At 65.7% G+C, this 113,860-nt stretch carries 98 protein-coding genes, 3 tRNA genes and 4 pseudogenes (1 of these 105 only partly in view); 53 read left to right on the top strand and 52 right to left on the bottom strand.

Annotated elements, in window-relative coordinates:
- The 4 genes from AC3FKG_RS23505 to AC3FKG_RS23490 form a co-directional block, all read left to right on the top strand.
- Window positions 1-2,220, top strand: the 3' portion of a protein-coding gene (locus AC3FKG_RS23505; RefSeq protein WP_488744278.1) for an indolepyruvate ferredoxin oxidoreductase family protein. The gene continues 1,338 nt to the left of window position 1, outside the view; only the last 2,220 of its 3,558 coding nucleotides appear in the window; its start codon lies beyond the left edge, outside the window; its stop codon occupies window positions 2,218-2,220.
- 173 nt (window positions 2,221-2,393) lie between these two features.
- Window positions 2,394-4,529, top strand: a complete 2,136-nt coding sequence (ppk1, locus tag AC3FKG_RS23500) for a polyphosphate kinase 1 (protein ID WP_483712379.1) — start codon at window positions 2,394-2,396, stop codon at window positions 4,527-4,529.
- A gap of 638 nt (window positions 4,530-5,167) precedes the next feature.
- Window positions 5,168-8,221 (top strand): ATP-binding protein, encoded by a 3,054-nt coding sequence (locus AC3FKG_RS23495; protein WP_488744277.1) that lies wholly within the window; start codon window positions 5,168-5,170, stop codon window positions 8,219-8,221.
- Window positions 8,222-8,235: 14 nt separating this feature from the next.
- Window positions 8,236-8,880 (top strand): response regulator, encoded by a 645-nt coding sequence (locus tag AC3FKG_RS23490; RefSeq protein ID WP_483712376.1) that lies wholly within the window; start codon window positions 8,236-8,238, stop codon window positions 8,878-8,880.
- 98 nt (window positions 8,881-8,978) lie between these two features.
- Here AC3FKG_RS23490 and AC3FKG_RS23485 read toward each other — a convergent pair whose 3' ends face one another.
- The 14 genes from AC3FKG_RS23485 to AC3FKG_RS23420 all read right to left on the bottom strand — a co-directional run bounded on the left by AC3FKG_RS23485 (window position 8,979) and on the right by AC3FKG_RS23420 (window position 29,021).
- The gene (locus tag AC3FKG_RS23485; protein ID WP_488744276.1) at window positions 8,979-13,256 is read right to left on the bottom strand and encodes a YadA-like family protein; all 4,278 of its coding nucleotides are present in this window, start codon (window positions 13,254-13,256) and stop codon (window positions 8,979-8,981) included.
- 175 nt (window positions 13,257-13,431) lie between these two features.
- Complete coding sequence (locus tag AC3FKG_RS23480; protein ID WP_488744275.1) at window positions 13,432-14,265, bottom strand: outer membrane protein assembly factor BamE; 834 nt, start codon at window positions 14,263-14,265, stop codon at window positions 13,432-13,434.
- Between the two features lie 299 nt (window positions 14,266-14,564).
- Window positions 14,565-15,608 carry a LacI family DNA-binding transcriptional regulator gene (locus AC3FKG_RS23475; protein ID WP_483712373.1) on the bottom strand — a complete coding sequence of 348 codons (1,044 nt, stop codon included), beginning with the start codon at window positions 15,606-15,608 and terminating at the stop codon, window positions 14,565-14,567.
- A 98-nt stretch (window positions 15,609-15,706) separates the two neighbouring features.
- Complete coding sequence (locus tag AC3FKG_RS23470; RefSeq protein ID WP_488744274.1) at window positions 15,707-16,699, bottom strand: tripartite tricarboxylate transporter substrate binding protein; 993 nt, start codon at window positions 16,697-16,699, stop codon at window positions 15,707-15,709.
- 25 nt (window positions 16,700-16,724) lie between these two features.
- The gene (locus AC3FKG_RS23465; protein ID WP_488744273.1) at window positions 16,725-17,825 is read right to left on the bottom strand and encodes a porin; all 1,101 of its coding nucleotides are present in this window, start codon (window positions 17,823-17,825) and stop codon (window positions 16,725-16,727) included.
- A gap of 128 nt (window positions 17,826-17,953) precedes the next feature.
- A complete protein-coding gene (locus tag AC3FKG_RS23460; RefSeq protein ID WP_483712370.1) occupies window positions 17,954-18,295 on the bottom strand; it encodes a cupin domain-containing protein in 342 nt (113 codons plus the stop codon).
- On the bottom strand, window positions 18,292-19,269 hold the full coding sequence (locus AC3FKG_RS23455) for a quinone oxidoreductase family protein (RefSeq protein ID WP_488744272.1): 978 nt from the start codon (window positions 19,267-19,269) through the stop codon (window positions 18,292-18,294). Before AC3FKG_RS23455 ends, AC3FKG_RS23460 begins: the two co-directional genes overlap by 4 nt.
- Before the next feature lie 41 nt (window positions 19,270-19,310).
- Window positions 19,311-20,195 (bottom strand): beta-keto acid cleavage family enzyme, encoded by an 885-nt coding sequence (locus AC3FKG_RS23450; protein WP_488744271.1) that lies wholly within the window; start codon window positions 20,193-20,195, stop codon window positions 19,311-19,313.
- Window positions 20,196-20,232: 37 nt separating this feature from the next.
- The gene (locus AC3FKG_RS23445) at window positions 20,233-20,982 is read right to left on the bottom strand and encodes an SDR family NAD(P)-dependent oxidoreductase (RefSeq protein WP_488744270.1); all 750 of its coding nucleotides are present in this window, start codon (window positions 20,980-20,982) and stop codon (window positions 20,233-20,235) included.
- A gap of 37 nt (window positions 20,983-21,019) precedes the next feature.
- On the bottom strand, window positions 21,020-21,940 hold the full coding sequence (locus AC3FKG_RS23440) for a dioxygenase family protein (protein ID WP_488744269.1): 921 nt from the start codon (window positions 21,938-21,940) through the stop codon (window positions 21,020-21,022).
- Between the two features lie 223 nt (window positions 21,941-22,163).
- Entirely contained in the window at window positions 22,164-22,418 is a 255-nt protein-coding gene (locus tag AC3FKG_RS23435; protein ID WP_483712362.1) for a hypothetical protein, read from the bottom strand.
- 818 nt (window positions 22,419-23,236) lie between these two features.
- Window positions 23,237-26,128 carry an FAD-binding and (Fe-S)-binding domain-containing protein gene (locus tag AC3FKG_RS23430; RefSeq protein WP_488744268.1) on the bottom strand — a complete coding sequence of 964 codons (2,892 nt, stop codon included), beginning with the start codon at window positions 26,126-26,128 and terminating at the stop codon, window positions 23,237-23,239.
- Entirely contained in the window at window positions 26,110-27,210 is a 1,101-nt protein-coding gene (locus tag AC3FKG_RS23425) for an enolase C-terminal domain-like protein (RefSeq protein WP_488744267.1), read from the bottom strand. Before AC3FKG_RS23425 ends, AC3FKG_RS23430 begins: the two co-directional genes overlap by 19 nt.
- Window positions 27,207-29,021, bottom strand: coding sequence for a thiamine pyrophosphate-requiring protein (locus AC3FKG_RS23420; protein ID WP_483712359.1), 1,815 nt, complete (start codon window positions 29,019-29,021; stop codon window positions 27,207-27,209). Before AC3FKG_RS23420 ends, AC3FKG_RS23425 begins: the two co-directional genes overlap by 4 nt.
- Before the next feature lie 275 nt (window positions 29,022-29,296).
- Here AC3FKG_RS23420 and AC3FKG_RS23415 point away from each other — a divergent pair, with 275 nt between their 5' ends.
- Complete coding sequence (locus tag AC3FKG_RS23415) at window positions 29,297-30,331, top strand: SDR family oxidoreductase (RefSeq protein ID WP_483712357.1); 1,035 nt, start codon at window positions 29,297-29,299, stop codon at window positions 30,329-30,331.
- Window positions 30,332-30,361: 30 nt separating this feature from the next.
- Window positions 30,362-30,592 (top strand): hypothetical protein, encoded by a 231-nt coding sequence (locus AC3FKG_RS23410; RefSeq protein ID WP_483712355.1) that lies wholly within the window; start codon window positions 30,362-30,364, stop codon window positions 30,590-30,592.
- Here the strand turns inward: AC3FKG_RS23410 and AC3FKG_RS23405 are convergent.
- The 12 genes from AC3FKG_RS23405 to AC3FKG_RS23350 are packed head-to-tail and all read right to left on the bottom strand — an operon-like array spanning window position 30,589 to window position 42,159.
- Window positions 30,589-30,930, bottom strand: a complete 342-nt coding sequence (locus AC3FKG_RS23405) for a cytochrome C oxidase subunit IV family protein (RefSeq protein WP_488744266.1) — start codon at window positions 30,928-30,930, stop codon at window positions 30,589-30,591. The two genes, AC3FKG_RS23410 and AC3FKG_RS23405, sit on opposite strands and share 4 nt — an antisense overlap.
- The gene (locus AC3FKG_RS23400; RefSeq protein ID WP_488744265.1) at window positions 30,927-31,556 is read right to left on the bottom strand and encodes a cytochrome c oxidase subunit 3 family protein; all 630 of its coding nucleotides are present in this window, start codon (window positions 31,554-31,556) and stop codon (window positions 30,927-30,929) included. Before AC3FKG_RS23400 ends, AC3FKG_RS23405 begins: the two co-directional genes overlap by 4 nt.
- The gene (gene ctaD / locus AC3FKG_RS23395) at window positions 31,553-33,190 is read right to left on the bottom strand and encodes a cytochrome c oxidase subunit I (RefSeq protein ID WP_488744264.1); all 1,638 of its coding nucleotides are present in this window, start codon (window positions 33,188-33,190) and stop codon (window positions 31,553-31,555) included. Before ctaD ends, AC3FKG_RS23400 begins: the two co-directional genes overlap by 4 nt.
- Window positions 33,171-34,121, bottom strand: coding sequence for a cytochrome c oxidase subunit II (gene coxB, locus AC3FKG_RS23390; protein WP_488744263.1), 951 nt, complete (start codon window positions 34,119-34,121; stop codon window positions 33,171-33,173). The genes ctaD and coxB overlap by 20 nt, the downstream gene beginning before the upstream one ends.
- Window positions 34,118-34,906 carry an SCO family protein gene (locus AC3FKG_RS23385; RefSeq protein ID WP_488744262.1) on the bottom strand — a complete coding sequence of 263 codons (789 nt, stop codon included), beginning with the start codon at window positions 34,904-34,906 and terminating at the stop codon, window positions 34,118-34,120. Before AC3FKG_RS23385 ends, coxB begins: the two co-directional genes overlap by 4 nt.
- Complete coding sequence (locus AC3FKG_RS23380; RefSeq protein ID WP_488744261.1) at window positions 34,903-35,244, bottom strand: hypothetical protein; 342 nt, start codon at window positions 35,242-35,244, stop codon at window positions 34,903-34,905. The genes AC3FKG_RS23385 and AC3FKG_RS23380 overlap by 4 nt, the downstream gene beginning before the upstream one ends.
- On the bottom strand, window positions 35,241-36,155 hold the full coding sequence (locus AC3FKG_RS23375; RefSeq protein ID WP_488744260.1) for a hypothetical protein: 915 nt from the start codon (window positions 36,153-36,155) through the stop codon (window positions 35,241-35,243). The genes AC3FKG_RS23380 and AC3FKG_RS23375 overlap by 4 nt, the downstream gene beginning before the upstream one ends.
- Entirely contained in the window at window positions 36,152-36,745 is a 594-nt protein-coding gene (locus tag AC3FKG_RS23370; RefSeq protein WP_483712345.1) for a c-type cytochrome, read from the bottom strand. Before AC3FKG_RS23370 ends, AC3FKG_RS23375 begins: the two co-directional genes overlap by 4 nt.
- A complete protein-coding gene (locus AC3FKG_RS23365; RefSeq protein ID WP_483712344.1) occupies window positions 36,742-37,263 on the bottom strand; it encodes a DUF3341 domain-containing protein in 522 nt (173 codons plus the stop codon). Before AC3FKG_RS23365 ends, AC3FKG_RS23370 begins: the two co-directional genes overlap by 4 nt.
- Complete coding sequence (gene nrfD / locus AC3FKG_RS23360) at window positions 37,260-38,660, bottom strand: NrfD/PsrC family molybdoenzyme membrane anchor subunit (protein ID WP_488744259.1); 1,401 nt, start codon at window positions 38,658-38,660, stop codon at window positions 37,260-37,262. Before nrfD ends, AC3FKG_RS23365 begins: the two co-directional genes overlap by 4 nt.
- A gap of 2 nt (window positions 38,661-38,662) precedes the next feature.
- Window positions 38,663-41,512 (bottom strand): 4Fe-4S dicluster domain-containing protein, encoded by a 2,850-nt coding sequence (locus AC3FKG_RS23355; protein ID WP_488744258.1) that lies wholly within the window; start codon window positions 41,510-41,512, stop codon window positions 38,663-38,665.
- Window positions 41,509-42,159, bottom strand: coding sequence for a cytochrome c3 family protein (locus AC3FKG_RS23350; protein ID WP_488744257.1), 651 nt, complete (start codon window positions 42,157-42,159; stop codon window positions 41,509-41,511). The genes AC3FKG_RS23355 and AC3FKG_RS23350 overlap by 4 nt, the downstream gene beginning before the upstream one ends.
- Window positions 42,160-43,069: 910 nt before the next feature.
- On the opposite strand from AC3FKG_RS23350, the gene AC3FKG_RS23345 reads away from it, so the two are divergent.
- Genes AC3FKG_RS23345 through AC3FKG_RS23330 form a run of 4 tightly spaced genes read left to right on the top strand, consistent with a single transcriptional unit; the run spans window position 43,070 to window position 47,320 of the window.
- A complete protein-coding gene (locus AC3FKG_RS23345) occupies window positions 43,070-44,275 on the top strand; it encodes an efflux RND transporter periplasmic adaptor subunit (protein ID WP_488744256.1) in 1,206 nt (401 codons plus the stop codon).
- A gap of 1 nt (window position 44,276) precedes the next feature.
- Complete coding sequence (locus tag AC3FKG_RS23340) at window positions 44,277-44,969, top strand: ABC transporter ATP-binding protein (protein WP_488744255.1); 693 nt, start codon at window positions 44,277-44,279, stop codon at window positions 44,967-44,969.
- A gap of 21 nt (window positions 44,970-44,990) precedes the next feature.
- Entirely contained in the window at window positions 44,991-46,145 is a 1,155-nt protein-coding gene (locus tag AC3FKG_RS23335) for an ABC transporter permease (RefSeq protein ID WP_488744254.1), read from the top strand.
- Between the two features lie 8 nt (window positions 46,146-46,153).
- Entirely contained in the window at window positions 46,154-47,320 is a 1,167-nt protein-coding gene (locus tag AC3FKG_RS23330; RefSeq protein WP_488744253.1) for an ABC transporter permease, read from the top strand.
- A 12-nt stretch (window positions 47,321-47,332) separates the two neighbouring features.
- Here the strand turns inward: AC3FKG_RS23330 and AC3FKG_RS23325 are convergent, their stop codons facing one another.
- The 5 genes from AC3FKG_RS23325 to gtdA form a co-directional block, all read right to left on the bottom strand.
- A complete protein-coding gene (locus AC3FKG_RS23325; RefSeq protein WP_483712333.1) occupies window positions 47,333-48,676 on the bottom strand; it encodes an MFS transporter in 1,344 nt (447 codons plus the stop codon).
- 174 nt (window positions 48,677-48,850) lie between these two features.
- Window positions 48,851-50,065, bottom strand: a complete 1,215-nt coding sequence (locus tag AC3FKG_RS23320; RefSeq protein ID WP_488744252.1) for a 3-hydroxybenzoate 6-monooxygenase — start codon at window positions 50,063-50,065, stop codon at window positions 48,851-48,853.
- Between the two features lie 27 nt (window positions 50,066-50,092).
- Window positions 50,093-50,734, bottom strand: a complete 642-nt coding sequence (gene maiA / locus AC3FKG_RS23315; RefSeq protein WP_483712330.1) for a maleylacetoacetate isomerase — start codon at window positions 50,732-50,734, stop codon at window positions 50,093-50,095.
- A 35-nt stretch (window positions 50,735-50,769) separates the two neighbouring features.
- Window positions 50,770-51,468: a fumarylacetoacetate hydrolase family protein gene (locus AC3FKG_RS23310; RefSeq protein WP_483712328.1), complete on the bottom strand. Its 699-nt coding sequence runs from the start codon at window positions 51,466-51,468 to the stop codon at window positions 50,770-50,772.
- A gap of 101 nt (window positions 51,469-51,569) precedes the next feature.
- Window positions 51,570-52,616, bottom strand: a complete 1,047-nt coding sequence (gene gtdA, locus AC3FKG_RS23305) for a gentisate 1,2-dioxygenase (RefSeq protein WP_483712327.1) — start codon at window positions 52,614-52,616, stop codon at window positions 51,570-51,572.
- Window positions 52,617-52,757: 141 nt separating this feature from the next.
- Between gtdA and AC3FKG_RS23300 the strand changes: the two genes are divergently transcribed.
- From AC3FKG_RS23300 to AC3FKG_RS23290, 3 genes are all read left to right on the top strand, one after another.
- A complete protein-coding gene (locus AC3FKG_RS23300; RefSeq protein WP_488744251.1) occupies window positions 52,758-53,699 on the top strand; it encodes a LysR family transcriptional regulator in 942 nt (313 codons plus the stop codon).
- A 78-nt stretch (window positions 53,700-53,777) separates the two neighbouring features.
- On the top strand, window positions 53,778-54,161 hold the full coding sequence (locus AC3FKG_RS23295) for a RidA family protein (RefSeq protein WP_488744250.1): 384 nt from the start codon (window positions 53,778-53,780) through the stop codon (window positions 54,159-54,161).
- Between the two features lie 499 nt (window positions 54,162-54,660).
- Complete coding sequence (locus AC3FKG_RS23290) at window positions 54,661-56,286, top strand: methyl-accepting chemotaxis protein (RefSeq protein WP_488744249.1); 1,626 nt, start codon at window positions 54,661-54,663, stop codon at window positions 56,284-56,286.
- Window positions 56,287-56,480: 194 nt separating this feature from the next.
- Here AC3FKG_RS23290 and AC3FKG_RS23285 read toward each other — a convergent pair whose 3' ends face one another.
- Entirely contained in the window at window positions 56,481-56,933 is a 453-nt protein-coding gene (locus tag AC3FKG_RS23285; RefSeq protein ID WP_488744248.1) for an Lrp/AsnC family transcriptional regulator, read from the bottom strand.
- A 111-nt stretch (window positions 56,934-57,044) separates the two neighbouring features.
- Here AC3FKG_RS23285 and AC3FKG_RS23280 point away from each other — a divergent pair, with 111 nt between their 5' ends.
- Both AC3FKG_RS23280 and AC3FKG_RS23275 read left to right on the top strand, forming a co-directional pair.
- Window positions 57,045-57,677, top strand: coding sequence for a LysE family translocator (locus tag AC3FKG_RS23280; RefSeq protein WP_488744247.1), 633 nt, complete (start codon window positions 57,045-57,047; stop codon window positions 57,675-57,677).
- A 61-nt stretch (window positions 57,678-57,738) separates the two neighbouring features.
- A pseudogene (locus tag AC3FKG_RS23275) lies at window positions 57,739-57,900 on the top strand (thiolase); the annotation flags it as partial.
- Between the two features lie 19 nt (window positions 57,901-57,919).
- Here AC3FKG_RS23275 and AC3FKG_RS23270 read toward each other — a convergent pair.
- From AC3FKG_RS23270 to fliL, 8 genes and pseudogenes are all read right to left on the bottom strand, one after another.
- Window positions 57,920-58,063, bottom strand: a pseudogene (locus AC3FKG_RS23270) (thiolase C-terminal domain-containing protein); the annotation flags it as partial.
- 8 nt (window positions 58,064-58,071) lie between these two features.
- Window positions 58,072-58,857, bottom strand: a complete 786-nt coding sequence (gene fliR / locus AC3FKG_RS23265) for a flagellar biosynthetic protein FliR (protein WP_488744246.1) — start codon at window positions 58,855-58,857, stop codon at window positions 58,072-58,074.
- Window positions 58,858-58,911: 54 nt separating this feature from the next.
- A complete protein-coding gene (gene fliQ / locus AC3FKG_RS23260) occupies window positions 58,912-59,181 on the bottom strand; it encodes a flagellar biosynthesis protein FliQ (RefSeq protein WP_211947569.1) in 270 nt (89 codons plus the stop codon).
- 24 nt (window positions 59,182-59,205) lie between these two features.
- Window positions 59,206-60,021, bottom strand: coding sequence for a flagellar type III secretion system pore protein FliP (gene fliP / locus AC3FKG_RS23255; RefSeq protein WP_488744245.1), 816 nt, complete (start codon window positions 60,019-60,021; stop codon window positions 59,206-59,208).
- Entirely contained in the window at window positions 60,018-60,467 is a 450-nt protein-coding gene (gene fliO, locus AC3FKG_RS23250; protein WP_483712316.1) for a flagellar biosynthetic protein FliO, read from the bottom strand. Before fliO ends, fliP begins: the two co-directional genes overlap by 4 nt.
- Window positions 60,464-60,904 (bottom strand): flagellar motor switch protein FliN, encoded by a 441-nt coding sequence (fliN, locus tag AC3FKG_RS23245; protein WP_483712314.1) that lies wholly within the window; start codon window positions 60,902-60,904, stop codon window positions 60,464-60,466. Before fliN ends, fliO begins: the two co-directional genes overlap by 4 nt.
- Window positions 60,897-61,910, bottom strand: coding sequence for a flagellar motor switch protein FliM (gene fliM / locus AC3FKG_RS23240; RefSeq protein WP_483712312.1), 1,014 nt, complete (start codon window positions 61,908-61,910; stop codon window positions 60,897-60,899). The genes fliN and fliM overlap by 8 nt, the downstream gene beginning before the upstream one ends.
- A gap of 151 nt (window positions 61,911-62,061) precedes the next feature.
- Window positions 62,062-62,556, bottom strand: coding sequence for a flagellar basal body-associated protein FliL (gene fliL, locus AC3FKG_RS23235; protein ID WP_483732930.1), 495 nt, complete (start codon window positions 62,554-62,556; stop codon window positions 62,062-62,064).
- Window positions 62,557-63,006: 450 nt separating this feature from the next.
- Between fliL and acnB the strand changes: the two genes are divergently transcribed.
- Window positions 63,007-65,598, top strand: coding sequence for a bifunctional aconitate hydratase 2/2-methylisocitrate dehydratase (gene acnB, locus AC3FKG_RS23230; RefSeq protein ID WP_483712308.1), 2,592 nt, complete (start codon window positions 63,007-63,009; stop codon window positions 65,596-65,598).
- Window positions 65,599-66,004: 406 nt separating this feature from the next.
- Here acnB and AC3FKG_RS23225 read toward each other — a convergent pair whose 3' ends face one another.
- Window positions 66,005-66,319 carry a hypothetical protein gene (locus tag AC3FKG_RS23225; RefSeq protein ID WP_488744244.1) on the bottom strand — a complete coding sequence of 105 codons (315 nt, stop codon included), beginning with the start codon at window positions 66,317-66,319 and terminating at the stop codon, window positions 66,005-66,007.
- A 61-nt stretch (window positions 66,320-66,380) separates the two neighbouring features.
- Here AC3FKG_RS23225 and AC3FKG_RS23220 point away from each other — a divergent pair.
- The 10 genes and pseudogenes from AC3FKG_RS23220 to AC3FKG_RS23175 all read left to right on the top strand — a co-directional run.
- Window positions 66,381-66,639, top strand: a pseudogene (locus AC3FKG_RS23220) (alpha/beta hydrolase); the annotation flags it as partial.
- A gap of 539 nt (window positions 66,640-67,178) precedes the next feature.
- The gene (metC, locus tag AC3FKG_RS23215) at window positions 67,179-68,387 is read left to right on the top strand and encodes a cystathionine beta-lyase (protein WP_488744284.1); all 1,209 of its coding nucleotides are present in this window, start codon (window positions 67,179-67,181) and stop codon (window positions 68,385-68,387) included.
- A 99-nt stretch (window positions 68,388-68,486) separates the two neighbouring features.
- Window positions 68,487-69,338 (top strand): ABC transporter substrate-binding protein, encoded by an 852-nt coding sequence (locus AC3FKG_RS23210; protein WP_488744243.1) that lies wholly within the window; start codon window positions 68,487-68,489, stop codon window positions 69,336-69,338.
- Window positions 69,339-69,393: 55 nt separating this feature from the next.
- Window positions 69,394-70,089 carry an amino acid ABC transporter permease gene (locus AC3FKG_RS23205; protein ID WP_488744242.1) on the top strand — a complete coding sequence of 232 codons (696 nt, stop codon included), beginning with the start codon at window positions 69,394-69,396 and terminating at the stop codon, window positions 70,087-70,089.
- 2 nt (window positions 70,090-70,091) lie between these two features.
- Entirely contained in the window at window positions 70,092-70,784 is a 693-nt protein-coding gene (locus AC3FKG_RS23200; protein ID WP_488744241.1) for an amino acid ABC transporter permease, read from the top strand.
- 3 nt (window positions 70,785-70,787) lie between these two features.
- On the top strand, window positions 70,788-71,537 hold the full coding sequence (locus AC3FKG_RS23195; RefSeq protein WP_488744240.1) for an amino acid ABC transporter ATP-binding protein: 750 nt from the start codon (window positions 70,788-70,790) through the stop codon (window positions 71,535-71,537).
- 424 nt (window positions 71,538-71,961) lie between these two features.
- Complete coding sequence (locus AC3FKG_RS23190) at window positions 71,962-72,426, top strand: Lrp/AsnC family transcriptional regulator (protein WP_483712301.1); 465 nt, start codon at window positions 71,962-71,964, stop codon at window positions 72,424-72,426.
- 161 nt (window positions 72,427-72,587) lie between these two features.
- A complete protein-coding gene (locus AC3FKG_RS23185; protein WP_488744239.1) occupies window positions 72,588-73,664 on the top strand; it encodes a saccharopine dehydrogenase family protein in 1,077 nt (358 codons plus the stop codon).
- A 30-nt stretch (window positions 73,665-73,694) separates the two neighbouring features.
- Complete coding sequence (gene amaB, locus AC3FKG_RS23180) at window positions 73,695-75,197, top strand: L-piperidine-6-carboxylate dehydrogenase (RefSeq protein WP_488744238.1); 1,503 nt, start codon at window positions 73,695-73,697, stop codon at window positions 75,195-75,197.
- A gap of 257 nt (window positions 75,198-75,454) precedes the next feature.
- Complete coding sequence (locus tag AC3FKG_RS23175; protein ID WP_488744237.1) at window positions 75,455-76,960, top strand: aminotransferase class V-fold PLP-dependent enzyme; 1,506 nt, start codon at window positions 75,455-75,457, stop codon at window positions 76,958-76,960.
- 628 nt (window positions 76,961-77,588) lie between these two features.
- On the opposite strand, the gene AC3FKG_RS23170 is transcribed toward AC3FKG_RS23175, so the two are convergent.
- Window positions 77,589-77,720 carry a hypothetical protein gene (locus tag AC3FKG_RS23170; protein ID WP_483712294.1) on the bottom strand — a complete coding sequence of 44 codons (132 nt, stop codon included), beginning with the start codon at window positions 77,718-77,720 and terminating at the stop codon, window positions 77,589-77,591.
- Between the two features lie 170 nt (window positions 77,721-77,890).
- On the opposite strand from AC3FKG_RS23170, the pseudogene AC3FKG_RS23165 reads away from it, so the two are divergent.
- A pseudogene (locus tag AC3FKG_RS23165) lies at window positions 77,891-78,002 on the top strand (IS30 family transposase); the annotation flags it as partial.
- A gap of 159 nt (window positions 78,003-78,161) precedes the next feature.
- On the opposite strand, the gene AC3FKG_RS23160 reads toward AC3FKG_RS23165, so the two are convergent.
- Window positions 78,162-78,635: a hypothetical protein gene (locus AC3FKG_RS23160; RefSeq protein ID WP_488744236.1), complete on the bottom strand. Its 474-nt coding sequence runs from the start codon at window positions 78,633-78,635 to the stop codon at window positions 78,162-78,164.
- An 84-nt stretch (window positions 78,636-78,719) separates the two neighbouring features.
- Window positions 78,720-79,271, bottom strand: a complete 552-nt coding sequence (locus tag AC3FKG_RS23155; RefSeq protein WP_488744235.1) for a hypothetical protein — start codon at window positions 79,269-79,271, stop codon at window positions 78,720-78,722.
- A 277-nt stretch (window positions 79,272-79,548) separates the two neighbouring features.
- Between AC3FKG_RS23155 and AC3FKG_RS23150 the strand changes: the two genes are divergently transcribed.
- Entirely contained in the window at window positions 79,549-80,307 is a 759-nt protein-coding gene (locus AC3FKG_RS23150) for a helix-turn-helix transcriptional regulator (RefSeq protein ID WP_483712290.1), read from the top strand.
- Between the two features lie 621 nt (window positions 80,308-80,928).
- Here AC3FKG_RS23150 and AC3FKG_RS23145 read toward each other — a convergent pair.
- Entirely contained in the window at window positions 80,929-81,120 is a 192-nt protein-coding gene (locus AC3FKG_RS23145) for a YjfB family protein (RefSeq protein WP_483712288.1), read from the bottom strand.
- Between the two features lie 331 nt (window positions 81,121-81,451).
- On the opposite strand from AC3FKG_RS23145, the gene AC3FKG_RS23140 reads away from it, so the two are divergent.
- The gene (locus tag AC3FKG_RS23140; RefSeq protein ID WP_483712287.1) at window positions 81,452-81,829 is read left to right on the top strand and encodes a c-type cytochrome; all 378 of its coding nucleotides are present in this window, start codon (window positions 81,452-81,454) and stop codon (window positions 81,827-81,829) included.
- Window positions 81,830-81,843: 14 nt separating this feature from the next.
- Here AC3FKG_RS23140 and AC3FKG_RS23135 read toward each other — a convergent pair whose 3' ends face one another.
- Entirely contained in the window at window positions 81,844-84,282 is a 2,439-nt protein-coding gene (locus AC3FKG_RS23135; RefSeq protein WP_488744234.1) for a DUF3772 domain-containing protein, read from the bottom strand.
- Window positions 84,283-84,767: 485 nt separating this feature from the next.
- On the opposite strand from AC3FKG_RS23135, the gene AC3FKG_RS23130 reads away from it, so the two are divergent.
- Window positions 84,768-85,142: a mechanosensitive ion channel protein MscS gene (locus tag AC3FKG_RS23130; RefSeq protein WP_488744233.1), complete on the top strand. Its 375-nt coding sequence runs from the start codon at window positions 84,768-84,770 to the stop codon at window positions 85,140-85,142.
- Between the two features lie 2 nt (window positions 85,143-85,144).
- Here AC3FKG_RS23130 and AC3FKG_RS23125 read toward each other — a convergent pair whose 3' ends face one another.
- Together AC3FKG_RS23125 and AC3FKG_RS23120 are read right to left on the bottom strand one after the other, a co-directional pair.
- Window positions 85,145-86,116 carry an ABC transporter substrate-binding protein gene (locus AC3FKG_RS23125; RefSeq protein WP_488744232.1) on the bottom strand — a complete coding sequence of 324 codons (972 nt, stop codon included), beginning with the start codon at window positions 86,114-86,116 and terminating at the stop codon, window positions 85,145-85,147.
- 158 nt (window positions 86,117-86,274) lie between these two features.
- The gene (locus tag AC3FKG_RS23120) at window positions 86,275-87,018 is read right to left on the bottom strand and encodes an SDR family oxidoreductase (protein ID WP_488744231.1); all 744 of its coding nucleotides are present in this window, start codon (window positions 87,016-87,018) and stop codon (window positions 86,275-86,277) included.
- A gap of 118 nt (window positions 87,019-87,136) precedes the next feature.
- Here AC3FKG_RS23120 and AC3FKG_RS23115 point away from each other — a divergent pair, with 118 nt between their 5' ends.
- From AC3FKG_RS23115 to AC3FKG_RS23105, 3 genes are all read left to right on the top strand, one after another.
- Window positions 87,137-88,060, top strand: a complete 924-nt coding sequence (locus AC3FKG_RS23115; protein ID WP_483714397.1) for a LysR family transcriptional regulator — start codon at window positions 87,137-87,139, stop codon at window positions 88,058-88,060.
- A 69-nt stretch (window positions 88,061-88,129) separates the two neighbouring features.
- Window positions 88,130-88,621, top strand: a complete 492-nt coding sequence (locus AC3FKG_RS23110) for a flavodoxin family protein (RefSeq protein WP_488744230.1) — start codon at window positions 88,130-88,132, stop codon at window positions 88,619-88,621.
- Window positions 88,622-88,693: 72 nt separating this feature from the next.
- The gene (locus tag AC3FKG_RS23105; RefSeq protein WP_488744229.1) at window positions 88,694-89,347 is read left to right on the top strand and encodes a glutathione S-transferase family protein; all 654 of its coding nucleotides are present in this window, start codon (window positions 88,694-88,696) and stop codon (window positions 89,345-89,347) included.
- Between the two features lie 48 nt (window positions 89,348-89,395).
- On the opposite strand, the gene pip is transcribed toward AC3FKG_RS23105, so the two are convergent.
- The gene (gene pip / locus AC3FKG_RS23100; protein ID WP_488744228.1) at window positions 89,396-90,349 is read right to left on the bottom strand and encodes a prolyl aminopeptidase; all 954 of its coding nucleotides are present in this window, start codon (window positions 90,347-90,349) and stop codon (window positions 89,396-89,398) included.
- Window positions 90,350-90,587: 238 nt separating this feature from the next.
- Here pip and AC3FKG_RS23095 point away from each other — a divergent pair.
- The 8 genes from AC3FKG_RS23095 to AC3FKG_RS23060 all read left to right on the top strand — a co-directional run bounded on the left by AC3FKG_RS23095 (window position 90,588) and on the right by AC3FKG_RS23060 (window position 95,943).
- Window positions 90,588-90,663 (top strand) — tRNA-Asn (locus tag AC3FKG_RS23095).
- 6 nt (window positions 90,664-90,669) lie between these two features.
- Window positions 90,670-90,745 (top strand) — tRNA-Gly (locus tag AC3FKG_RS23090).
- Window positions 90,746-90,764: 19 nt separating this feature from the next.
- A tRNA-Thr gene (locus AC3FKG_RS23085) sits at window positions 90,765-90,839 on the top strand.
- A gap of 340 nt (window positions 90,840-91,179) precedes the next feature.
- On the top strand, window positions 91,180-91,884 hold the full coding sequence (locus AC3FKG_RS23080; RefSeq protein ID WP_483712278.1) for a glutathione S-transferase N-terminal domain-containing protein: 705 nt from the start codon (window positions 91,180-91,182) through the stop codon (window positions 91,882-91,884).
- Between the two features lie 137 nt (window positions 91,885-92,021).
- The gene (locus tag AC3FKG_RS23075; protein WP_488744227.1) at window positions 92,022-93,362 is read left to right on the top strand and encodes a PQQ-dependent sugar dehydrogenase; all 1,341 of its coding nucleotides are present in this window, start codon (window positions 92,022-92,024) and stop codon (window positions 93,360-93,362) included.
- Window positions 93,363-93,554: 192 nt separating this feature from the next.
- Window positions 93,555-94,394, top strand: coding sequence for a class I SAM-dependent methyltransferase (locus tag AC3FKG_RS23070; RefSeq protein ID WP_488744226.1), 840 nt, complete (start codon window positions 93,555-93,557; stop codon window positions 94,392-94,394).
- A 215-nt stretch (window positions 94,395-94,609) separates the two neighbouring features.
- Window positions 94,610-94,984 (top strand): hypothetical protein, encoded by a 375-nt coding sequence (locus AC3FKG_RS23065; RefSeq protein ID WP_483712275.1) that lies wholly within the window; start codon window positions 94,610-94,612, stop codon window positions 94,982-94,984.
- Window positions 94,985-95,076: 92 nt separating this feature from the next.
- Window positions 95,077-95,943 carry a LysR family transcriptional regulator gene (locus AC3FKG_RS23060; protein WP_488744225.1) on the top strand — a complete coding sequence of 289 codons (867 nt, stop codon included), beginning with the start codon at window positions 95,077-95,079 and terminating at the stop codon, window positions 95,941-95,943.
- 15 nt (window positions 95,944-95,958) lie between these two features.
- Here AC3FKG_RS23060 and AC3FKG_RS23055 read toward each other — a convergent pair whose 3' ends face one another.
- Window positions 95,959-96,207 (bottom strand): hypothetical protein, encoded by a 249-nt coding sequence (locus AC3FKG_RS23055; RefSeq protein ID WP_488744224.1) that lies wholly within the window; start codon window positions 96,205-96,207, stop codon window positions 95,959-95,961.
- A 157-nt stretch (window positions 96,208-96,364) separates the two neighbouring features.
- On the opposite strand from AC3FKG_RS23055, the gene AC3FKG_RS23050 reads away from it, so the two are divergent.
- The 8 genes from AC3FKG_RS23050 (at window position 96,365) to AC3FKG_RS23015 (ending at window position 106,731) form a co-directional block, all read left to right on the top strand.
- Window positions 96,365-96,703 (top strand): DUF2442 domain-containing protein, encoded by a 339-nt coding sequence (locus AC3FKG_RS23050; RefSeq protein WP_483712272.1) that lies wholly within the window; start codon window positions 96,365-96,367, stop codon window positions 96,701-96,703.
- Window positions 96,704-96,835: 132 nt separating this feature from the next.
- On the top strand, window positions 96,836-97,993 hold the full coding sequence (locus AC3FKG_RS23045) for an acyl-CoA dehydrogenase family protein (protein WP_483712271.1): 1,158 nt from the start codon (window positions 96,836-96,838) through the stop codon (window positions 97,991-97,993).
- Between the two features lie 404 nt (window positions 97,994-98,397).
- Complete coding sequence (locus tag AC3FKG_RS23040; protein WP_488744283.1) at window positions 98,398-99,666, top strand: TolC family protein; 1,269 nt, start codon at window positions 98,398-98,400, stop codon at window positions 99,664-99,666.
- Window positions 99,650-100,858 (top strand): efflux RND transporter periplasmic adaptor subunit, encoded by a 1,209-nt coding sequence (locus tag AC3FKG_RS23035; protein WP_488744223.1) that lies wholly within the window; start codon window positions 99,650-99,652, stop codon window positions 100,856-100,858. Before AC3FKG_RS23040 ends, AC3FKG_RS23035 begins: the two co-directional genes overlap by 17 nt.
- A gap of 13 nt (window positions 100,859-100,871) precedes the next feature.
- On the top strand, window positions 100,872-103,991 hold the full coding sequence (locus AC3FKG_RS23030; protein ID WP_488744222.1) for an efflux RND transporter permease subunit: 3,120 nt from the start codon (window positions 100,872-100,874) through the stop codon (window positions 103,989-103,991).
- Between the two features lie 271 nt (window positions 103,992-104,262).
- The gene (locus AC3FKG_RS23025) at window positions 104,263-104,844 is read left to right on the top strand and encodes a hypothetical protein (protein WP_483712267.1); all 582 of its coding nucleotides are present in this window, start codon (window positions 104,263-104,265) and stop codon (window positions 104,842-104,844) included.
- 68 nt (window positions 104,845-104,912) lie between these two features.
- The gene (locus tag AC3FKG_RS23020) at window positions 104,913-105,116 is read left to right on the top strand and encodes a CsbD family protein (RefSeq protein WP_483712265.1); all 204 of its coding nucleotides are present in this window, start codon (window positions 104,913-104,915) and stop codon (window positions 105,114-105,116) included.
- 196 nt (window positions 105,117-105,312) lie between these two features.
- Window positions 105,313-106,731, top strand: a complete 1,419-nt coding sequence (locus tag AC3FKG_RS23015) for a sensor histidine kinase (RefSeq protein WP_488744221.1) — start codon at window positions 105,313-105,315, stop codon at window positions 106,729-106,731.
- A 77-nt stretch (window positions 106,732-106,808) separates the two neighbouring features.
- Here AC3FKG_RS23015 and AC3FKG_RS23010 read toward each other — a convergent pair whose 3' ends face one another.
- Window positions 106,809-107,306 carry an acyl-CoA thioesterase gene (locus tag AC3FKG_RS23010; protein ID WP_211947521.1) on the bottom strand — a complete coding sequence of 166 codons (498 nt, stop codon included), beginning with the start codon at window positions 107,304-107,306 and terminating at the stop codon, window positions 106,809-106,811.
- Between the two features lie 291 nt (window positions 107,307-107,597).
- Window positions 107,598-109,160 carry a glycosyltransferase family 39 protein gene (locus tag AC3FKG_RS23005; protein WP_488744220.1) on the bottom strand — a complete coding sequence of 521 codons (1,563 nt, stop codon included), beginning with the start codon at window positions 109,158-109,160 and terminating at the stop codon, window positions 107,598-107,600.
- Window positions 109,161-109,546: 386 nt separating this feature from the next.
- Between AC3FKG_RS23005 and AC3FKG_RS23000 the strand changes: the two genes are divergently transcribed.
- The 4 genes from AC3FKG_RS23000 to AC3FKG_RS22985 all read left to right on the top strand — a co-directional run bounded on the left by AC3FKG_RS23000 (window position 109,547) and on the right by AC3FKG_RS22985 (window position 113,623).
- Window positions 109,547-110,326 carry a GntR family transcriptional regulator gene (locus tag AC3FKG_RS23000; protein ID WP_488744219.1) on the top strand — a complete coding sequence of 260 codons (780 nt, stop codon included), beginning with the start codon at window positions 109,547-109,549 and terminating at the stop codon, window positions 110,324-110,326.
- A 35-nt stretch (window positions 110,327-110,361) separates the two neighbouring features.
- The gene (locus tag AC3FKG_RS22995) at window positions 110,362-111,906 is read left to right on the top strand and encodes an acetolactate synthase large subunit (RefSeq protein WP_488744282.1); all 1,545 of its coding nucleotides are present in this window, start codon (window positions 110,362-110,364) and stop codon (window positions 111,904-111,906) included.
- A 143-nt stretch (window positions 111,907-112,049) separates the two neighbouring features.
- Entirely contained in the window at window positions 112,050-112,445 is a 396-nt protein-coding gene (locus AC3FKG_RS22990; RefSeq protein ID WP_488744218.1) for a Zn-ribbon domain-containing OB-fold protein, read from the top strand.
- A 5-nt stretch (window positions 112,446-112,450) separates the two neighbouring features.
- Window positions 112,451-113,623 carry a thiolase gene (locus AC3FKG_RS22985; protein WP_488677476.1) on the top strand — a complete coding sequence of 391 codons (1,173 nt, stop codon included), beginning with the start codon at window positions 112,451-112,453 and terminating at the stop codon, window positions 113,621-113,623.
- The last annotated feature ends 237 nt before the right edge of the window (window positions 113,624-113,860 follow it).

The raw sequence follows: 113,860 nt of genomic DNA, 5'->3' as shown, positions 1-113,860 counted from the left end.
CGGCTCGCCGTCGAACGCAAGCCATGGTTTTGCTCGGGCTGCCCGCACAACACCTCCACGCGCGTGCCCGAAGGCTCGCGCGCGCTGGCTGGCATCGGTTGCCACTACATGACGCTGTGGATGGACCGCAATACCGACACCTTCAGCCAGATGGGCGGCGAAGGCGTGGCGTGGACGGGCCAGATGCACTTCACGAACGACAAGCACGTGTTCGCCAACCTCGGCGACGGCACGTACTTCCACTCGGGCCTGCTCGCCATTCGCGCGTCGATTGCCGCCAGCGCCAATATCACCTACAAGATCCTGTTCAACGACGCGGTGGCGATGACGGGCGGGCAACCGATCGACGGCGTGCTGACCGTGCCGCAGATCGCCCACCAGGTCCTGGCCGAAGGCGCGAAGAAGCTCGTGGTCGTCACCGACGAGCCCGACAAGTACGGCAATGGCGGCATGCTGCCGGCCGGCGTGACGGTGTTCCACCGCGACCAGCTCGACCAGGTCCAGCTGGACCTGCGTGCGACCGAGGGCGTCACCATCCTGATCTACGACCAGACCTGCGCCACGGAAAAGCGCCGGCGCCGCAAGCGCGGCACCTATCCGGACCCGGCTCGCCGCGCCTTCATCAACGACGCGGTCTGCGAAGGATGCGGCGATTGCTCGGCCAAGTCGAACTGCCTGTCGGTGGAGCCACTGGAAACCGAGCTGGGCACCAAGCGCAAGATCAACCAGTCGTCGTGCAACAAGGACTTCTCGTGCGTCAACGGCTTCTGCCCGAGCTTTGTCACCGCCGAGGGCGCGCAGGTGCGCAAGCCGGCCGCCGCGGGCGGCAAGGGCACGGGCGCTGATTTCGACGCGCTGCCGCTGCCCGTGCTGCCGGCGCTGGAGCGTCCGTATGGCGTGCTGGTGACCGGCGTGGGCGGCACTGGCGTGGTCACCATCGGGGGGCTGCTGGGTATGGCTGCGCATCTCGAACGCAAGGGCGTAACCGTACTCGACATGGCCGGCCTGGCGCAGAAGGGCGGCGCGGTGATCAGCCACGTGCAGATCGCCCCGAGTCCGGCCGCGCTGCATGCGACGCGCATTGCCACCGGCGACGCGCGGCTCGTGATCGGCGGCGATGCCATCGTCTCCGCATCGGCGGACGTACTGTCCAAGGTCCGCCACGGCGTGACCGCGGCCGTCGTCAACAGCGCCAACACGCCGACCGCCGAATTCATCAAGAACCCGAAGTGGAAGTTCCCGGGCGCCAACGCGGAACAGGACCTGCGTGCCAGCGCCGGCGAGGCATGCGCGTTCGTCGATGCCAGCGCCTGGGCGGTCACGCTGCTGGCGGATGCCATCTATTCCAACCCGCTGCTGCTGGGCTTTGCGTGGCAGAAGGGCTGGGTTCCGCTGCTGCGCGACAGCCTGCTGCGAGCGATCGAACTCAACGGCGTGTCGGTGGAGAAGAACCGTCTCGCGTTCGAATGGGGCCGCTATCTCGCGCATCACGGCGAGGCGGCGGTGCGTGCCATGCTGCCGACCGCGCCGCGCGAGCAGGTGGTTGCCATGCCGCAGACGCTCGACAACCTGATCCGCAAGCGTGAAGCGATGCTGACCGACTACCAGAACGCCGCCTATGCGGGCCGTTACCGCGATGCGGTAGAGCGCATCCGCGCGGCCGAGCAGAAGCTTGGCGCCGGCCGCAAGCTGGCGCTGACCGAGGCCGTGGCGCGCAATCTTGCCAAGCTGATGGCCTACAAGGACGAGTACGAAGTCGCGCGTCTCTACACCGATCCCGCCTTCCTCGACAAGCTGCGCGCGCAGTTCGAAGGCGAGCCCGGCCGCGACTACCAGCTCAACTTCTGGCTCGCGCCGCCGCTGACGGCGAAGACCGACGAAAAGGGCCGCCTGCTCAAGCGTCGCTTTGGCCCGCGCACCATGTCGGCGTTCCGCCTGCTGGCACGCCTGAAGGGTTTGCGCGGCACCGCGCTCGATGTGTTCGGCAAGACCGCCGAGCGCCGCGCCGAACGGCAACTGGTTGCCGACTACATGGCGATGGTCGGCGAGTTCGCGCAATCGCTGAGCCATGACCGGCTCGACACCGCGATTGCGCTGGCAACGTTGCCCGACGACATCCGTGGCTTCGGCCACGTGAAGGAAGGCAACATGCATGCCGCGGCCGCAAAGCGCGAGGCACTGCTTGCGCAGTATCGCGCGGGCACACGCCTGGCGGCGTGACGGGTAAAGACCGCCGCCTTGTGCGGCGGTCTTTTTTTCCGTCGAGACGGAAAGTGACTTGCCGGCTACGCCGGCGGAGCAGCCCCCCAGCCAACCAAATCAAATCCCAAATCCCCCATCGCCGTGAACTAGAATCCATTGAAGCCCCTCCGGCACCACGTCCCCGGTCCCAAATGGAAGACGACGCGATTCCTTCACGGAGCACGCTGCCGCCGGCAGCCAATATCGACGGCCCTCCTGCCCCGGACGCATCGTCCACCTGGCAAAACGGCAACGCCCTGTTCGTCAATCGGGAACTGAGCCAGCTGGAATTCAACCGGCGCGTGCTGATGCAGGCCGCCGACCCCGACACGCCGTTGCTCGAACGCCTGCGCTTCCTGTGCATCTTCAGCAGCAACCTGGACGAGTTCTACGAGATCCGCGTGGCGGGCCTGAAGGAACAATGCCTGGTCCAGTCGCCGGTCAGCGGCCCCGATGGCCTGTCCCCGCAGACGCTCTACGACCTGGTGAACGCCCGGGTACGCGAACTGGTCGCGCTGCAGTACCAGATGCTCAACGACGTCCTGATTCCCGCGCTCGCCGCCGAGCAGGTCTGCTTCCTGCGGCGGCCGACCTGGAACGCGGCGCAGGCGGAATGGATCCGCGAGTATTTCTTCAATGAACTGATGCCCGTGCTGACGCCGATCGGGCTGGACCCCGCGCATCCGTTTCCGCGCGTGCTGAACAAGAGCCTGAATTTCGCGGTGGAACTCGACGGCAAGGACGCGTTCGGCCGCCGCTCAGGCAACGCCATCGTGCAGGCGCCGCGTGCATTGCCGCGCGTTATCGCGCTGCCGCCCGAAGTGGCCGGGTGCCGGCATGGCTTTGTGTTCCTGTCCTCGATCCTGCACGCGCATGTCGGCGAATTGTTCAGCGGCATGACGGTGCGCGGCTGCTACCAGTTCCGCGTGACGCGCAACAGCGAGCTGTTCGTGGACGAAGAGGAGATCAAGAACCTGCGCGAAGCGCTGCAGGGCGAGCTGCCGCAGCGCCATTTCGGCGACGCCCTGCGGCTTGAAGTCGCGGACAACTGCTCGCCGCCGGTGACCTTGTTCCTGCAGCAGCAGTTCGGCCTGTCGGCCAAGGAGGTGTTCTCGGTCAATGGGCCGGTCAACCTGGTGCGGATGCTGCAGGTGCCCGAAGCGGTCGACCGCCCCGATCTCAAGTACCCGCCTTTCCGCCCGGGCTTGCCAAAGGGACTGCAGCCGCAAGCCGACATGTTCCGCGCCATCCGAGAAGCCGACATCCTGCTGCATCACCCGTTCCAGTCGTTTGCGCCGGTGGTGGATTTTGTCCGGCAGGCCGCGCAGGACCCGGATGTCGTGGCGATCCGCCAGACCGTCTATCGCGCGGGCCATGATTCGGTGCTGTTGTCCGCGCTGACCGATGCGGCGCGCAAGGGCAAGGAAGTCACCGCGGTCGTGGAGCTGCTGGCGCGCTTTGACGAAGAGGCCAATATCGGCTGGGCCGCGCAGCTCGAAGAGGCGGGCGCGCATGTGGTCTACGGCGTGGTCGGCTACAAGGCGCATGCCAAGATGGTGCTGGTGGTCAGGCGCGAAGGCGGACGCCTGCGGCACTATGCGCATCTCGGGACGGGCAACTACCACAGCCAGACCACGCGCTTCTACACCGATTTCGGCTTGATGACCTGCCATCCGGAGATCACGCAGGATGTCGCCAATGTCTTTGGCCAGCTGACCGGGCTGGGGCAGATCAGCAAGACCGCCCATGTCTGGCAGTCGCCGTTCACCCTGCACAAGTCCCTGCTGCAGGCCATCCGGCGCGAGGCCGAGCATGCACGCGCGGGGCGCAAGGGCTGGATCATCGCGAAGATGAATGCGCTGCTCGAGCCGGGGCTGATCCAGGCGCTCTACGATGCCTCGCGCGATGGCGTGCGCGTCGACCTGATCGTGCGCGGCGCCTGCGCGTTGCGGCCGGGCGTGCCGGGTCTCTCGGAGAGCATCAGCGTGCGCTCCGTGATCGGCCGCTTCCTCGAGCACTCCCGGATCTTCTACTTCCACAACGACAAGGCCGAAGACGTCATGCTTTCCAGTGCCGACTGGATGGACCGCAACCTGTTCCGGCGCATCGAAGTCTGCTTTCCGGTGCTGGACGCGCGCCTCCGGAAGCGGGTGATCGCCGAAGGCCTGAAGCCCTATCTGCGCGACAAGCGCGAGGCCTGGGAAATGGAAGCGGACGGGACCTACCGGCGCCGCCGTTCGCGGGAGGGCGAATCCGCGCAGGGATTCCTGCTGGCGAGCCTCACCTGAACGGGTGAGTCGGCGGCTTCCCTTCCGCAATACCTTTCAATCCCCTCCCAACCCCGCACCGATTACTGACGCACCGCAAGGCATCCCCAAGCCGCAGTCCTAGAATGGCTGCCGGCTTTTCCCCACTTTACGTCGATGATCCATCACCGGACTGATTCGACGCTCGCTTCCCATTTCTTCGCCGGCATGGTTCGACTGCAACGACAACCCATCGCAAGGCGATCCTGTTTCCATGTCATCGCATCGATGTCGTCGGGCCGCGCAGGTTTTTTCCCTTTCGCACGACCTGTGGTCCATGGCGCAGGCCGCACCGATACGCGTCCGGACTGCATCAGAAATGTCTGAAGAATCGAATTCCTTCTATATCCGGTGGCGATGTGCCAGGCCTAGACTTTTCCACGCAATTGCCAGGATCCGCGACAACAGCGGCGTCCCATCTCGCACCGGGTAGAAGACGCGCGCGGCGCGCGCGGAATTCGCATCAGCACAAGCCAGCGCGCAAGCCAGCCACGTCCTGATGCCACGCCGCCGGCCAGGAGGGGATTGCCCGGCCAAATCGTGACGCTGCCATGCGCGCGGTACGCGCGTACCGCGCCGGCTTGCGTCACCCGCGAATTCTTGCCACCCGTAAGGAAGTCATGGAAACAGAGGGAAACCGCCTGGGGCTGAATCTCGGTCAAGCGTTGTCGGCCGGCGCGTTGTGCATGTTCCTGCTGGCCGAAGCGGCACAGGCCGTCGACGTGGGAGGCGGCATGGCAGGCCGCGAGATCGCCGCGCAGCGCGCCACATGGCGCCTGCTCCGTGACGCATGGCCGCTGCTGTTGCCCGCGCTTGGGCTCTGCCTGGTCCTGGCGGTCGGCTATGTGCGCACGCGCCGGCTGGTCGCGCAGCGCGCGAAGGCGGAAGGCAAGCTCGGCTATGAACTCGCGCTCAAGGAAGCCCTGCTGGCGAGCCTGCCCGAGCCCGTGGCGGCCAAAGGCCCGGACCTGCGCTACATGGAACTCAATCCGGCATTCGAGCGCTTCTTCGGCGTGGTGAAAGCCGATGCCGTGGGCAGGCATGCGCTGGAGGTCGGGCATCTGCGCGACCGGATGAGCGGCGAGCTCCTGGCCCTGCAGGATGAAGCCATGCGGACCATGGCGCCACGCCAGATGCATCTGCACATGCAGAACGCGGCCGGCCAGTTGCGGCGCGTGAACTTCTGGGCCTTGCCGTTCCGCAACCCGGATGGCACGCCGGGCGGCATCGTGACCGTGCATTTCGACGTGACGGACATCGATGAATCGCGCGAGCGCGCGCAAGCGTTCGAGCGCCGCCTGCAGGACGTGGTCGACAGCCTGCCCGTGACCGTGTTCCAGAGCCGCTTGCGAACCGGCGACCTGGACAGCGACTGGGACGTGACGTATGCCGCCGGCGATGGCGCGGGGCTGGACATCGATACCGCCCGCGCGCTCGGCGCTGGCTCGCCGGCCCAATCGGGGGTCTGCCCGGAGGACCATCCGCGCCTGCGTGCCGCGATCCTGGAAAGTGCCCGCACCGGCCAGCCCCTGGATATTGCGGGACGCCTGAAGCGGGGGGCGGAACTGCGGTGGATTCAGGCCCGCGCCACGCCCAGGCGCGAGGGAATCTTCACGGTGTGGAATGGCGTGATCCTCGACGTCACCGAACAGCATCGCCAGGCCGACGCGCTGCATGAGGCCAAGGACGCGGCCGAGTCCGCCCTGCGCGCCAAGGAAGGATTCCTCGCCATGATGAGCCACGAGATCCGCACGCCGATGAACGGCATCCTGGGACTGGTGGAATTGCTGCAGAACTCGGGGTTGGCGCCCGAACAGCAACGCCTGCTCGCGCTGGCACAGGAATCCGGCCAGGCTCTCGCGCAGATCCTCGACGATATCCTGGACTACGCCAAGATCGAAGCCGGGCGTCTGGCGATCGTGCCGGCGCCGCTGGACCTGCGTGACCTGGTGGACAGCGTCGCATCGCCGCTGATGCCGCAGGCGCAGAAGAAGGGCCTGCAGATGCGCCTCTGCGTCAGTCCGGAGGTCCCGGCCACGGTACGCGCCGACGGCATCCGGATGCGCCAGATCTTGTTCAATTTGCTGGGCAACGCCATCAAGTTCACCGATCGCGGCAGTGTTGCGCTGCGCGTCACGGTCGAGACCTGCGTGGATGACATCGCGGGGGTGTTGGTGGAGGTGCGCGACACCGGCATCGGCATGGCAAAGGCCGACATGCAGCGGCTTTTCACGCCGTTCGTGCAGGTCGAGCGCAGTTCCACACGCCGCTTTGGCGGCACTGGACTCGGGCTGGCCATCTCGCGCAACCTGGCGGCCATGATGGGCGGCAGCCTGGCGCTGGAGAGCGAGGAGGGCACCGGCACCACGGCGGTACTGCGCGTGCCGTGCACGATCCTGTGCCAGCGCTACGACCTGCCATGTCTGCGGGAGCGCAAGGTGGCCGTCCGTGTGCGCGACCCCGACATCGCCCAGGCGCTGTTGGCCCATGTCCGGACCGCGGGCATGGTCCCGCTGGCGGGGCACGTCGACGCCGGGCAGGCCGCGATCGTGCTGGCCGATGCCGACCGCGGCCCGGTGCTGGCGGACAGCGCCGATCCGCGCCTGGTCCTGGTGACGACGAAGTGGAAGCCGCTCGGCTTCCGCGCCGATGAGCAGGACAGTGTGCGGCTGAGCGTGAATCCGCTGCGTTGGGCTGCGTTCCTCGGCGCGGTGGAGCGCGCGCTGGAACGCCAGGCGGCCGCGCCGGCTGTCGCTGGCGATGCCGGCCCTGTGCATGGGACAGCCGCATCGGGCACGCGAAAGCGCTGGCGCATCCTCGTGGCCGAGGACCATTGCATCAACCAGGAAGTCATTCGGCAGCAACTCGTGCTGCTCGGCCACTTGCCGACGGTGGTGGATAACGGCGAGGCCGCGCTGCAGGCATTGGAGGCCGGCGCGTTCGACCTGGTGCTGACGGACCTGCATCTGCCGGTCATGGACGGCTTTGCGCTGACGCGGGCCATCCGCAGCAGCCAGGACGCCACGCTGCGTGGGCTGCCCGTGGTGGGCATTACCGCGACCACGGTGCCGGAGGAACACCGGCGCGGCTTCGACGCGGGCATGAATGCGTGCGTGCTGAAGCCGGTCACGCTGGCCTCGCTGCAGGCAGGCCTGTCGGATGCGATGAACGCGCGCGGCGGTGCGCGCGCGCCGATCGGCACCGCTCGGCAGGAGGCCGACCACACGGGCTGCATCCGCTTCGATGCCACGCTGGTGCGGCGCGAAGACCTGCTGGACGTGCTGCATCCGGGGGCCGGCGATGCCGGGTTGCAGGCCTGCGTCGCGGCGCTCGCGGGCGATCGGGAGACGCTGGCCGATTGCGTGGCCCGGGGAGCGATCAAGGCATTAAGGCCGTGGTGCCACCGCATGCGCGGCGCGCTGTCCGTGTTCGGTCAACCGCACCTCGACGAGATCATGGACCGCTTTCGGCGTGCCGTGCAGGCCGGTGACGTCGGCCAGGTGCGCACCGCCAGCGTGCCGGTGCTGGCGGCGATCGCCTACCTGATCGAAGCCCTGGGCGTGGACGACGGCGCCACGGGGCCCGCGCGCGGGCCGTTGCATTGCCGCGACTGCGAGCGACTGCGCGATGCCTGTCCCGGCGGCGGCAATCGCGGGGGCGACGTTGTATCTTGAGATAGGGAATAGCGATGGCAATCAGGGTAATACTGGCGGACGATCATCCGCTGATCATCTTCGGCGTACGGCAGACGCTGGCCGCGGCCACGGGTATCCGGGTCGTGGCGGATGCCTCGAACCCGAGGGCGCTATTCGATCTGTTGCGCACCGTACCGTGCGATGTGCTGGTGACCGACTTCTCCATGCCTTGCGGCGACTCGCCTGATGGCCTGGCGATGCTGACTACGCTGCGTACGCGCTTTCCGCACGTCCGGGTCGTGGTCCTGACCATGCTGGAGAACCCGGGGCTGATGGTCAGCATGCAGGACGTCGGCGTGCTGGGCATCGTCAACAAGCGAGATGACTTGTCGGAACTACCGGCCGTAATCGTGGCGGCATACAGGCGCCGCAGGCTGCTGAGCACGTCCGCGCGTGTGGATTTGGCGCGCTGGGAGAACGAGATGCTGCAGAGACAGTCGAGCCGCTGCCTCAGCCCGCGTGAAATGGAAGTGGTGCGCATGTACGTCAAAGGGATGACGACGACCCAGGTGGCGCGGTACCTTCATCGCAGCGTCAATACGGTGAGTACGCAGAAAACCAATGCCATGCGCAAGTTGGGGCTGTCTAATGATGCGGAGTTGTTTGATTATGCGCAGGAGCATGGGTTGAAGGCATAGGGTTTGGGCGATGACTGGGTCATCGCCGCAGAACCCTGCCGGTTCTGCTCTCTCCCATCCTTCAGGAGAAGGCAGCACTCCGAAAAAAAACGATCCCGTTACCAGTGGAATCCCGCTCCAACCGTCGCCCCCACATTTCTCCGCGAGTTGGTAGTCACCCCGCCCTTGAACACCCACTTCCCGGAATCCGACAGCTTCGACACCCCGAGCGCGAGCGCTGACTGGCCGCTGTAGGTGCTGCCCGCCAGGGCAACCATGCCCTTGCCCGGCAACACCGCCTGCGGCAGTCCCGCCAGCGCCATGGCCGACGCGGTGCCGGCGTTGGCATCACGCTGCACGCCGTCAACCCGGTTGTTCAGGTTAGTGATGGACTGCGTATTCCCACCAACCTGCTGGTTCAGGTTGGCAATGTCCTGCGTGTTCTCATCCACCTTCTGGTTCGTTGCGTACAACTGCGAACCGTTGACCGCGTCGGTACTCTCCGCGCCGAGGCGCCCGGCCGCGACATTGCTCACGGTGCGCTCGTTGCCGGCCGAACCCACGCTGACCGTGCTGGTCGGGCTGCCTCCGGCGAACCGGTAAGTGGTGCCGCCCACCACGCCGCTGGCCGTAGCCACTGCCGCCGATGTGACCGATCCCGCGCCAAGTGCCACGCTGTTGGCATCCGATGCCACGGCATTGCGGCCGAGCGCGAGCGCGCTGTCGCCGGTTGCCCTGGCGTCATAGCCCACCGCCGTCGATCCCTGTCCCTGGGCATAGGCATCCGCCTGCGCCAGCCCGGTGTCGTTGGTGCGGACGTAGCGGATGCCGCGCCCGTTCTGCTCGGTGTACTCGGTCGACTGGTCGCCGGCGAAGTTGTTGATGACCGCGTTGGTCTCGTTGAGCTGCGACATGTTCACGACGTCGCTGTCGTTGACGCCGCGCGCCACGTTGGTGATCCTTGTGCCGCCAGTCTTTGTCACCGAGTTGTACGTGTCGCCGCCCATCGTCACGCTGTTGTAGTTGACGGTGCCATCCGCATTGATGTCGTACTTGACCGCGCCCTGGTCGAGGTTCGAGATGTTCGAGGAAATCTGGTCGATGGCCGCGTTGGTCGCGGCCAGTTGGGAGCCGTTGACGGCATCGGTACTGTCGGCGCTGATGCGCCCGGCAGCCACGTTGGTGATGGTGCGCTCGGCGCCGACGTCGCCGACGCTGACCGTGCTGGTCGGCGCGGTGCCCGCGAAGGTGTAGTCCTTGCCGGCGATCGTCAAGCCCGTGGTGGCTACCGCGGCAGCGGTGACGGAGCCCGCTCCGAGTGCCACATCGCCCGCATTGGCGGCGACGCTGTTGTGGCCGATTGCCACCGCATCCGCCGCGGCCGCATTGCTGTCGCGGCCCATGGCCACGGCGCTGTCACCGTTCGCCTGCGCGTTGTAGCCAACGGCGGTGGAGGCCTGTCCCCGGGCGTGGGCGTCGGCTTGCGGCAAGCCCGTGTCATTGGTGCGGACGTAGCGAATGCCGCGGCCATTCTCTTCCGTGTACGTCGTCGACTGGTCGCCTGCGAAGTTTTCGACCGTGTTGGTGATGCTGGTCACGTCAGCCTTGACTTCATTCAGCTGTGACACGTTCACCGCATCGCTGTCCGCCACGCCGCGCGCCACGTTGGTGACCTTCGTGCCGCCGGTCTTGGTTACCTGGTTGTACGTGCTGCCGGCCATCGTCACGCTGTTGTAGTTCACGGTGCCATCCGCAAGCCGGTCGTACTTCACTGCGCCCTGGTCCAGGTCCTCGATGGCCTGGTTGGTGGCGTAGAGCTGCGAGCCGTTGATGGCATCGGTGCTGGTGGCGCTGATGCGGCCGGCGGCCACATTGGTGACGGTGCGCTCGGCGCCGATGTCGCCAACGCTGACGGTGCTGGTCGGGGCGATGCCCGCGAAGGTGTAGTCCTTGCCGGCAATGGTCGTCCCCGTCGTCGCAACCGCCGCCTGCGTGACGGCGCCCGCGCCGAGCGCGACGTCGTTGTCGCTGGCCGCCACGGCATTGCGGCCAAGCGCCAGCCCGTTGGCGCCGAGCGCCACGGCGTTGTAGCCAAGCGCCGACGAGCCGATGCCCCGAGCATGCGCATCGTCCAGCGGCAGGCCGCTGTCGTTGGTGCGCACATAGCGGATGCCGCGTCCGTTATGGTCGATATACGTATCGGACTGGTCGCCGGCGAAGTTGTTGATGATGGCGTTGGTCTCGTTGAGCTGCGACATGTTGACGGCGTCGCTGTCATCCACGCCGCGCGCGACGTTGACGATCTTCGTGCCGCCGGTCTTGGTCACCGCGTTGTAGGTGTCGCCGGCCAGCGTGATGCTGTTGTAGTTGACGGTGCCATCGGGATTGACGTCGTACTTGACCGAGCCTGCATCGCTCGCGGTGATCTTGCCGTCGAGTGATTTGAGCTGGCTCACGTTCACCGCATCGGTGTCGGCCGCGCCGGCTGCGAGATGGGTGATACGGCGCTCGGCGCCGGCGGAGCCGACGGAAACTTCTCCCGCGGGCGCCAGGCCAGCGAGCACGTAAGCGCTGTCCGGGTTGTACGCGGCAGCCGACAGGTCGGCCGTGGTAGTGCTGCTCGCGCCGATCGCCACGCTGTTGGCTGCCGTGGCGGCCGCGTTGCGACCAAGCGCCAGCGCGTCCGCCCCGGTTGCCGTCGCCCGGTAGCCGACCGCGGTCGAGCCCTGGCCCTGGGCGTAGGCGTCGGCGATCGGCAGGCCTGCGTCGTTGGTACGCACATAGCGGATGCCACGGCCATTGATGGTCGTGTTGGTGGTCGACTGATCGCCCGCGAAGTTGTTCACGGTGTCGCCGAGGTTCGTCACCGCCTGGTTGGTCTCGTTGAGCTGCGACATGTTGACGGCGTCGCTGTCGTTCACGCCGCGCGCGACGTTGACGATCTTCGTGCCGCCGGTCCTGGTCGTCGCGTTGTAGGGATCTCCGCCCAGCGTCACGCTGTTGTGGGTGCTGTCGTCATACATGACGGCATCGGCCGTGGCAGCCTGGAGCTGGCTGACATTGACGGCATCCGTGGCCGCCGTGCCGGCGGTGACGCCGGTGATCTTGCCGCTGCCCTCATCGTTGATGGTGATATTGCCGAACTTCGGCGCGTCGGCCATCTGCAGGCTGAGCGAGCCCGTCGGGTCGGTGACGGTCTTCAGATTGGCGCCCGAGTAGCTGCCTGTGGTCGTGGCGACGCCGGTGATGGCGAGCGTATCGCCAAGGTGCCGGTCGACGCTGTTGCCGCTGTTGCCGCTGAAGCGGATGGGCTTGTCCAGTTCCTGCGCCACGGCATACAGTTGCGAGCCGTTGATCGCGTCGGCGCTGGCGGCACCGATCTGGCCGGCCGCGACGTTCTGGATCTGCCGCGGAGCCGCCGTGGAACCGACGCTCAGCACATCGCCCGCCGCCGGTGCCGCGCCGGCAAAGGTGTGCGCAACCCCATTCACGGTCATGCCGGCCATGGGGGTGGCGGCGGACACCGTCGAGTTGTTGCCCAGCACGACGGCGCCATTCAGGCCGGCCGGTACCGACACGTTGTTGCCGACGACGAAGGCGTTGTCGGCATCGATGGTGTTGTCATTGCCCAGCGCATAGCTGCCGGTGCCGGTGACATTGTTCGGGTCGCCGATCGCGCCGGACTTGTCGCCGGTCACGATGTTCCGCGAGCCAATACTGATGGACCGGACGCCCAGTGCCTGTGCGGCCTTGCCAATGGCAATGGCTTCGGTGTTCCTGGACATTGCGCCATCGCCGACCGCGACGGAAGACGTGCCGCTGGCGAACGCATAGTCGCCCAATGCGAGCGACACATCGCCGGCCGCAGCAGACAGCACGCCCAGGGCGACGGACGAGTTGTGCGAGGCAACCGCTCCGCGGCCCATGGCGACGCTGTAGCTGCCGGTGGCGAATGCCGCGGTGCCTACCGCAGTGCCATCGTAGCCCGCTGACGAATCCACGCCGATGGCAACCGCACCGTCACCAGAAGCGCTGGTGTTGCTGCCGAGCAAGGTCACGCCGGCATTCTGGTTGGCGTTGGCGTTGTTGCCGACGATGACCGAGCCCCCGCCTGGCAGTGGATTGCCCCAGGGGTCCGTTGTCATGGTGGGGTAAAAGTAGGTGGGATACGAGATGCCTGCTGCGTTGTCGCCGATGACCAGGTCGCTGGAGCTGCCGGTGGCATTGTTGCCAATGGGGTCGAACGCGAATGCGCACGGCGTGGCAACGCTGGCTAAGATGGCGAGCGCGGAGGCTGCGATGCTTCGCGATGACTTTGCGCGCCCCTTGGCGGTCTCGGGCGCCGCCACCCATGTACCGGTCGATGCGTTGAAAACGCTGCGATATGTCTTGTTCATGATGAGATTCCTGATTCCTTGAGAAGGCGCGGCATGCATTCGATGCCAGCCGCCTTGTCGGGGAGGACTCACGGAAAACGGGCGTGAGCGCGCCCCTGCCGCCTGCGCGGCATGTTCAAAAATGGCTTGGTGAAAGGAAGGGTCAGCCGCGCGAGGTCACGCTGGCCTTGCCGTGCTACTTCACGCCGGCGGAGCGGATCTCTACGCGCCGGTCCGGCGCCAGGCATGCAATCAGCTTGCCGCGTGGCATGGCGCCGCAGTGGCTGACCGGATTTGCCTTGCCACGGCCCTGCGCCGTGACCACGCGCCTGTCCACGCCCTGCGCGACCAGCAGGGTCTTCACGGTCTCTGCGCGCCGTTGCGACAGGCGCTGGTTATAGGCGGCCGTGCCGAGGCGATCGGTGTAGGCAAACACATCGACGTGGCGGAGCGATTTCATGGCGGCCAGCTCTCTCCCCAGTGCATCGACCTGGCGGCGGCCTTCCGGCAGCAGGTCGGCCGGCCCCGAGCCGTTGAAGGCGAACAAGGCATCGGCGCCGAGCGTAGTGGTCCGTTCGGTGACGGCGGGCATCACGACGGGGGCAGCCGGCGCCGGCGCGTCCGCATACTTCAGGAACGCCGCGCACGATTCAGGCGCCCAATAGTACGAGCGGGACAGCATGTCCTTGTCGAACAGCACCTTCATCTGGCATTGCGCGACATCGTTCGGTGCCGGCTTGCCGGTGCGGAAATTGAAGAGGTAGTCCCACTCCCGCACATCGAGCATGCCCTCGTTGAAGTGCGGGCGCCCGATCAGCGCGTAGTGCTGGTCCTTGGTCATGCCGGGCCGCAGCTGGCGCAGGTTGTCGAGGTTCGCGAAGGTACCCTGCGCGGGCCAGGCGCTGGCCTTGTCGGGGAATACGACCTGATTCGATGTGCCCTGGTCGCTCGGGTGGCTGGAGGTCGTGGAACATCCGGCGAGGATGGCGGCCAAGGCAGCCGCAGCCAGTGAAGCGGTAGTCAATCTCATAGTGTTGCCTCGGTTTGATCGAAGAACTCCGATCCGCGGCAAGCACCTGTCCCCGGCCAGCAAGCTGTCCGGGGCATTGGCTTCAGTCGGGAAGTTGGCGGGCGGCGATGCCGCCACGCCGGGTCAGCCGCCGCCACATCAATCATTCGCTGATTGGCGTGGCGTCGAGGAGACCGGTGGCTGAATGCTGCGGATCTTCGGGTCGTAGACTAGGTTCCCGAAGCAACGGAAACTATAGAAGGACTTCGAATCCGCGCGGTTTTCTTGCAGCGGGCTGGTGGGATTGGCGCATCCGCCCGCTATCGCGCTACGGCGCTATGCCCCGGCGCCCCCGTCGACCCGCGCACGATGAGCTCCGGCGTCAGCTCGACCGTCACCGCCTTGGCATCGGGCTGGCTGAGCTTGCTGAGCAGCAGCCTTGCCGCTTGCTCGCCCATTTCATGGACGGCAATGCGCACCGTGGTCAGCGGCGGCGTGAGCGCGTCGACGAACGGCATGTCGTTGTGGCCGATCACCGAGAGGTCGTCGGGGCAGCGCAGGCCGCGAGCGCGCAGGCAGTCGTAGCAGCCCATGGCGATCAGGTCATTGCCGGCGGCAATGGCCGTCATGCCCGGGAATTCGGCCAGCAGCCGTTCGCAGGCTTCGCGGCCCGCTTCGCGCGAGTAGCTCGCGGCTTCGATGACCTGCCATTGGCCGGCTCCCAGGCGGTGGCGCCGCACGGCGCGGACAAAGCCCTCGCGGCGCAGGAAGCCGGTGGAGAGCGTCGACGGTCCCGCGATGTGGCCGATGCGGCGGTGCCCGAGCCCGACCAGGTGATCCACCGTCAGGCGCATGGCCAGCAGGTTGTCGCTGACCACGCATGACGCACGGCCGGTGTCCTCGCCGCGGTTCACCATGACTACGGGAATGCGCTGGGCCACGCAGTATTCCAGCACGGGATCGTCGCGCTCGGCCGTTGCCAGCACCAGCCCTTCTACCTGGCGCCCGAGCAGCTGGTCGATGACGAAGCGCTGGCGCGCCTTGTCGGTGCCGGCGTTGACGACGATCGGCACATAGCCTTGCTGGCACAACACCGCTTCAATGCCCGCCAGGATCGGCGGAAACACCGGGTTGGCGATATCGGGCAGCACCACGCCGACCAGCCCCGAACGTTGCGTGCGCAACCCGGCCGCGATGCGGTTCGGACGGAAGCCGCGCTCGTCGGCCAGCGCGAGCACGCGTGCCGCCACGTCTTCCGCCACGAGATGCCGTGTGGCCGGGTTCATCACGCGCGACACCGTCGAGTAATGCACGTTGATCTCGGCGGCGAGGTCTTTGAGGGTCAGGCGTTTGCGCTCGGACATGTCGGCGGAAAGCGGTGCGGCGGCTGGGGGCGCTGGGCAGGTCGGGAAACCGCCATTCTAAGGCACCCGCGACGGCCGGCCGCCGCGCGCGAGCCCGACTACTGGCCGCCCTTGACGCCCGATTGCCTGACAACCGGCGCCAGCTTGGCGATTTCCGCCTGGATATAGGCGGAGAACGCCTGCGGCGTGGAGGTCCTGGGCTCGGCTCCCTGCACCGCGAGCTTTTCCCTGACATCGGGCGCGGCCAGCGCCTTGCCGATCTCGGCATTGAGCGCATTGACGATCTCCTTCGGCGTGCCGGCGGGAGCGAGTATCCCGAACCAGGAATCGAAGGCATACCCCGGCAGGCCGGCTTCCGCCACGGTCGGAATGTCGGGCAGGGAGGCGGCCCGCTTCGCCGTGGTCACGGCCAGAGCCTTGAGCTTGCCCTGGCGCACGAATGGCATGGCCGATACCGACGGCGCGAACATCATGTCGCCGCGGCCCGCCATCACGTCGGTGAGCGCTTCGCCCGTGCCCTTGTACGGGATGTGGACCACGTCGATGCCGGTCTGCATCTTGAACAGTTCGCCGCTCAGGTGCGTGGAGCTGCCCGAGCCGGCCGAATCGAAGTTCATGACACCGGGGTTGGCCCTGGCCGCGGCAACGATGTCGCGCACGGAGTTGTACGGGCTGGCGGCGTTCACCACCAGCACATTGGGCACGCTCGCCACCAGCGACACCGGCGCGAAGTCCTTGACGGTGTCATAGGCGAGCTTCGGGTACAGCGTGGCGTTGATGGCGTGCCCGACCGAGACCAGGATCAGCGTGTAGCCGTCCGGCGCGGCCTTGGCGACGCCGGTGGCGCCAAGCGTGCCACCGGCGCCGGGGCGGTTGTCGACGATGATCTGGTAGCCGGAATGCTGTCCCATCCTGGCGCCGATGATGCGGGCCAGGATGTCGGTGGCGCTGCCGGCCGAGAACGGCACCACGAGGCGGATCGGCTTGGACGGGTATTGCGGTTGCGCCATGGCGGGCAGGGCGGGCAGGGCGGCCAGGGCAACCGCGGAGGTCAGGGTGAGCAGGGCTTTGCGACGAAGGGGGCGGTACATCGTAGGTCTCCTTGCAACCGGGGATTCAGAAGAAGTGGCGCATGCCGAGCGCAAAGGTCTGCGGGCTCGCGCCGGCGCTCACGCCGAGTTCGTTGATGGCGAAGTCGTAGATCGCGTTCTTCTTGTTCTGGATGCGGCTGTAGTAGGCATACAGCGCGGTACGTTTGGACAGCGGATAGTCGTAGCCGACGGTGATCTGCATGGCGCCCGTCTCCGCGCCGCTGCGGAAGAAGCCGACGGTCTCGGTGGCGCTGCCGGCGCCGTTGCTGGCCAGCGCGAAGCCTGCCCTCACGCTGCCCGGACCCAGCTTCTGCGCGAGCGACGCGTAGTAGCCGTTGCGCGTCAGGTCGCCGGTGGCGGTGCGGTAGTGCAGGCGCTCGTACAGCAGCGCGACCGTGGTGGTCGGGAACCGGTACGACACGCCGGCCTTCATGGCGTCGTCATTGCGCCCCTGGACCTGGTAGTTCTGGTGGATCTCATAGGCCAGCACCACGTTGAGCGGGCCGTTGTCGTACGCGGCGGAAAACGAGTACAGGCCGGGATTGCGCGGCACGGTCAGCTTTTCCTCGTTGACGCCCCACGCCGCGGCGCCACTGAAGCCTGCCAGCGATGGCGTCTTGTAGACGATGACGTTCTTCTGCCGGCGATCGAACGAGCTGGTGTCCTGCACGTTGTCGGAGCTCGACGTGGACCCGTTGCCGATCAGCGCCATGTAGCCGGCGGTGGTCGGGTAGTAGGGGTCGTAGCCGGACGTCGCCTCGGTGTACGGCGTCTGCCAGTGGCCCATGAAGAAGGTTCCGGCCTTGCCCTGCAGCCCGACGCGGTCATTGCGCCCGGCAATCTGGCCCTGGCCCGTATCGAGCGAGAAGTTGCTCTCGATCTGCCAGATCGCCTTGAGCGTGCCGCCAAGGTCTTCTTCGCCACGCAGCCCGAATACCGAGCGGTTGTTGGTCAGCCGTCCGGTGCCGCCCAGGTGCGTGCCGTCCGTGGCGGTGGTGGCGTTGGAATACTCCAGCGCCGTGTTGATGCGGCCATAGATCGTGACCGAAGACTGCGCCTGGGCCGTGCCGGCCAGGCCGCATGCAGCCACGGCCAGGGCCGCGCTTCGCATGGGAACGCGTTTCATGGGTTTGTCTCCCCTACCTTTGATGTTTGTTATGGAAGAGAGTCCCCGCAATGCGCGGGGACGGCGCCATGCCGTGGCGCCGGGTGTTGCGTGCTACGTACTGCTTGCTGCGCGTTGTAGCTGCCGGCTCACGCTTTCGGGTAAGGCATCGCCAGCAGCAGCATCGCCGGGCGGTTGCCCGGGTTGGACACCTGCCGCGCTTCGCCCGGCGCAAGCCGCACCGAGTCGAACTGCTGCAGCGTGACGGTTTCGTCAGGCGTGCGCAGGCAGACTTCGCCTTCGAGCACGACGTAGTGCTTCTCGACGGCGGACGCGTCCATGCTGGTATGCCCGCCCGGCAGCAGCACCGACACGCCGAGCCACAGCGACTCGGATGGCCCGGCCTCATGCCCCTGCAGGCGCAGGCAATGCATGCCGTTGTGGTTGGGCGGGAAGTACGCCGGCGCCTGGGCGAAGCGGGTCGTGTTCATGGCTTGAGCACCACGCGTTCGGCCGCCCCTTGCAGCACGGCGCGGTAGGCGTCGGCGGCGTCCGCCAGCGCGTAGGTGTACTCGGGCAGCACCGGGAACGGCTTCAACGCGCCGGACGCGAACATCGGCGCAAGCTGGTCAAGGATGCCCGCGCATGCGCTGCTGTCCAGCGCCAGCGTGTCGACGCCCACATAGGTGTGCTGGCCACGGTAGAACGTGAAGATATCGAACGGCACGGGGCGCTCGATGGTGGAGATGAAGATCTGCGCGGCGCCGATCGCCATGGCCTGGTTGGCCTGCTCGAAGTACGGGCTGCCGACCGTGTTGTAGACAATGTCGGCGCCATGCCCGCCGGTTTCATCGCGCACCACCGCGGCGATGGCTTCGCTGCTTGCGTCGATCATGCGCACCGGGCCGCTGGCGCGGCCGCGATAGCGCTCCGCGGTGCGCTCCACGGCGAACACGCGCGCGCCAAGCGCGGTGGCGATCTGGATGGTCGCCTGGCCGACCTTGCCGTTGCCGCCGCACACCAGCACGGTGCTGCCGGGCTTCGGCATGCCGGCGCGGCGCAGGCCTTCATAGGCGGTGATGAACGGCACGCCGACCGCACCGGCTTCGAGCAGCGACAGCGTGGCCGGCTTTTCGCGTACCGACTGCGCGGCCACGCTCAGGTACCTGCCATGCGTGCCGTCGCGGCGGATGCCCAGTTCGCCGCCACTGCCCCATACCTGCAGGCCGACCATGCCGTCCGGGCCGGCAACCACCGTGCCTGCATAGTCGCGCCCCGGCGTACGCGGCCAGATCGCGTGCGGCATCAGGCCGAGCGTGGCCTTGACGTCGCTGGGGTTGACGCCCGCGCTGGCCACTTCAATCACGCACTGGCCGTCCACGGCTTCAGGGCGCGGCGCGCCCACCAGTTCCAGTTGCAGGCTGTCGATGCCGGCGGCTTTCTCGCTGACGCGAATGGTGTTCATGGTCTCTTCCTTTTCAGTGTCTTGTCTTATGCGGTGTCGGTTCAGGCTTCGCGCAGGCCGAGCACGCGGCGCGCTTCCTGCGGCGAGGCGATCTCGCCGCCGAGCGAGCGGACGATGTCGCTCGCCTTGGCCACCAGTGCGGCGTTGTTCGGGGCCAGCACGCCTTTTTCCAGGTAGATGTTGTCTTCCAGCCCGACCCGGACATGCCCGCCCGCGAGCCACGCCTGCGCCACGATCGGGAACTCGGCGCGGCCGATGCCGAAGGCCGACCAGTGCGCCCCGGGCGGCAGCATGTTGCGCGCGTAGAAGAGGGTTTCCGGCGTCGGCGCGAAGCCGTACTTCACGCCGAGCACGAAGGTCCACAGGCCGGGGCCGTCAAGCACGCCTTCGCGGATGAAGTCCAGCGCCATGTTCAGATCGCCCGAATCGAAGATTTCCAGCTCGGGCATGACGCCGGCCGAGCGGATCACGGCGGCCATCTTGCGGACATTGGACGGCGTGTTGATGACCACGTCGCCGCCCGAGTTCATGGTGTTCAGGTCCAGCGAACACACGTCGGGGCGCAGCGCCGCGATGTGCTCGACACGCTTCGCCGGGTGCAGCAGCGTGGTGCCCGGTGCCGCCTCGCGCGGCTCGTCCTCGCTGGGCACGAAACGTCCGCCTGGACCGGTGGTCAGGTTGATGATCAGCGTGCGATGGCGCTTGCGGATGCGGTCGATGACATCGGCGTAGTAGTCGAGCGACATCGACGGACGCCCGGTCTCCGGATCGCGCACGTGGATATGTGCGGCCGCGGCGCCGGCTTCGGCGGCTTCCAGCGCGGCGTTGGCGATCTGCTCCGGCGTCACGGGCAGGTTGGGGTACTGCTCGGGTGTGACGATATTGCCGGTGACCGCGCAGGTGATAAGGGTCTTGCGTGCGTGCATGGTTGCGTTGGCGATAGTGTGGAAAGCGAAGAGGCAATCAGCCGAGCTGGCGGCCGCCGTCGACGACGAGGGTCGTGCCCGTGGCAAAGCGCAGCGACGTGGCGCAGGCGACGATGGCATCGGCTACGTCCTGGGCCTGGCCGATACGGCGCAGCGGCGTGGTTTTGGCCGCGCGCTCGTTGAAGGTGTCGTCGCGGCCGGGCACGAAGCCCGTGTCGACCACGCCCGGCGAGACATTGAGCACGCGGATGGCCGGCGCCAGCGCGCGCCCCAGCGATACCGCCATGACGTCCAGCCCGGCCTTGGCGGCGCAGTAGGCCACGTTGCTGCCCTGGCCCGTGCGGCCCGCGATGGAGCCGACGTTGACCACCAGCCCGTCGCCATGGGCGCGCAGGTGCGGCGCGAACGCGCGGATGGCCGCGAACTGGCCGCGCCAGTTGATCGCGAACAGTTCGTCGATCAGGGCATCGTCGAGCGCATCGAGGTCCGCGTGCGGAATGGCCCGCGTGAAGCCGGCGGTGTTGACCAGGATGTCGATCCGGCCGTAGTGGCGGCTGACTTCGCCGGCCAGCGCGTTCAGCGACGCGGTATCGCCGATCTCGGCCGCGGCGCCCAGGTGATTGCCGGCAGGCAGCGACGCGGCCGCGCTGTTCGCGCTGTCGCGCTGGCGCCCGGTCAGGACCACGCTGGCGCCAAGCTGGGCCATCGCATGGCCGGTGGCCAGGCCGATGCCGCCGGTGCCGCCGAGGATCACCGCAACCTTGCCGGAGAGGGATGAAAGGCTCATGGTATTCAGTCGGGTTGCCTTGAAAGGGGGCGGTGGGTCAGTCGATCGGCGGCTTCGGGAACGTCTGTTCGCCGGGTTCGAGCGTGAAATCGAAATCGAGCGTGTAGAACGGCGCGGGCAGGCCGCCCCACGGGCTGTGACCGTGGTCGACCCGTTCGAGATGGCCGACGAGTTGCCGGTGCACGCCGAAGGTCACATCCGATTCCAGCGCGTGCGCCTCGTCCACGAACACTTGCGTCACCAGCGTGCGATAGCCCGGCGCCGCCACGATGAAGTGGATATGCGCGGGACGGTACGGATGGCGCAGCTGGGCGTCCAGCAGCGTGCCGATCGGGCCATTGGTCGGCACCGGATAGCCGGCGGGCCGCACGGTGCGGAAGTGGTAGGCGCCCTGATCATCGGTGTGGAAGCAGCCACGCAGGTTGCGGTCGGGCTGGCGCGGGTCCTGGTTGTCGTACAGACCGACCGGTGATGCCTGCCAGATCTCCACCAGCGCGCCGGACAGCGGCGCGCCATCGGTGCCGCGCACGATGCCGCGCACGAACAGCGGCAGGCCCGGCGCATCGTCCTGCACCACGCAGTCGCCGCAGCCATAGCACGGGGCGTTGGCGCGATAGAACGGGCCCAGCAGCGCGCCCGGCGTGCGGCCGTCCCGGGTGCTGTTGTTCATCACCGTCACCAGCGTCGACAGGCCCAGCACGTCGGCGGCCAGCACGACTTCATTGTTGGTCGCGTGGGTGGCGTGCCCTAGTGCGGCAATGAATTCCAGCGCCTGCTCGAATTCCTCGTCAGTGGGGCGGACCTCGCGCAGGAAATCGTGCAGGTGCTGCACCAGCAGGCCCATCACCAGGTGCAAGCGCGGACTCCTGGTCTGCGCCATGGCGGCCTGGACGATCTGGGTGACGGAATGCTCGTCTTCGATCAGGCGAAGCGGCGCGGTGCCTGGTTGAGTCTCCATTTTTTTCTCCTTGCAAACGTTTGCAGCAAACGTTTGCAATTATGACCAAAGAATCGGATTGGTCAAGCATTGTTTTGAAGCAAGGAAGGACGGAGACGGGGGGGCGTTTCGTTGAACGCCCGGGGATATCGGCGCTTGAGCGGTACGGATTGCCGCGCGCGGAGGCGGCGGACTTACGGCCCGCCGCTATCGCAGGCCGCGCAAACGGCGGCCTGCTTTTTCCTTAGTTGCCAAAGGTCATCGCATGCAAAATCAGCGCACGATGCATGACCATGTCTTTGAGGCTGTCGCATAGCCTGGCGCGAATTTCTTCCGCGCTCCCGGTTTCTATGCCATCCCGCCTGAGCGCAGCAATCCGTCTCTCCTGCGCTTGAATGCGCGCTCCAAGACGTTCGATCGAGCGCGCCGTCTCATCCAGCTCCCTGAGATCCTCTTCGATGTTCCGCGCCGCCGGTCTTGCTTGCATGATGTGCTCCATGCAGATGCTGCTCTCTTTTCTTGTGATAGCTCTTGACGGAGAGGACCGGTATCGGAGGATGTCCGACAGACGGGCACCGAGGCTCGGCTCCCTTGTCGGGCGTGGATGCTTCGCCATGCCGCCGGGCCCCGGGCTGCTTGACATCGGGCACGGGCTGGGACGGCGTTTGCCGCAAGCGGGCAGCGTGCTGATCCGATGGCTGCACTGGGCCGAGCGCACCCAGACGCTCCAGTAGCTGCCTGCTGGCTGCGATAGTGCGCGCCGCGCGCGCCAGGATGCTGCGATCTTCGATCATTTCTTCGTCTTCTTCTTCTAATTCCATCTTTGTTCGAGTGAACTGTTGAGGCATGGCGGTTCCTACACCTGCTGTATCGCGACGACGACGCGAAGAAAAACCCCGCTCCCCGCGGGTCTGGATGCTGGTTGGACCGGGCTGACTGGCTGCAACCATGCGAGGTCCGATGGCTTTGTCTTAATTGTAGTGTTCGAAATGGAGAGTATCGCGACGCAGCATAATGAAAGGCCGAGATAAGCAGTCCGCAACACAACTCATCCCCATGCCGCGCAAAAGCCCTTCTAAAAAGCGGCAACAAGTGCTGCGTAAATACCGCCTACGACGAACAGCGCCCCTGCAAGCGCAAGGTAATATCGCGTTCCGTGGCGTGGCGGATGGGAATGGAAGTGATGGACGACAGGCTTCATGTCCACGTGTCAAGGTGTAGGAACGTGCACTGCTTTGGGGCGGCCTCTTTCTGAATATACGTAGAACCGCCACTCGCTATGGTGTTCAGAAGGGATACGTTCTGAACGTTTCGCGATCAGCCCTGCAGTGCCCCCGCCAGCATCTGGGCGATATGAAGCGCCTGCGCGCCCGCGTGGTGCCGGATCTGCAGGCGGCAACTGAAGCCGTCAGCCACGACCATCGTCTGCGCGTCTTTCGCCAGGATGCGGGGGATCAGGGTCCGCTGGGCGCAAGCATCCGATACCGCCTGTTTTTCCGGCAGGAATCCGAACGACCCAGCCATGCCGCAGCAACCCGAATCCAGCACGGTATGGTCGACGCCGAGCGCGCGCAGTACCTGTTCTTCACCATCGCCCTTCCAGAGCGAGCGATGATGGCAATGGAGGTGGACGAGCGCGCTGCCTGACAGCGTACGCAGGCCGCGCAGGGAGTCCTGCCGGCACAGGAAGTCGGGCAGCAGGAACGCCTGCCGGCGCAGGCGCATGGCTTGTTCGTCGCCGCCGAGCAGCTCGCGCATTTCCTCGTGGAACACGGACAGGCAGGCGGGTTCCAGCACCACCACCGGCGTACCGCGGCGGATATCGTCGGCCAGCATGTCGAGCACGCCGCGCAGATAGGCACGCGCCCGGTCCAGCATGCCGTACTCGTAGAGCGGCCGGCCGCAGCACACCGGTTCGCGCGGGATATGCACATCGTGTCCCGTGGCTTCCAGCACGGCGACGGCGTCGCGTGCGATCGCCGGCTCGAAGGCGTTGGTGAAGGTGTCCGGCCACAGGATCACGCGGCGCCCGTGCGAAGCCGGGCGCGGCCGCGTGGCGAACCAGTCGCGGAACGACTGATTCGCGATGCGCGGAATCTCGCGTTCGCTCGCCACGTTGGCCAGCTTGTGCGCCGCCTGCGAGAACAGCGGCGCATGCGTGAGCAGGTTGGCGAGTCCCGGGGCATGCAGCCCCATCCGCGCCCACCGGTCGACCAGGCCGAAGGCAAATGCTTCACGCGGCCGGTGCCGGCGCTCGTAGTAATGCGCCATGAACTCGGCACGGTAGATTGCCATGTCCACGTTCACCGGACATTCGCCCTTGCAGCCCTTGCAGGACAGGCAGAGGTCGAGCGCATCATGCACGGCTTCGGAACGCCAGCCGTCCTGCACCACCTCGCCCTTCAGCATCTCGAACAGCATGCGGGCACGCCCGCGCGTCGAATGCCTTTCCTCGCCCGTCGCCATATAGCTCGGGCACATCACGCCCTTGTTCTTGCGGCACTCGCCCACGCCGACGCAACGCAGCATCGCGCGCGGAAAGCTGCCGTTGTCCGACGTGTAGTGGAAATAGACCGGCTGCTCGGGCGGGTTGTAGTCCGTCCCGATCCGCAAGTTCTGGTCGATATGAAATGGATTGACCACCTTGCCGGGGTTCATGCGATTGAGCGGATCCCAGATCTGCTTGAACCTGCCGAAGGCGCGCATGAGCCGTTCGGTGTACATGATCGGCAGCAGGTCGGCTTTCGACTGCCCGTCGCCATGCTCGCCGGAGATCGAGCCGCCCAGGCTCACGACGAGGTGCGCCGCGTCGTCCAGGAAGCGCCGCCAGGTCTCGATGCCTTGCGCCGTTTCCAGGTCGAAGTCGATGCGCGTATGCACGCACCCCTGGCCGAAGTGGCCGTACAGCGCGCAGGCATAGCCGTACTGATCGAACAGCTCGCGCAGGCGGCGCAGATACTCGGCCAGGTGCCGCGGCGGCACGGCCGAGTCTTCCCAGCCTTCCCAGGTGATCTTCTGGTTCGGCACGTGCGCGGTGGCGCCAAGGCCGGATTCCCGCACGCGCCAGATCAGTTGCTCTTCGCCGGGGTCGTCGAACAGCTTCATCGAAGGCGGGTCGCTGCCGGCCTTCAGGGCATCCATCAGCTTGCGCGCGCGGCCGTCGGCCTGCGCCTTGTCGTCGCCGCCGAATTCCGCCAGCAGCCAGCCGTTGCCTTCGGGCAGCAGCGCGACATCGTCGGGGTGCATGTGCAACGCCTTCATGTCGCCGATCAGCCGGTCGTCCATGCCTTCCACGGCGATCGGGCCGGCGTCCATGACGTCCGGCACGTGGTCGGCGGCGTGATAGACGTCCGGATAGCCGAGCGCGATCAGCGTGCGCGCGCGCGGGCTGTCCATCAGCCGCAGCTTGGCTTCGAGCACGACCACGCAGGTGCCTTCGGTGCCGACCAGCGCGTGGGCGATATTGCCGTCGTACTCGGGCAGCAGCGCTTCCAGGGGGTAGCCCGAGACGCGTCGCGGAATCCGCGGCATATGCTGGCGGATGTCGTCCTGGCAGTCATCGCGCAGCGTGCGCAGGTGCCGGTAGATCTCGCCCACGCGGTCGGTCCGTGCGGCCAGCGCGTCCCATGCCTGCGGCGTGGTCGCGCCGACGGTCAGCCGGATGCCGTCGTAGGTCAGGATGTCGAGTTCGATCACGTTGCGGATGGTCTCGCCGCCCATGACCGAATGCGGCCCGCATGAGTTGTTGCCGATCATGCCGCCGAGCGTATTGTGCGTATGCGTGGCGGGGTCCGGCGCGAACGTCAGGTGATGGCGTTCGGCGGCATCGCGCAGGCGGTCCAGCACCACGCCGGGTTGCACGCGCGCGGTCTTCTCCTGCGGATCGATGGCAAGGATGCGGTTGAGGTACTTCGAGAAGTCGAGGACCACCGCGACGTTGCAGGTCTGCCCGCACAGGCTGGTGCCGCCGCCACGCGACAGCACGGGCGCGCCATGCCGCCGGCACAGGGCCACGGTATCGATGACGGCCTGCACGCTGCGCGGTATCACCACGCCGACAGGTACCTGCCGGTAGTTCGATGCATCGGTCGCATAGAGCGCGCGGCTGCCGGCGTCGAAGCGCACTTCGGCGTCGACGGTATCGCGGAGGTCTTGCTCCAGGGCGGCGAACGTTTCGCCGGGCCCGGACGCTAGCAGGCCAGGTGGCATCGCGCATCCCCTTCCTTGAAGTGCAGCCCCAGCCCGGGCCGGTCGGCATGCGGATGGAGACTGCCGTCGCGCAGTGCGGGAATGCCGTCGAAGTACCGTTGTTCGATCTGGGCATGATCCTCGAACACTTCGACGTGGATGGCCGCCGAAGCCGCGCAGCACAGGCTCGCATGCAGCGCCGGCGCGCAATGGCTGGAAAGCGGGACGTGAAAGGCTTCGCAAAGATTCACCGCGCGCAGCCAGCCCGTGATGCCGCAGCGCGTCGCGTCGGCCTGCAGGACATCGACGCAACGCGGCTCCAGCAGCCGCCGGAAATCGTCGCCGGTAAAGCCATACTCGCCGGCCGCGACGGCCACCCCCGGGGGCGTGTGTTCGCGCACTTCGCGCAGGCCCGGGATATCGTCGGAAGATACGGGCTCCTCGAACCACGAGATGCCTGACTGTGCAAAGCGGTCCGCCATGCGCAGCGCCTGCGCGACCGTGTAGGCGCCATTGGCATCGACGAACACTTCGACGTTGGGGCCGACAGCGTCACGCACCGTGGCGACGCGCGCCGGATCATCGGCCGGGTGGCGGCCCACCTTGATCTTGACGCGCGTAAAGCCGGCATCGTGCCAGGCGCGCCCGGCCTCGCGCAGTTGCGCGGGCGTCAGGCTCGTGAAGCCGCCGCTCGCATAGCCGGGAATCGACGTGCGCGCCGCGCCGAGCAACTGCATCAGCGACACCTCGAGCAGCCGCGCCTTCAGGTCCCACAGCGCGATATCGACGGCGGAGATCGCCTGCGCGCACAGGCCCGAAACACCGAGATTGCGCATCGCGCCGGTCATCGCACGCCAGCTGGCGTTGGTGGCCATCGCATCGGTGCCGAGCACGCGCGGCACGAGGATCCGCGCAATGATCGGTATGACCGCCTGGTCGGAGTACCCATACCCGCAACCGCGGACGCCGCCGGCCGTGGCATGCACGACCACCAGCGTGGTGTGGTCCCACTCCAGCGTGCCGTCGGATTCCGCGGCCGGTAGCGGAATCCGATAGGCCCGGGCTTCGACGGACCGTATCGGCGCGGGGCGGGCGCGGGTCACGGCGTGGAGTCCTTCTCGGCGTGCCGCTTCGACGGCGCGGTCAGCGATTCCCACACCTGCCGGAAGGTGGCGCGCAAGGTGCCGCCCGCATCGGCGTCGCCATGCAGCATGGCGGATAGATAGGCACGCGCCTCTTTCACCGAAATATGCGGTGGCAACGGTGGCACATTGGGGTCCGTGACCATTTCGAGCACCGTGGGCACGGTGGCGGCCAATGCCTGGTCCAGGGCCGGGCCGATAGACTCGGGCCGGTCGACGCGAATGCCCTGCAAGCCGAGCAGCTGCGCGAACGCCGCATAGCCGAACGGCGGCAGGTCCTGCGACGCGGCAAACTTCGGGTCGCCTTCCATGACGCGCTGCTCCCACGTGACCTGGTTCAGGTCGCCGTTGTTCAGCACGATGATGGTCAGCGACCCGCCCGACCAGCGCTTCCAGTCGCGCGAGATCGTGATCAGCCCGTTGATGCCGTTCATCTGCATGGCGCCATCGCCGGCCATCGCGATCACGGGCCGGTCCGGGTGCGCATACCTGGCGGCAATCGCATACGGCACTGCCGGGCCCATGGTCGCGAGCCCGCCGCTGAGCGATGCCATCATGCCGCGCCGAATCTTCAGGTCGCGGGCATACCAGTTGGCCGCGGAGCCCGAATCGCAGGTCAGGATGCAGCCATCGGGCAGCCGCTCGGACAGTTCCGTGAAGACGCGCTGCGGGTTGATGGGCTCCGCCTTGGCGGCCGCGCGCTGTGCCAGCACCTGCCACCACTCGGCCACGTTGTGCTCGACCTCCTGCTGCCATGCGAGCGGCTGCTGCTTGAGCAGGGGCAGCAGCGCGCGCAACGTGGCGGCGCTGTCGCCCTCCAGGCAGATTTCCATCGGGTAGCGCAGGTTGAGCATGCGGCCGTCGATATCGATCTGGACCCCGCGTGCCTTGCCCTCCGCGGGCAGGAACTCGGAGTACGGAAAAGCGGAGCCCACCATCAGCAAGGTGTCGCAGCCGTTCATCAGTTCCCAGCTTGGCTTGGTGCCAAGCAGGCCGATGCTGCCCGTGACGAAGGGCAGGTCGTCGGGCACGGCGGCCTTGCCCAGCAGGGCCTTGGCCACGCCGGCGCCGAGCCGGCGCGCCACCTCGATGACTTCATCGGTGGCCTGCAACGCGCCGGCGCCCACCAGCATCGCCACCTTGCTGCCCGCGTTGAGCACCTCGGCGGCCCGGCGCAGGTCCGGCTCCTGCGGCACCTTCGCGCGCGCCGTGTAGCCGATGCCCGTATGCACGGTGCCGTGCTCGCGCGGCGGCACCGGCACCGCCGCCAGTTCCTGCACATCGTTCGGGATGATGATGCAAGTGACCGTGCGCCGCTCGATGGCGATGCGCATGGCGCGATCCACCAGGTGGCGCATCTGCGCGGGATCGGTCGCCATTTCCACGAAATCGCGCGCCACGTCCTTCATCAGCGTGGTCAGGTCGACTTCCTGCTGGTAGTCGCCGCCCAGCGCCGCGCGCTTCTGCTGGCCGACGATCGCGACCACGGGCTGGTGGTCCATGCGCGCGTCATACAGGCCATTGAGCAGGTGGATCGCCCCGGGGCCCGATGTGGCCAGGCAGACGCCGGCCTCGCCGGTGAACTTCGCATGGGCGCAGGCCATGAAGGCGGCCAGTTCCTCGTGGCGCGCCTGCACGAACTCGGGCTCGTTGCCGGCACGGCCGAACGCGCCCATCAGGCCGTTGATACCATCGCCGGGATAGCCGAATACGCGCCGCACGCCCCATTCCCGCAGGCGCTTGAGCACGAAGTCAGAAACGGTCATTGCCATGGTTTGCCTCCGTCGTCCGTGACACAGCCATGCATCACGCATGCCGGTTCTCGGGAGCGGTCCCCCCGCGAATTCGGCGCAGCACATCGGTCGCGGCGATATACGGTCCGGCGCCGCGTAGAAAGTGCGCATTCCGGTAAGGATTGCATCCGCCGTTGGCGCGATGTGGCGGACAAGCGTGCCGCGCATGCGCAGCGCAAGTCATCCTGCGCAACGCATCACGGTGGGATATATCTTGCATGCAGTGGCGGTATTGCCTGACGAAGAATCCACCGATGCGCAGCCAGTTCGCGACGTCCGGAAGGCGTCATTCTCCCGCCCGTTGCGTGGTCATCACCGGCGCCTCGGCCGGGATCGGGCGCGCCACGGCGCGCGCGTTCGGCCGTCTCGCGTGGCGCGTGGGCCTGCTCGCGCGTGGCCAGGACGGGCTGCAGGCGGCGGCCTCGGAGGTCGAGCGCAGCGGCGGCGTGGCGTTGCCGATCGTCGTGGACGTGGCGGACCATGATGCCGTCGAGCGTGCCGCGGCAAGGGTCGAGGCCGAGCTCGGGCCGATCGACATCTGGATCAACTGCGCGATGGCCACCATCTTCTGCCGCGCCGACCGGATCGCACCGGTCGACTTCGTCCGGGCGACGCAAGTGACGTACCTGGGCGCCGTGTGGGGCACGCTGGCCGCGCTGGGGCGCATGAAGACGCGCGACCGCGGCGTGATCGTCCAGGTCGGTTCGGCACTGGCCTATCGCTCGATCCCGCTGCAGGCGCCGTACTGCGGCGCGAAGAGCGCGCTGCGCGGCTTTACCGATTCGCTGCGTTCGGAACTGATCCACGACGGCAGCCACATCCACCTGACCATGGTGCACCTGTCGGCCTTCAATACGCCGCAGTTCGACTGGGGCCGCACCTGCATGGACCGCCAGCCACAGCCCGTGCCGCCGATCTTCCAGCCGGAGCTGGCGGCCGATGCCATCGTCTGGGCGGCGCTGCATCATCGCCGCGAATCGTGGGTGGGCTGGCCCGCGGTCCAGGCCATCCTAGGTACGCGGCTGATCCCGGGCCTGCTCGATCGCCTGCTGGCCTGGCATGGCTTCGATGCGCAGCATACCGACCAGCCGCTGCCGCGCAACCGGCCCGACAATCTGTACCAGCCCGTCAGCGGCGACCATGGCGCGCACGGCAGGTTTTCCGATCGCGCCGCGCGCAACAGCGTCCAGTGGTGGCTCGATACCCATCGCTGGGCGTTGGTGGCCGTCGTGCTCGTGGTGCTCATCGTGACCGCGCTGGCCGTGGCGTGGCTCTTGCGCAGCCGCTAGCGGGGCCGATGACGAAGCAGGAGAATTCATATGCTCAGCGATACCGAATTCCGGCAACGTGTCAGGCAGATGCTGGCGGACGTCCCCATCGACGCGCGCCGCGCATGGAGCCAGGCGGAACTCACCACGTGGTGGAACACGGTCTGCATCCAGGACGATGCCCTGGCCGCATGGCGGCCGGCCGGCGACGAATTGCCCACGGCCGTGCTCTGGCGTCTTTGCAACGACCTGGTCGGGCCACACGCGGTGGAAGGGCCCTAGCGTCCGGTGGAGGCGCGCGGCGGCAACTGCCACGCCGCGGGCACCTTGGCCCGGCTCGCGTAGTCGCCATGCGCCAGCACGAACAGGATCGCGAGGATCGCCACCGGCACCGCGCAGGCAATCCGCAGCAGCACGCTGGCGCGGGCCAAGTGCATGAAGAAAATGGCGACCAGCACGGCCTTGATCGCGGCGATGCCGAGGTTGATCACGAGATTCCACGGACCGAGGCGAAGAAAGGCCGTGCCGACGGTGATGGCCAGAAGCCCCATCAGGCTCGCCCAGACAACGAGCTGGTGGCGCGTTTCGGGTTGCTTCGTGCGATGGCTGGCGGACTTCATGGGCCACTCCTTCCCGGCAGGTAGAGCAGCGGAAACAGGAACAGCCAGACCATGTCGACAAAGTGCCAGTACAGGCCGACGATCTCGACGCGCCCCGGATCGGCCGCCAGCGGCCGGCGCTGCTGCATCGCCAGCGCGAAGGTCACCACCAGGCCGATGCCGATGCACAGGTGGATGGCGTGCAGGCCCGTCATGGCGTAGTAGAGCAGGCGGAACATCTGCCCGGTCGGGCCGCCCGCGCCGGAAGCATTGGCCGGGACAAAACCGCCGGCGATGTCTGTCGCGTACTCCCACGACTTGATGACCAGGAAGGCCAGTCCGAGTGCCGCCGTGGCCCACAGGCAGCGCACGGCGGCGCGCTGGCGACCGTCCCGCGCGGCCGACACCGCCATCGCCATGACGAGGCTGCTGGTCATCAGGACGAACGTATTCAGCGTGCCGGGCAGCAGCTCGGTGTGCCGCGCGGCCAGCGCGAGCGAGGCCGGGTCGGTCGAGCGGACGAAGTAGTAGCCGACGAAGAGCGGGCCGAAGAACATCAGCTCGGTGCCCAGGAAGACCCACATGCCGAGCCGCGCCGCCACCGCCTGCTGGCCGGTGCTGTCGAACTGGAACGGCGGGGCCCTCATTGCGGCGTCTCCTTGCCCGAGACCGGGTCGTAGAGGTAGGCGTCGCACTGCACCTTCGGCAGCTGCGTGAAGTTGCGTGTCGGCGGCGGCGAGGTGGTCTGCCATTCGAGCCCGGTGGCCTGCCACGGGTTGGCCGGCGCCCGCTCGGCGCGGAACAGCGAATGGATCAGGTAGACCAGCGGCATCAGGTAGCCGATCGCCAGGATCGACCCGCCCGCGGACGACAGGATATTGAGCACCTGGAACTCGGGCGGATAGGCGTGATAGCGGCGCGGCATGCCCTCGAAGCCAAGCAGGAATTGCGGGAAGAAGGTCAGGTTGAAGCCGAAAAAGATGACCACCGCCGCGACGCGTGCCCAGGTCTCGGGATAGCGGCGGCCCGTCATCTTGGGCCACCAGAAATGCAGGCCGCCAAGATAGGCCATGACCGAGCCCCCGACCATGATGTAGTGGAAATGCGCGATCACGAAGTAGGTGTCGGTCAGGTGGACGTCGAGCGCGAGTGCGGCCAGGACCAGCCCCGTGAGCCCGCCGATGGTGAAGAGCCCGACAAAGCCCAGCGCATACAGCATCGGCGCGGACAGGCGGATGCTGCCCTTGTACAGCGTGGCGGTCCAGTTGAAGACCTTGATGGCCGAAGGTATGGCCACCAGGAAGCTCAGCAGCGAGAAGGTCACGCTGGCGCGGTACGACTGGCCGCTCACGAACATGTGGTGGCCCCACACCAGGAACCCGAGGCTGGCAATGCCGACGATCGCCCACACCATGGCGCGGTAGCCGAATACCGGGCGCCGCGCGAAACACGGGATGATCTCGCTGGCCACCCCCATCGCGGGCAGGATCATGATGTACACGGCCGGGTGCGAGTAGAACCAGAACAGGTGCTGGAACAGCAGCGGGTCGCCGCCCAGCGCCGGGTCGAAGATGCCGATGTGGGCCAGCCGCTCCAGCGCCACCAGGCACAGCGTCATGGCCAGCACCGGCGTGGCCAGCACCAGGATCAGGCTGGTGCCGTAGGCCGCCCAGACGAACAGCGGCAGGCGCAGCCACGTCATGCCGGGCGCGCGCAGCGTATGCACGGTGACGATGATATTGAGCCCGGTCAGGATCGACGAAAAGCCGGTGACGAACACGCCGGCCAGGGTCAGCACCACGTGACTGTTCGAGAACATGGTCGAGTACGGCGTGTAGAAGGTCCAGCCGGTATCGACGCCGCCGGCGATCATCGCGCCAAGCGTCAGCAGGCCGCCGGCCACGTACAGGTACCAGCTCGCCAGGTTCAGCCGCGGAAATGCCATGTCGCGCGCGCCGATCATCAGCGGCACCAGGAAGTTGCCCAGCACCGAAGGAATCGACGGGATCAGGAACAGCCAGACCATGATCACGCCATGCGCGGTGAACAGGCGGTTATAGGTGTCGGCCTCCATCAGGTGGCCCTGCGGCGTGACCAGGTTCAGCCGGATCAGCGTGGCGGCGGCGCCGCCGATGAAGAAGAACAGCGTGATCGAGGCCATGTACAGCCACGCAATGCGCTTGTGGTCCGTCGAGCCGAGCCAGGACCCGAGCGAGAATCCGTCGCCCAGGTAATCGGGTTCGGCCACGGTGCTGGCGCGTTCAGCGACCTGGGCTTCCATTGGCGGCTCCTGAGGTGCGCAGGTATTCGATGATGGCGACTATGTCTTCCTCGTCGATCTGGCCCTGGTAGGTGGGCATGATGGGCGCATAGCCGGCGACGATGTCCTTGCGCGGGGTCAGCATCGCGTCGCGCACATAGGCCGCGTCGGCGGTCACGGTGCGGCCGTCCTGCAGCGTGACCGTGCTGCCCATCAGGTGTTCCAGGCGCGGCGCCTGCACCGTCGCGCCGGCGTCATGGCAGGCGGCACAGCCCAGGCGCTGGAACAGCGCACGGCCGCGCGCCGCCGTGGTTTCCGGGCCCACGTCCGTATCGAGCCAGCGCGCGAACTCGGCGGGCGGCATCACCACGATGCGCCCCTGCATGGCGGCATGGTCGGTGCCGCAGTATTCGGCGCAGAACAGCCGGTACACGCCCGCGCGCGTGGCGGTGAAGCGCAGCGTGGTGTAGCGGCCCGGCACCACGTCCTGCTTGATGCGGAATGCCGGCACATAGAAGCTGTGGATCACGTCCTGCGAAGTCATCGTCAGCTGGACGGCCTGGCCCAGCGGGACGTGCAGTTCATTGATCTCGCGCTTGCCGTTGGCGTGTTCCAGCTTCCACATCCACTGGCGCGCCACGACGGTGACGGGCAGCGCGCCCGCGCTCTCGCGCGCGAGCAGGGTGTAGTCATGCGCGCCCCAGGCGAAGATGCCAAGGAAGATCAGCAGCGGGATCGCGGTCCAGGCAATCTCCAGCGGCTTGTTCGACAGCGGTGGATGGCTGCGGTCCGCCGCACGGCGCTCGTGGTAGCGGATCACGGACCTGGCGATCAGCACGAGCACCGCCAGCGCGACCACGGCCAGCAGCGCGGTCAGCGACAGCATCAGGGTGTCATAGCGTCCGGCCGCCAGCGACGCGCTCTCGGGCAGCAGGTGGAAGCTGCTATTCATGATGGACGCCGCCGTTTGTGCCACAGCCTGTGCCACAGCCACCAGCCGGCCAGCGTGGCGAACGTGCCCAGGAACAGCACGCGGATGCCATCGAGGATGGTCACCGTGTAGCGTCCCGTACGCGGGTCGAAGTGGACGCAGCGCATCAGCCATTGCCGGGTGGGGGAGCCGACCTTGCCGGCCGATGCCTGCTCGATGGCGCGGCGCAGCGCCGTCGCATCGAACCGCACGCCATCGAAGGCCTGGACAATGCGGCCGTCCGTCGTCAGCACGACGAAGCCGGCCGGATGCGCGATCTCGCCGGAACCGGCAACCCGCGACGCGCGCAGGCCGATGGCCTGCATCAGCGCGCCGATTGCCGCGGCGTCGCCGGTCAGCATATGCAGGTTGCCGCCGGATGCCGCGACCAGCGCGCCATAGCTCTGCTTCTTCGCGGCCGCCACGGACGCGGTTTCGCCGCTGTCGATGCTGAACGCCACCACGCGCCACGCACCGCGCGGCAGGCGGGCCTGCGCCAGCGATTCGAGCACGCCATCCATGACGGTGCTGCACAGGTTGGCGCAGTGGTAGTAGCCGGGTACCAGAATCACCGGCCGATCCCGGGACAGATCGCGCAGGCGCGCCGGTGCGCCGTCGTCGTCGCGGAAGACGAGTTCGAGCGGCACCTGCCGGCCCGGGACGGGCGCGAACGCCATGTCGGGCGGCGCCGGCAGCGCAAGCGGGCCGGCCTGCGCGCACAGCGCGAGGCAGGCGGCCGGGATCATGCCGAGCCAGGGCCGTGTCATGGCGCAGGCTCCGCCGGAGGCGCGACCATCAGTGCCATGGCCCGCTCCACGGGGATATGCGCTATGCCCGCGCGCTGGTCCACCCAGCCCCAGCCGTTGAGCACGCTTTGCTTTTCCGCGTCGTAGCGCTCGCGTTCGGTTTGCGGCGCGCTTTGCGACAGCGGCAGCGTGGCCTCCGGCGTGGTCGGTGCGGGCGCGTTGAGCCGACCCACGGGATTCAGGCGGCGTTCGTAGATCCGGCCCAGCAGGAGCGCCAGCGCAGTCGAGACCAGCAGCACCGCCGCGCCGGCCAGCACGGCACGCAGGCTCACGTGGCGGGCCTGGCGGACGCGGCTCATGTCTGGCCTCCCGCGCCGGTCGAGGGCAATACCAGCCAGAGTGCGTTCAACGCATGCATGACGAGCAGCGATGCCGCCACCGTGGCCAGCATCGCCGGCGAGCGCTTCAGGCGCCGCGACAGCAACGCCAGCATCGGCAGCGCGAAATGGCCGAGCGCCAGCGCCCACGCGAGCACGGGCCACAAGCCATGGCGGCGCACCAGGTACCAGGCGGTCTCATGGGGGAGATCCTCCGCCCAGATGATCAGGTACTGCGTGAACGCCAGGTAGGCCCAGGTGATGACGGCTGTCAGCAGCAGGTTGCCCAGATCCTGAAGCACCTGCGGCGCGGTCCCGTGCCGCGCGGCCAGCCAGGTGCCGAAGGCCAGGCCGGCGCAGGCTTGCCCGGTGGCCAGCAGCAGGCCGAAGACGCTCGAATACCAGAGCGGCATCAGCGACATGATCCAGTCGACCGCCGCGATGCTCACCGTGATGCCATAGATGATCAGCGCCACCGCGGCGAACCGTGCCGAGCGCGTCCAGCGCGCGGAGCGGCTCATCGCCGCCAGCACGATCCAGGTCGCGAGCACGGCCACGCCGCGCAGCACGAAGCCCAGCGGTGTCAGCCACATCGACTTGAAGCCGGCGTCGCCGGGGGCGATTTCGCGCGGCCAGCGGTGGACGCCCAGCGCGGCGTCGGCGGCCCACGGATACAGGAAGGCCGTGCCGGCCAGCACGGGCACGAACAGCAGCGCCAGCAGCCAGGTATGGCGCGCGAGTTCCAGCAGCGGCGCGCGCAGCGCCTCGCCCCAGGCGCCGCCGCTGAGGTTGTGGATCCATACCATGGCCAGCCCGCCCAGCACGATGCCGATGCAGCACCACCATGCGCAGAGGTACAGGGCCAGGATCGTCGCGACGACGTGCGCGCTCATGGTTGCACTCCGTTGTCCAGGTGCCGCAGGTCGTCGGCCGTCAGGCGCGCGGCAGACGCATGCTGGCTCAACTGCAGGGCCCGGATGTACGCCACCACGGCGCGCCGGTCTGCCGGCGGCAACTGCGCGGCATAAGGCGCCATCGGGCCGCTGCCATGGGTGATCGCGTCGTACAGCCGCGCGTCGGTGGCGCTGCGCAGCGCGTCGCTGTGGAACGACGGCGGATGCGGGAAGCCGCGCCGGACCACCATGCCGTCCCCGTCGCCGGTCGGGCTATGGCACGGCGCGCAATGGATCTCGTAGCGCGAGCGCCCGCGCTGCAACTGCTGCAGCGTGAGCGGCGCGCGATTCTCCGCGCCGGGCCAGTCCTGGTCCCGTCCGCTCGACATGGCGGCGAACGGGCCGCCGGGCACCGGTACCGAGTGGTCGGGACGCGGGCGCGCGGAGGTGCCATCGGCGAAGCGGTCGCTGCGGGCGAACGGCTTGTACTTGGGCTGGTCATACATGTCCTGGCGGGCGCGTTCGCAAGCGCCGAGAGCGGCAAGCATGCACGTGGCGGCGACGTAGCGGAGCAGGCGCAGCGGCATCATTGAGGCACCTCGCTCACGCGCAGCGGCGCGGTTGCGGCCAGCAGCTCGCGGGCCGCCGTGGCCTGCGCCGCTTCCGGACGGATGCAAAGGAAAAAGCGGTACCGCGACGCCTGTTCGAAATCGGGCGCGTCGAACAGCGGATGCCGCAGCCGGGGCAGCCGGTTCGCCACCAGCATGCCGATCACCGTGGCCAGCGCCGCGCCCAGTATCGTCAGCGAGAATGTCACGGGCACGAACATCTGCCAGCTTCCGGTCGGGCGGCCGCCGATATTGATCGGGTAGTCGACCACCGCGGCATACCACTGCAGCAGAAACCCCCCCAGCCCGCCGCCGAGCCCGCCCAGCAAGGCGATCAGTGGCATGCGGTCGGTCGCCATGCCGATGGCTTGCGCCAGCCCTTCGACCGGATACGGCGTGAAGGCCTCCAGGCGCGTGAAGCCCGCCGCACGCGCGCGTTGCGCCGCGGCGAGCAGGGCGGCGCCGGTGCGGTATTCGGCCAGTACGCCGTATTGGTTCATGGACGCTCCTTTACGCTGGCAAGGACCAGCTCGCGCATCTCGGCGATCGAAATCACCGGCAGGCAGCGGATAAAGACCAGGAACAGCCAGGCGAACATCGCGATGGAACCCGCCAGCATGATCCAGTCCCACCAGGTCGGATAGAACATGCCCCACGACGATGGCAGGAAATCGCGGTGCAGGCTCGATACCACGATCAGGAACCGCTCCATCCACATGCCCGTGTTGATGACCAGGCTCAGCACGAACAGCGCGAGCGGGCTGTGCCGCACGCGGCGCCACCACAGGCACTGCGGCGCGAGCACATTGCAGGTCATCATCGCCCAGTAGACCGGCGCGTACGGGCCGGTCCAGCGGTTCTCGAACAGGAACATCTCGTAGCGGTCGCCGCTGTAGAACGCAGTAAAGATTTCGCTGGCGTAGCCATAGGCGACGATCAGGCTCACGGTCAACATGATCTTGGCCGCGTTGGCGAGGTGCCGCGTGGTGATGAAGTCCTCCAGCCCGTACATGCGCCGCAGCGGGATGGCGATGGTCAGCACCATGGCGAAGCCCGAGAACAGCGCGCCGGCGACGAAATACGGCGGAAAGATCGTCGAGTGGTAGCCCGGGGTGTTGCCGATGGCGAAGTCCAGCGACACGATCGAATGCACGGCGATCACCAGCGGCGTCGCCAGCCCGGCCAGCAGCAGGTAGGCGCTTTCGTAGCGCGCCCAGTGGCGCGCGTCGCCGCGCCAGCCCAAGGCCAGCACGGCATAGGCCTGGGCCGTGCGCCGCCGGCCGCGCAGGCATGCGCGGTCGCGCAGCGTGGCCAGGTCCGGGATCAGGCCGACATACCAGAACAGCAGCGAGACGATCAGGTAGGTGCCGATCGCGAACAGGTCCCACACCAGCGGGCTGCGCCATTGCGGCCAGACGTCCATGACGTCGGGGTAGGGCACCAGCCAGTAGAAGAACCACGGCCGGCCCAGGTGCAGGATCGGGAACAGGCCGGCGATGGCGGCGGCAAACAGCGTCATGGCTTCGGCGAAGCGGTTCACCGAGGTGCGCCACTGCTGCCTGAGCAGCAGCAGGAACGCCGAGATGAAGGTCCCCGCGTGGCCGATCCCGATCCACCAGACAAAGTTGCCGATGGCAAAGCCCCATGCCACCGGAATATCGACGCCCCAGGTGCCCACGCCTTTCACGAACAGCCATGCCGTCGCGCCGATGAAGATCGTCATCCCGGCAAAGGTCAGCAGGAACGCGCCGAGCCACGGCCACCGCACCGGCCGCTCCAGCACAAGGCCGGCGATCTTGTCGGACACGCTGGCATAGCCCCAGCCCGGCCGCAGCACGCCGATGTCCTTCGAAACGGGCGGCGCTTCAGAGGGGGACGTGGCGGAGCGGTCGGTCATGTTCAGGCCAGCGCATCGTCGGGGTTGGTCACCAGCGCCGCATAGCTTGTGCGCGGCCGGGTGTTCAGTTCGGCCAGCAGGTCGAAGTTGCGCGGCCCGCGCTTGAGCTGGCTGACCACGCTGTCGGGATCATTGAGGTTGCCGAACGCGATCACCCGGGTCGGGCAGGCAGCCTGGCACGCGGTCACCACGTCACCGTCGCGCAGCGGCTGGCCGAGCTTCTCGGCCTCCAGCCGCGCGCGCGTGATGCGCTGCAGGCAATACGTGCATTTCTCCATCACGCCCCGGCGGCGCACGGTGACCTCGGGGTTGTAGGCCGGCGGCGGCCGGTCGTCGCCCTGATTGCTGTATTGCAGGAAGTTGAAGCGCCGCACCTTGTACGGGCAGTTGTTCGAGCAGAAGCGCGTGCCGACGCAGCGGTTGTAGACCTGCACGTTGAGGCCGGCGCTGTCGTGCACCGTCGCGCCGACGGGGCAGACCAGCTCGCACGGCGCGTCCTCGCAATGCATGCACGGGACGGGCTGGAACACGCTGCGCGCGGCGCGGCCAGCGGGGTCGTGCGCATCGTCGTAGCGGTCGACGCGGATCCAGTGCATGACGCGGCCGCGCATGACCTGGTCCTTGCCGACCACGGGGATATTGTTCTCGGCCTGGCAGGCGATGGTGCAGCCATTGCAGCCGATGCAGGCGTTGAGGTCCACGGTCATGCCCCAGCGTTCGGCCGGATACGGCCAGCGCGGATAGAGCGATGGCGCCGCCGGCGTGGCCTGGGCGAAGCGGGGATCGCGGCGATAGGCATCCACGGTGGCGAGCGGGGCGACCTCGCGCCCCGCCATTGAGGTTTGCGTCTGGACCAGCGCGAACGCATGGCGCTGTCCGGTGGCTTCGACGGCGATCTCGTGCGGGCCGTGGACGGTACGCAGTGCATACGCATCAAAGCCCACCCCATTGCCGACGCGTCCGGCATGACGACGGCCGTAGCCCAGCGGCAGCGTCATGACGCCTTCCGCGTGGCGGGGCATCACCCACACCGGCGCCTCGGTCGGGTGGCCTTGTCCATCCACGCGATGGATCGCGACCACGTCGCCGGTGGACAGGTGCCGGGCGCGTGCCGTGAGCGGCCCGATCAGTGCGGCGTTCTCCCAGGTGTGCCGCGTCAGTGCGCGGGGCAGTTCCTGCAGCCACGCGTTGTTGGCCAGCTCGCCGGCATCGGTGGCGGGATCGGGCATGAAGCGCGCGACCAGCGCGGGCGCCGCGAACGGCGGCGCAGGGATAGGCTGGCGCATGTCGGCCGTTGCGACCGGTGCGGCCGTGCCGGGGATGACGCCGGTACGCAATGCCTGCTCCCAGAACGCTTCGAAGTCGGTGGACTGGTGCGTGCGCCAGAACGCGCGTACTAGGTCGTAGCCCGACTGGCGTGCGCCGATGGTGGCCGACAGCAGTTCGTGCGCGGAGCGGCCGTCATTGAGCGGCGCAATCACGGGCTGGACGATCGACGCGGTGCCGTCCCAGGCGCGCACGTCGCTCCAGCGCTCCAGGTCATGGGCCATGGGCGCATGCCAGGTGGCCAGCCGCGCCGTTTCATCGCGATAGAGGCCCATGTGCGCCGACCACGGTACGTGTGCGAGTGCCGCGTTGAAGCCGGTATCGCAGGGCGCGTCATAGGCGGGATTGGCGTCGATCACGAGCAGCGCGGAGACAGCGCCGGCCCGCATGGCGTCGGTCAGTGCGCCGATCGAATGCGCGTCGCCTTGCGGCCGCCTTGGCGTGCCGGTGATCGCGCGCACCGATTTGCCGAGATTGCCCAGCCGGGCGTTGAGTCGCCAGACCAGCGCCCGTGTCGGGGCGGACACGTTGTCGCCGACCATCAGGAGCGAGCTGCCCGGTGGTGCTTCTTCGAGCCGCCGGGCCAGCACGGCGAGCCAGTGTCGCGCGGCTTCGGACGCGGGCTCCGGCGTGTCCGCCGCAACGCCGACTCCGAGCCTGCGCGCGAGCGACCAGGCCAGCCGTTCGATCTCATGCGGCGGCAGCGCCAGCCGGTTGTCGGCGATTTCGCCGGTCAGTGTCGGCGACGACTCGATCGCATAGAGCCGGCGTGCCAGCGGGGGCGCTACGCCGCGGCGGTCCGCCATCAGGTCGTGCGCCACGCGCACGGCGGCCGGGCCGTGGCCGATCAGGTCGGCATCCAGTGTCACGATGGTCGTGGCGGGGGCGGGATCGATCACGAGATCGATGTTGTCGCCGAACGCCAGGCGGATCGCCGCATCGTCGCCATGGAGCGGGTCATGCACGTGCCAGCTGGCCTTCGGATAGCGCTCGAGCCATCTTGCAATCTGCGCGGCCAGTGTCGGCGAGCCCACGTTGCCGGTCAGCAGCCGCAGGCCTTTCCCGCCGTTGTCGCGCCACTGGGCGCCCTGTGTGGCCAGCGCCGCGTCGAACGCGGCCCAGCTCGTCAGCGCGGTGCCGCGATACGGTGCCTGGCTGCGGTCGGGATCCCAGAGCTGCAGCACGGCGGCCTGGTCGAACGGATGCGTGGCGCCGAGGCTGGCGGGATGGCGCGGATTGCCCTCGATCTTGGTCGGGCGGCCCATATTGGTTTCGACGAGCACACCGGTGCCGTAGCCGTGGCGCGTGAGCGCGGTGGCATAGAAGAGCGGCCTGCCGGGCACGATGCCTTCGGGCATCTGCACATAGGGCACGATGGTTTCGGCTGGCGGCCCGCTGCATGCGGCGCCGGCCAGCGCGGCGGAAGCCGCCATCGTCGTGCGCAGGAAGTGGCGGCGCGAGGGGCTGCGCGGCGCATCGGCCGGTTCCTGCACGGGGACGATCGGAATCACGGGGGCGCGTTTCATCGATGACAGGTGGAACAATCGGTGAGTCGTCGCGTGTCCTGCAGGTGATACATCTTATGCAGCATGGCCATGTCATCGGCGGAAAGCGGGGCGCGTTCGCGCATCGTGACGATATCGGCGGGGGCATGCAGATGGCGGACGGGGTCGCGGTGGCAGGCGAGGCACCATTGCATGTCGAGCGGTGCCACGCGGCGCGTCAGCGGCATCTGGTCCACGCGTCCGTGGCATTCCTGGCAGGCAACGCCCTTGGCGACGTGGATGCTGTGGTCGAAGTAGACGAAGTCGGGCAGGTCATGCACGCGTGTCCAGGCCAGCGGGCGGTTTTGCCGCAGGCTGTCGTGCAGCGGCGCGAGCATCGGCGCGTCGCGGAACAGCACGCTGTGGCAGGTCAGGCATACGCTGGTGGCCGGCATGCCCGCGAAGGCCGACGTTTCCACCGACGCATGGCAGTAGCGGCAATCGATGCCGTCATCGGAAACGTGATGCTTGTGGCTGAAGGGGATGGGCTGCGCGACGGGTTCCTGCATTTCGATCTGCGGCGCCATGGACCAGCGGGCCATCCCGAGGGCTGCGGCGACAAGCACTACCGCGCCAAGGCCCAGCAGCTTGAGGACAAGCAGCTCCGAGCGCGTGAAGGTTTGCGCCATGGCGTTCTTCTTTGTGGCAAAACGATTGTTTGTTGCAAGGGGGATGCCAAGGGGTGGGTTTGGGGGGGTGGGGGGCTTTATGGCAATGACTGAGTTGTCGTTCTTGACAGACGTGGCTGTTTCGCCGGCGTAGCCGGCGACCTACTTTTGTCCGAGCGACAAAAGTAGGCAAAAACGCGTCTTCGCGGTCGACGAACGGCTCAATGGGTAAAGACGGTACAGGGCATAGCCACACTGCCTGCCGCGTAGATGATCAGGATAGACACGTCAGATGAACGACCCCGGATTACTTGGTGGCTCCTGCTAACCGCGCCATCGGTAGGACGCCTACGGCTGCGCTGCGCGCACTCAGTGAAAACCGAGGGAAGAGAAGGGAAGAGAAGAGACAGAAGCACCAGCCTCTGCGCCGTTGATGTCGTCCCGCCTGCCGACTAGTGAGCCGCGCAGCAGCCGAAGGCGATGATGCGATAACGGTGGCAGTGTCGGGCCACGGACAGTTTCGGGGCTCGTTCAATCATTGCTGGAGAGCCTGCATACGGACGTGCTCCACGCGGCAGGCAGCCGGGCAGACTCTGAAGCGAATACCCGTACAACACCCTCGGCACGCTACGATCAATATTCGTCCGCTAGGACAAGTCAACGCGTTTTTTGGTTACTTTTTGTCGCTCGGACAAAAAGTGACTCGCCGGCTACGCCGGCGGAACAGCGGCGTTTGCCAAGAGCGCCAACCCAGTCATAACCAGAGCCCGCCGCAGTTCAAGTATGTAGCCTTTACCTCCGCATTCCCGATTTTCCAGAGCCGCCGGCAATATTCACCGGCGGCGAAACCACCCAGCCCATTCCCCATCCCAACCCATCCCAAAGTGCCCCCGGCGCTATACTGGCAACCTCCCTTCAGGAGGACGACCGATTGCCCGATCCCGATCTCTCCAGGCTGAAAATCGACCGCGGCCCGCACGCCGCCGCGCCGCGCAGGCGCCGGTGGCTGCCCATCATCGTTGGCGCCGTTTTGCTGGCAATCGCAGCCGCCTTGGCCTACAAGCTGGCTGGCCCCACGGCGGTGGAAACCGTGACGGTTTCCACCGCCTACCCCTCCCAGAACTACACCCTCCTCAATGCCACCGGCTACGTCGTGCCCCAGCGCAAGGCGGCCGTGGCGTCCAAGGCGCAAGGCCGGCTCGAATGGCTGGGGGTGCTGGAAGGGTCGCACGTGAAGAAGGACGAGATCATTGCGCGTATCGAAAGCCGCGACGTGGGAGCCACCCTTGCGCAGGCGACAGCCCAGGTGAAGGTCGCCCAGGCCAACCTGGACCTGCAAATCGCCGAGCTTCGCGATGCCGAGGTGAACCTGCGCCGCTCCGAACAACTGCTCGGTCCAAAGGCCATCTCCGCCCAGCAATATGACGCCGACCTGGCCCGCTTCAGGAAGGCCCAGGCATCGGTGGCGAATTCGCGCGCCGCGATCGTCTCCGCACAGGCCAATGCCCAGGCCGCCCAGGTAGGGGTCGACCAGACTGTCATCCGGGCACCGTTCGACGGCGTGGTGCTGGTCAAGCATGCCAACGTCGGCGACAACATCACGCCGTTCTCGTCGGCATCCGATACCAAGGGCGCCGTGGTGACCATTGCCGACATGGATACCCTGGAAGTCGAAGCCGATGTCGCGGAATCCAATATCGCGAAGATCCGCCCAGACCAGCCTTGCCTGCTGCAACTCGATGCGCTGCCAGACGTTCGCTTCGCAGGCCAAGTGTCACGCATCGTGCCGACGGTGGACCGTTCGAAGGCAACCGTGCTGGTCAAGGTCCGCTTTGTCGATCGCGACCCGCGCGTGCTGCCCGATATGAGCGCCAAGATCGCGTTCCTGTCCAAACCGCTCGCAGGTCAGGACCGCAAGCCCGTGGTGGCCGTGCAGCCCACCGCCATCGCCACGCGCGATGGACGCAAGGTGGTGTTCGTGGTGCGCGATGGCAAGGCGCACGAGACGGCGGTGACGGCCGGCGAACGGATCGGCGAACTGGTGGCCGTCGGCGGCGTGGCCGCCGGCGCTACGGTGGTGCTCTCGCCCGGCGACAAGCTGCGCGACGGCGCCCGCGTGACGGCAGCGAAGAAGTAACGTGGAGACCGCCCCGCTCGTCCGCATCCGCCATGTCGCCAAGTCATACCGGCGCGGCATGCAGACCGTGCCGGTCCTGACCGACATCACGCTCGATATTGCCGAGGGCGACTTCATTGCCCTGATGGGGCCGTCCGGCTCGGGCAAGAGCACGCTGCTGAACCTGATCGCGGGCATCGATCGACCGGACAGCGGCGAACTGCTCGTGGCAGGGCAGGACATCGCGCGCCTGGCCGAATCCGAACTCGCGGCGTGGCGCGCCGCCAACGTCGGCTTTATCTTCCAGTTCTACAACCTGATGCCGGTGCTCACCGCGTTCGAGAACGTCGAGTTGCCGCTGATGCTGACGCGCCTGTCGCGTGCCGAGCGGCGCGAGCGAGTGGACATGGTGCTCGGCATGGTGAACCTGTCGGACCGCATGGATCACTATCCGTCCGAGCTGTCCGGCGGGCAGCAGCAGCGCGTGGCCATCGCCCGCGCGCTGATCACCGACCCTGTGCTGATCGTGGCCGACGAACCGACCGGCGACCTCGACCGCAACGCCGCCGCGGATATCCTGGCCATGCTGCAGCGGCTCAACCGCGAAGCCGGCAAGACCATCATCATGGTCACGCACGACGCCCACGCCGCCAACGCGGCCCGGTCGATGGTGCACCTGGAAAAGGGGGAACTGAGCCATGGCAACAGCGCCTGACCGGCACTGACCGCGCGCGCCATGTTCGTGCTCAAGCTGATCGCCCGCAACGCGCTGCGCCACAAGCTGCGCACCGCGCTGACCGTGACCGGGCTGGTGGTCGCGGTGCTGGCCTACGGACTGCTGCAGACCGTGGTCGATGCCTGGTATGCGGGCGCGGCCGCGGCGTCAAGCGGGCGGCTGGTGACGCGCAACGCCATCTCGCTGGTGTTCCCGCTGCCGCTCAGCTATGAAAGCCGCATCCGCGGCGTGGATGGCGTCACGCTGGTGGCGCGCTCCAACTGGTTCGGCGGCGTCTACCGCGACCCCAAGAACTTCTTCGCGCAGTTCGCCGTGTCGGACAACTACCTCGAGCTGTACCCCGAGTTCCGCGTCACGGCGCAGCAGCTCGCCGACTACCAGCGCGACCGCAAGGGCTGCCTGATCGGGCGGCAGCTCGCGGACCTGTACGGCTTCAAGGTCGGCGACGTGCTGCCGATCAAGGGCACGATCTATCCTGGCACGTGGGAGTTCATCGTGCGCGGCATCATGGAAGGGCGCGATGAAAGCACCATCACGCGCCACATGGTGTTCCACTGGGAGTACCTGAACGAGACCGTGCGCAAACGCACGCCGCGGCAGGCCGACCAGGTCGGCGTGTATATCGTCGGCATCGACAATCCGGACAACGCCGCCGCGATCTCGCGCGACGTGGACGCGGTGTTCCGCAACTCGCTGGCCGAGACCCTGACCGAGACCGAGCAGGCGTTCCAGCTCGGCTTCGTCGCCATGTCGAACCAGATCATCGCGGCCATCCGCGTGGTGTCGTACGTGGTGATCCTGATCATCATGGCCGTGATGGCCAATGCCATGGCCATGAGCGCGCGCGAGCGCGCCACGGAGTACGCCACGCTCAAGGCGCTCGGCTTCGGGCCGCGCTTCCTGGCGCTGCTGTTGTTCGGCGAATCGATGTTCATCTGCCTGCTCGGCGGTGGCATCGGCATGCTGGCCACGCCGCCAATGGCCGCCGTGTTCAAGCAGTCGGTCGGCGGCGTGTTCCCGGTGTTTTCCGTGTCGCACGAGACCATGTGGATGCAGGCCGCCTGCGCGCTGGTGGTGGCGCTCGCCGCCGCCGTGGTGCCGGCCGTGCAGGCCGCGCGCGTGCGCATCGTGGAAGGCCTGCGGGCCATCGGCTAGCCGCTCGCATGGCAATTCCGCTCAGCTACATCGCGCGCAACCTGTGGGCCCGGCGCCTGACCACGGCGCTGACTGCCGGCGGCCTGGCGCTGGTGGTGTTCGTGTTCGCCACCATGCTGATGCTCGACGCGGGGCTCAAGCGCACGCTCGTCACCACTGGCGAGCCTGACAACGTGGTCATGATCCGCAAGGGCGCGGAGACCGAAGTGCAGAGCGCCATCAGCCGCGACCAGGCCAGCATCATCGAGATGCACCCGTCGGTGGCCATGGACGCCAGCGGACGGCCGATGGCCTCGAAGGAGGCGGTAGTCCTGATCTCGCTGACCAAGCGCGGATCGGACACGCCGTCCAACGTGGTGATCCGCGGGGTGTCGCCCAAGGGCCTGGCATTGCGGCCGCAGATCCGGCTGGTGGCCGGGCGCGCGTTCCGGCCGGGCTCGTCGGAGATCATCGTCGGCAGCAGCGTGGCCGGCGGCTTCAAGAACGCACAGTTGGGCGGGCGGCTGCGCTTTGCCCAGCGCGACTGGACCATCGTCGGCGTGTTCGATGCCGGCGGCAGCGGCTTCGATTCGGAGATCTGGGGCGATGCCGACCAGCTCATGCAGTCGTTCCGGCGTGCCAGCTATTCGTCGATGGTGGTGCGGCTGACGCGGCCCGACGCGTTGGCGCGCCTGCGCGCCGACATCGATGTCGACCCGCGCCTGACCGCGGAGGCCAAGAGCGAGCAGACTTTCTATAGCGATCAGTCCAAGGCGCTGTCGACGTTCATCAACATCCTGGGCCTGACGCTGTCCACGATCTTCTCGATCGCGGCGATGATCGGCGCGATGATCACCATGTATGCGTCGGTGGCCAACCGTGTGGCGGAGATCGGCACGCTGCGCGCGCTGGGCTTCCGGCGCACCAACGTGCTCGCCGCGTTCCTGGTCGAGGCGCTGCTGCTCGGGCTGGCTGGCGGCGTGGCCGGGCTCTGCTGCGCGACGCTGATGCAGTTCGCCTCGTTCTCCACGACCAACTTCCAGACTTTCGCGGACCTGTCGTTCCGCTTTATCCTCACCCCGGGCATCGTCGCCAAGACGCTGGGGTTTTCGATGGCGATGGGCCTGGTCGGGGGCTTCCTGCCGGCGCTGCGCGCGTCCCGCATGAACATCGTCGATGCTCTGCGGGCGCGCTGACGCCTGAGGGTTTCAGCTTGCGGCGAGCGCCTGCCGGGCATGGGCGCGCCGCGCCAGCCCGAGCGTCAGCATGGTGCCGCCAGCCAGCAGGGCCGGCACGCCGATCAGCGCGAACAGCGTTGGCATGCCCAGCCCCATCGACAGCATGGTGGCACCGCCTACCGAGCCGACCACCGAACCGAGACGGCCTACGCCATTGGCCCAGCTTACGCCCGTTGCGCGGCAGTCGGTCGGATAGAAGCCGGCCGACAGCGCGTTGGCGCCGACCTGCGAACCCGATACGCAGAAGCCCGCGAAGAACACGGCCACGCCGGCCAGTGCCGGCGCATCGGCCAGGCTGCCGATGGCGGCGACGAACACGCCGGCCAGCGCGTAGCTGATGGCCAGCACATAGTGCGGATTGAAGCGGTCCATCAGCCAGCCCAGAACGATGGCGCCAAGCGTGCCGCCGACCTGGAACATGGTGGTGACCAGCGCCGCGGTGCGCAGCGACAGGCCGGTGCTGCGCAGCAGCGTCGGCAACCAGCTCGACAGCAGGTAGATCACCAGCAGGCTCATGAAGAAGGTCAGCCAGAACAGCAGCGTGCCGCGCACCAGTTCCGGCTTGAACAGATGGCGCACCGGCGAACTGGTGCTCCGCGCCTCGGCTACGGTGAACGTGGCGCCGCGCAGGTCGGCCTGGGGGGCAATGCGCTGCAGCGTGGCGGCGATGCGCTCGGGCGCGCGGCCGGACATCACGAGGTAGCGCACCGATTCGGGAAGCAGCAGCGCCAGCAGCACGGAGAGCACCAGCGGCATCACGCCGCCGATCACCAGCACGGAGCGCCAGCCGTAGGCTTCGATCAGCCCGGCCGAGGCCAGTCCGCCCAGCGCGGAGCCGAGCGTGAAGCCGCAGAACATGGTGGTGACCAGAAACGAGCGGCGCTTCTCCGGACAGAACTCCGACGTTAGCGTGATGGTGTTGGGCATGGCGCCGCCCAGGCCAAGGCCGGTCAGGAAGCGCAACGCGACCAGTACCCACAGGTCGCCCGACCACGCCGAGGCCAGGCTGGCAACGCCGAAGAACAGCACCGAGAACACCAGCACGCTCTTGCGGCCGAAGCGGTCGGCCAGCGGGCCGAACAGGAAGGCGCCGGCCATCAGGCCGCCGAGCCCGGCGCCGAACAGTGGCGCCAGGTGCGCGGGCGTCAGCTGCCATTCGGCGCGGATCGCCGGTGCGATGAAGCCGATCGCGGCGGTGTCGAAGCCGTCGATCGCGACGATCAGGAAGCACAGCACCACGATCATGACCTGGTACGGCGAGAGCGGCTGGCGGTCGATGAACGCGGAAATATTGATTGTCTGGCTGGCAGGCATGGGTTGTCTCCTCCTCGTTGCCTGGTTTTGGGGCGAGCGATGGTCTACCGGCGGCGCGGGCCGCCAGTACTATCGTCAGTCACTGCATTGATGCGCTTTAGGGTTTCTCCCCTCTCCTGCTTGCGGGAGAGGGGAGCTAACAACTGGCAGTTGGAACTCCAGGGCGGTGAATCTTCAGAGCCAGGGCGTCGGGCTCAGGCAGCGTTCGGCGCGCCAGCCGTGCAGCCACTGCAGCGCGTCGTAGTACTGCGCCTGCGTGCGGCCGGTCCACAGCGTGTTGCGCACCATGCGGTCGACGCCCTTGGCGTGGTACACGCGACCCATGTCGCGCGCGGCATACAGCACGCGCGCGGTGCGCGGGATGCGGGCCTCTTCGTACAGCTTGAACGCGGCTTCGAAGTCATTGCCCGCGGCTTCCACCGCGGCGGCCAGCGTGACGGCATCTTCCAGCGCCTGGCATGCGCCCTGCGCGACGTACTGCGTCATCGGGTGCGCGGCATCGCCAAGGATGGTGGCGCGGCCGAAGCTCCAGCGCGCCACCGGGTCGCGGTCGGCGGTGGCCCAGCGCTTCCACGACGTCGGCCGATCGAGCATCTGGTGCGGCAGTGCATGGATGCCGTCGAAGTACGACAGCACTTCCTCCTTGCTGCCTTCGCGCACGCCCCAGCTCTCCTGCTCGCGGCTGTGGAAGGTCACGACCAGGTTGTACTGCTGGCCGCCGCGCAGCGGATAGTGCACCAGGTGGCAGTTCGGCCCGGCCCATACCACGGGCGCGTTGACCTGCAGGTCCTTCGGCATGTTGTCGACCTCGACCACGGCGCGGTACACCACGTGGCCGGTCACGCGCGGCGCGTCGCCGATCAGCGCTTCGCGGATGGCGGACTTGACGCCGTCGCAGCCGACCACGGCATCGGCATGGTGGCGCTCGCCGCGCTGGTCGATGACGGTGACGCCGCGCTCGTCCTGTTCCAGCTTCTCGACGCGCGTGGCGGTGCGAAAGCTGATCAGCGGGTGGTCCTGCACGGCTTCCAGGATCGACAGGTGGATGTCGGCGCGATGGATCACCGCATACGGATTGCCGAAGTGCTCGCGATAGGGCGTGCCGACATCGACGCGGGCGATCTCATGCGTGTCGATCGCGTCGCGCAGGCTCAGGTAGTCGGTGAAGACAGCGCGGCCGCGCGCGGCCTCGCCCACGCCGAGTGCGTCCATGGCCGCGAAGGCATTGGCCGCGAGCTGGATGCCCGCGCCGATCTCGCCGATCTGCTCGGCCTGTTCCAGCAGCTTGATGCGGATGCCCGTGCGCGCGAGCGCCAGCGCCGCGGCCAGGCCGCCAATGCCGCCGCCGATGATCAGGACCTTCCGACCCGTGTCTTGTGCTGTGTTCATGCTTGTCTCCTGGCCTGGGTCAGTCAATCAGGCGGTGTAGTCCGGTTGATGCTTCGGTGCCGCCTTGGCGAAAGCGGGGTGCGCGCTGGCGTGTGCGTAGACGGCCATCGCGCGCGGATAGGCCGACAGGTTGCAGCCCATGCGCAAGGCGTTGGCCACCTGCGGGACCAGCGTGACGTCGGCCAGTGTCGGGGTGTCGCCGAAGCACCACGGGCCGTTGCCGTACAGCGCGAGCAGTCGTTCCACGCCGGCCATGCCTTCGTCGATCCAGTGGCGGTACCAGGTGTCCTTTTGTTCCGGCGTCACCTTCAGCACGTCCTGCAGGTAGCGCAGCACGCGCAGGTTGTTGACCGGATGCATGTCGCAGGCAACCAGACTCGTCAGTTCCAGCACGCGCGCACGGCGCGCCGCGTCCTGCGGCAGCAGGCGCGGCTCCGGGTAGTGCGCATCGAGGTAGTCCATGATCGCGAGCGACTGGCCGAGCGTGAAGTCACCGTCCACGAGTGCAGGCACCGAGGCGGACGGGTTGATGGCCTGCACGTACTCCGCCTCGCGATGCTGGCCGGTGCGGATGTTGACCGGCAGGGTCTCGAACGGCAGGCCCTTGAGCGCCAGCGCAATGCGCACGCGGTAGGACGTGGAGCTGTTGAAGAAGCTATAGAGCTGCATGATGGCTTGCTTGCTGCGGATTGGGGGCAGGGTGATCAGACCACGCGGACCTTGAGTTCGCCGAGGCCTTCGACGCCGGTCACCATGGTGTCGCCGGCCTTGACCGCGCCCACGCCTTCCGGGGTGCCGGTGAAGATCACGTCGCCCGGTTCCAGGCGGAAGAACTGCGACAGGCAGGCCACCGTTTCGGCCACCGACCAGATCAGGTGCGTGACGTTGCTGCGCTGCTTGTCCTGGCCGTTGACGGTCAGCCAGATGGCGGCCTGCTGCGGATGGCCGATATCGGCGGCGCGGTGGATCGGCGCGACTGGCGCGGACGCGTCGAAGGCCTTGCCGATTTCCCACGGGCGGCCCATTTCGCGCATCTTCATCTGCAGGTCGCGGCGCGTCATGTCCAGGCCCACGGCGTAGCCCCACACGTGCTCCAGCGCCTGTTCCACCGGAATATCGGCGCCGGCCTTGCCGATCACGGCCACCAGTTCGGCTTCGTAGTGGTAGTTCTGCGTCTGCGCGGGGTAGGGCAATTCCAGCGTCTGGCCGTCGGCTACGGGCACGATGGCGTCAGCCGGCTTGCAGAAGAAGAACGGCGGCTCGCGGTCGGGATCGAAGCCCATTTCGCGCGCATGGGCGGCATAGTTGCGGCCCACGCAGTAGACGCGGCGCACGGCGAACTGGTCATCGGTGCCGGCAACGGGAATGGCAACGGTGGCGGGGGGCGTGAAGACGTAGGACATGGTCGTTTTCGGTCGGTTCGGTCAGTCAGGGGTGTGCGGGGCCGGGGTGCCGCGCCTTGCGCGCACCCGGGCATCGGATTCCGGCAGAACGGAAAAGTGGCTCAGGTGCGCGCTTCGCGCAGCAGGTTCAGCGCCGACAGCACGGGCCGGTCGGAGTAGCTGAACAGCACGGCGTCTTCCATCGCGCCAAGCTGCACCGGTGCCCACGACGGCGCCACGAAGACATCGCGCGGCTCGAACTGGAACTGCGCATCGCCGATGCGAACCGTGCCGCGGCCTTCCACCACGCTGTAGACCGTGGCGTCGGTGCTGCGGTAGGTCTTGCCCTGGAAGCCGGCGGGCAGATACTGCATGAAGGTGGCGATGGTCGGCATCGGCCAGCCGCCGGTGGCCGGGTTGACGTAGCGCAGCTTCACGCCGTCCCACGCGTCGAGTTCGCCGTTGCGGTAGAGCTTGTCGAGCGCTTCGCGCGAACGGTCGTACGGATAGCTGAAGACCGGCGAGGTCGGGTCGGTGACCTTGTGGCGCACCGGCACCATGTTCTGGCCGAAGCGCGCAAAGCTGTCGCCTTCGGCGCGCGTGACGGGCTGCTGGGACTCGGGGTAGTTCTCGGCAAAGCCAGCGTCGAACTGCTGTACCAGCGGAATGTCGAGGCCATCGAGCCACACTACGGGCTCGCCGCCGTCTTCCAGGCTCGGATTGCCGTGGTCGTGCCAGGTCCAGGACGGCGTGATGATGAAATCGCCCGGGTGCATGGTGGTGCGCTCGCCGTTCACGGCGGTCCAGGCGCCCTTGCCTTCGACGATGAAGCGCAGCGCGGACTGCGTATGCCGGTGGCTCGGCGCAATCTCGCCCGGCAGGATCAGCTGCAGGCCGGCGTAGAGCGTCGACGTGATGCTCGATTTGCCCGGCAGGCCCGGGTTCTCCAGGATCAGCACGCGGCGCACGGCCTCTTCGGCGCTGATGACCTCGCCGGCCTGCATGACCAGCGGGCGCAGCGCGTCGTACTTCCAGAGGGCGGGGACGATTTGCGGGCGCGGCTGCGGCGGCACCAGGCTGTGCAGCGATTCCCACAGCGGCGTCATATGGCTGCGGCCGATGTCCGCGTAATAGGCGGCGCGAGCGGGATCAGGCGAATGGTCGGACATGCTGTCTCCGTGGCTTTTTATGGTTTCCGACGGTATCGCCGGGCTGGTGTTTGGAGTTATACGTCCGGCGATATAAGATTTGAAATGAAAAATTCCTCTTGTCTATACGTTTCATCGTATAACTGAACCTGACAATCCGACATGGACTGGACCCAGCGCCTGCGCCTGCGCAACCTGCAGATGCTCCTCAGCCTGGCCGAGACTGGCAACATGAGCCAGTCGGCCGCGCTGCTCAACACCACCCAGCCGGGGCTTTCCAAGTGGCTCAAGGACCTGGAGGACGACATTGGCCTGCCGTTGTTCGAGCGCCAGGCGCGCGGGCTGCAGCCGACGCCGTATGGCGAGTCGCTGATCGAGCACGCGCGCCGCATTGCCGCGCAGCTCGACACCGCGCGCGATGACCTGGCGGCGATGCGCGAAGGCGGCAGCGGCCTGGTGGTGGTCGGCACATCGGGGGCTTCGGCGGCCGATACGGTGCCGTTGGCCGTGCTGCGCCTGCTGCAGCGCATGCCGCGCGCGCAGGTGCGGGTCGTCGAGACCACCATGGACCGGCTGATGAACCAGCTTGCGCACAGCGAGCTGGATATCGTGGTCGGCCGGTCCGCGCCCGAGCTGCAGGATGCGCAGACGCTTGGCGAATCGCTCTACCTCGAGCCGATCCATTTCGTGGCGCGCCCGCGCCACCCGCTGGCCACGCAGGACGCCGTGACGTGGGAGGCGCTGCAGGGGTACCGCTGGGTCGTGTGGCCGCGCGGTACGCCGATCCGCAACGCGCTGGAGGCCGCACTCGCCAGCGCCGGCCGGCCGTTGCCGGCGGACAGCGTGGAATCGAATTCCACCGTGCTCAATCTCACGCTGCTGAACAACAGCGACATGATTGGGCTGGCGTCGCATCGCACTGCGCGCCGGCTCGAAGCGCTTGGCGCGTTGCGCATCGTGCCGCTGCGGCTGGCGGGTTTCGGTTCGGTGTCGATGTATTGGCGGGAGGACTCGGTCAAGCGCTCGGCCGTCGCGGCCATGCTGGACTGCCTGCGGCGCGCGGCCGACCGCGAGGTGCCGGAAGCCGTCGATGCCGCGCCTTGAGGGACCGGGTTCTGGCGCCTACATTGGATGCTCACGCCGATGCTGCGGCGTGCCGCACATCCACCATGGAGGCGCGACATGGAATTCCTGAATTCCGGCAAGGTCCTGCCCGCGGGACTGCCATTTTCCGAAGCCGTCCGCGTCGGGAACATGCTTTACCTGTCTGGCCAGATGGGCATTGTCCCCGGCAGTGCGCGGCTGGTTCCGGGCGGCATTCGCGAAGAAGCGAAACAGGCCCTGATGAACATACGCACCACGCTGGAAGCGCATGGTGCAACGATGCGCGATGTGGCCAAGTGCACCATCATGCTGGCGGACATCGGAGAGTGGCAGGTGTTCAACGACGTCTACAAGGAATTTTTCGAAGCCCCTTATCCTGTCCGCAGCGCGCTCGGCGCGAGCGGGCTCGCGTTGGGAGCCCGCGTCGAGGTCGAGTGTGTGGCCGTGGTCGGGGGTGGCTAGCCGCAAGATCATACCCGTACGAAATTCCCCGAACGCTTCGCGGCTCACCAATCGCGCGTTGCGAAGACTTCAATATTCGCCCGTTAGGGCAAGCGACGCGTTTTTGGTCACTTTTTGTCGCACGGACAAAAAGTGACCCGCAGGCTACGCCTGCGAAACAGCAGCGCATGCCAAGACGATCCCGTCCCGCATCCCTTGCGCCCCATTCCGCACCACCCCAAAAACGGGTAAACCTCCCCTCCCAAAGAAGGGCCTAAACCTTCCCCGCATCCCGACCGTTAGCAGCCGGCATAACACGAAGTCAATGAACCAGGCCCACCGCGACCCGCTCCTCCAGGCGGCATCGCAAAAGCCCCAGCCGGAGCCCGCGATCGTCATCGCGGGTGACCGGCTACGCGAACGGGTGAAAGGCGTCGCACGCTGGCAGTTGGCCACCGTGCGAGCAGGATCGGCATGACTCAATCGCAGCGTCCGACGGACAAAAAGGGGAGGGGCAATCGTGAATTTCAGGGATCTTTCGATCAAGACCCGGCTGCTGGCCGGCTTTGGCACTTTGGCCTGCATCGTGCTGGTGGTATCCGGATATTCGCTTCATGCGCTTGGAGAAGCCACCGACGGTTTCACCCAGTACCTGAAAGGTCTCAATGCACGTTCGGAACTGGCCGCCGAGGTGCGCGCCGCGGTCGACCGCCGTGCCATTGCCGCGCGCAACATGGTCCTCGCGACGTCCCCGGCAGAGATCGACAAGGAAAAGGCCGAAGCCCTGCACGCGCATGACGATGTGCAGAGCCGCCTGGCCCGCCTGAACCAGATGGTGCAGGACAAGAGCGCAAGTGACGAAGCGCGTCAGCGCGTGGCGGACGTGGTCCGTATCGAAGCCCAGTATGGGCCGGTGGCGACGGCCATCGTCACGCTGGCCGCCCAGAAGAGCACCGAGGAAGCCATCGCCCGCATCAACACCCAATGCCGGCCGCTGCTCGCGTCGCTGCTGCATGCCGTCGACGCCTATGACGATCTCACGCATCACCGCCAGCGCGATATGGAAACGAAGCTTGCGGCCGACTATGTCGAGCGCCGCAACCTGCTGATCGCAATTGCGCTGGCGGCGGTGGCGCTGGCGTGGACCGGTGGCCTGTTGCTCACGCGCGCGATCACGCGGCCGATCGGCCAGGCGGTCGAAGTGGCTCGTACCGTAGCCAGCGGCAACCTCGGCGCACGCATCGACGTGACGAGCGACAACGAGACCGGGCGCCTGCTCGCGGCGCTGCGCGACATGAACGAACGGCTCACCGAAACCGTCACGCGCGTGCGCTCGGGCAGCGCCAGCATTGCCGGCGCCACGCGCGAAATCGCGCAAGGCAATGCCGACCTAAGCAGCCGCACGGAAGAGCAGGCCGCTTCGCTGGAGCAAACCGCGGCCAGCATGGAAGAACTCACCGAAGCCGTCCGCCAGAACACCGAGAACGCACGCCAGGCCACCGAACTGGCGCGCAATGCCGCCAACGTGGCGCAGCAGGGCAGCAGCACCGTCGGCCGCGTGGTGCAGACCATGCAGGGCATCAGCGCCAGCTCCACCAAGATCGCCGAGATCACGGGCATCATCGAGAGCATTGCGTTCCAGACCAATATCCTGGCGCTCAATGCCGCCGTGGAAGCGGCGCGCGCGGGCGAGCAGGGCCGCGGCTTTGCCGTCGTGGCCAGCGAAGTGCGGGCGCTGGCGCAGCGCTCGTCCGGCGCGGCCAAGGAGATCAAGGAACTGATCGAGACTTCCGGCAAGCAGGTCGCCAGCGGCGCGGAACTGGCCGGCGAGGCGGGCCAGACCATGGCGTCGGTCACGCAGGCCGTGGCGCAGGTCACGGCCATCGTCGAGGAGATCGCCACGGCGTCGTCGGAACAGGGGCGCGGCATCGAGCAGGTGAACCAGGCGGTCGTCCAGATCGACCAGGTGACCCAGCACAATGCCTCGCTCGTCAGCGAGGCGGCATCCGCGTCGCGTTCGCTGGAAGATCAGGGCCGCGAACTCATCGAGCTGGTGTCGTTCTTCAAGCTGCCGGGAGAGTCGCATGCCAGGTATGAGCCGGCGGGTATCGCGGCGCCGGCGCGGCAGCGCGCCATCATGGCCTGACCCATGGCACGCCGTGCGACGCACCGCTGCCCTCGCGTTGCAGCCCTGCGTCCTTCTCTCCTTGCTTCTGGTTGCCGCTCTGGTCATCTACGCGGCAGGCAGTGTGGCTATGCGCTTTAGCGAAGAACTTTTTTTGTCTCATCGCCGATACTCGGTAAAGGCCGGGTATCGGCCAGAAGCAGCGACTCCATCGCTTAATTGTGCTTCCAGGACGGCGGCTGTCGCAGAGCGCGAGCGGCAATCGGTGTCGACATCATGATTGACGTGCGAGTTTCACCGTACAGGTTGATCCGTTCAATCAGCCGTTCAAGATCGGCCAAACTTACCGCGACCACCCTGAGGACATAGGAATCCGCGCCTGTGACGTGTTGACATTCCACCGCTTCGGGGATGGACTCGAGCAACCTCAGGAACTTCGCCTTTGCAGGTTGCGGCACAGTAATGCCAATCAGGGCGCTTACCGCGTAGCCAGCCGCTACCGGGTTGATCTTGGCGGAGTAGCCTTCGATCACCCCTGTTTCTTCCAGGCGTTTGACGCGCTCCGTGACCGCTGGCACTGAGAGGTGGACCTGACGCCCCAGCTCGGTATAGCTCATGCGTCCGTTGTGCTGTAGCAAGGCAAGCAGCTTCCAATCCAGTTCGTCCATGATTCCGTAGGATTTAAGGTCAGACCTCGATTGTTCCTTAAAATCCATCTTCGCGCATAAACCCAAACGACCTACGATGCCACATCCACATTAACCAACTGGTCGACGGTCATGTTGTTCATTAAGTCTTTGGTGATCGGTTTTTGCATTGCCGCGCCTGTAGGCCCCGTCGGGATGTTATGCATCCAGCGCAGTTTCACGCGTGGCTTTCGTTCCGGCTTCGCAACCGGTGTCGGCGCAGCATGCGCGGATGGCATCTACGGGTTGCTGGGCGCCCTCGGTATCGCTGGCGTGGCCTTGTCGTTCCCGATGCTCAGCGTGGCGCTCAAAATCGGCGGTGGCCTGTTTCTCGTTTGGCTTGCTTGGGGCATGTGTAAGGAATCACCCGCTGCCCCAGTGCTTTCTCAACGTGCGCCGCATTCAACTGTTGCTCGCGATTTCCTGACTACGTTTGCCCTTACGCTGTCCAGTCCCATGACCGTTCTGTCGTTTATCGGGATCTTTGCCGCGCTCGGGCCACTAGCAGGCTCGCACGACGTCCCGGCTTGGGCTGGAGTAACGCGGATGGTCGGTGGGGTATTTGTCGGCTCCGCCGTCTGGTGGCTTTGCCTAAGCACTGCGGCGGCCACGTTACGAAAAGCGTTGTCTGCTTCGGTGATGCGCGGCTTCTCACGCATATCGGGCAGCGTGGTAGCCGTATTCGGTTGCGTCCAGATGGTCTCTGGCGTGTCTGGCCTGTTCTAGTCCGGGCTCGCTTCACGCGGTGCCCTAATCGGCAAGGCGGTGCCAAACGTTTGTCTGGTGGGACCCCCAACCGTACGAGCATCCCTACAAGCCGTTCAATCCCGTTACCACCTATGCGCTTGCCGCGGCCCGGCACATGCATGAGTACGGCACCACGCGCACGCAACTCGCCGAGGTCGCCGTGGCGGCGCGCAAATGGGCGCAGCTCGACCCCGATGCCTTTGCGTGCGTTTCTTCGCCGGAAACCGCACGCCTGAGCCCTTGGCGCAGAAGCCAAGGTCTTCCAGGAAAAGAATGGGATTGATCGTGAAGGCGTCGTGCAGCTCGACGACGTCGATGTCCTTCGGCGTCAACCCTGCCTGCGAGAACGGCTTCGCCCCGGAGTCGGATCGCCCTAGCGCGCGAACTGGGCCAGCACCGTGCTGATCGCCGCCAGTCCCGACTCGATCATGTGCTGCATATAGCTGCCCATCTGCGGCATCACCAGCGACAGCACCAGCAGGCCGCCGGAAAGCGTGACCGGAAAGCCCACCGCGAAGATCGACAGCTGCGGCGAGGCGCGGTTGAGAATGCCCATGGCCAGGTTTAGGGTCAGCAGCGCGGCAATCATCGGCAGCGCCAGCAGCAGCCCGGAGGAAAACACCATGCCACCGGCGCGCGCCACGGCGTGCCAGCCTTCGGCCGCCAGCGGCGTGGCGCCGATAGGCAGACCCTGAAAACTGTCGACCAGCGTGCCCAGCATCAGCAGGTGCCCGTCCAGCGCCAGGAACAGCAGCATGGCGATGATGTTCAGGAAGCGCGACAGCACCACGGTCTGCCCCCCCGCGGCGCGATCGAAGAACGACGCGAAGCCCAGGCCCATCTGCAGCCCGATGATTTCACCGGCCACCTGCACCACGGCAAACACCAGCCGCATGGTGAAGCCCGTGGCCAGCCCGATACCGACCTCGTTGAGGATGATGATCAGGCCTTCCCACGAATAGACCGGTACGACCGGCAGATTGGGCAGCGTTGGCGAGACCGTCATCGCGATGAGGGCGGCCAGGCCGATCTTGACGCGGCCGGGAATGGTGGATTCCCCGAACAGCGGCGCCGTGCCGATCAGCGCGAGCAGCCGGAACAGCGGCCACAGGAAGGCCGCGATCCAGCCATAGAGCTGCGCGTTGGTAACTTCGATCACGGCAGGACGCTGGTCGCGGCAGAGATGGACGGAAGGGCGGGGGCGGCTGCGGGGTCAGTGCGCCAGGGCAGGAATGCCCTGGAGGACTTCGCGCATGTAATCGACCATGGTGTTGATCATCCACGGGCCGGCCAGGACCAGCGTGGCGAACAGCGCCACCAGCTTCGGGATGAAGGTCAGGGTCATTTCGTTGATCTGCGTGGCGGCCTGGAACAGGCTCACCACCAGCCCGGCGGCAAGCGCCACCAGCAGCGGCGGAGCCGCCAGCATCAGCGTCATCTTCATCGCGTGGGTCGCGATGGTCATTACGGTTTCCGGAGTCATGGCCAGGGGTCAGTCAGTGCGGGGTCAGTTCATGAAGCTCTGTGCCAGCGAGCCCAGCAGCAGTTGCCAGCCGTCCACCAGCACGAACAGCATCAGCTTGAATGGCAGCGAGATGGTGGCCGGCGGCACCATCATCATGCCCATTGCCATCAGCACGCTGGCGACCACCAGGTCGATGATCAGGAACGGGATGAAGATGGTGAAGCCGATCTGGAACGCGGTCTTGAGTTCGCTGGTGACGAACGCCGGCACCAGGATGCTCATCGGCACCTCTTCGGGACCCTGCATTTCCGGCGCCTTGGCCATCTGCGCGAACATGGCCAGGTCCTTCTCGCGGGTTTGCTTGAGCATGAAGCCCTTGAGCGGATCGGCCGCCTTGGCGATCGCGGCTTCCAGGCTGATCTTGTTCTCGGAGAGCGGCTTGTACGCGTCGTTGTAGACGCGGTCCAGCACCGGCCCCATCACGAAGAAGGTCAGGAACAGCGACAGGCCCACCAGCACCTGGTTGGGCGGCGACGATGCGGTGCCAAGCGCGTTGCGCAGCAACCCCAGCACGATGATGATGCGCGTGAAGCCCGTCATCATCAGCATGGCCGCCGGCAGGAAGCTCAGCGAAGTCAGCAGGACCAGGGTCTGGATCGACAGCGACCAGATCTGGCCGCCGCCGGGACCGGGCTTGCTGGTCACGCCGGGCAGCGCCTGTGCGAGCACGGGGGCCGGTATGGCGGCGAGCGCCAGCGCGGCCAGCAGCAGCGCGCCGCCCGCGGCCAGCGCGTGAGGATGCCGAACTTGCTGAAGTTTCGTCTTGCGCCGCAACGTGGCGGCGCGCTGGGTGTTCATGGCTTGAAGTTTTCCTGCATCGAGCGCAGCAGCTTTTCGGCAAAGCTGCCGCCGGAAATCTGGCCGCCGGGCCCGGACGTGGCCGATGGCGTGGCCTGTCCTGCCGGCATGCTGTGCAACGTGCGGATTTCGCCCGCGCTCACGCCGAGTACCAGCCAGGTGTCGCCGACCTCGACCAGCACCAGCCGCTGGCGGGCGCCGAGCATGGTGCTGCCGATCACCTTCATCATGCCCTGCGGTCCGTGGCGGACCAGGCCCGCGCGGCGCGCCGCCCAGGCCAGCCCGAGGATCAGCGCGATGACACCGAAGAGGCCGAGCCCGGCCTGCGCGAGGCTGCCGGCGCTGCTGATGGCGGGGGCACCGCCTTCGGCGGCGCTTGCCAGGCCAGGCACGCCGATCGCCGCAAGCGGCAGGACGGCGCGCCGCAGGCGGGCGACGGCGTTCATTTGTTGAGCTTGCGGATGCGTTCGGACGGCGTGATGATGTCCGTCAGGCGGATGCCGAACTTGTCGTTCACCACCACCACCTCGCCCTGCGCGATCAGGTAGCCGTTGACCAGCACGTCCATCGGCTCGCCGGCCAGCCCGTCCAGTTCCACCACCGAGCCCTGCGCAAGCTGCAGCAGGTTCTTGATGGGCACCTTGGTGCGGCCAAGCTCCACCGTGAGCTGCACCGGGATATCGAGGATCATCTCGATATCGTTGTGGAAGCCGCTCGGCGCTTCCTTGGCCAGCGGCTGGAAGACGGTGGCGGCGGCCGGGGTGGCGGCCGGGCTGGTGGCCGCTACGGGGGCTTCGGCCGCAGTGGCGCTGGTCTGTTCAGCCAGGGCGCTGGCCCAGTCGTCCATCGGATCGACCGGTTTGTCCTCGATGCCGTCAGTCATGATCGGTTTCCTTGTTGGAATCGCTGTCTTGGTGATTGATCATTCGCTCTACCCGCAGCGCGTACTGGCCATTCATCGTGCCGAAGCCGCATTGCATGACGGGCACGCCGTTCACCTTGCCGAACACGTGCTCCGGCAGGTCGATCGGCAGCACGTCGCCGGCGCGCAGCGCCAGGACTTCTGCCACGGTGCTCTGCACGTGGGTGAACTCGGCCACGACTTCCACATCGGCGGCGCGCAGTTGCGTTGACAACTGCGCCAGCCAGCTCTTGTCGACCTCCTTCTCGTCCTGCAGCGGATTCATCAGCAGGTCCTTGAGCGGCTCGATCATGGCGTAAGGCAGGCAGACGTGCAGCTGCCCGCCCACGGCACCGAGTTCGATGTGGAAGGCGGTGGTGATCACGGCCTCGTTGGCCGTGGCGACGTTTGCAAACTTGGTGTGCATTTCCGAGCGGACATATTCGGTCTCGATCGGATACACGGTGCGCCAGGCATTGCCGTAGCTGCTCAGCGTCATCTCCAGCATGCGCTGGATAATGCGTTGTTCGGTCTGGGTGAAGTCGCGGCCTTCCACGCGGGTGTGGAAGCGGCCGTCGCCGCCGAACAGGTTGTCGACCACCAGGAATACCAGGTTGGGGTCGTACACGAACAGGGCCGTGCCGCGCAGCGGCTTCATGTGGACCAGGTTCAGGTTGGTCGGCATCGGCAGGTTGCGCGCGAAATCGCCGAACTTCTCGATGCGCACGCTGCCCACGGTAATGTCCGCGCCGCGGCGGATGAAGTTGAACAGCGCGGTGCGCAGCGAGCGCGCGAAGCGCTCGTTGATGATCTCGAGCGTGTGCAGGCGTCCGCGGATGACGCGTTCCTGCGTGGCAAGGTTGTACGGCCGAACCCCGCCTTCGTCGGCGGCGACGGGCTCGCTGGCCTTGGGCGTGTCGGCTTCGCCGGAAACGCCCTTGAGCAGCTCGTCTACCTCGTCCTGCGAGAGGAACTTGTCATAGGCCATCTGGTTTCCTGCCCCTTATGCTGCGGTGTAAATCGAACGGTCCATGTCCGCCTCAGCCTGCATGGCGACCTGCCTGCAGGCGGGCGCGTGGCTGTGCTGGAATCCGGATGGCAGTCTCATATCGGGTTGGCGATTGGGGCAGGGCAAGCGCTTACTGCACCACGAACGAGGTGAACAACACGTCCAGCACGCGCTGCGGCGGCAGTCCGGCCGCGAACGGCTGGCTGATCGCATTGCGGATGTCGTCGGCCAGCTTGCGCTTGCCTTCCACGGTCGAGAGCTCTGCCGGCTGCCGTGCGGACAGCAGCAGCAGGATGCGGCTGCGGGCTTCGGGCAGGTACTGCGTCATGCGCGCCTGCGTGTCGGCATCGGCCACCTTCAGCGACAGGCCGGTATGCAGGAAGCGGTCGCCGTCTTCGCCCTTGAGGTTGACGGTGAAGGCGTCCAGCGGCACGAAGATGGGCGGCGGAATCACGGGCGCGGCCGGCGCGGCGGCTGCCGCCGGTTGCCGGTTGCCCAGGATGCTGCCCAGCACGAAGCCTCCGGCGCCCAGAACCAGGACCAGCACGCCGCCGCCAATCAGCAGCATGCGGCCGCGCTTGCTTGCGTTGCCGCCAATCTGGGAAGGAGAAGCCGTGTTCGCCATGAGAAGCCTGTATCGGAATGCCTGCCATTCTTGCGGAATCGCAGGCCAGCAAAGGGCCGAAAAAAAGGGGGAATCCCTTTCAGCTTGGCCGTTTGAGCGGAAAGGGAGCAGGCATGGCTGCGCCAGCGGGCGTGCGAAGCGCGCCTGCTGCCTGGTTAACGCGTGTTGGTTGCCGAACTTGAGTTGCCGCTGCGGGGAGGCGGCCTTGTCACTTGTCGCCGTTCCCGGGCGCCGGCGTCGCCGGACTGGCGCGATCGCCAATCCCTACTACACTAGTCGGGTAGTCACACATGCAGGCGTGTGCAGATCATTCATTCGTAACTCATTGTTGTAGAAGGATTTTTATATTTTCACTCTTATATAAGATATAAGACATTTGACCGAACGGATGCTTCAGACTACAATCGCGACGTCACAGAATTTCTACAACCAATTACTCAGCAGGTTCCCATGCTTGAAAACTATCGCGCCCATGTCGCCGAACGCGCTGCGCTCGGCATCCCCCCGCTGCCCCTGACCGCCAAGCAGACGGCCGAGCTGATCGAGCTGCTGAAGAACCCGCCCGCCGGTGAAGAGCAGACGCTGGTTGACCTGATTACGAACCGCGTGCCGGCCGGCGTGGATGACGCCGCCAAGGTCAAGGCCTCGTACCTGGCCGCCGTGGCGCTGGGCAAGGAACAGTGCGCCCTGATCAGCCGCGCCAAGGCGACCGAGTTGCTGGGCACGATGCTGGGCGGCTACAACATCTCGCCGCTGATCGAACTGCTGGACGACGCCGAAGTCGGCACCGTCGCGGCCGACGCGCTGAAGAAGACCCTGCTGATGTTCGACGCCTTCCATGACGTGAAGGAAAAGGCGGACAAGGGCAACGCCAATGCCAAGGCCGTGCTGCAAAGCTGGGCCGACGCCGAGTGGTTCACGAGCCGCCCGGAAGTGCCGCAAAGCCTGACCATCACCGTGTTCAAGGTGCCGGGCGAAACCAACACCGACGACCTGTCGCCGGCCCCGGATGCCACCACCCGCCCGGACATCCCGATGCACGCGCTGGCCATGCTGAAGAACAAGCGCGAAGGCGCTGCGTTCCAGCCGGAGGAAGACGGCAAGCGCGGCCCGGTCAAGTTCATCCAGTCGCTGGCCGAGAAGGGCCACCTGGTCGCCTACGTCGGCGACGTGGTGGGTACCGGTTCTTCGCGCAAGTCCGCCACCAACTCGGTGCTGTGGTTCACCGGTGAAGACATCCCCTTCATCCCGAACAAGCGCTTCGGTGGCGTATGCCTGGGCAGCAAGATTGCCCCGATCTTCTACAACACCATGGAAGATGCCGGCGCGCTGCCGATCGAGCTGGACGTGTCGAAGATGGAAATGGGCGACGTGGTCGAACTGCGCCCGTACGAAGGCAAGGCCCTGAAGAACGGCGAAGTGATCGCCGAGTTCAAGGTCAAGTCCGACGTGCTGTTCGACGAAGTGCGCGCCGGCGGCCGTATTCCGCTGATCGTCGGCCGTGGCCTGACCGCCAAGGCGCGTGAAGCGCTGGGCCTGGCCCCGTCGACGCTGTTCCGCCTGCCGCAGAACCCGGCCGACACTGGCAAGGGCTTCACGCTGGCCCAGAAGATGGTCGGCCGCGCCTGTGGCCTGCCGGAAGGCAAGGGCATCCGCCCGGGTACCTATTGCGAACCGAAGATGACCTCGGTGGGCTCGCAGGACACCACCGGCCCGATGACCCGCGACGAGCTGAAGGACCTGGCTTGCCTGGGCTTCTCGGCCGACCTGGTGATGCAGTCGTTCTGCCACACCGCCGCCTATCCGAAGCCGGTCGACGTGAAGACCCACCACACGCTGCCGGAATTCATCAGCACCCGTGGCGGCATTTCGCTGCGCCCGGGCGATGGCGTGATCCACTCGTGGCTGAACCGCATGCTGCTGCCCGACACCGTCGGCACCGGCGGCGACTCGCACACCCGCTTCCCGATCGGCATCAGCTTCCCGGCCGGTTCGGGCCTGGTCGCCTTTGCCGCCGCCACCGGCGTGATGCCGCTGGACATGCCGGAATCGGTGCTGGTCCGCTTCAAGGGCAAGATGCAGCCGGGCGTGACCCTGCGTGACCTGGTCAACGCGATTCCGCTGTACGCCATCAAGCAAGGCCTGCTGACCGTGGCCAAGCAAGGCAAGCAGAACATCTTCTCGGGCCGCGTGCTGGAAATCGAAGGCCTGCCCGACCTGAAGGTCGAGCAAGCGTTCGAGCTGTCGGATGCCTCCGCCGAGCGTTCGGCCGCCGGTTGCACGGTGCGCCTGAACAAGGAACCGATCATCGAATACATCAACAGCAACATCACGCTGCTGAAGTGGATGATCGCCCAGGGCTACCAGGATCCGCGCAGCCTGCAGCGCCGCATCGAAGCCATGCAAGCCTGGCTGGCCAAGCCGGAACTGCTGGCTCCGGATGCCGACGCGGAATACGCCGCCGTGATCGAGATCGACCTGGCCGACGTGCACGAGCCGATCGTGGCCTGCCCGAACGACCCGGACGACGTGAAGACGCTGTCGGAAGTTGCCGGCGCCAAGATCGACGAAGTGTTCATCGGTTCGTGCATGACCAACATCGGCCACTTCCGTGCGGCGTCCAAGCTGCTGGAAGGCAAGCGCGACATCCCGGTCAAGCTGTGGGTCGCTCCGCCGACCAAGATGGACCAGAAGCAGCTGACCGAGGAAGGCCACTACGGCGTGTTCGGCACGGCTGGCGCGCGTACCGAAATGCCGGGCTGCTCGCTGTGCATGGGCAACCAGGCACAGGTGCGCGAAGGCGCGACGGTGATGTCGACCTCGACCCGCAACTTCCCGAACCGCCTGGGCAAGAACACCAACGTGTACCTGGGCTCGGCAGAACTGGCCGCGATCTGCTCGCGTCTGGGCAAGATCCCGTCGAAGGAAGAGTACATGGCCGATATTGGCGTCATCAACCAGAATGGCGACAAGATCTACAAGTACATGAACTTCGACCAGATCGAGGACTTCAAGGAAGTTGCCGACGGCGTGAACCTGTAAGGTTCGGCCGCGCCGGTCACCGCGCATTGGTCCGTGGGATAGTTGACGTTTGGTAGTTGCTGTGCGGACGTTTGGTAAGTCCATGTTTATGAAGAGGTTATGCCGCTGAATAAGACGAGGGATTGAGCCGGATTACCGCCGCGGACCCGACCTCCAGGCGCCTAAATCACTGGTATGTGCGCAAAAAAGCCCCGAGTCTTCTCGGGGCTTTTTTCGTTTAGCGGGCGCTTTTTGGAATTCGAGTCGCGGCATGGGCGCGCCGAGCCTCGAAGCAATCTCCCACACATGTGGTTCTATTCAGGAGGGCGCGGAACCAGCATACACATCGCTCCTTGGTCTTTACGGAGAGTTCGGATGTGTCGAATGGTCCGAATGCGCGTCCAATCTGAAGTCACAAATAGATGACTTACATCTTGGAAATCGAGTGCCTCGGGTTGAATGCCGAGTACGGCTTTAGTAGCTGGTGGAGGTCCACGTTGCCAACCAGGCCGACCAAGCGGAAAGCCGCGGAGCCTGCCGTCAGGCCGAGCCTGATCCCCTCCCAGTATGCGACGATGGGAAGCGTCACGGTCCAAGGGGTCGTCACTGACAAGATCTTGCCGATAAAGTGCACTCTGCCCTCGCGGGTGAGGATCACTCTCCAAGCAGCAAGTTCGGAATGCTCATAAGGAGCTTGGCGGCTGTGCAGCACCGCCGGCGAGAGCACGATTGAAACATGCATGGGTACACCTGTGCGCCTACCACCGCCGTCCGCACCAAACGAAGGGCCTTCTCGGTGTTGCTTGCGCGATCGAGTTGCCGAGCATTGGCAAACGTTGCTGGAGGCCGGCCTGCCGAATGCGGTTTCCGTGCCCCGGCTGGAGCGCGACAAGCTCAGTTGCAACGCGCGCGTCGCGGCAATCGAGCGCATTGATGGACCCACGATCATCGTGGCCCACAGTGCCGGCGTGAGGATCACGCTCCAAGCGCCACAACCGTGCGATCCAAGGCGCACTGCTGGTGACGCCGCCGGACTTCGAAACGCCCATGCCCGCTGGCCATTCTGTAGGGAGGCGTAAATTGATCACCAGAGCGGCCGCTGCCGGCTGACTCGGCCTCCCCAGCGGAACCGTCTCCATCCTTTTATAAATTGGCAAGAGCGCACTCACTTTCTAGAGGGCGGCAAGCCGTATTGAATTAGCAAATCGTCATTAATTGCTGCCAGAAATTACATTCTGACGTTTGATGCCGTCACAATGTATTGAATGTGCATTATGGTGTACTTTCGGCTGGGCCACGCGTATCAGCTTTTCCCTCCATGCACGATCCTCATTGAAATGCGAGTTGGAAACGGACTGCCCGGGAAGCTCCGGCAGGCTGCCCCACCGTAGTAAATTGTTCCTATATGTTTGGCTTTTTTGGAAAAATATTCCTTTCGTAGGGCGATGGCTAGCATTACTTAGAAACCTTTTTCGCCGACCCGATCTTATGATCTCAGCCCAGTGAATGAGTGCAACGCGCTTGCGTCTTGTCCGCACTTCTCGTTTCCAGCCGAGATGTATCCGGTACACGGATAAAAGGATCAAAGAACAGTTATGGATATGTCCCCTGACACTTTCCTCTCGCACGGCATGTTTGATCGGGAAGAGTTCGGCGGTGTTGTCAATCCGCCGGTCTTTCACGCGTCCACCGTGACGTTCCGCAATCTCGAGGACATGGAAGCGCGGGGGAAAGCCATGTCGGACGCCGAATGCGATGTCCTGTGGTACGGCCGAAAGGGCACGCCGACCACCTTCGTCTTGCAAAATGCCCTGGCGAAATTCGAAGGCGGCTACCGGTCATTGCTGGTCTCTTCCGGCCTGGCCGCCTGCACCAGCGCAATCATCGCGTTCGCCAAGGCCGGTGACCATATTCTGGTCAGCGACACCGTCTATGGTCCGACACGTCATTACATTGAAACGGTGCTCGCACGTTTCAATGTCTCTGCTTCATTTTACGATCCCATGCTGGGAGCGGATATTGCCGCGCTGTTCCAGCCCAATACAACTCTGGTGTACGCGGAGTCGCCGGGATCGAATACGTTTGAGGTGCAGGACATTCGAGCCATTTCCAATGCGGCGCACCGGCATGGCGCAGTTGTCGTCGTCGATAACACCTGGGCCACTCCGTTGTTCTTCAAGCCCTTCGAACACGGGGCAGACGTCTCCGTCCATGCGGCAACTAAATACATTGTCGGGCACTCGGACGCATCGATGGGCGTGATCACGACCAACCGAGAGTCCTGGAAAACGGTACGCGAGTATGTTTTCGCGACCGGTCAGAACGCAGGCCCGGACGATGTCTATCTCGCGCAACGCGGCTTGCGAACGATGGCAGTGCGCCTCGAGCGCCATCAGCGCAATGGACTTGCTGTTGCCGAATGGCTGGCAAGCCGATCTGAAGTGGCCCAAGTGCTGCACCCCGGGCTGCCGGGTGCGCCGGGGCATGCGCTCTGGTGCCGGGATTTCACCGGGGCGTCAGGACTGTTCAGCGTGATACTCAAACCAGGGTTCGGGCGTGAGGCATTTCGGGCGTTCATCGATTCCCTGAAGCTGTTCCGACTGGGTTTCTCCTGGGGCGGATTCGAGAGCCTCGTGATGCCGTTCGACCCGAGTGTGGAACGTACCGTAGCCCCATGGCCGTATGCTGGCCACGCATTCCGACTGCATGTAGGGCTTGAGGCCAGGGACGATCTGATCGCCGATCTGGAAGCCTCGCTCAACCAATTGACCAAACACGGAAGTGGAGACTGTGCTGATCGAACCGTTTGAATTGTTGGGATGACGGGATTAATCCTGTTGTTCAGCATGTAGCGAGGAAAACTCAATATTGCCGGATTTGCCATAACAATATTTTTCCAAGGAGGAGACATGAAAGTAGACGAAAAGAAAGGTGTGGTTCGATTTGCCCGTGTGGCGGCGTTGTCGTTGCTTGCGCTGACGGCGGTGCACGCCCAGGCAGACCAGGTCACGGATATCAAGGCCAGGGGCGAACTGGTGTGCGGCGTGCTCGGTACGGACGAGCCGTTCAGCTTCATCCAGGATCCGGCCAGCCGCACGATCGTCGGCTACGACGTCGACCTGTGCAATGCGGTTGCGAAGAGTCTTGGCGTAAAGCCGGTGCTCAAGCAGATCGCCGTGGCGGCGCGCATCCCGGAACTGCAGCAGGGGCATGTCGACCTGCTCGCGGCATCGCTCACGCACAACAAGGAGCGCGAGGCGCAGATCGATTTCTCGCTGTCGACCTTCATCACCGGGCAGAAGGCAATGGTGAGGAAGGACAGCAACATCACGACGCTTGCGCAGCTTGATGGCAAGAAGCTGCTGACCGTCAAGGGCTCGACGATGGAGACCAACATCGCCGCCAGGATCAAGAATGCCTCGGTGGTCTCATTCGACAACAGCCCGCAGGCGCTGCTGGCGCTCGAACAGGGCAAGGGCGTCGCCTACGTCAACGACGAAACCTCGCTGGTGAGCAACTTCTCGAAGCTCGGCCCGGCTGCCAAGGACTACACGCTGGTACCGCAGTACCTCTCCTCCGAGCACCTCGCGCTGGGTCTCAGGAAGAACGAGCCTGCGTTCCGTGGCCAGGTCAACAAGGTGCTGCTCGGCATGGAAGCCGATGGCGATGCACAGAAGCTGTTTGACAAGTGGTTCGGACCGACGACGAAGATGAACTTCCCGCCGCGCTCGTTCAAGATCTCCACCGACAAGATCGACTGAGTCACCGGTCGATGTTCCTGAAGGGCTGCCCGGTTACACCGGGCAGCCGCACGCCATGCCCAATTTCAATCTGTCGATGCTGCTCTCCGGGCAGTATCACGAGTGGCTGGTCAGCGGATTCGTGATGTCGCTAAAGCTCTCGGCACTCACGTTCGTGATCGCCCTGCCGCTCGCCATCGTGGTGGCCCTCCTGCGCCTGGCGCCCCTGGCACCGGTGCGGGCCCTTGGGCAAGCCTACGTGGAAGGGATCCGCAATGTGCCGCTGCTTGCGCATATGCTGTTCTGGTATTTCGGTGCACCGCAATTGCTGCCCTTCGCGGTCAAGAGCTGGCTGTACGAGCATAACTATGAAGCCGTCAGCGCGCTGATCGCCCTGGTGCTGTACACGGTGGCCTACATGGCCGAGGACATTCGCAGCGGCATCCGCTCGATTGCCAAGGAGCAGTTGGAAGCCAGCCGCGCGCTGGGCTTCAGCTTCCTGGCTGCGATGCGGCTGGTCGTGCTGCCGCAGTCCTTGCGCATTACCGTGCCGCCGCTGGTGAGCCAGACGCTGAATCTCTGGAAGAACTCGAGCATCGCCATGGTGATCGGCGTGGCGGAACTGATGTACCAGGCGCAGCAGGTCGAGAGTGCCACCTTCCGGGGCTTCGAATCGTTCGCGTTCGCCACGCTGGCGTACGTCACCATCTCCATGGCGATCACCTTGTTCTCTGCGTGGTACCAGCACCGGTATCCGGTCAGGAGCGCCTAACCATGCTTGATGTCATCCAGACGTTTGGCGTCTACTTTCTCGTCGGTCAGTATCCGAATGGTCCGCTTGGCGGCCTGGCGCTGACGTTGCTGCTGGCCTCGGCCGGACTGGTGCTGGCCTTGCCCGTCGGGATCGTGCTGGGGTTGTGCCGTGTGAGTCCGTTCGGCACCCTGCGCTGGCCTGCCACCGTCCTGGTCTACATCGTGCGGGGGACGCCTCTGCTGATGGTGGTGTTCTGGGCGTACTTCCTGCTGCCGGCAGTGACGGGGCATCGCACGGCCCAATTCACCACCATGCTGACCGCGCTGGTGATCTTCGATGGCGCCTATCTGGCCGAGATCGTGCGCGCGGGGATTCAGGGGCTGCCGCGGGGCCAGATGGAGAGTGCGCGCTCCCTCGGCTTGTCCTATATCCAGGCAATGACTCTGGTCATTCTTCCGCAGGCGTTGCGCAACATGCTGCCGTCGCTGGTGAACCAGCTCGTTTCGACGATCAAGGAGACGTCGCTGGGCTACATCATCAGCCTGCCGGAAGCCTCGTTCATTTCGGGGCAGATCAGTACGCAGATGCTCACCCAGGCGGCCCAGGTCTACCTGCTGCTGGCCCTCAGCTACTTCGTCATGTGCTTTGGACTGACCCGTTTTGCCTATCTGCTCGAGCGCCGGCTCGCTTCGCGTGCCCCGATGAAGGTGTGAATCATGATTACCATTGAAAATGTCAGCAAGTGGTACGGCGACTATCAGGCGCTGGTGGATGTCAACGAAACGGTCGCGAAAGGCGAAGTCGTGGTCGTGTGCGGGCCTTCTGGCTCCGGCAAGTCGACGCTGATCCGGACGCTGAACCGTCTGGAAGCCATCCAGAAGGGGCGCATCGTCGTGAACGGCCATGACGTTCACGCACGCAAAGTGGACGTCAACGTGCTGCGCAGTGGCATCGGCTTCGTGTTCCAGCAGTTCAACCTGTTTCCGCACCTGACGGTGCTGGATAACTGTACGCTCGCACCGGTGCGGCTCAAGCAGATGCCGCGACAGGAGGCAAAGGAGTTCGCGATGAGTCTGCTGGAGCGAGTCGGGCTGCCGCACAAGGCGGACGCCTACCCGGGGCAGTTGTCGGGCGGGCAGCAGCAGCGCGTGGCGATCGCCCGGGCCCTCGCCATGAAGCCGCCTGTCATGCTGTTCGACGAACCGACCTCTGCACTGGACCCGGAGATGGTCAATGAAGTGTTGCAGGTGATGAAGGGGCTGGCACGCGACGGGATGACCATGGTTTGTGTCACGCATGAAATGGGATTCGCGCGCGAAGTGGCGGACCGCGTGATCTTCATGGACCAGGGCAAGGTGCTTGAACGCGCCAGGCCCGAGCGATTCTTCCACAAGCCGGAGCATCCGCGGGCGCAGCGCTTCCTGTCCGACATCCGTTCCCCCTGGGAGTCCGCTGTCGCCGCTTGACGGAGCGGATGCTGGTCCCTGCTCTTGAGCCGGGCAGGGAGAGTCGCCTGAGTCAGCTAGATATCCCGGCAGCTAGCCCGCAAGGAAGCTGTCACCTTGAAGGCACGGCGGGTGTCGCACCGGCTTTGGCATAAACGGGTGTCGTACTGTGCGAGCACGACGCAGCGCTGTAAGGCGGGACTCAATCCTAGAGACGTTCCCAAGTCGTCGAGCCCGCCCATGCCTATTCTCAGGCTTCAGCAGGTTGAGCCTGCACACTCGCGCAGCTCCGCTCACCTTCACTTGCGCGGTCGACTGTTCTCGAATCATTGAGAGTGTTGTGACCGCGCCCCAGAGTCGGCCGTGACTTCCGAGGTCTTCGTCGAAGTCGTTGGCCGTTCCGACGAATTTATATAGTCTGGGCTCATACTAGCCGGGAGTTGTCATGATTCGAATGGATTTACTGGATGACATCGACCGTCATTTGATTTCTTTGCTGCAGATGGACGCGCGTGCGCCCGTGTCGGAGATTTCACGCCGCCTTGATCTTGCGAGGACAACGGTAATTGCCAGAATCGAGCGGTTGGAAAAGAGCGGTGTAATTGCTGGCTACACCATCAAGCTTGGCCAGGATGTGGTCGACCCAAGCCTGCATGCCTATGTAGGAATCACGCTGCAACCAAAGGCTGGGCGCGATGTTGTGAAGCGATTCGCCCGTATGCCTGAAGTGCACATGCTGTGCGCAGTAAGTGGGGAGTTTGACTACGTCGCCTGGTTGCGCGTTACTACGCCAGATCAACTCGATCGCATCCTTGATGAAATAGGCGAGATGGATGGTGTCATCAAGACGACTACATCCATTGTTCTGGCCAGAAAGATCGATCGCGGAGACATGCCAGACGCGGCGTGAGTGCAGGCACGAAGATAATTAGAATATGAACGCTGCAAATTGACTTATTCGATCATCAAATTGTCCGCAATGGCGCTACTTTGTGACGAATTGCCAATTTATTCTGACTTGCAGTATCCCTAGAATGGACTCACTTCAGTTCATTCTTCAGGGAAGAAAAAATGCAGGCAGTTCTGTTGGGTTCGGGTCATATTGGTCAGACTATCGCGCGCCTCCTGTCGAACAGTGGCGACTACGCCGTGACGGTCGCGGATCGTGAAGCATCTGCGCTGAAGTCGGTGGGGCACCTCGACGTTGAGCGCGTTGTCGTCGATTCCAACGATCAAGGTGCACTGGAGAAGCTGCTGGCGCCGGCGGATCTGGTGATCAATGCCCTTCCTTACCACATGGCGACAAAGGCGGCTCGCGCTGCCAGGAACGCCGAAACAAATTACTTCGATCTTACAGAAGATGTACAGGCCACCAAGGCCATCTCGCAACTTGCAGAAGGTGCAAACGTTGCATTCATGCCCCAATGCGGACTCGCTCCGGGGTTCATCGGAATCGCTGCGAACTCGCTGGCTCGATCGTTCGATGTCGTCCACGACGTGAAGATGAGGGTGGGTGCGCTGCCCGAGTTTCCGACGAACGAACTCAAGTACAACCTGACCTGGAGCGTCGACGGCCTCGTGAATGAGTACTGCCATCCCTGTGAGGCATTGCGCGAAGGGGAGCGAATCTCTGTCGAGCCCTTGGAGGGCATCGAGCATTTCTCGCTGGATGGCGTCGAGTACGAGGCTTTCAACACTTCGGGAGGCCTTGGCACGCTTTGCGAGACGCTCGAAGGCAAGATCCGCAATCTTGACTACAAATCGGTTCGCTATCCCGGTCACCAGCAGCGTATGAAGTTTTTGCTGCAAGACCTTGGGTTAAAGCGCGACCAGGAGTTGCTGAAGTCGATCCTGCGCAAGAGCGTTCCGACGACGATGCAGGACGTGGTGCTGGTTTTCGTGACGGTAAGCGGTCTGCGCGACGGCAAGCTTGTGCAGGAGGTCTTCTCGCGCAAGATCTTCGCAACCCACGAGAATGGTCTCTACGAGAGTGCGATCCAGAGTACAACCGCTTCGGGCGTTTGTACCGCAGTTGATCTCTTCCGTCAGGGGAAGCTCCCCGGCAAGGGCTTCATTCGCCAGGAAGCCATTAGCCTTCACGATTTCCTGGACAACCGGTTCGGCAAAGTCTACGCGTCGGCCGAGTGAAGGACGCACAAGGAGCTGAGGAGAGGCAGAATGAACATCGACGCTAAGCAGATTCTCAAGGACAACGGCCTGGAAGCCATCTCCAGGCAAAACGGCTCCATGAAGGTGCATTCCCCCATTGACGGCCGATTGCTGGCCGGCCTGGACGTTGCGACCGCAGGCGATGCCGATGCTGTGATCGCGGACAGCGTCCGGGCGTTCGAGGTGTGGCGCAAGGTTCCGGCGCCTCGGCGCGGGGAACTTGTCCGGCTGTTAGGTGAGGAATTGCGTGCACGCAAGGACGCGCTGGGTCGGCTGGTAAGCCTCGAGACAGGCAAGATCCTGCAGGAAGGGCTCGGGGAAGTACAGGAAATGATCGATATCTGCGACTTCGCCGTTGGATTGTCGCGGCAACTGTACGGCTTGACGATCGCTTCCGAACGACCGAGTCACCGGATGATGGAGACCTGGCATCCGGTGGGGCCCTGTCTCGTGGTGACGGCATTCAACTTTCCGGTTGCTGTATGGGCATGGAATGCCGCACTGGCACTTGTTTGCGGTAATGCTGTCATCTGGAAGCCATCGGAAAAGACGCCATTGTCTGCCGCTGCTGTCCAGCTGATCTTCGACAAAGTCTGTGCAAAGTTCGGGGCAGCGCCGACACACCTCAGCCAGTTGGTTCAAGGCGGACGCGAGCTTGGCGATCGGTTGGTCCGCGATCCGCGCATTCCGCTGATCAGTGCCACCGGCAGCACGCGCATGGGGCGGGAAATTGCCACGGTCGCTTCCGAGCGATTCGCGCGGACGATCCTGGAACTGGGTGGCAACAATGCCGGCATCGTCTGCCCGTCGGCGGATCTCAGCCTGGTCGTGCGAGCCGTCGCGTTCGCCGCCATGGGCACCGCCGGTCAGCGATGCACGACTTTGCGTCGGCTGATCGTGCATGCGTCGATTTATGACAAGGTGGTCGACGAAGTGAAGAAGGTCTATCGGCAGGTGCGTATTGGGAATCCGCTCGATTCTGCATCAATGATCGGACCGCTGATTGACAAGCAGGCATATTCTGCGATGAACAAGGCATTGGCTGCGGCAGTCGAGGATGGTGGAAAAGTCTTCGGCGGGGAGCGCGTCTTCGGCGAAATCACTGATGCGTACTACGTTCAGCCGACCATTGTCGAGATGCCCAGGCAAACCGACATTGTCCACCATGAGACTTTCGCACCGATCCTGTATGTGCTGCGGTATGAAACGCTCGATGAAGCGATCGCTCTGAACAACGCCGTGCCTCAAGGACTGTCGTCCAGCATTTTCACCTCGGACATGCGCGAGATGGAGGAGTTTCTCTCCGCCTCCGGCAGCGATTGCGGTATCGCGAATGTGAACATCGGCCCCAGCGGCGCGGAGATCGGTGGAGCGTTCGGTGGCGAGAAGGAGACAGGCGGCGGGCGAGAGTCCGGAAGTGATTCGTGGAAGGCCTATATGCGCCGTGCGACGAACACGATCAACTTTGGGAAGGATCTCCCGCTTGCCCAGGGCATTGAGTTCGGAATCTGACCTGGCAATACCCGGACGGTGTCAGGAACTTGCTCAGTCGTGGATGAACGCTACTCCCCCTAGATTGACCGAAACTGCTATTTCTCCAGCGAGACAGCGATGACAAAATGAGAGGGGATTCGCAGAAAATCATTTCCAATCTCGCGCGATTTTTGGAACGACATACTACGGCGCTGCGACTCGGTGGCCTATCTTGGAAGGATATTTTAGCGGGCCCCGCGTAGCATTTCCCGTCATTCTCAAGGAGGGCGGGATAAATGAGCGCGGACACTTTGCGGTACTTCGATTACGCCGCGACGACCCCGGCGGACCCAAGGGTCATCGATGCAATGTTCGGCTGCCTGGGGGCCGCCGGCGTGTTCGGAAACCCGGCGTCGAGCACTCATGCTGCCGGGCAGAAGGCAAGAGAGTTGGTCGAACAGGCTCGCGCCCAGGTTGCTGGTCTCATTGGCGCAGAGCCGTCCGAGATCATCTGGACGTCCGGCGCGACCGAGTCAAATAACCTGGCTCTCAAGGGCTTCTTCGACGGTGAGCAGAGGCGCCGTCATCTGGTAACCAGCAAGCTCGAGCACAAGGCCATTCTGGACACGGCATCGCACCTCGAGCGCCTGGGGGTCTCCGTTACGTACCTTTTGCCGGGGCAGTCTGGCGAGATTTCACCCTCCGCGGTCGACGCTGCTATGCGCCAGGACACCGGCATCGTTTCGTTGATGATGGTAAATAACGAGATTGGAACCCTCACCGACATCGCGGAGATCTCGCGCGTCGTGCACGCCGCCGGCGCTCTGCTCCACGTGGACGCAGCGCAGGCAGTGGGCAAAACCGATATCGACGTGAAAGCGATGGGAATTGACCTGTTGTCGATGTCGGCGCACAAGGTTTATGGCCCCAAAGGCATCGGCGCACTCTATGTGAATCGCGAAGTGGCGCCTCGTATTGCTTGCCAGATGCACGGTGGCGGACATGAACAGGGGCTGCGTTCTGGCACCCTTGCAACCCACCAGATCGTTGGCATGGGGACGGCTTGTAAACTGGCGCGCGCTGAAATGGCGTCAGACAACCAGCGCATTGCACAATTGAGCGAGCGCCTGCTGGACGGCATCCGCGCGTTGCGCGTCGTCACGCAGAACGCCAGTGGGGCTAAGCGAATTCCGCACACACTCAGCCTGACCGTGGGATTGCCCAACTTCTTCACGTTCATGCTCACCGACAATCTTGCGATCTCTTCCACGTCTGCCTGCAATTCGGCTGCTGGCAACCCCTCTCACGTGCTGACTTCCATCGGCCTTGATGAGGAAGCTGCGGAACGCACGGTCCGAGTGAGCCTCGGTCGCTTCACGACTCAGGCCGATGTTGATTTCGCAATTGACTACTTCGGCAGCGCCATCGTGCGGTGTCAGGAAACGGGGGCGGGCCTTCAGCGAATGCAGATAAGGCGTCTTTCCGATGACGTGAGCGTGGCGACGCAGTTGACTGGAGCCGACGTAATGGCGGCGCACACCAACGGATTCCGTTCCATCGTCTGCAACCGGCCCGATGGCGAGTCTGCCTGCCAGACTCCGTTCGCGGAGATCGCCGAGGTCGCGTGCGCGCTGGGCATGGTCGCGCATTACCTGCCTGTGGAATCGGGTCGTGTAACTGACGAGCAGGCTGCAATTTTTGGCTCGTTGTTGGCAAGCTTGCCGAAGCCGGTACTCGCATACTGCCGGACGGGAACTCGCTCGGCGATGCTGTGGAACTCGGCACGCATCGATCAAAGCTGATAGTTCGTCGGAACTAACGCAATGCGTGACATGGCCCGGGTCCGAGCGGCCTTCCTGATGGCTGGCGCTGGTGTGCCGACGACTTCGCTTGGCCTGAAGGTGGCCCATCTGCTGCCGCAACGTGCGCTGCTGACGTGAAGGGAAACCAGTCTGCGCCTCTGTCGGCCTCACCACTGATGGTAATGGAGCGTATCCTTTTGTAACGGTATCGCCTCGCAAGGCCGGATGAAAAAGCCTCGGCCAAAAGTTTCATGGACAAGCGGCCGGCGCGCGTTCTGTTTCATCCTTGATAACAGCGACGGGGATATTGGAAGGCCGGTCCGCTTCTCAAGCTAATGTCCTGAGCCTTCTGCGCGAGGATTCCCTCTGTTGGAGACCTTTGATGTCAAACTGGTCCAGACTTCGATTGGTTTTTTGAATGCCACGAATCAATGCCTTGCCGTTGAAATGCGTTTCACTTTCTTAACAATATCAGTCTTCGGGAATCATTGAACTTACACGGCGTCCTACGGATATTTCGGATCACTCTAAATCTTAGTATCGATACGCCGAATTCGTCCGGCTAGAAGACGCTCGCGTCCGCTCGGGTGTTGTGATGACGGACAGACGTCGGTAGGGTGGGCGGATGTCATGGTGTCAGCAGGTCTAGGCCGGCAAGCGCGACTACACCGCTTAACGCGATGCTGCTGGCTGATTCACCAAGGAGCAGAATGGCTCCGGAAAGCCAGCAGGCAAGTGTGAAACCAATGGCTTTTTTCATCGTATTACCTGTCCGGTGCGATCAAATATAGGAGCCGCTCCGGTTCGACGTAACGCAGCCCAATTTGGTTGAGCGTCGCACTAGAGCGGTGACCCCGGTCTCTACCGCCGCCTTGGCATCCGAGCGCTCGGAACATTGCTGTTCAGTCTCGGGATGACTTTGGCATAGGTCAGTGGTCGCCAGAGCAGATTGCGGGTTGGCTTAAGCGTGTATGCGGTCAATAAGGACTATCAGGTGTCGCACGAGACCATCTTTCGGAGCCTCTACATACAGGCCACCGGCTGAACGATTAAACCGTTGCATCGACCGGTCGAATCCGCAATAGCTTTCGACGTTACCCAACATCCGGCTCGACGGAGCGACAGTCACGCACTGCGCAACTCGGTCGGCCCAACGTGGAGCGCTTTGCCGAGGACTCAATGGACATCTCCGCCCGACCATTCAGGGTGTAGTGACCAGCCAGACCCTGCTCAAGCCTGCTTCGGACAAGCGGTCGACGACCTTCGCCGCCTGAAGGGAGTCCTTGCCGCGCACCAGCACGGCAATATCGACGGGCGTGTCGTAGGCCACGTGGGCGGTCCACACCTGATTCACCGCCCGGTCGATGGCCGTTCGTCCGCAACAGCCCACGCGCACGGTGATGATGCGATCGTGCAAAGCCGACTCCGCGCTTTCGGCCTGGCGCTCGGTCGCATAGAGACCGGCATGGGTCATCGCCTTTGGATTCGTTGGCACTGCCTTCGGATCGGCATTCAAGGGCTGGTCCTCGTTGTCCAGCAAGGGCGACACGATCTCCGAGGTCGGTGGCGCGGAAGGCTGTCTGCCATGCACAGCCGACGATGCGACAAGGGCTGCGCCGACGATCGCCGTCAGGCAGAGTCGGATGCGTGATGGATAGCAATATGGAAGAGTCATGATGCAGAACTCCTTGATACTTACACTCAGGCACTTGAGGCGCGCAAAGGCCCAGGATGTCGAGTCCCTCTAGTCCATGAAGACCTACATCACGAGGTAGGCGAGCCAAGCCGCGAGTGCCCATAGCGCAAGTCCGACGCTGACGTGCGCCCTAATGAGCGTCCAGTAGAAAAGCCATCCGGCAAGGTAGCCAATCGAACCGCCGATTGCACCCAGGATAGCGACCACCACGAACGAGGGATGGCTCTCGAGTTGAAAGGCGCAAAGAACGCCAAGGGCAGCAACAAGAGTCGCGCCAGTCTTCGCCGCAGCCTTTGAGGCCTCCCGGCGCGAGGACCACGCAATGTTCATTCGCCCCAGGAGGTGCGACGCCAGTGACCGGGGGCGCATGATCACATAGTTCACTGGCTCCGGCCCATCGGTTTGAATATTGACGAATGCGTTGCACGGCAGGATGTGCTGGGCACCTTCCGCCAGATTGACAAAATAGGGTGGTGCGGCGCCGGGCAGCCAGTCGAGTGACCCGTCCTGATATTCCACGCGCATGGGACCGTCCTTCACCACGAGAATACTTCCGCGCTGCAGGCTCAACGCGTGGATCTGTCCCCGATAACATCGCCCCTCGGTAGCGTTCATCGTCGGTTCTCTCGTTCTCCTTGCCCCTGCAGAACGTGCCATTTCGACTAGACTTTCGACTAGAGAGCGGGTGACCATTGCGGCTCCTTCGAGTAGATTGAGTGCAATCCGCCTTCGCGCTAGGCGCGTCACCCTGCAATACAATAGCGGCCTGAAACCATCGTAGATTGTTCGCTGACACCCTTAAATAACCTGGATAGGTGACCGCGTGAGCCCCGCCCAGCCAGTGCCGACGTCACCTCTCCCGTCCGCTTCTGACAGACTGCCTGACGACGCGATGTTCGCACTCTGGGATGAACTCGCGGACTTCGCGGTCGGCGACGGCGATGCCGCCATTGCGCACCTGCTGTCGCGGCTCTGTGCCATCTTCGGCGCGCAGAACGCCCTCTGGTCGGTGGTCGTTCGACTGCCGAGTCCTGATTCGAGGGACCCATTGAATGGCTGGCGTCCGCGCATCGTCAAGCTTCTCAATCCCCTCGCGCAGGTTGCCATATCCGTCCAAGAGCAATTCGACGCGTTGTGGTCGAAGTCCCTGGACATTTCACAGGTCCTCGCCATGGCCGGCGATGAGGCGTTCCGCATCAGGCTGCTCTTTGAGGCGCTTCCGGCCAAGTGGTTCGATGGCCCGCATTACCGGCGTCATTACCTGGCCGTCGGCCATGCAGACAGCATGTCAATGCGTTGCTCCCTTAACGAAGATGTCCGCGTGCACATTTTTCTCTTCCGCAGCCCGGAAGCGCCGCGATTCGCATCCACCGACAAGGTGCCTTTCGGCCTTGCCTTGCGTGGGCTCCGCTGGCTCTACCGACAACAGGTTCTCAGCCACGGACTGCTAATCGCAAAGGCACCGCTTACGGCGACGGAACGCAAGGTGCTGCTGGAGCTTCTGGACGGGAGAGCCGAAAAGGTCATTGCGGCACTCTTGGGACAGAGCCCAAATACAACGCATATCCACGTCAAATCGATCTATGCCAAGTTCGGGGTGCATAACAGGGCCGAACTGACATCCCTTTGGCTTGGGCGCTTGCCCGATTAGCCGATGCGCACCTGAACTTCCACGAGGGGCGCGCGACCCGGTTACTTCATGTTCGCAGCTATCTCGCCGGACAAAAAGGGGCCAACCCGTTTTGGGTCGGCCCTTTGCATGGGGGGTGACTGGTACCAGAACTGTTTCATGGCTTTATCCTTACCCGCCGCTTTCGGCCGCTGCCGCTCGCTGCCACCAGGGCCGTCCACAGATCGCGATCGTAAGTAACCGGAAGGCGATGGGCGTCGCCTCTTTTGCGTTTGATATGCCCGTTTGTTCATCCCCGTGCTCGATTAGTGGCTACTTGTGAACGCCTGCACATCGAAGGCCTTCTTGACGGGATTCGGTCTAGAGCCGCGCTACGAATCAACAACTGACACCCTCAATCCTGCGACTCGCATCGGTTGCTCTCGAGGGGCAGATGAGTGGGGACTTGGTCAACGCTGGCAGTGGGGACACACGGGGCTTTTTCCCGCTGCCGATCCAGGCCGATGCGCTGTGTGCGGCGATGCATCGCGCGATGAGGGTGGTGGAGGCGGGCTGACCGCTGCCGAATCGGCTAAGCGCCCCGCACAAGGAGCGCTTTGCATGCTGGCGGCGTTGCACGCGCAACGCCGCAGCGGGCTGCGCTCAGGCCGTCACGTCGATGTTCTGGCCAAGGTGGGGAGGGTTGCTGGCCACCGGTGCTGCGCCGGTGGCGGCCTGCAGCAGGCCGGTGACGCTCTGGGCCTGCAGATCCAGCGATTTGCGCAGCATCAGCAGCGACACCGGATCTGTGCCCGGGTCCGCCGCGCTGGCAGCGCTGACGAGGGAGATACTCATGTTGGTCGGTTCCTGAAAAGGATTGAACGGATGCGGGCGGCCGGCATGCAAGGCTCCAGGATTCCCGCCTACTGGTTGTCGTCCGCAACCGTCCACGACTTGAGGACCGCGCATGCCGTGCGCCGGTTCCCGTCTGGACCGGCAACGCGCGTGGCGGCGAGACGGGCGGCGTCGGGGGCAATGAATTGGCATGGACATGGGTCTCGGACTCGTTCATGCGGATTCGGATGACCACGAACCATATTGCTGGCCCACGGCGCCGCCGAGTCCGGTGGCTCGCGCTGCGCTATCATGCGGAGCTACCCGCGAGGGCGAATTCCAAGCATGCCCCATGCATCACGCTGCACCGCGCCTTGTCCTGGCGCTGACCTTTTTGGTCCTTTCCCATTCCGCCTTCGCCGCTGATGTCCAGGCCGGCAAGGAAGTGTTCTCGACCCGGTGCGCGTCCTGCCATAGCGTGGGCCCCTCCGCACGCGGCGGCTTTGGCCCGCAACTCAATGGGATCGTTGGCCGGCGCGCTGGAAGCACCGCTGACTATCGCTATTCGCCCGCCATGACCGCATCCGGCCTGGTGTGGACGGCCGACACCCTGCGCGCCTTCGTCAAATCGCCTGGCAAGGTCGTGCCGGGCACGCGCATGCGTTTCTGGGGCATGGGCAATGACCAGCAGATCGACGATCTGCTGGCCTATCTCCAGACCTATCGTTAGCCATCCGCCTGGCGCTACGGCGCTGACAACAGCGCTTCCGCCGTCATCCCCGGCAGGGTCTCCACGCGCAGCGTCTGCGGCATGGTCAGCGGAATGCCTGCGGCGCGCAGCCGCTTGAGGATCTCGAACAGCAGGTCGCTCTTGGTGCCGCCCGCAATGCGCGGGTTCGACACGTAGCCGGTCACGCTCAGCGTAATGCCGTTGGGCGCGAGCTGGCTGAACGTGACCGACGGCACGGGGTGGTCCAGGATGGATTCGTTGTCCAGGTAGGCATCCAGCAGCAGATCGCGCACCGCTTCCGGGTCGATGTTCAGCGGGAAGGTCAGCTGCAGCGTGGCCACGCCCTGCGTGCTGTTGCTCATTGTCACGTTGCGAACGTTCTGCGAGATCAGCTGCGAATTGGGCACGATCACGGTCGAGCGGTCGCCAAGCTGGATCTCGGTGGCGCGCACGTTGATGCGGCGGATGTCGCCTTCCACGCCGGCGATGCTGACCATGTCGCCGACCTTTACCGGGCGCTCGGTCAGCAGGATCAGGCCGGACACGAAGTTCTTGACGATCTCCTGCAGGCCGAAGCCGATCCCCACCGACAGCGCGCTGACGATCCACGCCAGGTTTTCCCACTTCACGCCGAGCAGCGACAACGTCAGCAGCACGATGAGCACGTAGCCGACGTTGCTGAACAGCGTGACCAGCGACGCGCGCAGGCCCGGCTCCATGACCATGCGCGGCAGCAGTTCCGCATCGAGCCAGCGCCGCACCGAGCGCAGCAGCCAGATGCCGACCGACAGCGCGATCACCGCATTGACGATGCGCTCGGGCATGATGTTGTAGCTGCGCAGCTTGTCGCCGCCGAGCACGGTCAGCAGGCTGTCGAGCAGTTCGGCCGGCGTGGTGCCGAAGCCGCCGGTCAGCAGCGCGATGACGGCAATGATCGTGAGCACGCTCGTGCCCAGGCCCGACAGCAGCGTCGACGTCTGTTCCAGCCGGCTGTCGTCCACGCCGAACAGTTGCCGGATCACGCGGCCGCTGGCGTGCTGCGGCGAAAGCAGGCTTTCGCAGGTATCGCGCGTGAGCTGCGTGAGCAGGTACAGCGTGCACAGCACGATGTCGAACCACACCAGCTCGTAGGTCACGAAGCGGGCAAAGCTGACGTAGCCTGCCAGCAGCGCGATGAGCGCGACAATGACCGCGAGCGTGACCCCGGCGTGGATCATGCCCGCCAGCGTGGCCCGCGCCTCGGCGCGCTCGCCGGCGGCGGCCAGGCCGCTGCGCACGCGGTTGGCGCGCAGCAGCGCGGCGCCGATCGTGAACACCACCACCAGCGACACCAGCCCGCGGCCCAGCAGCGTGAACGGCACGCTGGTGTCGGCGATATGGTTCAACAGCTCGAGCGTGCCGGCCACCAGCAACAGCCCGGCCAGCGCGCGCGGGAACGGCTTGAGCGCGAGCGCGACCGGGTCCGCCAGCGCCGGCAGCCGCCACGACGGGTGGCGCGTGCACAGCAGCGCGCGGCCGAGCCCCGCGATCAGCGCGCTGGTCAGCATGAGCCTGGCCAGCGCGTTGAGCAGGTCCTGCAGGTCCGGCGGCGGCTCGTAATGTTGCGTGAAAGCGATATAGACGCACTGGACCGCCAGCGCCGTCGTGGCCACGGTGGTGAGTGCCGTGGCCAGCGCCAGCGCGCTGCGCCGCAACCGGTTTTCTGGCAGGCAGTTCAGGCAGAACCACGCGGCGGCGCGTTCGGTCAGGCGCCGGCCCAGCGTCCAGATGGCGAGCGCCAGCACCAGCAGCAAGGCCGTGGCCGCGCGGTGCTCCGGTTCCCAGCCGGTCTGCAGCAGGGGCACGACTTCGTCCCGGAACGCCGCCATGCGCGCGCTGTCGTCGTCGGACGGCTTGAACAGCGGCGCCCAGAACTCGGGGTTCAGGATGCTGTCCGAGCGCAGCGCGAGCTGGTCCTTCATCCGGCCGCGCTGCAGCTTGGCGAGCTGGGCGTTCAGGTTCTCGATATTTTCCTTGCCCTCGGTCGCCTGCTTGAGCGCGTTGTCGAGCTGGACCTTGCGCGTATTCAGCTCGGCGCGCTGCCTGGCCACCGCAGTCGTCTCGGGCGTGGTGCCGGGCGCGGGCGGCGGCCCCAGCACGTCGAGTTGGGCCTGCAGCTGCGCGCGCTGCGGTGTCAGCGTGGCCGTGAGCTTGTCGACGTCAGCGGCGAGCTGGTGCAGCGACTCGTCCATATCGCCGAGCCGCGTATTGCCGTTGACGCTCGAGGCGGACTGCTTGATGCGGTCCTGCTCGGTCTGCAGCCGCTTGAGTTCGGCCATGGCTTCGGCGTGCGTCAGGGCCGGCGGCTGGTCCGCTTCGGGCACGGAGGCCGGCTCGGTGGCCATGGCCGCCGGCATCAGGTGGAACAGTGCTGTCAGCACAAGGCTCAGGGCGAGCCAGGATAGTCTGCGCATTGGCGAGTCACGTTGGGACGTGGCCGCCCGGAAGTCTCTGCGCGGGCTCGGGCAAGTCCCTGCTCGCCGAAATGATGCCGAAATGGCGGGGAACGAATGCCTGAGGATGCGGAAGGGTCCGGGGGCGCGGAAGATGAACACAGGAAGCAACGCCACATGATGGGCAAGCCGCTTCCACGAAATTGACCGGCGTAGCAGGGCAGACGCCGCATGGTTGCCGTCGGGCCTGTCTGGCGCGCGGCAAGCCGGCTGGAGCAGGGCGCCCAGCTGGCAGGAGATCTGGACGCCGAGCGGAGATTATACGAAAGCGTTCAGATCACACGGGCCCATATGCGCCGCCCGGTGGAGAGAATCATGTAATTGTCCGTTACGAGGGGAAGCGCCCGTTACAACGCTAACAACTGGAGGCCCTCGCCGAAACACCTGAGCGCGGGTTTCTTGTGCATGATGGCATCACGACATCAGTACCCGAACAGGAGTCAACCATGCGCCCCGCAATCCGTATCGCTTCCGCTGCCGCCGTGTCACTGGCCTTGCTGGCCGCCGGACCGGCGTCGGCGCATGACCGCTATCGCCATGGCGGCGGCTCGCAGGCCGGGGTGGCGCTGGCCGTTGGCGCGCTGGTCGGCCTGGCATTCGGTGCGGCGGTCGCGTCCGCGCCGGTCGTGGCCGCGCCGGTCGCCTATGCCCCCGCACCCGTCGCCTACGCGCCGGCACCGGTCGCCTATGCGCCGCCGGCCCGCTATGCCGCGCCGGCCGTGCCCCCGGGCTATTGCTATCGCGGCGACGTTGGCGACTACGTGCCGTGCGCCCCGCAAGCCCGCGGCTACTATGAGGCGCCGGTGAGCTACGGCTACTGACGTCACGCGATCGCGAAGCCCGTATCGAAGGTCGTGCGTGCATCGAGCCGCTGCCTGAGCAGGCCGGCCTTCAGGTAGAAATCGGCGGTGCGCTGCTGCTCGGCAATCAGTGCATCGTCGATCTTCTGCCACTGCGTGTGCCGGCGTTCGAACTGCAGGCGCGCGGCCTCCGGCGAAATACCGATGATGCGCGCCAGCGTCGCCGAGAATTCCGGCACATGCTGATAGGACCATGCCTGCGCGCGCACCACGCGTTGCAGGAAATCGGCCAGCACGGCGCGACGGGCCGCCAGGGCGGCGTCGGTGGCGGCAAGGTAGCTCAGGCCCGACCAGAGCCCGCGCCCGCTGACTAGCACGCGCGCATGCCCGCTGGTCTCCGCCATGGCGGTATAGGGTTCCCAGGTGGCCCAGGCATCGACGGAACCGCTGGTCAGCGCGAGCTTGGCATCGGCTGGCGGCAGGAAGCGGATGCTGGCGTCTTCCGGCCGCAGCCCGGCGGATTCCAGCGCCTTGAGCGCGACGAAATGGCCGATCGAGCCACGGTTGGTGCCAATGCTCTTGCCCTTCAGGTCCGCCGCGCTTTTGAGCGGCGAACCGGGGCGCACCAGGATGGCCGTGCCATACGGGTCGGAGCGGTTGGCGCCGATCAGGCGGATGCGCGTGCCGGCGGCCAGCGCGAAGATTGCCGGCGCATCGCCGATCGGGCCGCAGTCCACCGCGCCCGCATTGAGCGCTTCCGCCAGCGGCGCGGCGGCAGGGAACTCGGTCCACTGGATCTCGTAGGACAGTCCGCGCAGCGCATCGGCGGATTCGAGCAGCGCGCGCAGGCCGCCTTTCTGGTCGCCGGCCTTCAGCAAAGGGCGGCCCTGGGCGCGGGCCGAGCCGGCGCCGTCGAATGCGGCAATGCGCAGGGTGGCGATGGCGGCGGTGGCGGCCGTGCCGTAGCGAAGCAATTGTCGTCGGGATGCAGTCATCGGTCTTGCGTGCCTTGAGGATCATCGGGCTGGAGCCAGCCCGTTCAGCACGCAACCGTAACCCGATCGCGCCTCTGCGCTAACGAATATCTGCGCGCTTCCTTATGCGGACGGTGTCCCGGCCGCGAGGCCCGTTGCGCTGTCCCGTACCGGCGCCCTCAGGCGCTGAAGCCGCCGTCGATATTCAGGTTCGCCCCCGTGACGAAGCCTGCTTCCGGGCTGGCAACGTAAGCCACCATGCCCGCGATCTCGTCCGGGTCGGCGTGACGCTGCAATGCCATCAGGCCATGCAGCGCGCCGGCGAAGTCGGTGTGCTCGGGGTTCATGTCGGTATTGGTCGGGCCGGGCTGCACGTTGTTCACGGTGATGCCCCGGGGGCCAAGATCACGCGCCATGCCCTGCACCAGGCCCTTCAGCGCGGCCTTGCTCATGGCATACGCGCTGCCCCCGGCGAACGGCATCCGGTCCGCATTGGTGCTGCCGATATTGATGATGCGGCCGCCTTCGCCCATGTGGGGCAGGGCTGCCCTGGCCGCCACGAACACCGCGCGCACGTTCACGGCGAGCGTCTTGTCGAAGTCCTCCAGGGAGAAGCCTTCGACCGGCCCCAGCAGCAGCACGCCGGCGTTGTTGACCAGGATATCGATCTTGCCGAAGTGGCTTGCCGCATCGTCGATCGCGCGCGACAGCGAGGCCGCGTCCGCTGCATCCGCATGGAAGGCCTTCGCGCGTCCGCCGGCCGCCTGGACCGATTCGGCCAGCGCTTGCACGCCAGCGCCCGAGCTTTGGTAGGTGAAGGCCACGGCCGCGCCTTCGCGCGCCAGGCGGCGCACGACTGCGGCGCCAATGCCGCGTGCGCCGCCGGTAACGAATGCAACCTTGCCGGAAAGTGGGGTGCTCATGATGTTCGCTCCTGAAACGATGAAGGGGTTGGTGCAGCGAAGTATGGGCGGCGCATTCCCTTACCGGTAGGCGTGAATGTGGATCATGTTTTTCAACTACTGGTATAAGCTGGTTGGCATGGAAGCCCTCAACCTGCTTGAATCGTTTGTCCAGAGTGCGGAGACCGGCAGTTTTTCGGCTGCGGCCCGTCGGCTGGGGCTCACACCGGCCGCCGTCAGCAAGAACGTGGCGCGGCTGGAGCGGCACCTCGGACTGCGCCTGTTCCACCGCAGCACGCGGCGGCTGACGCTGACCACCGGCGGCGAGCAGTTCTTCACGCAGGTGTCCGACCCCTACTCGGCGCTGCGCGATGCGTTTGCCGGCGCGGCAGAGGACGCCGGCAAGCCCGCTGGCGTGCTCAAGGTCAGCATGGCGCTGGCGTTCGGGCGCGAGTACCTGGTGCCGCTGCTCGGAGAATTCCTGGCGCTGTATCCCGCCATCGTGCCGGACTGGCACTTCGAGAACCGGCCGACCGACCTGATCCGCGACGGCTTCGATGCCGCCATTGGCGGCGGCATCGAGCTGACCGAGGGCGTGGTCGCGCGGGAACTGGCGAATACCCACGTGGTGGCGGTGGCATCGCCGGCGTACATGAAGGGGCGCGTGCTGCCGCGGCATCCGTCCGACCTGGCCGGGTTCGATGGCATCGTGCGGCGCTCGGGCGCCACCGGGCGGCTGCGCGCATGGACCTTGCGCAACCAGCTCGGCGAACAGGCGCCAGCCGGTCACCGCGCGCGGCTGATCTTCGATGATCCGGAGGCCATGGCCCACGCGGCGATGCATGGGCTGGGCATTGCGCTGCTGCCCATGCCGCACGCCGCGCCGCGTCTGGAAAGCGGCGCGCTGATGCGGCTGCTGCCCGGCTGGTATGCCGACAATGGGCCGATCTCGCTCTACTACCCGAGCCGCACGCTGCTGCCGCCCCGCACGCGGGTGTTCATCGAGTTCGTGGTGGACGCATTTCGCACCAAGGGCCTGGCGAGGCGCTTCGACGGGCGCTGAACGAAGACAGGCAGCGCGCACGCGCGTGCTACAGTCGCCGCGGAATGTTGCGAGCCTGAGCGTGCCCGAATGAAGACCCTGCTGATCGTCTACCACACCATGACCGGCGGCACCGGACAGATGGCCCGGGCCGCTGCGGATGCCGCCAGCCGGCAGGCGGGCGTCACGGTCGTCCTGCGGCGAGCCACCGATGCAGGACCGGACGATGTGCTGGCCGCCGACGGCTACCTGTTCGCGACGCCCGAGAACCTGGCCGCGATGTCCGGCCTGATGAAGGATTTCTTCGACCGCTGCTACTACGCCGCGCTCGACCGCATCAACGGCCGGCCTTACGCGGCCATGATCTGCGCGGGCAGCGACGGACAGAATGCCTTGCGCCAGCTTGAGCGCATCGCGACCGGCTGGCGCCTGAAAAGCGTGGCGCCGGGTTTGATCGTCTGCACGCATGCACAGACGCCCGAGCGCATCCTCGCGCCCAAGGCGATCGACGCCGACGCGCTGGAGCGCTGCGCCGAGATGGGCACCGGCCTGGCGGCCGGTCTTGCGCTAGGGGTCTTCTGAGCGCCGGAGCGCGAGCCTGTTCGCGCGTTGCGATGGAGTAAGCTGGCGCAACTTTCACCCCCGGAGGCAACCATGCAGCTGTACGCGCACCCGTTTTCCTCGTACTGCCAGAAGGTCCTGATCGCGCTGTACGAGAACGACATTCCGTTCGAATGGCGCATGCTGTCGCCGGACCACGCCGACGTACTGGCCGAGCACGCCAGGCTCTGGCCGCTGCAGCGCATGCCCTTGCTGGTCGATGGCGGGCGCAGCGTGATGGAGTCGAGCATCATCATCGAATACCTCGACACCCATCATCGCGGTCCCGTGCGCTGGATTCCGCAGGATCCGGACGCCGCGCTCGACGTCCGCATGATGGACCGCTTCTTCGACCACTACGTGATGACGCCGATGCAGCGCATCGTGCTCGACTACATCCGCGCGCCGGCGCAGCGCAGTGCCGTGACGGTGGCCGATGCCAGGAAGCTGCTCGACTCCGCCTACACGTGGCTGGACAAGACACTCGATGGACGCGAATGGGCCGCGGCCGGCGCGTTCAGTCTGGCCGATTGCGCTGCGGCGCCGTCACTGTTCTATGCCGACTGGGTCCATCCGATCGACCCCGCACTGGCCAATGTGCGCGCCTACCGCAGCCGCTTGCTGGCACGCCCCGCATTTGCCCGCGCGGTGGACGAGGCGCGGCCTTACCGCAAGCTGTTTCCGCCGGGCGCGCCCGACCGGGACTGACGCGTGTCCGGATTGAAAGGCCCGCAATCGGCTTGACCACGCCGCGCGTCACGGTTGCGCAAAGCGGTCCGTGGCGCGGAGCAGCTGGTCCAGGATGCCGGGCTCGGTCCACGCATGCCCGGCGCCCTCGATCAGGTGGAAGTCGGCGTCCGGCCAGGCCTGATGCAGGGCAAAGGCATAGCGCGCGGGGCAGGGCATGTCGTAGCGCCCATGCACGATCACGCCGGGGATGCCCGCCAGGCGGTGCGCGTCGCGCAACAACTGGCCATCGTCCAGCCACGCGCGGTGCGTGAAGTAGTGGTTCTCGAGCCGCGCGAAGGCCAGCGCGAAATGCGCGTCGTCATGCTTGGCGCTGTTGCCGGAATCGGGCAGCAGCGTGATGGTCTCGCCTTCCCAGACGCTCCACGCGCGTGCCGCTTCCAGTTGCTTTTCCCGGTCGTCGCCGGTCAGCAGCTTGCGATAGGCCGTCATCATATTGCCGCGCTCCGCGCCGGGGACCGGGGCCTGGAAGCGCGCCCACTTTTCCGGAAACATCTCGGACACGCCAAACTGGTAGTACCAGTCCAGCTCGGCCTGCGACACGGTATAGACGCCGCGCAGCACCAGCTCGCTCACATGTTGCGGATGCTTCTGCGCGTAGGCGAGAGCCAACGTGGAACCCCAGGACCCGCCGAACACGAGCCAGCGCTCGACGCCCGCGAGTTCGCGCAGGCGTTCGATATCGTCGACGAGATGCCATGTGGTATTCGCTTCGAGTCCCGCATGCGGCGTTGAGCGGCCACATCCGCGCTGGTCGAACAGCAGGACATCGTAGCGGGCGGGGTCGAACAGCCGGCGATGGTCGGCGCTGATGCCGCCCCCGGGGCCCCCGTGCAGGAACACAGCAGGCTTGGCCCCGGGCGTGCCGACGCGCTCGTAGTAGATGACATGGCCGTCGCCGACGTCGAGCGTGCCAGTGGCATAGGGTTCGATGGGAGGATAAAGCGTGCGCAGGCTCGACATGATTGGACTCCGTATGCGTAGTGGCAGAGTGTAGCGCTGGACGGGGAAGCGCCAGCGCCAGCGGCGTCGAGCGTTCGAAGCGCGCCGTCGAGGGTCGGTGCCGGCCACGCACAACCAGCGCAGCAACAACCACCCGGCGCTTAGTGCATCGGGAGATTAAAAAAATGCCGATGAACCCTTGACACCCTGCACGTCACCCGTTGTACAATCCGGCCTCCTCTCAACGAGGAAGCGTTGTTCCCCGATAGCTCAGTCGGTAGAGCGCCGGACTGTTAATCCGTAGGTCCCTGGTTCGAGCCCAGGTCGGGGAGCCAAGCAACGCGGGAGTAGCTCAGTTGGTAGAGCGCAACCTTGCCAAGGTTGAGGTCGCGAGTTCGAGACTCGTCTCCCGCTCCAGTGCCCAGCACCGGACGTCGCCCATGTGGCTCAGTGGTAGAGCACTCCCTTGGTAAGGGAGAGGTCGGCAGTTCGATCCTGCCCATGGGCACCACTCCGTTTTTCCGCCCTCTCGCTTCGCACGCCGCGTCGCCCTCTTTTCGGCCTTCTGCCGGATTCCCGTTTTCTTCCCCTGATTTTTCTCTAACGCTTCGGTGAAGTTGCCGACTGTGCCGGCGCGCATTTCCAGAGCGAGCGGGCCGGTATTGGTTATTGGTTATTGGTTATTGGTTATTGGTGTGGTTGCGCGACAGCTCGATCGGGTCGATGCGGCAGGCTGGAATCCTGCTTCCTGTACGACGCCACCGCACCAAGCTACGCGAGCGGCAGGGGCGGTTTATCATCGGGCTTTAAGCGCTGCCGCTATGCGGCGCCGCCCGTCGCCAGGAGATTACGTGTCCGATCTGTCCGCATTCCCCATCACCCGCAAATGGCCAGCGCAGCATCCTGACCGCATCCAGCTCTATTCGCTGCCCACGCCGAACGGCGTGAAAGTGTCGACCATGCTGGAGGAAAGCGGGCTGCCCTACGAGCCGCACCTGGTGCGCTTCGACCACAACGACCAGTTGTCGCCGGAGTTTCTTTCGCTCAATCCCAACAACAAGATTCCGGCCATCATCGATCCCGACGGGCCGGGCGGCAAGCCGTTGCCGTTGTGGGAATCGGGCGCCATCCTGCTGTACCTGGCCGACAAGTCCGGCAAGCTCATGCCAGCCGATGCCGCCGGCCGGTACGAGACCATCCAGTGGGTGATGTTCCAGATGGGCGGCATCGGCCCGATGTTCGGCCAGGTAGGCTTCTTCAACCGCTTTGCCGGCAAGGATTACGAGGACAAGCGCCCGCGCGACCGCTACGTGGCCGAAAGCCGCCGATTGCTCAACGTGCTGAACCAGCGGCTGGCCGACCGGCCCTGGATCATGGGCCAGGACTACACCATTGCCGATATCGCCACCTTCCCATGGGTGCGCAACCTACTCGGTTTCTACGAGGCCGGCGACCTGGTCGGCATCGCGGATTTTCCGCACGTGACGCGCGCGCTCGAAGCCTTCGTGGCCCGCCCGGCCGTGATCAAGGGACTCGATACGCCGCATCGCGGTTGATGGCGCAGCCGATGCACGCGCTGCGGCCGCGCGCGTGTCGGGCAATCTCCTACAGCGCGCTTCGCCCGCACTGACAGAGATGGTCCTGGTGCGCACCTATAGTCAAGGCAAGGCCTGCTTTGTCCGGAGGTGCCATCATGCCGCAGCCGCGCCACCCCGTCTTGCATTCACGTGCGAGCGCCATTGCGGCGCTGGCGCTTGCCGTGGGCCTGGCCGGCTGCGGTGAATCGGCGAAGCTGCCTTCGGAAGCCGGCTTCGGTCCCACGCCGCAATTGCCGGCACCGGACAAGGCCCTGATTCCGACCATCCATATCGCACCGCCGAAAGGCTGGGCCGATGGCGCCAGGCCGACGGCCGCCGAAGGCCTGTCCGTGGTGGCCTTCGCCGGCAAGCTCGACCACCCGCGCTGGGTCTACGTGCTGCCCAACGGCGACGTGCTGGTCGCCGAAACCAACGCACCGCCCAAGCCCGACGACTACAAGGGCATTCGCGGCTGGATCATGAAGAAGGTTCAGGCACGCGCGGGCGCGGGCACGCCAAGCGCCAACCGCATCACGCTGCTGCGCGACACCAACGGCGACGGCGTGGCCGACGTGCGTACGGTGTTCCTGAAGGACCTGCACTCGCCCTTCGGCATGGTGCTGGTGGGCAACGACTTCTACGTGGCCGATACCGATGCCGTGCTGCGCTTTCCGTACCAGCCGGGGCAGACCAGCATCACGGCGCCCGGGCAGAAGTTGCTGGACCTGCCCGACGGTCCGATCAACCATCACTGGACCAAGAACATCATTGCCAGCCCTGATGGCAGCAAGCTGTATGTGACCGTGGGTTCGAACAGCAACGCGGGCGAGAATGGCATCGACAAGGAAGCGGGACGCGCGGCCATCTGGGAGGTCGACCGCGCGAGCGGGCAGCACCGCGTGTTCGCGAGCGGCCTGCGCAATCCCAATGGCATGGCATGGGAGCCGACGACCGGCGCGCTCTGGACCTCGGTCAACGAGCGCGACGAGATCGGCAGCGACCTGGTGCCGGACTACATCACCTCGGTCCGCGACGGTGGCTTCTATGGCTGGCCCTACAGCTACTACGGCCAGCATGTCGATGCGCGCGTCAAGCCCGAGGCGCCGGACATGGTCGCCAAGGCCATCGTGCCGGACTACGCGGTAGGCGCCCACACGGCGTCGCTGGGCATGACCGCGGCGACTGGCAGCAGCCTGCCGGCGCGGTTCCAGCACGGCATGTTCGTGAGCCAGCACGGCTCGTGGAACCGCAAGCCGCTCGCCGGCTACAAGGTGATCTTCGTACCGTTCGACAACGGCCGTCCCAACGGCGCGCCGTTCGACGTGCTGAGCGGCTTCCTCGACGCGAGCGGCGATGCTCAGGGCCGCCCGGTCGGTGTCGCCATCGACAAGCGCGGCGGCCTGCTGGTTGCGGACGATGTCGGCAACACCGTGTGGCGCGTGAGTGGAGCGCACTGACACTCCTTTCGGAAGCGCCATCGCCGCCGCTGTGGCCATCCCGCATGGGATGGCTTGCAAGCCCGGACTGGCCACCGCGCCCGTGGTGACTATACTTCGCTTGTCTGGCGACGACGCGCCCGGAGGGCACGCGTCGCCTGAACGGGCGGCAGTCCAGCGCCCCGCAGCGATTTTTCGCCAAGGGAGGGTGCAATGGATCACACGGGGGAGAGTTTCCGTGATTTCGAGCTGGCCGGCTGGGAAGATCCCGGCGTGGTCAGCCGCTACCACGAGCAGCTCACGGTCGTCACCACGCAATCGGTCGACGCATTGCTGGACAGTGCCCAGGTCGCCGGCGGGCAGCGCGTGCTGGACGTCGCCAGCGGCGCGGGCTACGTGGCGGCGGCGGCGGCGCGTCGCGGCGCCGACACGGTCGGCATTGATTTCTCGGCCGCCCAGGTGGAGCTGGCGCGCCAGACCCATCCGGGCCTGCATTTCGAGCAGGCCGATGCCCAGGACCTGCCGTTCGATGGCGGCAGCTTCGATGCCGTGGTCAATGGCTTCGGCATGTGCCACCTGACCGATCCCGACCAGGCCCTGCGCGAAGCCTTTCGCGTGCTGCGTCCCGGCGGGCGCATCGGCTTCACGGTGTGGGATACGCCGGAGCGCGCCATCGGCTTCGGCGCGGTGTACGCTGCGATCCGGGCCTATGGTTCGATGGACGTGGGCCTGCCGGCCGGTCCCAACTTCTTCCAGTTCAGCGATCCGTCGCAATGCATCGGTGCCTTGCAGGCCGCCGGCTTTACGGGCGCGGCGTGCCGCCAGGTGCCGCAGCAGTGGCGCTTCTCCACGCCGGACCAGCTTTTTGACGCCCTGGCGCAAGGCACGGTGCGCGCCGCGGCCACTTTGCGCGCGCAAAGCCCGAAGGCGCGCGACGAGATCCGCGCCGTGCTGCGCGGCACGGTGGCCACTTACATGAAAGGCAATGACTTTGTCGTGCCCATGCCAGCGGTGCTTGCCTGGGCGGTCAAGCCTGTGCAGGCCGGTGCGTAGCCCTTAGCGCGATCCCATACCGATGGTTGGCCTGCGGCCAACACCGCAAACGGCGCCTGTTGGCGCCGTTCGTTCTTTCGACTCAGGAAAGTGGCGCAATGCAGGCCGCGCGGGCGGTCCGGTGCGTGGCATGGTCATTGCGGATTGAGCGTCGAGCGCGGTCTCCGTGCTCGATGGCCCAACCGGAGCGATGGCTCCCCCCCTGGAGAACCGTGATGACGACCCCTTCCGAAGCCCGAGGCGAGCCGCCGGGCGCCCGTACCGTACTGCGCCGGGCAAGGCGCGCCATGATCCTGCTGCGCGTGCTGGGGCTTTGCGCCAACAGCGTGGCGCTGGCACAGGGCACGTTGCCCACGCCATCGGCCGTCACGCCGGAACAGAAGTTTCCGCAGGGGTATCTGGAGTCCGTGGCCACCGGCTACGACAACGGACAGGCCTTGCATCCGGTCGAAGGCATGTCGCCGGCGCGTCCGGCGCGCGCCGCCATGACGCGCGTCGAGGTGCCCGCGGCGGCGCCATCGCCATTGCCGATCGGTCAGGCGCGCGCGATGCCGGCGGCCATGCCTGCGCCTGCCTTGCCAACAAGGTAAGCGGCGCCCGGGACGCGCTGGGAGCATGGTAAGGTTGGCCACGCCGCGGAGCGGCGCATCCCCTTCCAACTGTCCGGCCCGCTTCGCTTCGCATGGATATCGAACTTGCCCGCACTTTCCTCCAGGTGGTAAGGACCGGCAGCCTGCTTGCGGCCGCCGACAAGCTGCACGTGACGCAGACCGCCGTCACGGCGCGCATCAAGAGCCTGGAATCGCAACTCAACAGCAGGCTGTTCGACCGCAACAAGGCCGGTGCCAGGCTGACCGCCGATGGCCAGCGCTTCCTGGGCTATGCCAGCCAGCTCGTGCAGACGTGGGAAGCGGCGTGCCGTGACCTGCCGCTGCCGGCCGGGCTGGGCAGCATGCTGACGTTCGGCGCGGAGATCAGCCTGGGCAATCCGCTGGTGCTGCTGTGGGCCACGCGCCTGCGGGAGCAGATGCCCGACCATGCGGTGCGCGCCGAAGTGGGCGATGGCATGGAACTGCAGCGCAAGCTGCAGTCGGGCACGCTGGACGCCGCGCTGGTCTACCAGCCCGAGTACGCCGCCGGCATGCACGTGGAACAGCTGATGGAGGAAAAGCTGATTTTGATCCGTTCCACGCAGCGCGCCGGATCCTATGTGTATGTCGACTGGGGGCCGGAATTCCGCCGGCAGCACGACAGCGCGCTGCCCGGCTACGCCAGGTCGTCGCTGTACTTCAACCTCGGTCCGCTGGCGCTGCAGTACATCCTGCAGGTCGGCGGCAGCGGGTACTTCCGGACGCGCGTCGTGCAGAGCTACCTGGACAACGGCTTGCTCGAACGCGTGGAGGACGCGTCGGAATTCTCGTACCCGGTGTTCCTGGTCCACGCCGAATCAGCGGGATACCAGGCCCTGGATGACGCGGTCCGGATCCTCCACGATATCGTGCGTGAAGAATCGGACTGGTCGCAGCGCTGGGATTTTCCTCTGTCTTGAAAGCGGCCGGAGCGCTCAGGCGCGCACCGGTGCCAGGCGTAGAGCAGGGTGTGCGGCCGGCAGGATGCGCATCCGGCGCATCCGGCGGATACGTCGGCCACCACCCCGGCGCCCGTCTGTCGCCGCGCCGAGCCCGGCGTAGCGGCCATGCTGCTGGGCGCGTTCGAATACCGGTTCCGGCACGGCCATCCCGATCAGGTAGGTCACGGTTGCGCCAAGCGCCATCAGGGCGAGTGCCCCGGCAATCCACAAAGCCACTTCCATTTCCCGCTCCAGGTCGATGTTTTGTATGCATTCAGTATCGGCGTCGGCGACTGGATTGAGTAATGAAAGTTATCTCCGTTTCATATCAATAAGGTTGCATTGAATGCGCTGTTGTCTCATGGGCACGCGGCGCTGAACAAAAGGCGGGAACCCGGCGGTGCTCTCCGTGCGCTATGACCGGCGCGTGGTGATTGGCCTGTCCTCAGGCCTGGAACCGGCCTTCCCACCCGCGGCGGTGCAGGGCCTGGAGCATGCGCGGCCTGCCGATCTTGCCGATGCGCAGATCAGTCCTTCCGGCCTGGGCATCCATTTCCCGCGGCTCGATGCCGACCTGTACTTGCCGGCCCTGCTTGAGGGATTTCTTGGCTCGCGGCGGTGGATGGCGGCGGAAATGGGCCGGCGCGGCGGCGCCAGTGCCAGCGCCGAAAAGGCGGCCGCCGCCCGGCGCAATGGCCGGTTGGGCGGCCGTCCGCGCAAGGTGGCCGCGCAAGCCTAGCGGTCTTCGGCATCGGTCCGCGCCAGCGCCCCGGCGCTCGAAAAATCATCCTTTCCGACGAACCTGACGCCGGCCGCAAGGCCGACACTGGTTTGATTCCGTCAGCAGAAAATCGAGAAAGGAGACACCCCCATGCAACGCCTCATCTTCGACGCCGAACACGAGAGCTTCCGCGAGTCCGCGCGCCGTTTCTACCAGCGCGAAGTCGGTCCGCACGGCGAGCGCTGGCGCGAGCAGGGCTGCGTGGACCGCGACGTGTTCCGCAAGGCCGGCGAACAGGGCTACCTGCTGATGTGGGCGGACGAGCAATACGGTGGCGCCGGGGTGGAGGATTTCCGTTACGAGCAGATCCTGATCGAAGAGAACGCGCGCCATGGCGACACGGGCTTCTTCGGCACCCTGCATTCGCGGCTGGTGGCACCCTATGTCGGGCGCATCGGCAACGAGGAGCAGCGCCAGCGCTTCCTGCCGGGTGCAGCGCGCGGAGAGAAGATCTTCGCCATTGCCATGACCGAGCCCCAGACCGGGTCGGATCTGGCCGGCATCCGTACCCGTGCGGAGGACAAGGGCGACCACTGGCTGCTCAATGGCGCCAAGACCTATATCTCGAACGGCCAGCTTGCCGACTACGTTGTGGTGGTGGCGCGCACCGACCCGGAACGCAGTCACGGGCTGGGCCTGTTCATCGTCGAGCGCGACATGCCCGGCTTCGAGCGCGGGCGCAAGCTGCGCAAAATGGGTCTGCATTCGCAGGACACCTCCGAGCTGTTCTTCGACAACGTCAAGGTGCCGAAGGCCAACGTGCTGGGCGAGCCCGACAAGGGCTTCCGCTATCTCACACGCCACCTGGCCGAGGAGCGGCTGATCGGTGCCTGTGGCTACATGGCGTCGGCGCAGGTGGCGTTCGACATCACGCTGGATTACGTGAAGGAGCGCAAGGCGTTTGGCCGGGCCATCGGCACGTTCCAGGATTCGCGCTTCCGGCTGGCGACGCTGCGTGCCCAGCTCGACGCCCTGCAGACCTTTGTCGACCAGTGCGTGCTGCAGCACAATGCCGGAACGCTCACCGTCGAGACCGCGGCGTCGGCCAAACTGCTGACTTCCGAGTTGCAAGGGCGCGTCGTGGACGAGGGCGTGCAATTCCATGGCGGCGCCGGCTACATGGAGGAGTACCGTATCTGCCGCATGTACACCGACGCGCGCATCTCGCGGATCTATGCGGGCAGCAGCGAAATCATGAAGGAAATCATCGGCAGAAGCCTCGGCCTGGACGAGCGGGTCAAGGGATGAGGCATCACTGGAATGAAAATGCACCCAAGTGGTGCATTCGCATTTCGGGGTAGTGGGGTTTTCCCTTTATTTGGTGTTTTCGCCGCAGTTAGTGCTTTTTTTCTCAGGATGAAAGCGCTTTGTAATCCGATTCGGGTTGAATGCGGGGCTGGGATCGTGTGCGGTACCGGAGACAGCGGAAAAACACGCTGCCGGGACGTGCCAGGTGACGAAATATCGTCAGTTCGGTGCACCAATTGGCGGGCACGGTCGTTTACCTTTGACTGTTGTCGAACGAGCCAGACCGAATCGTGCCTTTTCCTGTTTCAAGAGCTGCTGCCGCCGCCATCCTGGCGGCCGTGGCCGGCCTGACGGCCCCGCTGGCCCAGGCTGCCAGCCAGCCGCTTCCGCCCGACGGGCCCTGCATGCCGCCGCCGCCGAAGGCCAGCCTGACGCTGGCCCAGGCGCGCCAGGACGCGTTGCGATGCAATCGCGACATCATCGCGGCCCGCCGCGGCGAGGAAGCCAGCCAGGCGGACATCCAGATTGCGTCGCAGCGGCCGAATCCCGTGCTGAGCGTGGGCGTGCAGAATATCAACCCGCACGCCGGTGTCGGCTCGGGCAACCTGCGCAGCAAGACCGTCGATTCGACCTTCCGCATCGACCAGCTGGTCGAGACCGCCAACAAGGGTAACTTGCGCAAGGACGCCGCGCAGAAGGCCAGCGTGGCGGCCGGCGAGGCGCTGCAGGCCGTGGTCGCACAGCAGACCGGAGCGGTCGAGCAGGCGTTCTACGATGCCGTGGTCAGCCAGGAACGTGTCCAGGTGCTGACTGAGACGGTGGCGCTCTATACCCGCACGCAACAGGCCAATGAGACCCGGCTGAAAGCCGGTGATGTCTCGCGTGCCGACGTGACCAAGCTCCAGCTCGACAACCTGCGCGCGCAGAATGACATGCGGCAGGCCATGGCCGACCATATGCGCGACAAGGCGCTACTGGCCCAGGCCATGGGGGTGCCGGGCACGCTGGCCGATAACCGCCTGGTGCCGGACTGGCCATCGCTCGACGAGCCGACGCCGCCGGTCGATCCGGAAATCGCGCAGCGCCGCCCCGACGTGACCGCGGCCGAGGCACGGCTGGCCGCCGCCGCCTCGGCGCGCGACCTGGCCCGCGCCGGACGCGTGCCCGACGTGACCGTGGGCGCGCAATACGAGCACTACCCGATTTCCGAGACCAACACGAACGGCAGCGGCAACAGCTACGGCGTCTTTGTCTCGATTCCGCTTTTCGTGCGCCACAGCAACGGTGGCGAGGCCCGCCGCGCCGAGGTTGACTACTACGCCGCGCTCGACGACCGCAACCGCGTGCTGCTCGAAGCGCAGAACGAGGTCGAGCGCCTGCGCAACCAGCTCGAAGCCTCGCGCCTGTCGCTCAGGCAGATGCGTGAATCGGTCGTGCCCGCCGCCGAATCGGTCGCGGGAAGCGCCGAGTTTGCCTATACCAAGGGCGCAACCGGCGTGCTCGACCTGCTCGATGCGCGCCGCGCGCTGCGCCAGACCAGGCTCGACGCCACCAATGCCCAGGGCGACTACGCCAAGGCCCTGTCGGCATACCGCACCGCGTTGCAGTCCACTACCACTCCCGTCAGCTCCATCCCGAATTCCCAGGTCCGTACCGATGCGCCGCGTCCCTAATCTGCTGTCCGAAGTGTTTCATTTTTCCCGTGCCGGCATGCCCGCGCGCGTGGCTGCCTTGTCCCTGTGCGCGCTTGCGCTTGCCGCGTGTGGCAAGGACGAAGCGCCCAAGGCCGATGACGAGCCCAAGGTGACCGGCGAGACGGTCCAGTTCCCGGCCAGCGTGAAGGCGCTGCCCGGCATCGCGGGCGAGCCGGCCCGCACCGGCGGCGAGCGCATGCTGAGCCTGCCGGGCCGCCTGGTCTGGAATGAGGACAAGACCGTGCGCGTGTCCACCCCGTTCGCGGGCCGCGTGACGGAAATCCTGGTGCAGCCGGGCGCCACGGTGAAGGCTGGCCAGCCGCTGGCCAACCTGACGTCGTCGGACTTCGGCGTGGCGCAGGCCGACGCGCGCAAGGCCGCCGCCGACAACTCGGTGGCCTCCAAGGCGCTGGCCCGCCAGCGCGAGCTGTACCAGGCCGGCGTGATTGCGCAGAAAGACCTGGAACAGGCCCAGGGTGACGCGGCCCGCGCGACCGCCGACCTGCAGCGCACGCAGGCCGCGCTGCGCCAGTACGGCGCCATCGTGGGCGAGGGCGTCAACCGCTTTGCCCTGCGCAGCCCCATTGACGGCCTGGTGGTGGAACGCAACATCAACCCGGGCATGGAACTGCGCCCGGACCAGCCCCCCACGGCGCCGCTGTTCCTGGTGACCGATCCCACTACGCTGTGGGCGCAGGTGGATGCCGCCGAGGCCGACATGGGCCTGTTCAAGGCCGGTGTGAACGTGCAACTGTCCACCGCCGCGTATCCGGGCGAAACCTTCACCGGTACCGTGGTGAAGATGGCCGACTATGTCGATCCCACCGCGCGCAGCATCAAGGTGCGCCTCACGGTTCCCAATCCCGATCGCCGCCTGAAGGCCGAGATGTTCGTTACAGCAAAACTCAAGGCCGCCTCGTTCACCGGCATCGCTGTGTCCTCCAAGGCCGTGTTCCTGGCCGATAACCGCAACTATGTGTTCGTGCGGACTGCCGCGAATACCTTCGTGCGCCGCCCGGTGAAAGTGGGTGTATCGCTGCCCGGAATCACCGAAGTGCTCGATGGCATCAAGGATGGCGAAACCGTGGTGACCGAAGGCAACCTCTACCTGCAGGACATCCTGCGCGACGCTACCGCCGTGAACAAGGCGCGCGCGGCGGCCAAGCAATGAGGACGGCCGTCAGATGATTGAGCGTATTGTCAATTTTGCCCTGCACCAGAAGCTGTTCGTCTGGCTGGGCCTGCTGATCTTCGTGGGCGGCGGCCTGGCCGCGTTCAAGAACCTGCCGATCGAGGCATTCCCGGATGTGTCAGACATCCAGGTCAACATCATCACGCTCTACCCCGGCCGCGCCGCGGAAGAAGTGGAGCGCCAGGTGACGATCCCGATCGAAACCGCGATGGCGGGCACGCCCAATTCGGTGCGCGTGTTCTCGCACACGCAGTTCGGCCTGTCGTTCATGATGGTGACCTTCAACGACAAGGCCACCGACGTGACCGCGCGCCAGCAGATCCTGGAGCGCCTGCGCGGCGTGGACCTGCCTGATGGCGTGCATCCGGACCTGGCGCCGTTGTCCACGGCGATCGGCGAGATCTACCGCTTCCGGCTGACCGGCAAGGGCTACACGCCGCAGGAGCTGCGCACGCTGCAGGACTGGGTGGTCGAGAAGAACATGCGGCAGGTGCCCGGCGTGGCGGACGTGGTCACCATCGGCGGCACCACCAAGCAGTATGAGGTGAATCCGAACCTGGCACGCATGCGCGACGCCAAGATCTCGCTGTCGCAGCTCTTCACCGCGTTGCAGCGGGCCAATTCCAACGCCGGCGGCGGCGCGGTGGCGAACGGGCGCCAGCAGTTCCTGTTGCGCTCGCTGGGCAGCTTCCGGACTTCGGCCGACATCGCCAACGTGGTGGTGGCCGAGAACAACGGCACGCCGATCCTGGTCAAGGACATTGCCGAGGTGAAGATCGGCGCGGCGCCGCCGCAGGGCCTGATGGGCCAGGACGACGAAGACGATATCGTCTCGGGCATCGTGGTGATGCGCAAGGGCGAGAACCCGTCGCTGGTGCTTGACGCGCTCAAGAAGAAGATCGATCTGCTCGACGACCAGATCCTGCCCAAGGGCGTGAAGATCGTGCCGTACTACGACCGCTCCACGCTGATCGACAAGACGCTGCACACGGTGTTCGGCAACCTGGTGGAAGGCGCGCTGCTGGTGATGGCGGTGCTCTACCTGTTCCTGGCCAACGTGCGCGCGGCGGCCATCGTGGCGCTGGTGATCCCGCTGGCGCTGCTGTCCACCTTCATCGGGCTGACCTGGGTCGGCATTCCGGCCAACCTGCTGTCATTGGGCGCGATGGACTTCGGTATCATCGTCGACGGCGCGGTGATCGTGGTGGAGAACATCTTCAAGCGCCTGGGCGAGCTGAAGGAACAGCAGATCCAGGACAGCAAGGCGCGGCTCTACGCGATCCTGCAGGCCACCACGGAAGTGGGCCGGCCGACCGTGTTCTCGATGGTGATCATCATCGCCGCGCATATCCCGATCTTCACGCTGCAGCGGCACGAAGGGAAAATCTTCGCGCCGATGGCCTACACGGTCACGGGCGCACTGATCGGCTCGCTGATCATCTCGCTGACGCTGGTGCCGCTGCTTTGCCACCTGCTGCTGAAGAAGAACATCGCGCACGACGACAACTTCGTGGTGCGCCACTGCAAGCGGCTGTACGAGCCGATGCTGGCCTGGGCCCTCGACAACAAGAAGACGGTGGTGGGCGTGGCGCTGGGCCTGCTGGTGGCGACCGTGGGCGTGGGCAAGTTCCTGGGCAGCGAATTCCTGCCCGAACTCGACGAAGGCTCGATGTGGGTCAGCTTCGACCTGCCGGCCTCGGTCTCGATCGACGAGGCCCGCGACCAGGCACGCAAGCTGCGCGGCGTGATCCGCCAGACGCCGGAAGTCAACACGACGATTTCCAAGGTGGGCCGCCCCGACGACGGCACTGATCCGAAGCTGATCAACACGGTGGAAATCCTTGTCGACCTGAAGAACGACAAGCAATGGCGCGCTGGCTACGACAAGCGCAAGATCATCGAGGAGATCAACCACAACCTGCGCCGGCTGCCGGGCATCGAGCCCAACTTCTCGCAACCGGTGCGTGACAACATCCTGGAATCGATTTCGCAGATCAAGGGCCAGATTGTCATCAAAGTGCAGAGCGACAGCCTTGTGCACAACAAGCAGGTGGCCGACCAGATCCTGGCCAACGTGCAGTCGGTCAAGGGCGTGATGCGCGCCTTTATCGACCGTGACGGCGAACTGCCGCAGTATGTGCTCGATTTCGACCGCGCCCAGGCCGCGCGCTATGGCATCAACGTGGCCGACGTGCAGGACCTGATGGAAACCGCGCTCGCCGGCAAGGCCGCCACCGAGCTGTGGGAAGGTGAAAAGCACTTCAGCGTGGCCGTGCGCCTGAAGCCGTCGGAGCGCGAGCTGCCGAACCTGCCGAACATCTTCATGCAGACGGCTGACGGCGCGCAGGTGCCGCTGTCGCAGCTGGTGACGTTCCGTGCCGCCTCGGGCGCCATGAACATCAGCCGCGAGAACGGCCAGCGCACCACCTCGATCGGTATCTTCATCCACGACCGCGACATGGGCAGCGTGGTGAAGGACATGCAGGAGCTGGTGAAGAAGAACGTCAATGCGGAGGACGTCAAGATCAGCTGGTCGGGCGAATTCGAGAACCAGGAACGCGCGATGGCACGGCTGTCGATCGTGGTGCCGCTGTCGGTGCTGGTGATCTTCCTGCTGCTGTTCAATGCGTTCAAGTCGTTCAAGAGCGCCACGCTGATCATCTCGAACATCCCGTTCGCGCTGATCGGCGGCGTGTTCGCGCTGTTCCTGACGGGCATTCCGCTGTCGGTGTCGGCGGCCATCGGTTTCATCGCACTGTTCGGGCAGGCCGTGCTGAACGGGGTGGTGATGGTGACGTACTTCAACCAGCTGCGCGACGAGGGCATGCCGGTGCGCCAGGCCGTGCTGACCGGCTCCATGGACCGGCTGCGCACGGTGCTGATGACGGCGCTGCTGGCCATGCTGGGCCTGTTCCCGATGGCGATCTCGCGCGCCATCGGCTCGGAAACCCAGCGCCCGCTCGCCATCGTCATCATCGGCGGCCTGATCACCGCCACGATGCTGACGCTGATCGTGCTGCCCACGCTGTACGAGTGGATGGTCGGCCGCAACTGGCCGGACGAGGAAGACGAGGAGCCGAACAACCGGCTGACCGATTCGCTGTCCTCCTGATGTCAGAAAGCCCGTCCTCCCAGGACGGGCTTTTTGCTTACAGGGCATGGCAATGCGATGCCGCGCCGCCGAAGTCCCTGTCCCGATCGCCTGCAGCTCCCGCGCGCGGCCGTTCTCCTGTCGGAATCCTCTGACGTCCCTTTCGGAACTGCACTTCTGCAGGACCAGCGCCCCAAAACCTACGCTGAACACATGCAGCAGGTGGCCGGAGGTAAACGGCTGTCGGCTGCGACGGCAATCCCGCCAATCATTCACGTGGAAGGAGCCCGACATGATGAAGAAATGGCTGTCAGCTGCAGTGTGTTCGATGACGCTTGCCGTCCCGGCAGGCTATGTCCTGGCCCAGACCCATCCAGCCGGGTCGAAGGCCGACTACGACACGGCCGTCAAGCAGGCCGACGACAATTACAAGGCAGCCAAGGGCAAGTGCGACGGCATGAGCGGCAACGCCAAGGACGTGTGCAAGGCCGAGGCCAAGCGCGACCATGACGTGGCCAAGGCCGATGCCGAGGCCAGGCGCGACGGTACCGAAAAGGCCCATGTCAAAGCCATGAAGACCAAGGCCGACCGCGACTACGACGTCGCCAAGGAAATGTGCGACGACAAGTCCGGCAACGACAAGGACGTGTGCAAGAAGGACGCCAAGACCGCCCACGAGAAGGCCCTGGGTGAAGCCAAGGTAGACAAGGCCGCCGCGACCGGTACGCGTACCGACGTCGCCGAGGCCCGCCGCGATGCCCGCAAGGACACCACGGATGCCGCTTACAAGGCCGACAAGGAACGTTGCGACGCCATGACCGGTGACAGCAAGGACAAGTGCGTGGCCGATGTGAAGGCCAAGTACGGCCGCTGACCACCAAAGAAACATCGACGCCAGCACCCGCCGCCACCATCGCGGAATGACCACACAAGGAGCACCAGATGAACTGGGATCAGATCGAAGGCAAGTGGGACCAGGCCAAGGGCAAGATCAAGGAAAAGTGGGGTAAGCTCACGGATGACGACATCACGCAGATCAACGGCAAGCGCGACCAGCTAGCCGGCCGTATCCAGGAGCGCTATGGCTACACCAAGGAGCGTGCCGAAGAAGAGATGAAGAGCTGGGAAAACGACGCGCGCTGGTAGGCGTCGGCCCTTCTGACCGGTGCGGCGGCCGGATGCGAAAGCGTCCGGCCGCCGCGCTGCATTTTGGGAACCCCCGGGTGGTAGGGGATGCGTTAAGCGCAAGTTAGCTCTGAATGCAATCAAATGATGCACGCCGCAAGCGTAGCCGACTTAACATGTCACGTTGCTTCGGGGACACCCCCTCATCGCGCCACGCATGTACGCCGTCCTGCCCGCCTTTGTCTCGTCCATCTTTCTCGGTTACGGCCTCTATGTGCTGGTGACCAAGGGCGTCACGCGCGTGTCGGCGTCGTTCTTCCTGTTGTGCGTGACCACCTTTGCCTGGCAGGGGACCTGGGTGTTCCTGTTCCAGGCCGAGCATCCCGACGTGGCCACGGTGCTCGCGCGGCTTGGCTACCTGTTCATCCTGTTCCTGCCGACCACCTATTACCACTTTATCGCCGAGGTGACGGAGCGGCGCCAGGAGCGGCCAATCCTGCTCGCGTCCTATGGCATGAGCCTGTTGCTGGCCATGCTGCTGCTGTCCAGCGACCAGGTGGTGGCGGGCTACTACACGTACTTCTTCGGTGATTACCCGAAGGCCGGGCCGCTGCATCCGCTGCATTTGGTGCAGACCGTAATGGTGGCGGTGCGCAGTGCCTGGATCCTGGTCGAAGCGCGTCGGAGCGCGACCGCGGAACGCCGCAAGCGCTACAACCTGTGCCTCGTGGCGGTGATGCTCTACTCGCTGGCCGCCATGGACTACGCAGCGAACTACGGCTATGCCTTCTATCCGCCTGGCGTGGTGTTCGTGGCGCTGAGCCTTGGCATTCTCGCAGTCAGCGTGGTGCGCTACGACCTGATGCATCCGTATTCGCTGGCCGCCACGGTGGCCCATGAAGTGCGAACGCCGCTCGCTTCCATCCGCATGCAGGCCCAGGAGATGGCGCGGACGTGGCCCGAGGTGCTGCAGGGCTACCGGCTCGCCGTGGAACACGGGTTGTGCGAAGACCGCATGCGTCCGGGGCAACTCGATCGGGTGTCCAGCCTGGTGGGCGCGATCACGCGCGAGGTGGATGGCACCAGCACGGTCATCGACATGGCACTGGCCTCGGTCACGCTCGAGCGCCTGGACCGCAGCACCTTCGCGCCCCACGGCATCGGCGACTGCGTGCGCGCCGCGCTCGAGCGCTATCCGTTCCAGGGCGAAGACCGAGCCTGCGTGCAGGTGCGCGGCATCGACGATGCCTGGCGCTTCGTGGGCTCGGACACGCTGCTGGTGTACGTCCTGTTCAACCTGCTGAAGAATGCGCTGCATGCCATCCGCGCGCGCGGCGACGGCCATATCGACATTGTCGGCTCCGCCGAAGGGCCCTTCCACGTGGTGCGCTTCCGCGACACCGGCTCCGGCATTCCGGCCAACGTCCTGCCGCGCATCTTCGATCCGTTCTTCTCCACCAAGGCGCATGGCAGCGGCGCCGGCCTGGGCCTGGCCTTCTGCCGTCGCGCGATCGAGTCGTTTGGCGGGCGCATCGAGTGCGAGTCAGTGGCCGGTTCGCACACCACCTTCACGCTGCGGCTGCCGCGCTTCACCCCCATGGCGGACGGGCGCCTGCGCGCCAGCGCCGCCGGCTGATCCCAACCGGCGGCGCCGGGCCCGCGTTGCAGCCATGGCCGTGCTGGCCGCGGCGGCAACGGATCCCTCAGCGGGTCTTAGCTGGCCAGTGCCGGCAGGACCAGTTCATATTCCTTGACGCGCTCGATGATGCCGTGCGGGAAGCGGCTGATCCGCTTGTCCTTGTCGGCAAATACGATCTGTTGGTACCCCAGTGAAACCGGCTTGCCGCCGACGCAGAAGCGGAACAGCAGGTAGGCCGAGCACTGCTTGACCTGGAACGTGTTCAGGTAGCAGTCCACGCGCTGGAACGGGAACGTCTCCTCGACATACTCCTGGTGCGCGCGCTTGGTTACGAAGACGCCGCCGGTGGCCAGCAGGTTGTCGTGGATGCATTCGTGGAACCAGCGTTCGCGGCAGATGCCCTGCCATTCGAAGTAGCGGGCGAAGTACGTGTTCATGAAGGCATTGGAATCCTTGAGATAGATATCGATGGCATGGTGGAACGTCTTCTGCGGGGGTGTCTCCAGCAGGTCCTGCGTCAGCATGGCAGTACCGCGGTTCAGCACTTGGGGGATCACGTCTCGCATCAACATGGATTGACTCCGGAAATGACTGCAGAGCGGCAGTCGCGCCTGTCCCGGGGAAGGTCGGGGCATAACGCATTCTGGCCGCTTGCCGCATGGAGTTGGCGCGAGGATGTGGTGGCTTTTGCACTGGCACGACAACGGCCAGGTGCGAGGACGTGGCCGTCCGTTGGATGCGGGATCGATGGTGTGGTGCGCGCGGGAAGACCGTCCGCACGCACCTTCGAGATTTCCCGGGTTTAAGCCGGTGGCGCGCGCACGGGCAGCAGCGGAAGGACGTTGCGTCCTTCGCTCGTCACGCTAGCTGGGGAAAAGGATTGCGACGCCGACCTTGTGGGTCTCGGCCGGTCCCTGGACCGGGACTTCGGGCTGCAGGGCAGCCCCGGGAAATTGCTCCGCGATGATTGGCGGAATGCCCGGACCCTCGTTCTCCGCGTCCCAGACCAGGACGGCGCCGGCCTTCCTGAGGTCTTCCGGAGTGACCCACGGATTGAAGCGATAGCCGCCGTGCACGAACAGGGCCGTCGGGCGGTCGTCGGAATAGAACGCCGCATTGCCCGCGTACCAGGTGTCGCCAATCACATACCGGAGCGGTTTTCCCGTTTCGGCGAACCAGCGCTCGGTCACTTCGGCGCCGAGCTGCCGCCCGGGAAAATGCGTGCGGTTCTCCTTGCCGGCAAGGGCTGGCCGGCCGAGCTGATCCAGCGCGAACAGCAACGCGGGAAGCAGCAGGACCACGATCCAGGCGCGGCCAAAGGTACGCAGCCGCGCCGTGGTCAACACCGGGCGGATCGAGGTGGCAATCAGCAACCCCACGAAGCACAGCAGGGGGGCCGCCCACATGACGCGGGGCGGCCTTTGCGTGATGGCCGAGAGGCTAATGGAAAAGAGGATCGGTCCCAGGGCCAGCGCGACAAGATAGGCCCGGTCGAACTGCTTCGCGTCCGATGGCGGGGTCGCCGGCGTGGCGTCCCTGGCCCGCCAGCGCCACAGCATCAGCGCAAGAAGCAGCATCGGGATGAGCGCCGCCAGTTGCGCGCCGATGAATGAAGCGAGCTTGACCAGGTAGGTGCCCGTGCCGACCTCCGGGGCTCGCCGGGCCACATACTCGATCGAGATGAAACCGCTATCGACGATCCAGGCCATGTGCGGAAGAAAGGTCAGCAGCGCGGTCAATACCAGCACCCAGGGACCTGGTTCGGCAAGGCGATGGCGGGCCTGCGGGTGCGCGAGCACAAACATCGCCATGGGGACGAGATACGCCCCCATCGAATAGCGTGCCCAGAGTCCCAGGCCAGCGACGAGCCCGCACAGGAACCAGTCGCGCAGGCGGTTATCGGTCAGGGCGCGATGCAATAGCCAGCCAAACAGGGCGCCGAACGGCATCTGCAGGACAATGTCGTTGAACTCCGGCGTCGGGAAGTTGAAGTAATAGACCCCTTCCAGCAACAGGACACCGAGGAGCGCTTCGCGCTTGGTCGTGATGCGGCGCCCCAACTGCCACACGGCGACGAATACCGTTCCGATGCAGAGTTGCGCGGCAAGATAACAGGCCCACAGATTCTTGCCCGGCCAAACGCTCAGGGCTTCGGTGACCCACGGCCAGAGCGGGGGATCTTTCTCGTACCCGAGTTGCCATTCATGTCCCCACGCCAGCGCCTCGATGATGTCGAGTGACGCATTCTTCAGCAGCAGGCTCGGCAATAGTGTCCAGAGAACGACATGGCAAAGCACGGCCAGTGCGAGGACCCGGCTGGCGCCCAGTTCCTGCAAGGTTTGTGACCATGTCTGGAAAACACCGGAATAAACCGCGGGCTGCGCCGTAGCGGCTTCCGCGGTCGCATACGTTGAAAATTCTTCCACTTTGACTCGGGAAATCCCGCGCGGAACGAGAAACGCAGGAAAAAATTAGAAACCCATGATTACTCGAAAAACCGGGTCGCGCAGCGCATTGGCTTGACGAACGGGATATCGACTATCGCCTGATCGGCCAGTGATTATCCCAAAGTATTACGGATGATTACAAAATATGAATGTGCGAGTTGACACATTAATGACCCACTGCTAGCCGGCAGAAAAATGATGCTTGAAAATCACAAATAATCAGTGGCGCCGGATGATTGGTTGGACTGGTTGGCGGTAAACCCTAGTAGTCTAGGTTTATAGACCTTTATAGAGTTCGGCATGTTGTCCGGGACGCAGTGGTCCCTACGGACGGTCATTGAAACGGGCACGTCAGCCTGCCAGCCATGTCGGATAACCCATCGACCGAACTTCTTTCCCGTAGCCGCCAGCCGGTCTACCTGCAGCTCGCCACCATCTTTCGTCGCCAGATCGAAAGTGGGGCATGGGGGGCCGGCGCGCAGATCCCGTCGCTGGAGGCGCTGTGCCGCGAGTACGGCGTGGCGCGCATGACCATGCACCAGGCCCTGTCGATGCTCGATGAGGAAGGGCTGCTTGAGCGTTCGCGTGGCCGCGGCACCTTCGTCAAGGCGGGTCGGCGGCCACAGCGGCGTGTCTCGCTCTCCACCAGCTGGGACGAGGCCGTCGCGATCGGCGATGCCATCGATACCGAGGCGCTGGTGGAATCCGGCGGCAACGTGGCCCTGCCCGCCGACCTGGGCCTGCCCTGCAGTGGCAGGCATGCCGCCGAATACCATTTCCTGCGTCGCCTGCATCGCGTGGAAGGGCGGCCCTTTGCCGTCTGCCAGGTCTACATCGAGGCCGAGGTGTTTGCGCGCGAGCCGGAGGCGTTCCGGCAGGGCGCCTCGGTGCAGGTGCTGGACCGGTTTCCCGGCCTGCAGGTCAGCGCCGCGCGCCAGCGCCTGACCATCGTCGCGGCCGGAGCGGAATCCGCGGTCGCGCTGGACCTCGCCGTGGGCGCGCCGGTCGCAGAACTGCGCCGCTATGCCTGCGTCGATGACGTGGTCGTCTACTACGCCCGCATTGAATTCCCGACCGAATTCGTTTGCCTCGATTTCGACCTGCTGGCCGCTTCCGGGCGGCAGCCTGATGCCAACCCGTCCTGAATCACGGAACCCGATCCATGGAAACCTCCCAAGCAATGAACGGCGCTGAAAGCCTGGTCAAGACCCTGCTGGCCAGCGGCGTCGACACCTGCTTCGCCAACCCCGGCACGAGCGAGATGCACTTCGTGGCGGCGCTCGACCGGATTCCCGGCATGCGCTGCGTACTCGGACTGTTCGAAGGTGTCGTCACCGGTGCCGCCGACGGCTACGCACGCATGGCCGACAAACCGGCCGCCACGCTGCTGCATTGCGGGCCGGGGCTGGCCAATGGCCTGGCCAACCTGCACAACGCGCGCCGCGCGCAGACGCCGGTGGTCAACATCATCGGCGACCAGGCGACGTATCATCGGCCGCTCGATGCACCGCTCACCGCCGACACTGAGGGCTGGGCCCGTCCGGTTTCGGTGTGGACGCGCACGGCCACGCGCGCCGCGTCGGTCGGCGCTGATGCCGCGGCGGCGGTGCAGGCCGCATGCGCCGCGCCGGGCGGCGTCGCCAGCCTGATCCTCCCGTCTGACGTGTGCTGGGATGCCGGCGGAGAAGTGGCCGTACCGCTGCCGCCGTTGTCCGTGCCGAAGGTCGCGCCCGATGCCGTGCAGAACGCCGCGCGCGTGCTGCGTTCCGGGCAGCCGACGCTGATCGTGGTGGCGGGCAGCGCGCTGCGCGAGGCGCCGCTCGCCGACGCGCATCGCATTGCCGCGGCCACGCAGGCCCGGCTGATCACGCCCATGTCGAACGCGCGCGTGTCGCGCGGACGCGGGCGGCTGGCGGTGGATCGCATTCCCTATTCCGGCGACGTGGCCCGTGACCGGCTGGCCGGCATCCGCAACGTGATCCTGGTTGGTGCGCAGGCGCCCGTGACGTTCTTCGCCTATCCGGGCAAGTCGCCGCGTCCGTACCCGGAAGATGCGATCGTGCACGTGCTGGCACGGCCGGAAGAGGATCTCGCGGATGCGCTGGTCCGGCTTGCCGACGAGGTCGGCGCAAGGAACGCGGCGTTGCCGGAATCGACGCCCGTGGCGCCGACGGAGATTGCACGCGGCGCGGTCACGTCGGAAGCCGTGGCGAAGACGCTGACGGCGCTGCTGCCCGAGCAGGCCATCGTCGTGGAGGAGAGCGTCAGCTTCGGACGGGCCTTCTATCCGGGCACCGTGAATGCCGCGCCCCATGACTGGCTGCAGCTCACGGGCGGCGCCATCGGCGCGGGCTTGCCGCTTGCCACCGGCGCCGCCGTGGCCGCGCCGGGCCGCCGTGTCGTCGCCTTGCAGGCCGATGGCTCCGGCATGTACACGTTGCAGTCGCTGTGGACCATGGCACGCGAGCAGCTTGACGTCACGGTTGTGCTGCTGGCCAACCGCAAGTACGCGATCCTGCTCGGCGAACTGGCCGGTGTCGGTGCCAACCCGGGCAAGACCGCGCTCGACATGCTCGACATTGGCAACCCCGACCTGAACTGGGTGCAGATGGCCAACGGCATGGGCGTGGAGGGTGCGCGCGCGCACGACATGGAGACCTTCGCCGACCTGTTCCGCATGGCCAACCAGCGCAAGGGTCCGTTCCTGATCGAGCTGGTCATCTGAGCGCCGGCCTGCCGGACGGGGGGATTTCCGCATTCGGGAATCCTGCCTTTGGCAGATGCGAATTGCTGCACCGCGCATAGTGCGGCAATCTGGCAGCTGTGCCATGGAAGCCCCATGGCGGCATCATTTGTGAAGGAGACACCATGCCCCAACAAGGAGCGGCAGCGGGTCCGGACAAGGTCTACGCGGACATGCTCGCGGCCGGCCAATTCCGCATCCAGCACTGCCAGGACTGCAAGAAGCACGTATTTTTCCCGCGCAACATCTGCCCGCACTGCGGCGGTGACGCGCTTGACTGGAGCGATCCGAAAGGTACCGGCACGGTCTACTCCACCAGCGTGATCCGCCGCAAGCCTGAAGCCGGCGGCGACTACAACATCGTGCTGGTCGACCTGGACGAAGGCGTGCGCATGATGAGCCGGGTCGAGGGCATCGCCCCGACCTCGGTGCGCATCGGCATGCGCGTCAAGGCGCGCGTGGCGCCTGGCAAGGCAGAAGGCGAGCCCGCTCTCGTCGTGTTCGATCCGGTGGAGAGCTAAGCAAAATGAGTCTGTCTTCTCTGCGCGGCAGCGTCGCCATCGTCGGCGTCGGCCAGGCCGGCATGGGCGAAGCCCATGGCAAGACTGAAATGGAAATCCTGGTGGAAGCCGCCAAGGCAGCCGTGAAGGATGCCGGCATGTCGATGCGCGACATCGACGGCATCGCCACCGCCAGCGTCGGCGCCACCATGTGGGTGATGCCGGTGGCCGAGTACCTCGGCATCAAACCGAAGTTCCTCGACAGCACCATGATCGGCGGCTCGAGCTTTGTCTCGCACATGCTGCCCGCCATGATGGCGCTCGAAGCCGGCCTGTGCGATGCGGTGCTGGTCTGCTACGGCAGCAACCAGCGCACTTCGACCGTGGGCCGCGCCGGCATCGGCAAGGTGCGCGCGGTGCTCGATCCGCAGCCGTACGAAAACCCGTACCAGCCGCTGAGCCCGATCACGTCGTACGCACTGGCCGCTGCGCGCCACATGCATCAGTACGGCACCACGCGCGAACACCTTGCCGAAGTGGCCGTGGCCGCGCGCAAGTGGGCGCAGCTCAACCCGGAAGCGCAGATGCGCGATCCGCTCAGCATCGACGACGTGCTCAATGCGCGCATGGTGTCGGACCCGCTGTCGGTGCGCGATTGCTGCCTGGTGACGGATGGTGCCGGCGCCTACGTGATGGTCCGCGCCGACCGTGCCAAGGACATGGCCAAGCCGCCGGTCTACGTGCTCGGCAACGCCACCGCGACGTGGCACCGCCAGATCTCGTGCATGCCTGACGTCACCGTCACGGCGGCCAAGGAATCCGGCGAGCGCGCGTTCGCCATGGCCGGCCTCAAGCCGTCGGATGTCGACGTGGCCGAACTGTATGACGCGTTTACCATCAATACGCTGCTGTTCCTGGAAGACCTTGGCTTCTGCGCGAAGGGCGAGGGTGGTCAGTTCGTCAGCGGCGGCGGCATTGCGCCTGGCGGCCGCTTGCCGGTGAACACCAACGGTGGCGGTCTGTCATGCGTGCATCCGGGTATGTACGGCATGTTTATCACGATCGAAGCCGTGCGCCAGCTCCGTGGCGAATGCGGTGACCGCCAGGTCAAGAACGCCGAAGTCGCCGTGGTCCATGGCAACGGCGGTACGCTGTCCAGCCAGGCCACGGCGATCCTGGGGACGGCTGCAACGGTGTAAAGCGATCTGGGTTTGAAGGGAAGTGGGGAGGCGGCGGTGGAACTGAGGGGTTGGTTCCACCGCCGTTTTCTTTTGGCGGGGGCTGGCGTGATTGGCAGGATGCTGTTGTGTCGTCGGCGTAGCCGATGGGGAGTCTGTGGTTATGACTGGGGTCGCTGCTCTTGGCAGGCGCTGCTGTTTCGCCGGCGCCGCCCGCGCAAAACACCCCCCCCCCCCACACCCAAAACACCCCAAAAC

The organism is Cupriavidus sp. 22TCCZM04-2 (assembly GCF_057798895.1).
Note: the sequence above shows the minus strand (reverse complement) of the source record. Positions and strands in the feature narration are given on the sequence as shown.

Bases quoted from the DNA above. Each gene is read 5' to 3' on its own strand.
- ppk1 (WP_483712379.1), top strand. From the start codon at position 2,394: ATGGAAGACGACGCGATTCCTTCACGGAGCACGCTGCCGCCGGCAGCC.
- AC3FKG_RS23495 (WP_488744277.1), top strand. From the start codon at position 5,168: ATGGAAACAGAGGGAAACCGCCTGGGGCTGAATCTCGGTCAAGCGTTG.
- AC3FKG_RS23490 (WP_483712376.1), top strand. From the start codon at position 8,236: ATGGCAATCAGGGTAATACTGGCGGACGATCATCCGCTGATCATCTTC.
- AC3FKG_RS23485 (WP_488744276.1), bottom strand. From the start codon at position 13,256: ATGAACAAGACATATCGCAGCGTTTTCAACGCATCGACCGGTACATGG.
- AC3FKG_RS23480 (WP_488744275.1), bottom strand. From the start codon at position 14,265: ATGAGATTGACTACCGCTTCACTGGCTGCGGCTGCCTTGGCCGCCATC.
- AC3FKG_RS23475 (WP_483712373.1), bottom strand. From the start codon at position 15,608: ATGTCCGAGCGCAAACGCCTGACCCTCAAAGACCTCGCCGCCGAGATC.
- AC3FKG_RS23470 (WP_488744274.1), bottom strand. From the start codon at position 16,699: ATGTACCGCCCCCTTCGTCGCAAAGCCCTGCTCACCCTGACCTCCGCG.
- AC3FKG_RS23465 (WP_488744273.1), bottom strand. From the start codon at position 17,825: ATGAAACGCGTTCCCATGCGAAGCGCGGCCCTGGCCGTGGCTGCATGC.
- AC3FKG_RS23460 (WP_483712370.1), bottom strand. From the start codon at position 18,295: ATGAACACGACCCGCTTCGCCCAGGCGCCGGCGTACTTCCCGCCCAAC.
- AC3FKG_RS23455 (WP_488744272.1), bottom strand. From the start codon at position 19,269: ATGAACACCATTCGCGTCAGCGAGAAAGCCGCCGGCATCGACAGCCTG.
- AC3FKG_RS23450 (WP_488744271.1), bottom strand. From the start codon at position 20,195: ATGCACGCACGCAAGACCCTTATCACCTGCGCGGTCACCGGCAATATC.
- AC3FKG_RS23445 (WP_488744270.1), bottom strand. From the start codon at position 20,982: ATGAGCCTTTCATCCCTCTCCGGCAAGGTTGCGGTGATCCTCGGCGGC.
- AC3FKG_RS23440 (WP_488744269.1), bottom strand. From the start codon at position 21,940: ATGGAGACTCAACCAGGCACCGCGCCGCTTCGCCTGATCGAAGACGAG.
- AC3FKG_RS23435 (WP_483712362.1), bottom strand. From the start codon at position 22,418: ATGGAGCACATCATGCAAGCAAGACCGGCGGCGCGGAACATCGAAGAG.
- AC3FKG_RS23430 (WP_488744268.1), bottom strand. From the start codon at position 26,128: ATGCCACCTGGCCTGCTAGCGTCCGGGCCCGGCGAAACGTTCGCCGCC.
- AC3FKG_RS23420 (WP_483712359.1), bottom strand. From the start codon at position 29,021: ATGGCAATGACCGTTTCTGACTTCGTGCTCAAGCGCCTGCGGGAATGG.
- AC3FKG_RS23415 (WP_483712357.1), top strand. From the start codon at position 29,297: ATGCGCAGCCAGTTCGCGACGTCCGGAAGGCGTCATTCTCCCGCCCGT.
- AC3FKG_RS23410 (WP_483712355.1), top strand. From the start codon at position 30,362: ATGCTCAGCGATACCGAATTCCGGCAACGTGTCAGGCAGATGCTGGCG.
- AC3FKG_RS23405 (WP_488744266.1), bottom strand. From the start codon at position 30,930: ATGAAGTCCGCCAGCCATCGCACGAAGCAACCCGAAACGCGCCACCAG.
- AC3FKG_RS23400 (WP_488744265.1), bottom strand. From the start codon at position 31,556: ATGAGGGCCCCGCCGTTCCAGTTCGACAGCACCGGCCAGCAGGCGGTG.
- ctaD (WP_488744264.1), bottom strand. From the start codon at position 33,190: ATGGAAGCCCAGGTCGCTGAACGCGCCAGCACCGTGGCCGAACCCGAT.
- coxB (WP_488744263.1), bottom strand. From the start codon at position 34,121: ATGAATAGCAGCTTCCACCTGCTGCCCGAGAGCGCGTCGCTGGCGGCC.
- AC3FKG_RS23385 (WP_488744262.1), bottom strand. From the start codon at position 34,906: ATGACACGGCCCTGGCTCGGCATGATCCCGGCCGCCTGCCTCGCGCTG.
- AC3FKG_RS23380 (WP_488744261.1), bottom strand. From the start codon at position 35,244: ATGAGCCGCGTCCGCCAGGCCCGCCACGTGAGCCTGCGTGCCGTGCTG.
- AC3FKG_RS23375 (WP_488744260.1), bottom strand. From the start codon at position 36,155: ATGAGCGCGCACGTCGTCGCGACGATCCTGGCCCTGTACCTCTGCGCA.
- AC3FKG_RS23370 (WP_483712345.1), bottom strand. From the start codon at position 36,745: ATGATGCCGCTGCGCCTGCTCCGCTACGTCGCCGCCACGTGCATGCTT.
- AC3FKG_RS23365 (WP_483712344.1), bottom strand. From the start codon at position 37,263: ATGAACCAATACGGCGTACTGGCCGAATACCGCACCGGCGCCGCCCTG.
- nrfD (WP_488744259.1), bottom strand. From the start codon at position 38,660: ATGACCGACCGCTCCGCCACGTCCCCCTCTGAAGCGCCGCCCGTTTCG.
- AC3FKG_RS23355 (WP_488744258.1), bottom strand. From the start codon at position 41,512: ATGAAACGCGCCCCCGTGATTCCGATCGTCCCCGTGCAGGAACCGGCC.
- AC3FKG_RS23350 (WP_488744257.1), bottom strand. From the start codon at position 42,159: ATGGCGCAAACCTTCACGCGCTCGGAGCTGCTTGTCCTCAAGCTGCTG.
- AC3FKG_RS23335 (WP_488744254.1), top strand. From the start codon at position 44,991: ATGTTCGTGCTCAAGCTGATCGCCCGCAACGCGCTGCGCCACAAGCTG.
- AC3FKG_RS23330 (WP_488744253.1), top strand. From the start codon at position 46,154: ATGGCAATTCCGCTCAGCTACATCGCGCGCAACCTGTGGGCCCGGCGC.
- AC3FKG_RS23325 (WP_483712333.1), bottom strand. From the start codon at position 48,676: ATGCCTGCCAGCCAGACAATCAATATTTCCGCGTTCATCGACCGCCAG.
- AC3FKG_RS23320 (WP_488744252.1), bottom strand. From the start codon at position 50,065: ATGAACACAGCACAAGACACGGGTCGGAAGGTCCTGATCATCGGCGGC.
- maiA (WP_483712330.1), bottom strand. From the start codon at position 50,734: ATGCAGCTCTATAGCTTCTTCAACAGCTCCACGTCCTACCGCGTGCGC.
- AC3FKG_RS23310 (WP_483712328.1), bottom strand. From the start codon at position 51,468: ATGTCCTACGTCTTCACGCCCCCCGCCACCGTTGCCATTCCCGTTGCC.
- gtdA (WP_483712327.1), bottom strand. From the start codon at position 52,616: ATGTCCGACCATTCGCCTGATCCCGCTCGCGCCGCCTATTACGCGGAC.
- AC3FKG_RS23300 (WP_488744251.1), top strand. From the start codon at position 52,758: ATGGACTGGACCCAGCGCCTGCGCCTGCGCAACCTGCAGATGCTCCTC.
- AC3FKG_RS23295 (WP_488744250.1), top strand. From the start codon at position 53,778: ATGGAATTCCTGAATTCCGGCAAGGTCCTGCCCGCGGGACTGCCATTT.
- AC3FKG_RS23285 (WP_488744248.1), bottom strand. From the start codon at position 56,933: ATGGACGAACTGGATTGGAAGCTGCTTGCCTTGCTACAGCACAACGGA.
- AC3FKG_RS23280 (WP_488744247.1), top strand. From the start codon at position 57,045: ATGTTGTTCATTAAGTCTTTGGTGATCGGTTTTTGCATTGCCGCGCCT.
- fliQ (WP_211947569.1), bottom strand. From the start codon at position 59,181: ATGACTCCGGAAACCGTAATGACCATCGCGACCCACGCGATGAAGATG.
- fliP (WP_488744245.1), bottom strand. From the start codon at position 60,021: ATGAACACCCAGCGCGCCGCCACGTTGCGGCGCAAGACGAAACTTCAG.
- fliO (WP_483712316.1), bottom strand. From the start codon at position 60,467: ATGAACGCCGTCGCCCGCCTGCGGCGCGCCGTCCTGCCGCTTGCGGCG.
- fliN (WP_483712314.1), bottom strand. From the start codon at position 60,904: ATGACTGACGGCATCGAGGACAAACCGGTCGATCCGATGGACGACTGG.
- fliM (WP_483712312.1), bottom strand. From the start codon at position 61,910: ATGGCCTATGACAAGTTCCTCTCGCAGGACGAGGTAGACGAGCTGCTC.
- fliL (WP_483732930.1), bottom strand. From the start codon at position 62,556: ATGGCGAACACGGCTTCTCCTTCCCAGATTGGCGGCAACGCAAGCAAG.
- acnB (WP_483712308.1), top strand. From the start codon at position 63,007: ATGCTTGAAAACTATCGCGCCCATGTCGCCGAACGCGCTGCGCTCGGC.
- AC3FKG_RS23225 (WP_488744244.1), bottom strand. From the start codon at position 66,319: ATGCATGTTTCAATCGTGCTCTCGCCGGCGGTGCTGCACAGCCGCCAA.
- metC (WP_488744284.1), top strand. From the start codon at position 67,179: ATGTCCCCTGACACTTTCCTCTCGCACGGCATGTTTGATCGGGAAGAG.
- AC3FKG_RS23210 (WP_488744243.1), top strand. From the start codon at position 68,487: ATGAAAGTAGACGAAAAGAAAGGTGTGGTTCGATTTGCCCGTGTGGCG.
- AC3FKG_RS23205 (WP_488744242.1), top strand. From the start codon at position 69,394: ATGCCCAATTTCAATCTGTCGATGCTGCTCTCCGGGCAGTATCACGAG.
- AC3FKG_RS23200 (WP_488744241.1), top strand. From the start codon at position 70,092: ATGCTTGATGTCATCCAGACGTTTGGCGTCTACTTTCTCGTCGGTCAG.
- AC3FKG_RS23195 (WP_488744240.1), top strand. From the start codon at position 70,788: ATGATTACCATTGAAAATGTCAGCAAGTGGTACGGCGACTATCAGGCG.
- AC3FKG_RS23190 (WP_483712301.1), top strand. From the start codon at position 71,962: ATGATTCGAATGGATTTACTGGATGACATCGACCGTCATTTGATTTCT.
- AC3FKG_RS23185 (WP_488744239.1), top strand. From the start codon at position 72,588: ATGCAGGCAGTTCTGTTGGGTTCGGGTCATATTGGTCAGACTATCGCG.
- amaB (WP_488744238.1), top strand. From the start codon at position 73,695: ATGAACATCGACGCTAAGCAGATTCTCAAGGACAACGGCCTGGAAGCC.
- AC3FKG_RS23175 (WP_488744237.1), top strand. From the start codon at position 75,455: ATGAGCGCGGACACTTTGCGGTACTTCGATTACGCCGCGACGACCCCG.
- AC3FKG_RS23170 (WP_483712294.1), bottom strand. From the start codon at position 77,720: ATGAAAAAAGCCATTGGTTTCACACTTGCCTGCTGGCTTTCCGGAGCC.
- AC3FKG_RS23160 (WP_488744236.1), bottom strand. From the start codon at position 78,635: ATGACTCTTCCATATTGCTATCCATCACGCATCCGACTCTGCCTGACG.
- AC3FKG_RS23155 (WP_488744235.1), bottom strand. From the start codon at position 79,271: ATGAACGCTACCGAGGGGCGATGTTATCGGGGACAGATCCACGCGTTG.
- AC3FKG_RS23150 (WP_483712290.1), top strand. From the start codon at position 79,549: ATGTTCGCACTCTGGGATGAACTCGCGGACTTCGCGGTCGGCGACGGC.
- AC3FKG_RS23145 (WP_483712288.1), bottom strand. From the start codon at position 81,120: ATGAGTATCTCCCTCGTCAGCGCTGCCAGCGCGGCGGACCCGGGCACA.
- AC3FKG_RS23140 (WP_483712287.1), top strand. From the start codon at position 81,452: ATGCATCACGCTGCACCGCGCCTTGTCCTGGCGCTGACCTTTTTGGTC.
- AC3FKG_RS23135 (WP_488744234.1), bottom strand. From the start codon at position 84,282: ATGCGCAGACTATCCTGGCTCGCCCTGAGCCTTGTGCTGACAGCACTG.
- AC3FKG_RS23130 (WP_488744233.1), top strand. From the start codon at position 84,768: ATGCGCCCCGCAATCCGTATCGCTTCCGCTGCCGCCGTGTCACTGGCC.
- AC3FKG_RS23125 (WP_488744232.1), bottom strand. From the start codon at position 86,116: ATGACTGCATCCCGACGACAATTGCTTCGCTACGGCACGGCCGCCACC.
- AC3FKG_RS23120 (WP_488744231.1), bottom strand. From the start codon at position 87,018: ATGAGCACCCCACTTTCCGGCAAGGTTGCATTCGTTACCGGCGGCGCA.
- AC3FKG_RS23115 (WP_483714397.1), top strand. From the start codon at position 87,137: ATGGAAGCCCTCAACCTGCTTGAATCGTTTGTCCAGAGTGCGGAGACC.
- AC3FKG_RS23110 (WP_488744230.1), top strand. From the start codon at position 88,130: ATGAAGACCCTGCTGATCGTCTACCACACCATGACCGGCGGCACCGGA.
- AC3FKG_RS23105 (WP_488744229.1), top strand. From the start codon at position 88,694: ATGCAGCTGTACGCGCACCCGTTTTCCTCGTACTGCCAGAAGGTCCTG.
- pip (WP_488744228.1), bottom strand. From the start codon at position 90,349: ATGTCGAGCCTGCGCACGCTTTATCCTCCCATCGAACCCTATGCCACT.
- AC3FKG_RS23075 (WP_488744227.1), top strand. From the start codon at position 92,022: ATGCCGCAGCCGCGCCACCCCGTCTTGCATTCACGTGCGAGCGCCATT.
- AC3FKG_RS23070 (WP_488744226.1), top strand. From the start codon at position 93,555: ATGGATCACACGGGGGAGAGTTTCCGTGATTTCGAGCTGGCCGGCTGG.
- AC3FKG_RS23065 (WP_483712275.1), top strand. From the start codon at position 94,610: ATGACGACCCCTTCCGAAGCCCGAGGCGAGCCGCCGGGCGCCCGTACC.
- AC3FKG_RS23060 (WP_488744225.1), top strand. From the start codon at position 95,077: ATGGATATCGAACTTGCCCGCACTTTCCTCCAGGTGGTAAGGACCGGC.
- AC3FKG_RS23055 (WP_488744224.1), bottom strand. From the start codon at position 96,207: ATGGAAGTGGCTTTGTGGATTGCCGGGGCACTCGCCCTGATGGCGCTT.
- AC3FKG_RS23045 (WP_483712271.1), top strand. From the start codon at position 96,836: ATGCAACGCCTCATCTTCGACGCCGAACACGAGAGCTTCCGCGAGTCC.
- AC3FKG_RS23040 (WP_488744283.1), top strand. From the start codon at position 98,398: ATGCCGCCGCCGCCGAAGGCCAGCCTGACGCTGGCCCAGGCGCGCCAG.
- AC3FKG_RS23035 (WP_488744223.1), top strand. From the start codon at position 99,650: ATGCGCCGCGTCCCTAATCTGCTGTCCGAAGTGTTTCATTTTTCCCGT.
- AC3FKG_RS23030 (WP_488744222.1), top strand. From the start codon at position 100,872: ATGATTGAGCGTATTGTCAATTTTGCCCTGCACCAGAAGCTGTTCGTC.
- AC3FKG_RS23025 (WP_483712267.1), top strand. From the start codon at position 104,263: ATGATGAAGAAATGGCTGTCAGCTGCAGTGTGTTCGATGACGCTTGCC.
- AC3FKG_RS23020 (WP_483712265.1), top strand. From the start codon at position 104,913: ATGAACTGGGATCAGATCGAAGGCAAGTGGGACCAGGCCAAGGGCAAG.
- AC3FKG_RS23015 (WP_488744221.1), top strand. From the start codon at position 105,313: ATGTACGCCGTCCTGCCCGCCTTTGTCTCGTCCATCTTTCTCGGTTAC.
- AC3FKG_RS23010 (WP_211947521.1), bottom strand. From the start codon at position 107,306: ATGTTGATGCGAGACGTGATCCCCCAAGTGCTGAACCGCGGTACTGCC.
- AC3FKG_RS23000 (WP_488744219.1), top strand. From the start codon at position 109,547: ATGTCGGATAACCCATCGACCGAACTTCTTTCCCGTAGCCGCCAGCCG.
- AC3FKG_RS22995 (WP_488744282.1), top strand. From the start codon at position 110,362: ATGAACGGCGCTGAAAGCCTGGTCAAGACCCTGCTGGCCAGCGGCGTC.
- AC3FKG_RS22990 (WP_488744218.1), top strand. From the start codon at position 112,050: ATGCCCCAACAAGGAGCGGCAGCGGGTCCGGACAAGGTCTACGCGGAC.
- AC3FKG_RS22985 (WP_488677476.1), top strand. From the start codon at position 112,451: ATGAGTCTGTCTTCTCTGCGCGGCAGCGTCGCCATCGTCGGCGTCGGC.